Raw genomic sequence first — 107,483 nt, 5'->3', positions numbered from 1 at the left:
GAGCTCGGCTCCCTCAGCCGAGCTCATGCTCAAATGGGGGACCTGACCCCGGAGGTGATGGGGAAAAGGTGCTCTGTTCGCGGCTTTGAATAACCGTTTGTGTTGCATACTATGTAACCAAATCAGGCGGAACGGATCATGGCGACCTCCAGCATTACCTCCAGCGGCAGTACCGGCAGTCCGACGGTGTCGAACGATATCTACAATCGCGTCCAGCAAACGATGGCGTCGCAGAATAGCGCCGCGACCAAGCTGAATACGACGCTGAAGAACGACCAGACCAAGCTGTCCGCACTCGGCCAGCTGCAAAGCGCGCTGGCGAATTTCCAGTCGATCGCGGCCGGCCTGACCGGAAGCGGTTTGAGCACCAGCGCCGCCACTTCGGTCAAGAATGTGCTGACCGCCGCGTCCACCGGCACCGCCAAGGCCGGCACTTATGCGGTCGAGGTCAAGCAACTGGCGCAGGGGCAGTTCCTTACCAGCGATGCATTCGCGGCGTCGGACGCCAAGATCGGCTCGGGCGCCGTCACCACCGTCAAGATCGACTTCGGCACGGCCGGCGGCGACAAGGGCTTTGCCCTGAACGGCAAGGCGGCCAGCAAGTCGGTCACCATCGACAGCAGCAACAATACGCTGGACGGCATCGCCGCCGCGTTCAAGGCGGCCGGCGTCGACGTCAAGGTGGTCAAGGGCGACGACGGCAAGTTCTCGCTGGCGATCGCCGGCCCTAGCGGCGCGGCCAACAGCATGCGCATCAGCGTCAGCGGCGACGCCGCGCTGAAAAACCTGCTCGGCTTCGATCCCGACGGCACCCAAAAACTCAAGCAGACCAGCGCCGGCATGGACGCCATCCTGAGCGTCGACGGCAAGGAAGTCACCAGCGCCAGCAACACGGTCGACAAGGCCATCGCCGGCGCCACGCTGAGCTTGACCGCCGCCGGCAAGACCGACGTCACCATCACCCAGGACGCCAGCCAGATCGGCACCAACCTGAAATCCTTCGTCAGCGCCTACAACGACTTGAACAAGAAGCTGCAAGCGCTGCAAAAAGGCGACCTGAAGTCCGACACCGCGATGGGGCAGGTCAGCAGCCAGCTCAGCCTGCTGCTGAAGACGGGCGGCGGCAGCGTTTCGATGTCGGCGCTCAATGCGGCCGGCGTCAGCCTGGACAGCAACGGCCAACTGCTGGTGGATGACAAGAAGCTGAAGGCCGCGCTGGCCAGCGATTCGGCCGCCGTCGGCAAGCTGTTCACCAACAATGGCAAGGGCATCGCCGACCTGCTGTCGGCCAAGGCCTCGGCGCTGACCTCGGACAGCAGCGTGATCAGCAAGGAAGCCGGCATGCTGGGCCGCGAGATCAGCAGCATCAACGGCCGCCGCACGGTGCTGACCAAGGCGCTGACGGCGCAGGCGACCGCCCTGGCGGCGCTGTACACGGCCCAGGCCCAGACCGGCGCCGGCAGCGCGGTCAATGGCACGGCCGGCAAGTCCGGTACCTTGTTCGATATGCTGGGTTGATATTTCAGACGGATATTTCTAACGAATTCCTTGCGTCGAAACTGGCTATGCCCGATCATCACGGCTTGTGATTGATTCCACTCGGAGGGGCTATGGCAGGGAAGTTCGTTGGTGCGGCGTTGGTGGCGGCTGGCTTGATGGCGGGCGCGGGGCAGGTGGCGGCCCAGGCGCAAGAGGAAAAAGTCCTCAACATCTACAACTGGTCGGACTATATCGCCGACGATACCGTCAAAAACTTTGAAAAAGAAACCGGTATCAAGGTCCGTTATGACCTGTTTGATAACAACGAAATCCTCAATTCCAAGCTGGCCGCCGGCAAGTCGGGCTACGACGTCGTGGTGCCGACCGCGCAATGGGCGCGCCTGCAAATCGACGGCAAGCTGCTGCGCAAGCTCGATAAATCCAAGCTCAGCAACCTGAAAAACATGGATCCGGCGATCCAGGCCAAGCTGGCGGGCATCGATCCGAACAACGAATACCTGGTCGACTGGCTGTGGGGCTATACCACGGTCGGTATCAACGTCAACAAGGTCAAGGCCGCGCTGGGCGGCATGCCGATGCCGGACAACGCCTGGGACTTGATCTTCAACCCGAAATACGCGGCCAAGCTGAAGTCGTGCGGCGTGTCCTTCCTCGATTCGCCGTCCGAAGTGCTGCCGGCCGCGCTGCTGTACCTGGGCAAGCCGGCCTACTCGAAGAACGCCGCCGACTACGCCGAGGCGGGCAAGCTGCTGCAGGCTATTCGTCCGAATGTGACGCTGTTCAGCTCGTCGGGCTATATCAACGACATGGCCAACGGCGCGGTGTGCGTGGCGCTGGGCTGGTCGGGCGACATCAACATCGCCCGCCAGCGCGCGATCGACGCCAAGAACGGCAATGTGATCGAGGTGCTGGTGCCGAAGACCTCGGCCGCGCTGGTGTTCGACACCATGGCCATCCCGGCCGATGCGCCGCACCCGAACAACGCCCACCTGTGGATCAACTACATCATGCGTCCCGAGGTGCATGCCAGCCTGACCAACAAGGTGTTCTACGCCAATCCGAACGCTGCCAGCCTGAAGTTCGTGCGCAAGGATATCGCCGACAACAAGACGGTGTTCCTGTCGGACGCCGACAAGCAGCGCATGGCCGCGCCGGAAGCGGTGCCGGCTGATATCCGCCGCAACATTACCCGCATCTACACCAAGTTCAAGACCGGCCTGTAAACGGGTCATTCCCGCGCAGGCGGGAATCCATAGTCAGCATGGATTCCCGCCTGCGCGGGAATGACGGGTGGCTTCGGTGAAGCCTAAGCTATTCGTGATAGCGGTCGACCAATTTGTGTTTGCTGCCGCGCATTTCCTCTATGAGCTCGTACACTACCAAGGCGATCATCCCTCCGAAGATCCCCATCGTGAGTAAGGTGAACATGGTAACCCTCCCTCAAGTTGTTACGATTAAACTTTAGCAGATGGTTGCCGCTTTACAAGCTCTACCCAGCGTATTTCCCGCTTATTTCACCACCAGGTCGGCCGCCATCACCGCTTTCAGGTAGACGCTCATGGCGTTGCCGGGGTCGCGCTGGGAAAACCACCAGGCGCTGGCCTTGCGGATATCCCACTCCAGGTCGTCGCCCGTCATCAACAGCGAGGCCAGCTGGCCCAGCGTCGGCTGGTGCCCCACCACCAGCACCGAATCCTTGTTGCCCGGCCAGTTGGCGGCCTTGAGGATGTCGGAGGCGTCGGCGCCGGGCGCCAGGTCGGTGTGGATCTTGAACTTGCGCCCCAGCGCTTCGGCCGTCTGCAAGGTGCGCACGGCGGGGCTGCACAGGATGCGGCAGCTGTCGGGCAGCTGGGAATCGAGCCATTGGCCCATGCGGCGCGCCTGCTTCAGACCCTTGACGGTCAGCTCGCGCTCCAGATCGGACATGCCGGGTTCCGCGTCCTCGGCCTCGGCATGCCGCCACAATATGAGATCCATGTTTTTCTCCTGAACGACTTGCGAAAAAAGATCCCGCTCCGTTTATTCCCCCAGATGGGCGCCGGGCATGCCCAGCGTTTCCATCAGGTGCTGCTGGGCGCTGTAGGGCAGCTGTTTGCCGCGCGCCTTGCGGCGCTGGTAGTGGCCGTCCGCTTCCAGCTCCCAGGCGTTCATATTATCCTTTAAATAAGGGTTCAGGCCTTCCGTCAGCACGCGGCGCTTGAGCGCCTTGTCGAGGATGGGGAAGGCCACCTCGATGCGGCGGAACAGGTTGCGGCTCATCCAGTCGGCGCTGGCCAGCATGACGTCGTGCGCCAGGTCGTTGCGGAAGTAGTAGATACGGCTGTGTTCGAGGAAGCGGCCGATGATGGAGCGCACCTTGATGTTTTCCGACAGCCCCGGCACGCCCGGCTTGAGCATGCAGGCGCCGCGCACGATCAGGTCGATCTTGACGCCGTCCTTGGAGGCCGCGTACAGCGCGCGTATCACCGATTCGTCGACCAGCGCGTTGATCTTGACGATGATACGTCCCGGCCGTCCGGCGCGGGCGATGCGCGCTTCGTTGCGGATGGCTTTGATGATCTCGTTGTGCAGCGCGAACGGCGCCAGCCACAGGTGCACCAGCCGGTGCGGCTTGGTCAGGCTGGTCAGGTGGATGAACACTTCGTTGACTTCCTGGCTGATGCCGGGATGGCAGGTCAGCAGGCCGAAGTCGGTGTAGAACTTGGTGGTGGTCGGGTGATAGTTGCCGGTGCCGAGGTGGGCGTAGAAGCGCAGCTTGTGGTCTTCGCGGCGTATCACCAGCGCCACCTTGGCGTGGGTCTTCAGGCCGACCACGCCGTACACCACCTGGGCGCCGGCCTGTTCCAGCTTGTCGGCCCAGTTGATGTTGGCTTCCTCGTCGAAGCGCGCCTTCAGCTCGACGATCACGGTCACTTCCTTGCCCGAGCGCGCCGCCAGGATCAGCGATTCCATCAGGTCCGAGTTCATGCCGGTGCGGTAGATGGTCTGCTTGATCGCCACCACCGCCGGATCCAGCGCGGCGCTGCGGATGAAGTCGATCACCGTCTGGAAGGTTTGGTACGGGTGGTGCAGCAGGATGTCGCCCTCGCGCAGGGCGGCGAAGATGTCCGGGCTGCCCGGCTTTTGCGCGACGCCCGGGTAGAACGGCGGGAAGCGCAGCGACGGGTTGTCGACGTGGTCCATGATCTCGGTCAGGCGCACCAGGTTGACCGGGCCGTTGACCGCGTACAGCCGGCTCTGGTGCAGGCCGAACTGGTCGAGCAGGAATTGCGACAGCTCCGGCGGGCAGTTCTTGGCCACTTCCAGCCGCACCGAGGTGCCGAACTGGCGGCCCTGCAATTCGCCCTTGAGCGCCTGGCGCAGGTTCTTGACCTCGTCCTCGTCGACCCACAGGTCGGAATCGCGGGTGACGCGGAACTGCGAATAGGCGATCACTTCGCGGCCGGCGAACAGGTCGGAGATGTGGGCGTGGATGATGGACGACAGCAGGCAGAACGACACGCCGCCGCTTTTCGACAGATGGTCGGGCAGGCGGATCACGCGCGGCAGCACGCGCGGCGCTTTCACAATCGCGATGGCGGTGCCGCGGCCGAAGGCGTCCTTGCCGGACAGCGAGACGATGAAGTTGAGACTCTTATTAACGACTTGCGGGAAGGGATGGGCCGGATCGAGGCCGATCGGCGTCAGCAGCGGGCGCACTTCGGTGTCGAAGTATTCCTTGACCCAGGCGCGCTGCGCCTCGTTGCGTTCGTTGTGGCGCACCAGGTGCACGCCGTTGGCGGCCAGCTGGGGCAGTACTTCCTGGTTGAGGATTTCATACTGGTGGGTCACCAGCGCGTGGCATTCATTGCTGATGCGCGACAGCGTGGCGACCAGCGCCGGGTGGTTGGACAGCGAACCTTCGACGCTGCCGGCCGCCAGCAGGCTGGCCACGCGCACTTCGAAGAACTCGTCCAGGTTGCTGCTGGCGATGCACAGGTAGCGCAGCCGCTCCAATAAAGGGATGCTCTTGTCTTCTGCCTGCGCCAATACACGCCGGTTGAACATCAGTTGCGACAGTTCCCGGTCCAGAAACGCGGAGTTCTTGTTTACTTCAGCATGCAAGTCAGGCTTCATGTCTTTTTGTTCACTTTGCAGTTAATCTCATTCTATCCTGTATCGATTCTTTAGAGCGGAAGAATGATGCAACAGTGTAAAGAAGAAATATGACAACTCCGTGACATCGTTTGTCATAAATGACTTTCGTGACGCGCCAATTATGACAGGATGGGCGTAATATATAGCGGCACCACAGCGGTACCATGGCCTGTTCTCAGAGGGGGGAGGGGCGCAATCTGCAGGGCAAATAACTATTTTTGACATATTTCGGTCATGTCATAAACCTGTCATATTGCGCCGGTAGACTGCGCAGCATCCTAACCTGTCATAACAAAAGGACTTGATATGCGACTGAAACAACTGTTCTCTTCCCTGGTAGTAGGCGTCACGGCTGTCATGGCCTTCTCGTCCGCTGCACACGCCGCCGATATGACCGGCGCCGGCGCCACCTTCCCTTACCCGATCTACGCCAAGTGGGCCGAGTCGTACAAAGCCGCCACCGGCAACGGCCTGAACTATCAGTCCGTCGGTTCGGGCGCCGGTATCAAGCAGATCAAAGCCAAGACCGTCGATTTCGGCGCGTCGGACATGCCGCTGAAAGCGGAAGACCTGGATGCTGAAGGCCTGATGCAATTCCCGGCCATCATGGGTGGCGTGGTCACCGTGGTCAACCTGGACGGCGTGACCCCTGGCCAGCTGAAACTGACCGGTCCGGTCGTGGCCGATATCTACCTGGGCAAGATCACCAACTGGAACGACGCCGCCATCGCCGCGCTGAACCCTGGCGTGAAGATCCCTGCCGGCGAGATCACCGTGGTGCACCGCGCCGACGGTTCGGGCACCTCCTTCCTGTTCACCGACTACCTGTCGAAAACCAGCCCTACCTTCAAGAGCCAGATCGGTTCCGGCACCGCCGTGAAATGGATCGTCGGCGTGGGCGGCAAGGGTAACGAAGGCGTCGCCGCCAACGTGCAGCGCATCAAGGGTTCGATCGGCTACGTCGAGTGGGCCTTCGCCAAGAAGAACAAGATGTCGCACACCCAGCTGAAAAACAAGGACGGCAACTACCTGCAGCCTGACGACGACTTCTTCAAAGCCGCCGCCGCCAACGCCGAGTGGACCAAGACCCCAGGCTTCGGCGTGGTGCTGACCGACCAGGCCGGCAAGAACTCGTGGCCGATCACCGGCGTGTCCTTCATCCTGATGCACAAAGCACAGGCTGACGCCAACAAAGGCAAGGAAGTCATCAAGTTCTTCGACTGGGCCTTCAAGAACGGTGGCGCCGCCGCTACCGAACTGGACTACGTTCCACTGCCAGCATCGGTTGTCAAGCTGGTCCAGGATGCCTGGAAAGCCAACCTGAAAGACGCTTCGGGCAAGGCTATCTACTAATCCGGACCTCCCTTCGCCGCCGCGCAGCAACAAGCGCGGGCGGCGAGGGGGTTAGCCTGCGCCTCCCGACCGGGAGCCGCAGGCTAGCTACCATCCACGAGACAACCATATGAGCGCTGATATCACTTCCACGCCACTGAACAAATCGGAGCCGGCCATGCAGACCGCCACCGCCGCCGCTGCCGGCGTTACCGCAGCCGAGCAGGCCGCAACCCAGGCCATGCACCGCACCATGCGCAACCAGCGCATCCAGGATTTCATCTTCCACAAGACCACGATGCTGTTCGCGCTGTCCGTGCTGGCGGTGCTGCTGGGTATCATCATCTCGCTGATGGTGGGCGCCTGGCCGGCCTTCAAGGAGTTCGGCCTGGCCTTCATCACCACCGTCGAGTGGGACCCGGTCAACGACAAGTACGGCGCGCTGATCGCCATCGTCGGCACCCTGGCCACCTCCGGCATCGCGCTGCTGATCGCCTTCCCGGTCAGCTTCGGCATCGCGCTGTTCCTGACCGAGATCTGCCCGGCCGGCCTGCGCCGTCCGCTGGGCACGGCGGTCGAGCTGCTGGCCGGCGTGCCGTCCATCATCTACGGCATGTGGGGCCTGTTCGTGTTCGCGCCGCTGTTCGGCGACTACGTGCAGCCTTTCCTGAAAAACACCATCGGCCACCTGCCCATCATCGGCCAGTTCTTCAGCGGCCCGACCATGGGCATCGGCATCCTGACCGCCGCGCTGATCCTGGCGGTGATGATCATCCCGTTCATTTCTTCGGTGATGCGCGACGTGTTCGAGATCGTGCCGGCGGTGCTGAAGGAATCGGCCTACGGCCTCGGCTGCACCCGCTGGGAAGTGGTGCGCAAGATCGTGCTGCCTTACACCAAGACCGGCGTGGTCGGCGGCGTCATGCTGGGCCTGGGCCGCGCGCTGGGCGAGACCATGGCCGTGACCTTCGTCATCGGCAACGCCAACAAGCTGTCGTGGTCGCTGTTCGCGGCGGGTAACTCGATCGCCTCGACCCTGGCCAACGAATTCGCCGAATCGGACACGCCGCTGCACACCTCGTCGCTGTTCGCGCTGGCCCTGATCCTGTTCGTCATCACCTTTATCGTTCTGTCCGCCGCCAAGCTGATGTTGGCCGGCATGTCTCGCAAGGAAGGCCTTAAATAATGAACCAAGCTATCAACCCCGTCTACCGCAAGCGCCTGCTGACGCACCGCATCGGCATCGCGCTGTCGGTGGCGGCGATGTCGATCGGCCTGCTGGTGCTGGCGTGGATCCTGGTCACGCTGGTGGTCAAGGGCTTCGGCGCGCTGAGCGTCCATCTGTTCACCCAGACCACGCCGGCCCCGGGCAGCGAAGGCGGCGGCCTGGCCAACGCCATCGTCGGCTCGCTGATGATCGTCGGCCTGGCCACGGCGATCAGCACGCCGATCGGCATCCTGGCCGGCATCTACCTGGCCGAGTACGGCGAGGAAAACAAGGTGGCGGCGGTGACCCGCTTCGTCACCGACATCATGCTGTCGGCGCCGTCGATCGTGATCGGCATGTTCGTCTGGGCCTTGTACGTGGCCACCGCCAAGCACTATTCCGGCTACGCCGGTTCGGTGGCGCTGGCGCTGATCGCGGTGCCGGTGGTGGTGCGCACCACCGACAACATGCTGCGCCTGGTGCCCAACAGCCTGCTGGAAGCGGCCTTCGCGCTGGGCGCGCCGCGCTGGAAAGTGGCGATGATGGTGCGCCTGCGCGCCGTCAAGGCCGGCGTGATCACCGGCGTGCTGCTGGCCGTGGCCCGCATCTCCGGCGAGACCGCGCCGCTGCTGTTCACCGCGCTGAACAACCAGTTCTTCAGCGCCGACATGAACGCGCCGATGGCCAACCTGCCGGTGGTGATCTACGGCTTCGCCATGAGCCCGTATGACAACTGGCGCGAGCTGGCCTGGGGCGGCGCGCTGCTGGTGACCTTCAGCGTGCTGGCGCTGAATATCATCTCGCGCACCCTGTTCAGCCAAAAAGTCCCGAATTAAACCTGAATATCAAAATCTGATAAAGCGATCCATAATGAATACGCAACTGAGCCAAGAGAATGTGGTAGCCGCGAACGGCAAACGTAAAACCATCGAGATTTCGGGTCTGAATTTTTTCTACGGTAAAACCCAGAGCCTGACCAACGTCAACCTGGATGTGCATGAAAAGCAGGTCACGGCCTTCATCGGCCCTTCGGGCTGCGGCAAGTCGACCCTGCTGCGCACGCTCAACCGCATGTACGACCTGTACCCTGGCCAGCGCGCCGAGGGCTCGATCATGTACCGCGGCCGTAACATCCTGGAAGAGGGCCAGGACGTCAACATGCTGCGCGCCAAGGTCGGCATGGTGTTCCAGAAGCCGACCCCGTTCCCGATGTCGATCTACGACAACATCGCCTTCGGCGTGCGCCTGTATGAAGACCTGTCGAAAGGCGAGATGGACGAGCGCGTCGAATGGGCGCTGAAGAAGGCCGCGCTGTGGGGCGAGGTCAAGGACAAGCTGACCAAGTCCGGCCTGTCGCTGTCGGGCGGCCAACAGCAGCGCCTGTGCATCGCGCGCGGCGTCGCCGTGAAACCGGACGTGCTGCTGCTGGACGAGCCGACCTCGGCGCTGGATCCGATCTCGACCTCGAAGGTGGAAGAGCTGATCAGCGAGCTGAAGCAGGACTACACCATCGCCATCGTCACCCACAATATGCAGCAGGCGGCGCGCTGCTCGGACTACACCGCCTATATGTACCTGGGCGAGCTGGTGGAGTTCGGCGAGACCGACCAGATCTTCATGAATCCTGCGCGCAAAGAGACGCAGGACTACATCACCGGTCGCTTCGGCTGATCGAACTTATAATAGCAAAACGACTACGGAGCTCAGCATGATCGGTGAACACTCATCCAAGCAGTACGACAACGAACTGGAAGCCATCCGCAGCAAGGTGCTGCTGATGGGCGGCATCGTCGAGACCCAGTTCCTCGACGCCATGACCTGCTTCCGCATCGGCAATCCCGAGCGCGCCGACCGCGTGATGCGCGAGGACGACGCCGTCAACCAGCTGGAAGTGTCGCTGGACGACGCCTGCAGCCACCTGATCGTGCGCCGCCAGCCGGCCGCCAACGACCTGCGCACCATCATGGCGACCATCAAGGTGATCACCGACCTGGAGCGCATCGGCGACGAAGCGACCAAGATCGCCCGCACCGCCAAGGCGCTGCACGCGCGCGGCGCGGTGACCGTCAACCACTACGAGATGGTGCGCGGCATCGCCAACAACACCAGCGACATGCTGCACGACGCGTTGGACGCATTCGCCCGCAACGACGGCAAGCAGGCCTTGCAGCTGATCGCCCAGGACGCCGTGATCGACCACGAGTTCCGTTCGATCATGCGCAATCTGATCACCTTCATGATGGAAGATCCGCGTACAATCTCGGCCGCGCTGGACACCCTGTGGGTGGCCAAGGCGATCGAGCGCATCGGCGACCACGCCAAGAACATCGCCGAGTACGTCATCTACGTCGTCGAAGGCAAGGACATCCGCCACACCAAGACCGCACCGATACCGGACGACGTGCCCGAGCAAGCGCAATAAGAGAAATAATAAGAGAAATAACGCGAGAAATAATGGCATCCGATAAAACCACCGTATTGATCGTCGAAGACGAGCCAGCCATTGTCGAGCTGGTGACGTTTTCGCTGCGCGAGGCAGGCTGGAACTGCTGCGCCGTGCAAAGCTGTTCCGAGGCCTGGGACTTCATCCAGACCAAGACCCCGCAACTGATTTTGCTGGACTGGATGCTGCCCGACCAGACCGGCCTGCGCCTGCTGGCGCGCATCCGTTCCGACCGCCAGTTCAATGAAATCCCGGTCATCATGCTGACCGCCAAGAGCATGGAAGAAGACAAGCTGGCGGGCCTGAACAGCGGCGCCGACGACTATGTCACCAAGCCGTTCTCGCCGCGCGAGCTGCTGGCGCGCGCCAAGGCGCTGTTGCGCCGCAAGAGCCCGGAGCATGCGCAAGCGACCATGCGCGCGGCCAATGTGATGCTGGACCCGGTCAGCTGCACGGTGTTGATGGACGAGCAGAAGATCGACATCGGCCATGCCGAGTACAAGCTGCTGAAGTTCCTGCTGGCGCATCCGGAACGGGTGTTCTCGCGCAGCCAGCTGCTCGACAAGGTGTGGGGCGACCATGTGGTGATCGAGGAACGTACCGTCGACGTCCACGTGCTGCGCCTGCGCAAGGCCCTGAAAGAGGCCGAGCATCTGATCAAGACGGTGCGTAGCGTGGGCTACATGCTGTCGGAGAAATAATGAATCCAAAACTGGTGTTCTGGGTGCCGGCCGCGCTGCGCACCGCCATTATCCTGGCGGGCTGCGCGATGCTGGGCTGGATGTTCGGCTGGCTGAATGGCCTGGTATTGGCGCTGGTCGCCATGATGGTGCTGGTGTTCGTGCAGCTGACCTATCTTTACCAGCTGAGCAACTGGATGGACGATCCGCAGAGCGCCAAGTTGCCCGACGGCTGGGGCGCCTGGACCAATATCTTCTCGCGCCTGTACCGCATGCGGCGCGACGACGAGAAGAACCAGGCCGAGCTGACCGAATGGCTGGCGCGCTTCCGCCAGGCCATGCATTTGCTGCCGGATGGCGTGGTCATCATGGACGACGTGCTGTTCCTTGAGTGGTGCAATCCGGCCGCCGAGAAGCACCTGGGCCTGACGCATGAGCGCGACAAGGGCATGCGCGTGACCAACCTGGTGCGCAGTCCGGATTTCATGGACTACATCATCCTCGGCCGCTACGAGCAGCCGCTGACGATCAGCTTCCGCGAGCGCAAGCTGATCGTGCATATCATTCCGTTTGAAAACCGCCGGCAGATCCTGGTGACGCACGATGCGACCGAGAGCGAGCGCATCGAAGAGATGCGGCGCGACTTCATCGCCAACGCCTCGCACGAGCTGCGCACGCCGTTGACGGTGATCGTCGGCTTCCTGGAGATCGCCGCTTCCGAGGGGCTGGATGCGGCCACCCGGTCGGCCCACCTGAAGCTGATGACGGAGCAGGGCCATCGCATGCAGCACCTGATCGAGGACATGCTGACCCTGTCGCGGCTGGAGTCGGTGGATTATCCGATGCGGCCGGAGCAGGTCGACGTGCCCAAGCTGATGGAGCAGGTATTGCGCGATGCGCGGGCGCTGTCGGCCGGCAAGCACGAGATCACCATGGCGGTCAACGGGCCGGACATCATGGGCAGCTACGAAGAGCTGCACAGCGCTTTCGGCAACCTGGCCTCGAACGCGGTGCGCTATACGCCGGCCGGCGGCAAGATCCAGCTGGTGTGGAAAGAGTATGAAGGCGGCGTCAAGTTCATGGTGGAAGATACCGGCATCGGCATCAGCCCTGAACATATCTCGCGCCTGACCGAACGCTTCTACCGGGTCGACAAGAGCCGTTCGCGCGAGACCCAGGGTACCGGGCTGGGGCTGGCGATCGTCAAGCACGTGCTGCTGCGCCATGGCTCGACCTTGCAGATCAAGTCGGAGGCGGGCAAAGGCAGTTCCTTCATCGTCTGCCTGCCGAAGACCGCCATCGTCCAGCAGCAGCCTGAGCTGCTACTGAACTAGTCAGCCGATCATCCAGCCATATGGAAAGCCATAGCGCCAGACGTTGAACAGTTCGGCGCTATCGCTGACGCCGATAATGACCATCATGTGCTGCAGGTAGGACAGGAATTGATCGCGCTCCTCGGATTCGGCGCTATCGAATTTTGCCAATGCGGACTTGAACGTCTTCAGCACAAAAGATCGGCGTGCATGTGATGGAAGATCCGTCATCAACGTGACGAGGACTGCGTCGACTTCCGTCTGCGCCTGCGCCCGTACGCTTTCGTTCGGCGCGCCGGGATACGCGTGCAGCAGGTCCGGCAGGAATTTCTGTTCAGCCTTCAGTTGTGCGAGCTGGGCCCGCATCGTTGGCGTGACGACGATCGCGTGGTCGGACAGGCCGGTCGGCCAGACTACAAAAAGCAAACCTGAGACACCGCTGGCGATGACGGCGCTTACCGCAAGTACGATTGCGAGCAAAATTTTCGTGAAGCTGAAATTCATTGAGTTATGGGTAGGTGAAGAAGATGAAGTGCACGGCGTTGAGCGCGATGTGCACGAGGATGGGCGCTTCGATGCGCTGCGCGATGTGGTAGGCGTAGGCATAGCCCAGGCCTGCGATGGCGGCCAGCGCGGCGTACAGCGGGCCGCCGGCCAGATGGGCGGCGCCGAACAGCAGGGCGGAGCAGAGCAGCGCCACCCATGCGCCATGACGGAAGCCGGACAGCGCCGACGCCAGTCGCGCCTGGATGAAACCACGGAAGAAGGCCTCTTCGGCGACCACCGTGAAGAACAGGTTCACCGCGAGGAATTGCAGCGTGACCTCCGGCAGCTTGAATGCCGGCTGCACGAAGCCGAGGCCGGTGGCAAAGGCCATCACGGCCGCCACGGTGAGCAAGAGCACCGGCAAGGTCTTCTTCAACACAGAGCCAAATTCAGCCAACGACGCCGTGCGATGGCAAATGAATGCCAACAGTATCAGGCCGACCGCGCCCTTGTCGAAATTCGCATACTGGGTAAAGGGCTTGGCGCCGGCCGAGAACACCGCGCCCGCGATCACGACGGGATTGCTGAACCCCGGCAGTTTATGGATCGCCAGCGCAAACGCCAGCACCAGTGTGATCGCGCCAAACAGAATCCGCAGATATTTTTTGGACGCCGCATCGGTCAGCCAGGCCGCGCCGCCGAACAAGGCCAGCGCGATGAAGGCCGACGCGTGCAGCACGCCCGACAGCGCGCCGCACAGCAGCGCCACGGCAAACCAGGATTGCCAGGGCGCGAGCGGGCGGCGGGAAGCGGAGGAGAACCAGACGGTCCCCACGGACAGGGCGAGGGTGATGAAAGTCAGCAGCGTCAGTGTCGGCATTATTGAGGGAAACGGTGAATTAAATTTCCCTCAATAATATCACCCAGCTAAGCAATTCAGAACTTATAGGCAATGCCCGTCATCAGCAACGGCGTGGTCTTGCGCTTGGTCAGCGGGCTGTCGGCGGCATCGGTGGTCAGATGCGTGACGCCAAGCACCGTGTGTACCGACCAGTTCTTGTCGATCACATGGTTCCAGTTGACGCTGGCCGCGACGTTGGCAAAGCCGCCCTTGGCGGTAAAGGCCTTGTAGCCGGAGGCGGCGCTTTGCGCGGCGGTCACGCCGAAATAGGTTTGCATGTGTTTCTTGTCGTCGTACTCGGTCGACAGGCTCAGGCCGACCTGGTCGCTGGCGGTGGTGTACAGCGACGTCGACGCGCCCAGCGTGTAGGTGGAGCCGTGCTCGCGGTGCGCCAGGTTCTGCGTGGTGCCCAGGCTGACGCCGACGGTGCCCAACTGATAGCTGGCGCCCAGCGCGACCTGGGCCGCGCCCTGGATGTCGCCCATGCCCTTGAGCGCGTCGGAGCCGTCGAACATATTGCGCTTGTGGTCGGCGCGCGCGCCACCGTAGCTCAGCGCCGCGCTCAGGCCGACGCCGCTCACGCTGGTCTGGAAGCCGACGCCGCGCATGGTGCTGAGGAAGAAGCCGTTGTCGAAGGTGCGTTCGATGTAGGGCAGCGGCACCACGCGGCTCTTCTTGCTGCCGGCGTATTCCGGCACGTAGGCGATGCCGCCGCCCACGGTCAGGCTGTCGCCGGCGGCGGGCGCGGTCTGCGGACCGGACGACGAAGGCAGGTCGAGGGCGTCGGCGTGGCTGTTGCCGCTGAAGGCGCAAAGGGAGGCGAGGGCAAGGGTAATGGCAAGGCGCATGGAGGATCCTGTGAGGTGATGGTTCGGTGGTCCGCCGGCGCTTGCTAGAGTGGGCCCGGCGTATGACGGAGCGAAGTGTCGCAACATTTCCGGTCCGCCGCTACCGGCTTGTCTGAAGTATCATCTGCTGAATTGATTGGTACCGCGTGGCGGTGCCCGACCTTCGGAGAGCCGACCATGTCCCTGACGTTGTACTACCATCCACTGGCCTCGTTCTGCCATAAAGTGCTGATCGCGCTGTACGAGAACGCCACGCCTTTCGACAAGCGCCTGATCAATCTGGGAGAGGAGGGCGACCGCGCCGAGCTGGAGGCGATCTGGCCCTTGTGCAAGTTCCCGGTGCTGCGCGACCACGAGCGCGGGCGCGATGTGCCTGAGACCTCGGTCATCATCGAATACCTGGACCGCTATTTCCCCGGTCCGCAGGACTTGATCCCGGCCGACTGGGAGGCGGCGCTCGACGTGCGCCTGTGGGACCGCTTCTTCGATAACTATGTGCAGGAACCGGTGCAGACCATCGTCTTCGGCCACCTGAGCGGCATGCAGTGCGACCGGACCAAGGAGCGCACCAAGCTCAAGACGGCCTACAAGATGATCGAGAAGCGCATGGCCACGCGCAGCTGGATGTGCGGCGATGCCTTCAGCATGGCCGATTGCGCGGCGGCGCCCGCGTTGTTCTACGCCGCCACGCTGTTGCCGTTCCCGGAGGAATACCAGCACCTGAACGCCTACTTCGAGCGGCTGGTCGGCCGGCCGTCGGTCAGGCAGGTGCTGGACGAGGCCAAGCCGTATTTCTCGATGTATCCGTTCGCCGACGATATCCCGGAACGCTTCCTGTAAAGCAGCCTAGTTCTTGTTGCCTTGGTCCTCGGCGCTCTGCATCGAGGCCGGTTGCGCCATCGAACCGTTCTGCGCCGCTACGCTGGCGAAGTGGTGGGCCTGGTCGATGATTTCCTTGCCGGCAGCCTTGCCCTGACGCAGCTGCTGCTCGACCTGGGCGACGGCCTTGTGCGTGACCGCCTCGGCCAGCTCGGTCGCCGCGCGCGCCGCCTGTGGCGCATGCTGCTGCACCACCTGGTTGATGCTGGTCTGATACTCGCTGGCGATCTGGCCCAGCTGCTGGTGCCACGCCTGCAGCTTGTGCGTCGCCTGTTCGGTCGACTGCGTGCCGGCCGGCGAGCGTTCCGCCTGCGGGGTCAGCAGGGCGGTGCGCAGCGCTTCGGTGGAATCCTGAAGCCAGTCGCGGCTGAATTGCAGGTTCACCTCGGACAGCTTGCGCACCGATTGCAGGGTGGCGAGGGTCAGGTCGCTGAAATAGTCGATGCGGGCGAGCGCGTGATTTTTTGCTGCTGGCGAAATGGTTTCCACAAACGAATTCATTTACTTCTCCTGGATGGTGTGGGGCCAAAGTGAGAGTGTTTAAGCGGGCGCTCTGGCCGGACGCCTGCAGCACTATCTTCGCAGGTGCAGCATATTTTTGCCACACCAGAGCTTGCCGGCATCATTCGTTTTGGCTGGTCAATAAATTATCCGCTTCGCCACGCCCGTGTCCGTCTCGCCACATAGCGGTGGACCGGCGCGGGACGGCTGCGCTAAGGTGGCGTTGTCCCTATCACGCATGAAAGCCAGTCCATGAAAAGAAGAAGCTTGCTCAAGTCGGTAGCGGCCTTGCCGCTGATGTCGCTCACCTCGCTCACCTCGCTGCCGGCCTGGAGCGCCACCCCCACCGCGCCGCGCCGCCGCGTGCGTCCCGGCGATGCCGCCTGGCCATCGGCCTCGGCCTGGCAGCAATTGAAGGGGCGGGTCGACGGCCGCCTGCTCAAGCTGGATGCGCCGTTCGCCGCCTGCGCCGCCAGCGCCGCTGCACCAGCCTGCACGGCCGCGCTGGACGAGCTGAAAAACACCTACGCCATCGGCGACCAGCCGGCATTGACGCAGACCAGCGGCTGGCTGGACGCCTGGTCCTCGCAGCCGAGCGCCTACGCGGTGGCGGCGCGCGGCACGGCCGACGTGGTGGCGGCGGTCAACTTCGCGCGCGAGCACAATCTGCGGCTGGTGGTCAAAGGCGGCGGCCACAGCTACCAGGGCACGTCCGACGCGCCCGATTCGCTGCTGGTCTGGACGCGCCAGATGAACGATGCCACCTTGCAGCCGGCGTTCGTCGCACAGGGCTGCAAGGACGCGCCGCAGCCGGCCGTCACGCTGGGCGCGGGCGCGATGTGGATCGACGCCTACGACGCCGTCACCACGCGCGGCGGCCGCTACGTGCAGGGCGGCGGCTGCACCACGGTCGGCGTCGCGGGGCTGGTGCAGAGCGGCGGCTTCGGCAGCTTCTCCAAGAACTACGGCACCGCCGCCGCCGGCCTGCTGGAAGCCGAGGTGGTGACCGCCGACGGCCAGGTGCGCATCGCCAACGCCTGCACCAACCCCGAGCTGTTCTGGGCCTTGAAGGGCGGCGGTGGCGGCAGCGTCGGCGTGGTCACGCGGCTGACGCTGCGCACGCGCGAACTGCCGGAGACTTTCGGCGCGGTGTTCTTCACCATCAAAGCCGGCTCCGACGACGCCTATCGCGCGCTGATCGCACAGGTGCTGGCGTTCTACGCCGGCGCGCTGTTCAACGCCAACTGGGGCGAGCAGATCGGCTTCAATACCGGCAACACGGTGGATGTATCGATAGTGTTCCAGGGCCTGAACCAGCAGCAGGCGGAGGCGGTGTGGGCGCCGTTCCTGGCCTGGCTGGGCGAGCGGCCCGAGTACACGCTGGAAAAGCCGTTTCGCGCGGTGGCGCTGCCGGCACGGCAGTTCTGGAACGTGGCCTTCTTCAAGAAATACGCGCCCGGCTTCATGCTGGCCGACGAGCGTCCCGGCGCCCCGGCGCATCACGGCGTGTGGAAGGGCGACGCCGAAGACGCGGGCTGGTTCATCCACGGCTACCAGTCGGCCTGGTTGCCGGCCACGCTGCTGGCCGCCGAACAGCAGGCGCAATTGGCCGATGCGCTGTTCCGCGGCACGCGGCACTGGCGCGTGGGCCTGCACTTCAACAAGGGACTGGCCGGCGCCTCGGCCGCCGACCTGGCCGCCGCGCGCGATACGGCGATGAATCCCGACGTGCTGGGCGCGTTCGCGCTGGCCATCATCGCCGGCGGCGACGGCCCGCAGTATCCCGGCATGCCGGGTGCGAAAGAGGCGGCGCAGAAGAATGCGCAGCGCGGCCGCGACCGGGCTGCTTCAATCGGCCGGGCGATGGCGGAACTGCACAAGGCCGCGCCCAAGGCCGGCTCCTATGTGTCGGAGAGCGACTACTTCCTCAAGGACTGGCAGGCCGCGTTCTGGGGCGCCAACTACGAGCGGCTGGCGCGCGTCAAGCGGCAGTACGATCCGCACGGCCTGTTCTTCGTGCGCCACGGCGTTGGCAGCGAGGCGTGGAGCGACGACGGCTTCACGCGCAAGGGCTAGCGCGGCACCAGCAGCAGCTCCTTCTGGCGTCCGCTGATGTAGCGGATGCCGGCCTGGTCGAAGTAGGCGTCTTCCTCCAGCATGATGCGCACCGGCTCCGCGTAGCCCGGCAGCGTAGTCGCCGCATTGAGCTCGATCGAGTAGGCGGTGCGGTAGCGCAGCGCCTCGTCGCCGCTGCCCGGCACGCCGTCCTGCATGTCCCACATGCCGATGGCGGGACCGGCAGCGTGGCCGTGGTAGCCGATCGGATGGGTGTAGATGGTCGGGTTCAGGTTTTCGGCGCGCCCCTGCGCCAGTGCGGCGGCCAGCATCTGGTTGCCGGTGCGGCCGTGGCGGAATTGTGAGGTCAGGATGTCCTGCAGGCGGTTGGCGCGGGCGAAGGCCTGCACCAGCGCGGCCGGCGCGGCGCTCTCGCCGGGCTTGAGTACATAGGCATGCTGCTGCACATCGGTGTTCAGGCGCAGGTAGGTGATGCCGATGTCCACGTGCAGCAGGTCGCCGGGGATGATGATGTCGGCGTTGGCCAGGCCCTTGCCGGCGCGCTGGATCTCCACCGATGGGTGGAACCAGGTGTCGTAGCCAAGGTCGCGGATCTTCTGGCGGAACCACCACACCACGTCCTCGCTGGTGGTGATGCCGGGCGTGATCACTCGCTCGGAAAAACCTTCGGCGATGATCTTGTGGGTGGCGTCGACCAGCTGCGGGTAGATCTGCATCTCGCGTTCGGTGCGGGTCTCCAGCCAGCGCACCGCCAGCGGCTCGGCCGACACCACTTTGGCGCGGTACTCGGGCGGCAGCGCTTGCAGCAGTTCGGTGTAGTCGGTGTGGGCGATGCCGTCGGCGTGGCCGAAATGGCGCGAGGTGTCGAGCGCGATCCGCTCAGGCTTGCGCTGCTTGACCAGCGCCACCAGCGCATCCCACTGGTTGGGGAATTTCTGCATGTCCCACGCCGCCGCGATGCTCTTGCCGACGTTGTAGCGCGCCACCGCCAGCTTGTCGACGCGGCCGCTGGCCGGGTCGCGGTAGAACAGCAGCACCGTGCGGCGGCGGGCGTTGAGCCACTCGGCCGGCAGCATGGTCTTCAGCACCGGGTCTTCGTTGTATTCGCGCGCGACCACGATCCACATATCGATGCCGGTCTGCGCCATCATGTCCGGCAGCAGCGTATCGAAGCGTTCGGCCAGCAGCTGGTTGATCACCGCCGCCTGTTCGCGCACGGGCAGCACCTGGGCCGGCGCGTGGGTGGCCGCCAGCAGCAGGGATATCGCAAGGAGATATTTTTTCATGCGCTCATTTGACCACAGCGGTCGGCGAAGTCAATCAACTAGCTGCATACTTGTTAAAAAAGCACTCTTACGTTACGCTGGAGTCAGCCCACTCACAAGGAGCAAGCATGGCATCGATTTTCTATCTGCACGGCGGCCCAGGCCTGAGCGTCGCCATTGAAAGTACCCGCTTCCCGCAGGCCGTTGACGTGGAATGGTGGCAGCAGCCGCCCGCCGCGCCGTGCGCGCAGCGCCCCTACCTGGATTTGCTGGAAGCCACGCTGGCCGGGTTCCGCCGCAGCGCGCAGGCGCACGGCGGGCCGCTGACCGTGATGGCCAGTTCCTTCGGCGCGCATCTGGCGACTCATGTCGCCAATCACGCGCCGGAGCTGGTGGCGCGCGTCGTGCTGCTGGCGCCGACCTACAATCCTGAGCAGGCCGCGCTGCGATTGGCGCGGCAGGCCTTGTCCCGCAATGCCGGCCATGCCGACGCGCCCAAGGTCGCGGCGGCGCTGGCTGCCTACGAAGCGTCGCCGGGTCGGGCGCGTTTCTGGGACGTGTTCGGCGTGCTGCAACTGCTGCCGGATGTGCCGTCGCTGTATTTTGGCCCGCATGCCGGCGATGCGCCGCGCCATTTCCTCGAAGTGCTGCAACAGCCGGGCGCCTTTGATGGCCCGACCTCGGTCGCGGTGTCGGACGACTTTGCGGCCAGCTTCCAGCCGCCGGGGCGCAGCGCCTTCGATGGTCCGGTATCGGTGCTGTTCGGCCGCCATGATCCGATGATCGATGCGGAACAGGATGGCGCCATCTGGCGCGCAATCTTCCCGCAAGCGAATGTGCGCGTGGTCGACAGTGGCCACTTCCCGCTGCTCGAATCGTCGCTGGAGGCTTGCCTGGCCTAAGCCAGCGTCATTCCCGCGCAGGCGGGAACCCATACGTCGCTGGATAGGATACTCAGCATGGAGGGAATTCAGGCAATGCCTGGATTCCCGCCTTCGCGGGAACGACGGGTCAGCGCGAGAAGTGGGCATCGATTTCTTCCAGCGTCTTGCCCTTGGTTTCGGGCAGCAGGAAGGTGGCGGTCAGGAAGTACAGCAGCGCGCAGCCGGCGCCGTAGAAGAACAGCGTGGCATAGCCATACTGGCCGACCGTCGGCAGGAACACCGCCGCGATCACGGTGGACACGAACTGGTTGATCAGCAGCGCCACGCTCATGCCGTTGGAGCGGATACGGTTCGGCATCAGCTCCGACAGCGCCAGCCACACGCACACGCCGGGACCGACCGCGAAGCTGGCGACGAACAGGCAGATCGCCAACGCCACCTGCCAGCCGTGCGCGGAAGGCGGCACCGCCGACAGGTGCGCCTGTTCGATGCGCAGCGGCGCGCCGACGGCTTCGGCCGGATCGGCGAACGGATTCAGATGCAGGCGGCGGAAGAAGGCGCCGATCACGCTGTCCGCCTGCACCGTGTCCTCACGGGCGACGCGCAGCAGCGGCAGCGCCGGATCGTCGCTGCGGCGGCTTTGCACATTGGTGAACGGGCCGTAGGAATAGGCGATCGACAGCTGCATCGCCGCGCCATCGGTCGGCGTACCGCCCAGTGATTGCAAGGTTGCCGGATCGAGGCGCAGTTCCAGGCTGTCGGCCTGCGCGCGTGTTTGCAGCATGGCGCTGATGTCGCGCTGCTCGCCTTCCACGCTGCGGAACAGCAGGCCGGCCGTCAACAGCGCCAGCACGATGCCGCCGGTGCCCAGCATCATCAGGAACTTGCGGCCCTTGCGATCCACCAGCACCACCGCCACCACCGTCATCACCGCGTTGAGCACCTTGAGCGCGACGTCGGCCATGTTGGCGGTGGCGCCTGGCAGGCCGGCCTGATTCAGGATCGTGACCACATAGGCCAGGATGGAATTGATGCCGGTCGCCTGCGTCAGCGCCAGCACCAGGCAGGCCAGCAGGAACGGCAGCACGTAGCGGCGGCTCAGCAGGCGGTCGCTTGCCACCGCGCCGCCGGACGATGTCACTGGCGACAAGGCCAGTTCAATATCGTGCAGTTCCGCTTCCGCCTCGGCGGCGGGACGGGTGCGCAGCAGCGCGGCGCGGGCCTGGGCGATGCGGCCCTTGCGCGCCAGCCAGCGCGGCGATTCCGACAGCAGCAGGCCGCCCAGCGTGAACACCAGGCCAGGCGCCAGGCACACCCAGAAGATGCTGCGCCATGCATGGTCCTTGGCCGCGAACACCGCGTCGGCGCGGGCCGCCTCCGCCAGGTGCTGCGCCGCCGCCGTGGCGGTTTCCACCGTCTGCGCCTGGAACAAGCCGATCAGCGCCGCCGCCACCAGGCCGATGGTCAGCAGCAGCTGGAACAGCGCCGCGCCGCGGCCGCGATGGCGCGCATGCAGGCACTCGGCCAGGTACAGCGGCACCACCACGCCGATCAAGCCGCCGCTGATGCCTTGCAGCAGACGGCCCAGCATCAGCGGCAGGTAGCCGTCGGCCAGCGCGATCAGCGGTATGCTGAGCGTGAACAGGGCGCCGGCCAGCACCATCGCCGCGCGCCGTCCGACCAGGTCGGCCAGCGCGCCGGCGAACAGCGACGACAGCACGGACCCCAGCAGCACCGCCGCGACGATAAAGCCCAACTGCTGTGCGCTCAGCTTCCACGCCACCGACGCCGTCGATTCCAGATAGGGCAGGGCGCCGGCGATGATGCCGACGTCTATCCCGTAAAGCAGTCCTCCCATACCGGCGATAAACAGCAAAAATCCCATGGCGCGGGTGGGTGCGGTTGGCAGGGTGGCTTGCATCGAAACTCCGGCTAGTGTGAAGAAAGATCGATGGCTTCGCCTTCAACGAAGACGGCCACCGGCTGCAGATCGGCATTCAAAACTACGAGGTCGGCCCAGGCGCCGGGCGCCAGGCGGCCGCGCTCCGTCTCGCCCAGGTAGTCGGCGGGGTAGAGCGACAATCGGTTGGAGGCGTCGGCCAGTTCCAGCCCGAGGCCGACGAAATTGCGCAGCGCCTGGTCCATGGTCAGCACCGAGCCGGCCAGCGAGCCGGTGGCCAGCCGCACGCAGCCCAGGCACTTGTAGACGCGTTGGCTGCCCAGGCCATACTCGCCGTCCGGCATGCCTGTGGCCGAGGTGGCGTCGGTCACGCCGTACAGGCGCGGGATGGCGCGCAGCGCGGCGCGGATCGCGCCTTCGTGCACGTGCTGCAGGTCGGGGATGATCTCGGCGTATTCGGCGTGCGCCAGCGCGGCGCCGGCGATGCCGGGGTGGCGATGGTTGAGCGCCGTCATGCCGTTGAAGAGGTGGGTGAAGCCGGCCGCGCCGGCGTTCAGCGCGGCCACGCCGTCCTCGTAGCTGCCGTTGCTGTGGCCCAGCTGCACGCGGATGCCCATCTGCTTCAGCATCGGGATCAGGTCCAGGTGGCCGTCCACTTCGGTGGCCAGCGTCAGCGCGCGGATCGGCGCCAGTTCGTGATAGCTGCGCACCAGCTCCAGGCTGGCCACCGCCACCGCGTCGGCAGGCTGCGCGCCGAGGCGGTGGATGCTCAGGAACGGCCCTTCCAGGTGCACGCCCAGCATGCGCGCGGCGCCGGCCGGGCGTTCGGCGATCACGCCGGCCAGGCCCTTGAGCGCGCGGCGGATCGAATTGTCGGTGGCCGTCATGGTGGTGCCCAGCATCGCCGTGGTGCCGTGGCGCGCGTGGCTGCGCGCCACGCTGGCGCCGGCGTCGCCGCCCTGCATGATGTCGACGCCGGCGGCGCCGTGCACGTGCAGGTCGATGAAGCCGGGCAGGATGGTCAGGCCGCTATCGGCCTGCGCGTCCGCCTGGATGGTTTGAATACGCTGGTCAAAGGCGATGCTGCCCGTGATCCAGCCTTGTGGTGTGAGGATTCTGCCGCTTAAAACGTCGTTGCTTAACACTGTTATTCCGCTATCAGGAGTTCGATGCCGGCTTCCAGCAGGCCATCGCGGTATTCCGCGCTGATGCTGGCGTCGGTAATGACGGTATGGACGCGATCCAGCTGCACGATGCGGTGCAGGCTGACGCGCCCGAATTTGGAGGCGTCGGCGAGGACGATGATTTTCTTGGCCCGCTCCACCATCTTGTGGTTCAGGCTCGCTTCCGCCTCGTGGTGGGTGGTGACGCCGAATTGCAGGTCGAAGCCGTCGACGCCGAGGAACAGCTTGTCGAAGCTGTAGGCCTGCAGGCAGGCTTCGGCCTGCGTGCCCTGGATCGACAGCGACTGCTTGCGCAGCAGGCCGCCCGTCAGGATCAGGTCGACGCCGGGGGCGTCCGCCAGTTCCCAGGCGATGTTCAGGCCATTGGTCATCACCGTCACGTTCTGCGCCTCGCGCAGGTGGCGCGCCAGCGAGATGGTGGTGGTGCCCGAATCGATGATGATGTTATCGCCCGGCTGCACCATGCGCGCGGCCCAGGCGCCGATGCGCTCCTTCTGCTCGTGGTTCAGCGCGTCCTTCTGCGGTATGGTCTGCTCGGGCGGCGGGGTGCGGGTCAGCGTGGCGCCGCCGTGGCTGCGCGTGGCCAAGCCCTGCGATTCGAGCGCACTGAGGTCGCTGCGGATGGTGACGGCGGAGACGCCCAGCTGGTCCACCAGCGCGGCCACCTGGACCGAGCCGTGTTGGGTAAGCGCGTGCAAGATGGAGGCGCGGCGTTGACTGGTATTTCGCATTATTGTGCAGTCGAGTTTACAAAAACGTCGAGCTTAACAGATCGCAGCCGCTGTGCCAGCAGGCGCGGTGGCATTGAATACCGTATTTGCCGCCCCGTTGCGGTTGCAGGCGCGCGCATATTGCGCCAGCAGGCGGCCGATTTTGTGCTCCAGCAGCGCTTCGGACTTGGTGGCCAGCCGGCCTTGCACCACTTCCAGATACTGCTCCGGCAGGTGTTGGCTCAGCAGCGACAGCGGGATCGCCAGCGCATCGAGGTTGGTGCACAGCTTGTCGACGGCGGCCACGATCGCCGGCTCGCCCCAGTAGTAGCGGCAACGGTCGCTCAGGCCATAGCGGCGCAGCAGGCGCTGTTCGGCGCTGCTGCCGGGGTAGTGCTTGGCCCAGTGCTTGGGCTGCGCCAGCATGGTCTCGTCCAGCACCTGCATCAGGCGCGAGACCTGGCCGGGCGCCACCAGTTCTTCCTCGATCAGGCACAGTGCCTGCAGAGCCTCGCGCAGCGCGAAGGTGGCGGCCGGGCCGACCTTGAGGATGGCGAAGTGGTCGCGCACCATGTCGTGCAGCGCCGATTCGCGCTGGTAGTCGGTGGAGTGGGCTTCGAACACCAGGCCGGGCTGGCCGGCGACGAAGGCCGACAGCGCGGTGGCCTGGGCGGCGTCGTAGTGCTGGATCTGGCTGTGGTCGAAGTCCACGCCTGGCTGCACCACCATCGCGATCACGCGGCGCCAGGCGTCGTGCAGTTCCATCGCGAAGAAGGCCAGGCGGTGCACGTCCAGCGTGCGCGCGGCGGCTTTGGGCGAGGTGACGGCGCCGGCCTGCGCCAGGTTGGCTTCGCCGCCCGGGATCGGGACTTCGGTGCCAATCACGTACACCGGCGGCGGCAGGCCGGCTTGTTCGGCGGCCTTTTCCGCCACCGCGCACAGGCGCGCGGAGCGGGCGGCGATGGTTTCATCGCTCAGCAGCTGCGGATCGTCGGCGCAGCGCATGCTGCAATCGAGGTGGATCTTGTGGAAGCCGGCGGCGGCGTAGGCGGCGATCAGCGTCTCCGCGTGCTGCATGGCGGTGACCGCGTCCAGTCCCTGCCAGGCGTTGGGGCCGAGGTGGTCGCCGCCCAGCACCAGGCGCTCCAGCGGGAAGCCTTGGCCGCGCGCCAGGTTGTGCACGTAGTCGCGGAAGGCGGACGGCGTCATGCCGGTGTAGCCGCCGAACTGGTCGACCTGGTTCGAGGTCGCCTCCACCAACAGCACGGTGTCGTAGTCGGCCGCCACGCGCATCGCCGCGCGCAGCACGCTCGGATGGCTGCAGCACACGCTGTACAAGCCGGTTGCTTCGCCGCGGCGGTGGGCGGCGACGATTTGCTGGACGGGGGACAGGGCTTCGGTAGTTTTCATATGCGTTTATTTATTGAGCGGTCAGTGAGCGGTCAGTTGCTGACGGGCGAGCAGGGCGGCGCCGCGTGCGCCGCCGGCGTCGCCGAATTTCGGCGGCAGGATGGGCGGCACGCGCACGCCGGGGAACAGGTGGCGTCGCATCGCGGCCGGCAGCTGGTCGTACAGGTGGGCCAGCTGTGACAAGCCGCCGCCCAGCACGATGGCGTGCGGGTCCAGCGTCAGTACCAGCGTGGCCAGCGCGTGGGCCAGCAGATCGGCGTGCAGCGCCATGGTCTGGGCTGCGATGGCCGAGCCGGCGCGCGCCTGCGCGACGATGGACAGCGGAGTTTCGTCGCCGCCGCCGAGGTGCTGGTGCAGTCCGCTCATGCCGGGGCCGGAGACATAGCGCTCCAGGCAGCCGCGCCGGCCGCAAGGGCAGTCGAGGATGGGCAGTGCATGAGGGAGCATTTGCGCCGCCGGCAGCGGCCAGTGGCCCCATTCGCCGGCCACGCCGTTGGCGCCGCGCTGCAGACGGCCGTCGACGCAATAGCCGCCGCCGGCGCCGGTGCCGATGATGGCGCCGAACATGGTCGGCTGACCGTGCGCCGCGCCGCCTTGCGCTTCCGACAGCGCGAAGCATTGGCAGTCGTTGCCGATGGTGACCGGGCGCTCCAGCGCATCCTTGAGCGCATGGGCCACTGCGCGACCGTTCAGTGCCGGCACGTTGGAGCTGAGTTGCCGTCCGGTGGCGCTGTCGATCACGCCCGGCAGGCCGACGCCGACCGGCGCACGCAGGCCCAACGCCTTGTCGGCGCGGCCGACCAGGCCCTGGATCGCCAGCAGGAACTCGGCGAAATCGGTGCCCGGCGTGGCGATGCGCTCACGGTGGACTTCCTTCAGTTCATGGCCTTCCTCGGCGAACGCCACCAGCTCGATCTTGGTGCCGCCGATGTCGATGCCGTGATAGCCGCGTGGTTCAGAATTCGTCATGGCGGTAGATGGTGACGCCTTGCACGACACGGTTGACGGTGCCGCCGGCGAATGGATTATCGGGACGCAGTCGCAGCAGCGCCGACTGGTGCAGCGCGTACTGCTGCGCCATCAGCAGCCACAAAGGGGCCAGCCAGGCGTCCGGCCAGGCCGGCGCGTCGATGCCGATGTCGGCGCCGGCGCCCACGGTCAGGCAGCGGCCGGCGACCTGGTCGCGCTGCAGTTCCAGCAGCAGGTCGTGTTCGTAGCGGCGCGACAGCGGATCGGAGCTGCGGAACAGCACCACCAGCGTCTCCTTGTTCAACGCGGCCTTGGGGCCGTGGCGGAAACCGAGCGCGCTGTTGGCCATCGCCAGCACGCTGCCGGCGGTCAGTTCGAGGATCTTCAGCGCCGCCTCCTTGGCCAGCGCTTCCAGCGGACCGCTGCCCAGGTAGACCACGCGCGAGACGCGCTGCGCGGCCAGTTCGGCCACCGGCGCCGACCACGCGGCCAGCGCTTGCTCGCCCAGTTGCGCCAGCGTGTCCAGGCGCTCCGGCTGGAAATCGGGATCGAGCACGCACAGCGCGGCCAGCAGCATGCAGGTGAAGCTGCTGGTCATGGCAAAGCCGCGGTCGCAGCTGGCGGCCGGCATCATCAGGTTGAGGGTTTGCTCGTCGCCGGCGCCTTGCAGGGCCAGCGCGCCGTCGGCGTTGCAGGTGATGTTGAGGAAGCGCGCGGTCGGCACCATGTCGCGCACCAGCTGCACCGCCGCCGTGCTTTCCGGGCTGTTGCCGCTGCGGGCGAAGGACACCACCAAGGTCGGCGCCGTGCGCTCCAGGTACAGCGCGGGGTGGGTCAGCAGGCTGGTGGTCGACAGCGCGCGCACCTGGCAAGGCCAGGCTGCGTTGATTTCGTCGGCGATGATCTCGCCCACATAGGCGGAGCTGCCGGCGCCGGTCAGGATCACGCGCTGCTGCGGATTGCTCAGGGTGTCGCCCAGGAAGGCGGCGATGCGGCTTTTTTCCTTGGCGAGATGGGTCGCCAGTTCGCGCCAGAGGGCTGGCTGATGGACGATTTCTTCGGCGGTATCGAGGCCGCCGATATCGCGCCAGGCTTGGGGGGCACGTTGGAGTAAGTTGGTCATCGAAAGAATTAGTCTGGTTAAGTCAGGGAAAGAATAAGGTTTTATTTTCGGAATGTCAAATTCGAAAGCGAAAAGAAAGTTAGTTCGCAGCATCGATGCGCACGGTTGTACCACTTTTGCCACGGAAACGAAAGTATGTTATTCGATCAACTATCAATACGAAAGATTTGGTCGGTTCTTTTTAAATATTTTCTTTCTTTTTGTTGACCGGGCTTATTTTTATTCCTAGAGTAATTGCATCGCAACGCATTTTCTTTCGAAATAAGCAGACTATGAAACAGATTTCAGCCATTGCCGCCTTGCTAGCCAGCGCACCTTTATTGGCCTTGGCCGCGCCGATCGGCAATTTACGCACCGTCACCACTGGCGTCGGCCAGCAGTGGGATCTGGTCACCGACACCGGGGCCCATATACAGCTTAGTCTTCCGCGCGCCGATGTGCTGCATATTTGGGCCGGTCCCAAATCCGGCCTGACCGGCGCCGGCGACAAGGCAGCGCCCATCGTCGTCGCCACGCCGACCGCCACGGTGGAGCACAGCGTCAGCGAGCAGGCCGACCATATCCTGATCCGCACTGCGGCACTGAGCCTGCGCATCGACCGCAAGCCGCTGCGTTTCAGCCTGTTCCGCGCCGGCGACGCGCAGCCGCTGTGGCGCGAGATCCAGCCGCTGGAACTGGGCGACAAGCAAAGCGTGCAGACGCTGTCGAGCGACAAGGCCGAGCGCTTCTTCGGTGGCGGCCAGCAGAACGGCCGCTATGAATTCAAGGGCAAGCAGTTGCAGGTGTCGTACTCCGGCGGCTGGGAAGAGGGCGACCGTCCCAGCCCCGCGCCGTTTTTGATGAGCTCACGCGGCTGGGGCATGCTGCGTAACACCTGGTCCGACGGCAGCTACGATCTGCGCCAGAACGACCAGATCTCGCTTGAACATAACGAAGCGCGCTTCGACGCCTACTACTTCGTCGGTAAGGACCTGCGCGACGTGCTGGCCCGCTACACCGAGTGGACCGGCCGCGCGCGCATGCTGCCGCGCTGGGCGCTTGAATACGGCGACGCCGATTGCTACAACGACGGCGACAACGTCAAAAAGCCGGGCACCGTGCCCAAAGGCTGGACCGATGGCCCGACCGGCAAGACGCCGGACGTGATCGAAACGGTGGCGCGCAAGTACCGCGAGCACGACATGCCGGGCGGCTGGATCCTGCCGAACGATGGCTACGGCTGCGGCTATTCGGCGCTGCCGGAGACGGTGCAGGGCCTGGCGAAGTACGGCTTCCGTACCGGTCTGTGGACCGAGAACGGCGTCGAAAAAATGGCGTGGGAAGTCGGCACTGCCGGCACCCGCGTGCAGAAGCTGGACGTGGCGTGGACCGGCAAGGGCTATCAGTTCTCGCTGGACGCCAACAAGTCGGCCTACGACGGCATCCTGAATAACTCCGATGGACGTCCATTCATCTGGACTGTGATGGGCTGGGCCGGAACCCAGCGCTACGCAGTCACCTGGACTGGCGACCAGAGCGCCAGCTGGGACTACATCCGCTGGCACGTGCCGACGCTGATCGGCTCCGGCCTGTCCGGCCAGGCCTACGCCACCGGCGACGTCGACGCGATTTTCGGCGGCAGCCCGGAGACCTACACCCGCGATTTGCAGTGGAAGAGTTTTACCCCGGTGCTGATGGGCATGTCCGGCTGGGCGGCGGCGGAGCGCAAGCATCCGTGGTGGTTCGCCGAGCCTTACGTCAGCATCAACCGCCGCTATCTGAAGCTGAAGATGCGTCTGACGCCTTATATGTACACGCTGATGCGCGAGGCGGAGCAGAGCGGCGCGCCGCTGGTGCGCGGCCTGATGTGGGATAACCCGGAAGATCCGGCGGCCTACACCGAAGCCTACAAGTACCAGTACCTGTTGGGCCGCGACCTGCTGGTGGCGCCGGTGTACCGCAGCCAGGCCGTCAGCCAGGGCTGGCGCCGCGGCATCCACCTGCCGCAGGGCCAGTGGTTCGATTACTGGGACGGCCGCCAGGCCACGGCCGGCAAGGGCGGACGCGATATCGACCTCGCCGTCACGCTGGACAAGCTGCCGGTGTTCGTCCGCGCCGGCGCCATCCTGCCGATGTACCCGGAGATGCTGTACGACGGCGAAAAGCCGAAGGACGTATTGACGCTGGACCTGTACCCGCACGGCGCTTCCGAATTCACGCTGTACGAGGATGACGGCAATACCCGCAAGTACCAGGACGGCGCCTTCAGCCAGCAGCTGATCCGCATGAACGCCGCCGCCGATGGTGTCACTATCGACGTTGAGCCGGTGGTGGGCAGCTATACCGGCCAGCCGGCGCGCCGCGCTTATGCACTGCGTCTGCTGACCCGCCAGCGTCCGGCCGCCGTTAGCGTCGGCAACGTCGGCAACGCCACCAGCTCCGCCAACGTCGCCGGCGCTGCCAACGCCATACTGCCGCCGCTGGCCGACCGCGCCGCCTTCGACGCCGCCGCCGCAGGCTGGTACTTCGACGCCGCCGATCGTCTGGGCACGTTGCACGTCAAGACCGCCAGCCAGGACATCCGCCAGCCGCTGCGCTTCTTCGTGCAGGCCGGTGTGGCGGTTGCCGTCGCCGACGACGCCTTCCCGTCCGCACCGGTGCTGGGCCGCGCCATCCCGGCCGACGCCATGATGGTGATGAACCGTCCGGCCGAGGAAACCGGCCACCCGCTGGAAAACGCCTTCGACAACAACCCTGCCACCTGGTTCCGCACCACGCGTAGCCCGGCGGTGCAGGGCGGTCCGCATGAATGGGTGATCGGTTTCACCGAGCGCCGCCTGATCGACGGCATCGAACTCGCGCCGCGCACCGACCAGCACTGGCAGCACGGCCAGATCCGCGACTACGAGATCTACATGGGCGACAACAACGGCGACTGGGGCCAGCCGATCAAGCGCGGCCAGTTGAAGCTGGAGCAGGGCCTGCAAACGATCAGCTTCCCGCCGGCCGCCGGCCGTCTGCTGCGCTTCCGCGTCATGAGCACGCAGAACCCCGAGGGCGATGGCGCAGCCGCCACCGATCCGATGGTGACCGCCGTCGCCACGCCGGCCGCGCGCGCCTACAACGCCGCCGTGCCGAGCGAGGTGCAGCCGATCACGCTGTCCGAGTTCCACGTGATGGCCTACCAGCCGAAGGAAGGTCCGGAAGTACAGCAGTTCCTGTCCGACCTGACGCTGCCGAAGAACATCAGCCGCGACAAGCCCGCGCATGGAAGCGAGATGCGCATGAACGGCCTGTGGTTCCGCAAGGGCCTGGGCGTGGGCGCGACCAGCCGCGTCGACCTGCAACTGGCCGGCAACTGGAATCTGCTGCGCGCCGACCTGGGCGTGGACGACAGCTGCCGCAGCGCCGGCGGCATGCAGTTCCAGGTCTGGAGCGGCGAGCGGATGTTGTACGACAGTGGCCTGATCACGGCGCCCGCCGTGGTCAAGCCGGAAATCGATGTGCGCGGACTGAGTCAACTCAGCCTGCGCACCCTGGGCGCGCGCGGTAGCAAGCCGGCCCAGGTTTGTGGCAACTGGGCCAATGCGGTCCTGATAGGCACAGAGGGCAGCACCGTCCGGCCGCGCTGACCTCACCCCCTAGCTTCACAAGAAAGAGCCCCTCCACGGACCGGGGAGGGGCGGTTGCAGCCTCAAATAAACCACTAATAATAGGGAGATAAAGATGCATATGAAAAAACTGGTGGCCGCGATGGTAGCGGTGGGTCTGGCTTCCACGGCGCTGGCCGCCGACGAGCTGGATGAGCAAGCACAAAAGAGCGCGAATGAGCAGAAGCTCACGCGGGTCGAAATCACCGGCTCCAGCCTGAAGCGCATCAACGCCGAAACCGCGTCGCCGGTGCAGGTGATCGACGCCAAGCAGATCGAAAACATGGGCGCCCGCACGCTGCTGCAAGTGCTGGACAACCTGCCTGCAGCCCGTCCGGCGCAGCAGGACTTCCGTTCGATGTTCACCGGTTCCGACGGCGCCTCGCAGGCCAACCTGCGCGGCCTGGGCGCGCAGGGCACGCTGGTGCTGCTGAATGGCCGCCGCCTGTCGTTCTACGGCGCGCCGGCCGGCTTCCAGACCATGTTCGTCAACATCGACGCGATTCCCGCCGCCGCCATCGAGCGCATGGAAGTGCTGACCGACGGCGCATCGGCCGTCTACGGTTCGGACGCGGTGGCCGGCGTGATCAACGTGATCACCAAGAAAAACTACCAGGGCCTGGAAGTCCGCGCCACCAACGACTCCACGCCGAGCGTCAAATCCTACGGCGAGCGCCAGGCCAGTGTGATCTACGGCCTGGGCGACCTGAACGCCGATGGCTACAACGTCTATGGCGCGATCAACGTCTATCAGCGCGACCGCATCTCGTCGGCGGACACCTACCTGAAGCGCCCCGACTACTTCTACGTCAACAACCCGACCTTTGTCTCGGGCATGCGCGTCGGCGTCGGCAGCGAACCTGGCGTGGTCAATCCCGGCACCTTCTTCGTCTTCGACAAGTCCAAGAACAATGCCCGCACCCAGCGCGCCGTCAGTGGCTGCACCACCTCCATCACCGAGGCCGCCGGCAGCCGCTGCGTGTGGAACTCGCTGCCCTACCAACTGGACACCGGCCCGAGCTCCGACCGCGCCACCGGCTTCCTCAGCGGCCGCCTGAAGATCAGCGAGAACCTGGAAGGCTACGCCGAAGCGACCTACACCCACATCAAGCTGCGCGCCGAGAACGGCCCGCGCAGCTTCAACAGCGGCAGCACCAGCAACTGGTTCGCGCGCAATACCGGCACCACGCTCAACACCTTCGTCACGCCTTACCTGGGACCGAACAATGCCTACCTGAAAGGCAAGCTGGATACCGACATGGCGGCCAAGATGGGCGGCGCGGCGGGGCTGAACTACCTCATGCTCGACGCCCCGGGCCACTTCGGCCAGACCAATGAGGACAACAACTACCGCGCGGTGGCGGGCCTGCGCGGCAGCATCGGCGGCGGCTGGGATTTCGAGACGGGGCTCAGCGTGGCGGGCAGCCATTCGACGCTGTTCCAGACGATTAACATCAACACGCAGGGTTTCGCCAAGGCCTTCGGCCCGATCACCACCGACGCGGCGACCGGCCGCAGCTACATCGCCGACAATCCGGCCTACAAGTTCGGCGAGATCAGCGACAGCAACGCCGCGCTGCTGCGCGCCGCCTATCCGACCTTCGACATCCAGTCGTGGACCAAGCTGATTACCTGGGACGGCAAGCTGGAAGGCACCATCGCCAAGATCGGCGAACGCGAAGTGCGCGCCGCCTTCGGCGCGAGCCTGATGCGCGAGAGCTTCTACACGCCGGGCAACCAGGATGCGGCCAACGGCTACATCACGCAGCAGGGCGGCTCCTGGTTCGACGGCCAGCGCAACATCGCCGCGCTGTTCAGCGAAGTGGTGATACCCGTGACCGACAAGCTGGAAGTGAACGCCGCCGCGCGCCTCGATAAATATCCGAACTTCCCCGCCAACCTGGCGCCGAAGATCGGCGTGCTGTGGCGCGCGCGTCCCGAGGTGATGGTGCGTGGCACCTACTCGGAAGGCTTCCGCGCCCCTAACCTGGCCGAATCGGGCAGCGGCGGCGTGTTCGCGCAGGTGGGCGGCATCCGCGACACCGTGCGTTGCGACGAAACCAATGCGATTGCCAAGTTGCTGATGAAGTCCGTCTCGCCGGCCGAAGCGGAGCAGGGCAAGAACCTGCTCAATTCGAACTGCTCGACCACGGTCGGCGGCCTGACGCCGCCCAACCCCTCGCTGCGTCCGGAAAAAGCCAAGATCTCGACCGCCGGCCTGGTGCTGCAACCGGTCAAGGATGTCAGCATCTCGGTGGACTACTGGTTCGTCTACCGCCGCAATGAGATCATCCGCCAGGACTTCAATGAGCTGTTCACGCAACTGGTGGACAAATACGGCCCGAGCCTGGCCGGCACCAGCGCCGCCATCCGCAATCCGATCACCGACGCCGATCGCGCCAACATGGCGGCCGTCGCCTCCATGTGCAACAATCCGGCCAACGCGGCGGCTTGCTCCGGCGGCGCGCCGAAGTACTCGGTGGGTAACCTGGGTGGCTTGATCAACTCCTACTCCAACCGTGGCCGTACCTTGGTCGACGGCGTCGATATCGATGCCCGCACCCGCTTCTCGCTGGGCGAGTACGGCAAGTTGAACACCGGCGTAGCGGCCACCATCCGCCGCCGCGAGCTCTATAACTCGGATGACGGCACCGGCTTCTCGGGCAACTACGTCGGCTTCTACGACTCGCCACGCGTGCGCGCCACCTTCAATGCCGACTGGGCCTATCAGAAGTTCGTCACCAGCCTGTTCGTCAACTACACCGGCAAGACCAAGTGGGCCTACGCTCCGTGGGATACCGACAACACGCCGGAGAGCTGCACGGCCGCTTCGGTCGCCTTGCCCCAGAACCTGTGCGGTGGCGCACCGTCGTACTACACGGTCAACCTGGGCCTGAACTGGAAGCCGATGAAGAACCTGGAGCTGGGCATGAACATCAAGAACCTGCTGAATAAACAGCCTACCTACGATCCGAACGGCTGGGAAGGTTACAACCATAGCCAGAACCTGTTCGGCCGCATGTACTCGTTCTCGGCCAACTACAAGTTCTTCTGAGGAGGACACGATGAATCAACGACTTTTTAACCAAAGACGCTTGTTCCTGCTTTCCGCCGCATTGACGTTGAGCGCCTGCGGCGGCGCCAGCACCGGCGGCCAGGCAGACAAGACGGCCGCCCAGGTGGTGATGGGCGGGCTGCAGGCCGGCACCGTGGCCGGCAGCTCGAAGACGGTGGCGCTGGCCGGCAATGCCTTCATCACCAGCGCCCCGGCCGACGCGGAGGAGGAGATCAACGACAACGGCCTGGCCAATTGGAGTAATCCGGGCACCGTCACCAGCGCCTACTTCCGCATGGCGTCCGCAGGTTCGGTCACGCTGGGGCTGGACGCCCGGCTGGCCGGCAGCAACAACAGCACCATACGCGTCACGGTCAACGGCACGCCGTTCCTGGTCAAGCTGTCCGTCAACGGCAGCAGGACCTACAAGGTCGGCACCGTCAACGTGGCGGCGCCGGGCTATGTGAAGGTCGACCTGCAGGGCGTCAGCAAGGACGGTGGCTACTTCGGCGACGTCTCGGCGCTGCGGGTGACCACCACGTCCGCGATCAACTACGCCGACGACGCGGCCAATTACTACTGGTCGCGGCGCGGACCGTCGGTCCACATGGGCTACACCACGCCGGCCAACACCGAGTACTTCTACAACGAGGTGACGGTGCCGGCGGGGCAGGATCCGGAAGGCTCCTACTACATGGCGAATGGCTTCGGCCAGGGCTACTTCGGCATCCAGGTCAAGTCGCCGAGCGAGCGCTGGGTGCTGTTCTCGGTGTGGGACCCGGACGGCGGCGGCAAGACCACGCTGGTGAAGAAGGGCGCGGGCGTGGTGGACAACAGCTTCGGCGGCGAGGGCACCGGCGGCCAGTCCTACCTGAGCTACAACTGGATCAGCGGGAACACCTATCGCTTCATCACCCGCGCGCGGCCGGATGGCGCCGGCGCCACCGACTACTCGGCGTGGTTCTACGCGCCGGAGCTGGGCGTGTGGCGTTTCATCGCCACCTGGAAGCGTCCCGCCACCACCACGTATCTGACCGGAGCCTACTCCTTCCTGGAGAACTTCATCGATACCAAGGGCTATACTGGACGGCGTGTATCGTTCGGCAACCAGTGGGCGCGCAACGTGTCGGGCGCATGGTCCGAGGTGACGAAGGCGCGCTTCACCGGCGACGCCACCGTGACCAGCGTCCAGCGCATGGACTACGCCGGCGGCTTGGATAACGGCCAGTTCTACCTGCGTAACGGTGGCTTCTTCGGCGACTATGTACCGGTGAACCAGAACTTCACCCGCGCCGCCACTGGTCAGCAGCCGGCGGTGGATGTGGCCACGCTGCCGCAGCAATAAGAAGAATTTTAAAAGGAGCACCATGAAATCAGTTTTTAATCGACGCGACTTCCTGAGCGCCGGCGCAGCATTGGCCGGCAGCCTGATGCTGCCGACGGCCTTTGGCGCCACCCGCGAGCGGGTGCGCATCGGCATGATAGGCACCGGCATGCGCGGCCAGGTGTTGTTGCAGGAACTGCTGCGCCGCGACGACGTGGAAGTCGTCGCGCTGTGCGACATCGAACCGATCATGCTGGGCCGAGCGCTCAAGCAGGTGGAAAAATCCGGCAAGGCCAAGCCCAAGACCTTCGGCGAGGACCGCGATCCGCAAGCCTACAAGCGCATGCTGGACGCCGGCACGCTGGATGGCGTGATCATCGCCACGCCGTGGGAGTGGCACGCACAGATGGCCATCGCCGCCATGCAGGCCAAGGTGCCCGTGGGCTGCGAGGTGGTTGCCGGCGTCACGCTGCAAGACCACTGGGATGTGTTGAATACGCAGCTGAAGACCAACACGCCTTATATGCTGCTGGAGAACGTCTGCTTCCGCCGCGACGTGATGGCGGTGCTGCAGATGGTGCGCTCCGGTTTGTTCGGCGAGCTGATACACCTGCAGGGCGGCTACCAGCACGATCTGCGCGCGGTGAAGCTCAATAGCGGCGATCCGGCCAAGCCGTATGGCGGTGGCGTGGAGTTCGGCGCCAAGGGCTGGTCGGAGGCCAAATGGCGCACCGAGCACTCGGTGCAGCGCAACGGCGAGCTGTATCCTAGCCACGGCATCGGCCCGTGCGCGATGTACACCAACATCAACCGCGGCAACCGCTTCACGCGCATCAACAGCTTCGCCACCAAGGCGCGCGGCCTGCACGACTACATCGTCAAGCAGCCGGGCGGCGCCAACAGCCCGAGCGCGAAGACGCAGTTCAAGCTGGGCGACGTGGTCACCACCACGCTGTCGTGCGAGAACGGCGAGACCATCCTGCTGCAACACGATACCTCGCTGCCGCGCCCTTATTCACTGGGCTTCCGCGTGCAGGGCACCGACGGCCTGTGGATGGACGTGAACAATTCCATCCACATCGAAGGCAAGAGCAAACCGCACCAGTGGGAGGACTTCCAGGCCTACCAGGACAAGTACGACCATCCGCTGTGGCGCAAGCATGCCAAGGACGCGGAGGGCGCCGGCCATGGCGGCATGGACTTCTTCGTCATCCAGTCCTTCATCGAAGCGCTGAAGGCGAGGGCGCCGATGCCGATCGATATCTACGACGCGGTGACATGGAGCGCCATCACGCCGTTGTCGGAACAGTCGATCGCGCAGAACTTCCAGACGCTGGACTTCCCGGACTTCACGGCCGGGGCATGGAAGACGCGCAAGCCGATCTTCGCTCTCTGAAGCGGCTGACCATCGTGGGTTACAATCTGCTGCGCCCAAAACCCAGCAGATTGAACCCCTACATGCCATCACGCCGTCTTTCCCTTGTCGCTTTAACCATCTTCGCCGCAGCCGCCGTCGTCGGCTGCAAAACCAATCCGGTGATTGAAACGCCAACGGCGCCACCGCTGGCGGTGCCGGAGCCTCTGCCTCCCAAGAAGATCAAGATCGGCCTGGCGCTGGGCGGCGGCGCGGCGCGCGGCTTCGCGCACATCGGCGTGATCAAGGCGCTGGAGGCGCAGGGCATTTATGCGGACATCGTGGTCGGCACCAGCGCCGGTTCGGTGGTCGGCGCGCTCTACGCGGCCGGCAATACCGGCTTCCAGCTGCAGAAAGTGGCGATGGACATGGACGAAGCGGCGATCTCCGACTGGGCCGTGCCGCTGTTCGGCAAGAGCTCCGGCGTGCTGAAAGGCGAGGCGCTGCAATCCTACGTCAACAAGGCGGTCAACAACCAGCCCATCGAAAAGTTGAAGATACCGTTCGGCGCCGTGGCGTCGGACTTGAAGACCGGCCAGCCTATCCTGTTCCAGCGCGGGAATACCGGCATGGCGGTGCGGGCCTCGTCGTCGGTGCCGGGCGTGTTCCAGCCGGTGGTGATCAACGGCCGCTCGTATGTCGATGGCGGCCTGGTGGCGCCGGTGCCGGTGCGCTTTGCGCGCGACATGGGCGCCGATTTCGTCATCGCCGTCAACATCTCGACCCAGGCCGATGTGCAGGCCACCGTCAGCTCGCTCGACGTCATCATGCAGACCTTCAGCATCATGGGGCAGCGCATCAACCAGTACGAATTGAAGGATGCGGACGTGGTTATCGCTCCTAGCCTGGGCAAAATGGCGGGCAACGATTTCGCCGGCCGCAACCAGGCGATCCTGGCCGGCGAGCAGGCCGCCGCGCAGGTGATGGCGCAGATCAAGCAGAAACTGGAAGCCAAGCGCAGGCCATAGCAGTACAATATCCGGTCCAAGAATAAGGAAGAGCACATGCAAACCAAACCATACCTGTCGCTTGCCGACATCAAGAAGATCGCTGCCGGCGCCGAAGCCGAGGCGGTCGCCCACAACTGGCCGGTCGTAATCGCCATCGTCGACGACGGCGGCCACCTGCTGTGGCTGCAACGCCAGGACGGCGCCGCGCCGCTGTCGTCGCACATCGCCCCTGCCAAGGCACGCGTGTCGGCGCTGGGCCGCCGCGAATCGAAGATCTACGAAGACATGATCAACAACGGCCGCACCGCCTTCCTGAGCGCCCCGGCGCCGATGGCGGACGGCCTGCTGGAAGGTGGCGTCCCCATCATCGTTGACGGCCACGTCATCGGCGCCGTCGGCGTCTCGGGCGTCAAGTCGGCTGAGGATGTGCAAGTTGCCAAGGCTGGCATCGCCGCGCTGAATTAATTTACAACGTTTCGCCGAAGTGCCGCCGGACTCGCGTCCGGCGGCATTTTTTTCGTCGCAGATGCGCCAGCCGGCATTGCCAAGAGAGGTGGATTTGGTTATAATTCAAAGGTTTAGCCAATCTCACCTCTACCGTAGCGACTACCACTCACTCCATCATCAATTGACCTTCCACCCTGGCCTGCGACGGCGGGGGACACACGACGGTCGTCTGACGTGGCGCAGCTACGGTAACTTTATCAGGAGTTGCCCTTGCCGCCATTTTTTTCTGGCCCTGCCGTTCCAGCCATACTGGCCCTTGCTGACGGAACTATTTTCAAAGGTTTTTCGATCGGCGCCGCCGGTCATACAACCGGCGAAGTGGTCTTTAATACGTCCATGACCGGCTATCAGGAAATCCTGACCGATCCTTCCTACAGCCGCCAGATCGTCACCCTGACGTATCCGCATATCGGCAATACCGGCGTCAATCCGGAAGACGTCGAATCCACCAAAGTCCACACGGCCGGTTTAATCATCCGTGACCTGCCGCTGATGGCGTCGAATTTCCGCTCCACCCAATCGCTGTCCGATTACCTGAAGGCCGAGAACATCGTCGGCATCGCCGGTATCGACACCCGCAAGCTGACCCGCATCCTGCGCGAGAAGGGCGCCCAGTCCGGCGCCATCCTGGTCGGCACCCAGGGCAACGAGCCGTCGGCTGCGCAAGCGCTGGACCTGGCCCGATCCTTCCCCGGCATCGCCGGCATGGACCTGGCCAAGGTGGTCACCGTCAAGGCGGCCTACGACTTCACCGAAACCGAATGGACGCTGGGCGAAGGCTACGGCAAGCTGTCGGACCCTAAATTCCACGTGGTGGCCTACGACTTCGGCGTCAAGCGCAACATCCTGCGCATGCTGACCGCGCGCGGCTGCAAAGTCACCGTGGTGCCGGCGCAAACCAGCGCCGCCGACGTGCTGGCGTTGAACCCGGACGGCGTGTTCCTGTCGAACGGCCCAGGCGATCCTGAGCCATGCGACTACGCGATCGCCGCCGCCAAGGTCTTCATGGCCAAGAAGCTGCCGCTGTTCGGCATCTGCCTCGGCCACCAGATCATGGGCCTGGCCTCGGGCGCGAAAACCCTGAAGATGAAATTCGGCCACCACGGCGCCAACCACCCGGTGCAGGACCTGGACAGCAAACAAGTGCTGATCACGTCCCAGAACCACGGCTTCGCAGTGGACCCGGACACCTTGCCGGCCAACTGCCGCGTAACCCACAAATCGCTGTTCGACGGTTCGCTGCAGGGCTTTGCCCGCACCGACACGCCGGCTTTCTGCTTCCAGGGTCACCCTGAGGCATCGCCTGGCCCGACTGACGTCGCTTACCTGTTTGACCGCTTCATCGGCATGATGGAAGCAACGGAGAAAAAATAAGATGCCTAAACGTACAGACATTAAAAGTATTCTGATTATTGGCGCTGGCCCGATCATCATCGGCCAGGCTTGCGAGTTCGATTATTCCGGCGCACAGGCCTGCAAGGCCCTGCGCGAAGAGGGCTACAAAGTCATCCTGGTCAACAGCAACCCTGCGACCATCATGACCGACCCGGAAATGGCCGACGTCACCTACATCGAGCCGATCACCTGGCAGGTCGTGGAACGCATCATCGCCAAGGAAAAGCCGGACGCGATCCTGCCGACCATGGGCGGCCAGACCGCGCTGAACTGCGCGCTGGACCTGCATCGCCACGGCATCCTGGACAAGTACAAGGTTGAGCTGATCGGCGCCACCCCGGAAGCCATCGACAAGGCCGAAGACCGCTCCAAGTTCAAGGACGCGATGACCAAGATCGGCCTGGGTTCGGCCAAGTCGGGCGTCGCCCACACCATGGATGAATCGTGGGCCGTGCAGCGCACGCTGGGCTTCCCGGTCATCATCCGTCCGTCGTTCACGATGGGCGGCACCGGCGGCGGCATCGCCTACAACGAAGAAGAATTCGAGACCATCTGCAAACGCGGCCTGGAAGCTTCGCCGACCTCCGAACTGCTGATCGAAGAATCGCTGATCGGCTGGAAAGAGTACGAGATGGAAGTGGTGCGCGACAAGGCGGACAACTGCATCATCATCTGCTCGATCGAAAACCTGGACCCGATGGGCGTGCACACCGGCGACTCGATCACCGTGGCGCCAGCGCAGACGCTGACCGACAAGGAATACCAGATCATGCGCAACGCCTCGCTGGCGGTGCTGCGTGAAATCGGCGTCGACACCGGCGGCTCCAACGTGCAGTTCTCGATCAACCCGGAAGATGGCCGCATGATCGTCATCGAGATGAATCCGCGCGTGTCGCGTTCGTCGGCACTGGCGTCGAAAGCCACCGGCTTCCCGATCGCGAAAGTGGCGGCCAAGCTGGCCGTGGGCTTCACGCTGGACGAGCTGCGCAACGAGATCACCGGCGGCGCGACCCCGGCCTCGTTCGAACCGTCGATCGACTACGTCGTCACCAAGATCCCGCGCTTCACGTTCGAGAAATTCCCGACCGCCGACCACCACCTGACCACGCAAATGAAATCGGTCGGCGAAGTGATGGCGATCGGCCGCACCTTCCAGGAATCGTTCCAGAAAGCGCTGCGCGGCCTGGAAGTCGGCGTCGACGGCCTGAACGAAAAAACCAAGGACCGCGAGAAGATCGAAGAGGAACTGGGCGAGCCAGGTCCTGAGCGTATCTGGTACGTGGGCGACGCGTTCGCACAAGGCTTCACGCTGGAAGAAGTGCACAACCTGACCAAGATCGACCCGTGGTTCCTGATCCAGATTAAGGAAATCGTGGACCTGGAACTGTGGATGGACACGCAGAAGCTGGACCAGATCGACAAGCCTACGCTGTACAAGCTGAAGCAAAAAGGCTTCTCGGATCGCCGCCTGGCCTTCCTGCTGCAGACCGATGCCAAGACCGTGCGCGCCAAGCGCCATGAGCTGAACATCCGTCCGGTGTACAAGCGCGTCGACACCTGCGCCGCGGAGTTCTCGACCAACACCGCCTACATGTACTCGACCTACGATGAAGAGTGCGAGTCCGCTCCGACCGACAAGAAGAAGATCATGGTGCTGGGCGGTGGCCCTAACCGTATCGGCCAGGGTATCGAATTCGATTACTGCTGCGTGCACGCGGCGCTGGCGATGCGCGAAGACGGCTACGAGACCATCATGGTCAACTGCAATCCTGAGACCGTGTCGACCGACTACGATACCTCGGATCGCCTGTACTTCGAATCGCTGACGCTGGAAGACGTGCTGGAAATCGTGGACCTGGAAAAACCGGTCGGCGTGATCGTCCAATACGGCGGCCAGACTCCGTTGAAACTGGCGCTGGACCTGGAAGCCAATGGCGTGCCTATCGTCGGCACCTCGCCGGACATGATCGACGCCGCCGAAGACCGCGAGCGTTTCCAGCAGATGCTGCACACGCTGGGCCTGCGCCAGCCGCCTAACCGCACCGCCCGCACCGAAGCCGACGCTTTGGCGCTGGCACAGGAAATCGGCTACCCGCTGGTGGTTCGTCCTTCCTACGTGCTGGGTGGCCGCGCGATGGAAATCGTCCACGAACAGCGCGACCTGGAGCGCTACATGCGTGAAGCGGTCAAGGTATCGCACGATTCGCCGGTGCTGCTGGACCGCTTCCTGAACGACGCCATCGAGTGCGACGTCGATTGCATCTCCGACGGCGAAACCACCTTCATTGGCGGCGTGATGGAACACATCGAGCAAGCCGGCGTGCACTCGGGCGACTCCGCCTGCTCGCTGCCGCCTTACTCGCTGGCGCAAGAGACCATCGATGAACTGAAGCGCCAGACCTCGCTGATGGCCAAGGGCCTGAACGTGGTCGGCCTGATGAACGTGCAGTTCGCGATCCAGAAGCAGGAACGCGACGGCGAACTGCGCGACGTGGTCTACGTGCTGGAAGTGAACCCGCGCGCATCGCGCACCGTGCCGTTCGTGTCGAAAGCCACCGGCCTGCAGCTGGCGAAGATCGCCGCGCGCTGCATGGTTGGCCAGACCTTGGCGCAGCAGGGCATCACGAAAGAAGTCGTGCCGCCTTACTTCAGCGTCAAGGAAGCCGTGTTCCCGTTCGTGAAATTCCCGGGCGTCGACACCATCCTCGGACCTGAGATGAAATCGACCGGTGAAGTCATGGGCGTCGGCAAGACCTTCGGCGAAGCCTTCGTCAAGTCGCAGCTGGGCGCCGGCATCAAGCTGCCGAAATCGGGCAAGGTGTTCCTGTCGGTGAAATCGTCGGACAAGCCGCGCGCCGTCAAAGTGGCGCGCGACCTGGTGGACATCGGCTTCACGCTGGTGGCGACCAAGGGCACCGCCGCCGTCATCGCAGCGGCCGGGATTCCGGTCACGCCGGTGAACAAGGTGGTCGAAGGCCGTCCGCACGTGGTTGACATGATCAAGAACCACGAGATCGTCCTGGTGATCAATACGGTGGAAGAGAAACGCAGCGCCATCACCGACTCGCGTGCGATCCGCACCTCGTCGCTGGCGTCGCGCGTGACGACCTACACCACCATCGCCGGCGCGGAAGCGGCGGTCGAAGGCATCCGTCATTTGGACGAGTTGCAAGTGTACGATTTACAAGGGCTGCATAAAACCTTACACTAAGGTTCTTGCGTCACTGATGTGACACCGGACAGTACCTTTTAACCACAGAGCTCGCGCTGCAGGTTGGCGTGGCCTCTGTGGTTTTCCATTGTAACAACAGAGTAAATATAAACATGACTTCAGTTCCACTTACCAAGTACGGCGCAGAACTCCTGAAAGAAGAGTTGCACCAGTTGAAGACCAAAGAACGCCGTATCGTGATCGACGCGATTGCTGAAGCGCGTTCGCATGGCGATCTGTCGGAAAACGCCGAGTACGATGCCGCCAAGGAGCGCCAGGCGTTCGTCGAAGGCCGCATCGCGGAACTGGAAGGTAAGCTGAGCGCAGCGCAAATCATCGACCCGACCACGCTGGACGCCGATGGCCGCGTGGTGTTCGCCTCGACGGTGGACCTGGAAGACCTGGATTCTGGCTCGAAAGTGACCTACCAGATCGTCGGCCTGGACGAAGCGGACCTGAAACTGAGCAAAGTATCGGTGACCTCGCCGATCGCCCGCGCGCTGATCGGCAAGTCGGCCGGCGACGTGGTGGAAGTGCAGGCGCCGTCCGGCCCGCGCGAATACGAAATCCTGGAAGTGCGATACATCTGATGCTGCTCGCGCGTACACGTTTGCTGGTCGCGACGCTGTGGGCGGGCAGTCTGTGGGCAGTCGGCTATCTGGCCGCGCCGACGCTGTTCGCCACGCTGAGCGACCGGGTGCTGGCCGGCACCATTGCCGCCAGCCTGTTCAAGAACGAGGCCTGGCTGTCGATCGCCTGCGCGCTGGTGATGCTGGCGCTGCTGTGGGTCAGCAAGGGTGCGGAGACGGGCGGTATCTTTGCCGGTTCGGCCGCCAACTCGGCCGCCAAGACGCGCCGCATGCTGCTGCTGATCGTCTCGACGATGCTGGCGTGCACGCTGGTGTCGCACTTCGGCCTGCAACCGATGATGGCCGCATTGCGTGCCGCGGCGGGGCCGGGCGGGGTGATGGAAGGCGCCGCGAAGAATGAATTCGGCATGTTGCACGGCATTTCCAGCAGCATCTACCTGGTGCAGAGCTTGCTGGCCGCGTGGCTGGTGGTGAAACAGTAATACAGTTTGCGTCATTCCCGCGCAGGCGGGAATCCATGGAGCGCCTGCATAGGCGAGTCAGCATGGATTCCCGCCTGCGCGGGAACGACAACGGCGCTGGGCTTATTTGCTGCCCAGTGCGCTCTTCTTGGTCGACTTCTGCTGTGGCTTGGCGCGTTTGATATTGCCGCCTTGCGTCACGCGTTCATTCCCCTTGAGCAGTACCTTGGTCACAGACGGACGTTTGGTGCCGCTTGGGCTAGGCTTGACGATGGTGACTTCGCGCAGGCCCTTGCCGGAGGTCGAACGGGCTTTTTCCGTTTCTACCTTCGGACGGTACAGCACCAGCAGCTTGCCGATGTGTTGTACCGGCGACGCATCGAGCTGTTCGCAGATGGTGTCGTACATGGCGGCACGGGCTTCACGGTCGTCGCCGAACACGCGGACCTTGATCAGACCGTGGGAGTCCAGGCCCAGCGCGATTTCCTTGAGGACGTTGGCTGTCAGGCCTGCCTCGCCGATCATGACGATAGGCTTGAGGCCATGCGCTTCGGCGCGCAGAGCGCTGCGCTCAACAGGTGTAAGTTTTTGCATAATATATTTTTAGTGGTTCCCTTAAAGGCAGTATTCTACGCGAATGAAGAAGAAGAAATTAAACAAAAACTGGTTACACGACCATATTAACGACCCTTACGTGAAATTAGCGCAAAAAGAGGGCTACCGCGCCCGCGCCGCTTTCAAGCTCAAGGAGATCGATGAGGACGAGAACCTGATCAAGCCCGGCCAGGTCATCGTCGACCTCGGCTGCACTCCCGGCAGCTGGGGGCAATACGTGCGCCGCAAGCTGTCCGGCAAGGAGGGCGGGGGCATCAACGGCACGCTGATCGGCCTCGATCTGCTGCCGATGGAGCCGATCGCCGACTTCCACTTCATCCAGGGCGATTTCCGCGAGCCCGAGGTGTTGCAGCTGCTGGAAGATCATGTCAAAGGTCAAAAGATTGACGTTGTGTTATCGGATATGGCGCCCAACCTGTCCGGCATCGCCTCGGCCGACGCCGCGCGCATGGAACATCTGATCGATTTGGCAATTGAATTCTCCCAGGCCCATTTAAAACCGAGCGGCTCGCTGCTGGTGAAATGTTTTAAAGACATGGGTTTTAACGATATCGTGCTCAAATTCCGCCGCGAATTCAAAACCGTGGTCCAGAAAAAGCCGAAAGCCAGCCGCGACAAGTCTTCCGAGATTTTCCTGCTGGGGCGCGGCCTGAAAAACCCGACCGACGGCATGAGCTCGGCCCTGCCGCTCGAAACTGACGATTTCCCTCTCGAGCGCCCTTGATATTTGGCGCTTGGGCCGCACATCGACACGGTGAAGATCAGTTTTGACTTGATCGCACTGGTATTTTGGTCAAATAATGTGTTTTTCGGCTGGAATTTTGGCCGCACGCGCAGGCGGGCTTCTGGCACCGCCTGCTTATTGCGAGTAAAATCGGGTTTCTAGCTATCGGTTAAAAGATGCGCCCTGCATCCAAGGAGTTTTCGTGAATAACATGTTTTCCAAATCAGCCATCTGGGTAGTCGTGGTACTGCTGCTGCTGATGCTGTACAAGCAGTTTGACAGCCACGGCGTGACCGCTGGCGCCAAACCCATCGCTTATTCCGATTTGCTGGATGAGGTCAAGGCCAAGCGTATCAAGGATGTGGTGATCGAAGGCGTCAACATCACGGCCACCCGTAGCGACGACACCAAGGTGCGCGCCACCGCCACCGGCCTCGATCGCGGCTTGGTCGGCGACCTGCGCGACAACGGCGTGCACTTCGACGTGCGTCCGCCTGAGGAACAGTCGTTCCTGCAACAAATCTTCGTTTCCTGGTTCCCGATGCTGTTGCTGATCGGCGTGTGGATCTTCTTCATGCGTCAGATGCAGGGCGGCGGCAAGGGCGGCGCATTCTCCTTCGGCAAGTCGAAGGCGCGCATGATGGACGAAACCAATAACACCGTCACCTTCGCCGACGTCGCCGGTTGCGACGAAGCGAAGGAAGAAGTCAACGAAATCGTCGACTTCCTGAAAGACCCGAGCAAATTCCAGAAACTGGGCGGCCGCATTCCACGCGGCGTGCTGATGGTCGGTCCTCCGGGCACGGGTAAAACCCTGCTGGCGCGCGCCATCGCCGGCGAAGCCAAGGTGCCGTTCTTCTCGATCTCCGGTTCGGACTTCGTTGAAATGTTCGTCGGCGTGGGCGCATCCCGCGTGCGCGACATGTTCGAGAACGCCAAGAAGCATTCGCCTTGCATCATCTTCATCGACGAGATCGACGCGGTCGGTCGCCATCGCGGCGCCGGCATGGGCGGCGGTAACGACGAACGCGAACAGACGCTGAACCAGCTGCTGGTGGAAATGGACGGCTTCGAAGCCTCGTCCGGCGTGATCGTGGTGGCCGCCACCAACCGCGCCGACGTGCTGGACAAGGCGCTGCTGCGTCCGGGCCGTTTCGACCGTCAAGTGTCGGTCGGCCTGCCGGACATCCGCGGCCGCGAACAGATCCTGAACGTGCACATGCGCAAAGTGCCTATCGGTACCGACGTCAAGGCCGACATCCTGGCCCGCGGCACCCCTGGCTTCTCGGGCGCCGACCTGGCCAACCTGGTCAACGAGGCGGCGCTGTTCGCCGCGCGCCGCAGCAAGCGCCTGGTCGACATGATCGACTTCGAGGATGCCAAGGACAAGATCTTCATGGGCCCGGAACGCAAGTCGATGGTCATCCGCGAGGAAGAGCGCCGCAACACCGCGTATCACGAGTCCGGCCACGCCGTGGTCGCCAAGCTGTTGCCGAAGGCCGATCCGGTCCACAAAGTGACCATCATGCCGCGCGGCTGGGCCCTGGGCCTGACCTGGCAGCTGCCTGAGCACGATAATATTTCGGGCTACAAGGACAAGATGCTGGAAGAAATTTCCATCCTGTTCGGCGGCCGCATCGCGGAAGAGATCTTCGTCGGCCAGATGTCGACCGGCGCCTCGAACGACTTCTCGCGCGCCACCAAGCTGGCCCGCTCGATGGTGACCCGCTTCGGCATGTCCGACGCGATGGGTGTGATGGTCTACGAAGACAGCCAGAACGACGGCTTCTTCGGCGGCGCATCGAAGACGATTTCCGAAGCGACCCAGCAAATGGTCGATGCCGAGATCCGCAGCATCCTCGACACGCAATACAAGCTGGCGCGCAAGCTGCTGGAAGAGAACCGCGAAAAGGTCGAAGTGATGACCAAGGCGCTGATGGAATGGGAAACGATTGATGCCGACCAGATCAACGACATCATGGCTGGCCTGGAGCCGCGTGCACCGAAAGCCGGCGTGACCATCCGCAAGCATCCGCCTAGCGACGGCGGCTCGGGCGTATCGCCTAGCGTGACCGCTCCAGCCTGATACTTGGCTGAGTAGCAAGACAGAGGGGTGGGGAGCGATCCTCGCCCTTTTTTTATTTTTCCTTCGGTTCTCCATGCGATCTACATTACAGTTCGGCCGTTTCAACTATCCTTGGCGGGGCGACCGCGTCCGCGCCCGCGTGATGGGCATCCTCAACGTCACCCCCGATTCGTTTTCCGACGGCGGCCAGCACCAGTCGCTGGAATTCGCCATCTCCCATGCCGAACAGATGATATTGGACGGCGTCGACATCATCGACGTCGGCGGCGAATCCAGCCGTCCCGGCGCGCCGCCGCTGCCGCTGGAGCAGGAATTGCAGCGCGTGATGCCGGTGCTGTACGCGCTGCGCGACATCGGCCCGGCCATCTCGGTCGATACCTACAAGCCAGAGGTGATGCGCGAGGCCATCATCGCCGGGGTCGACATGATCAACGATATCAACGGCTTCCGCGCGCCCGGCGCCATCGCTGCGGTGCGCGACAGCGACTGCGGCTTGTGTATCATGCACATGCAAAACGACCCCCGGCACATGCAGCTGGCGCCCAGCTACAGCGATGTGGTGGCTGAAGTCATTGGCTTCCTGCGCGAGCGCATCGAGGCGCTGACCGCTGCCGGCATTGATCCGCGTCGACTTTGCATCGATCCAGGTTTTGGATTTGGCAAGACTGTGGAGCATAATTACGCCTTGTTGAAAGCCACCGCACAACTGATCGCCGAACTGGACGTGCCGCTGCTGGCCGGCCTGTCGCGCAAATCGATGGTGGGCGCGGTGACCGGCAAGCCGGTCGAGCAACGCATGGCCGGCAGCGTCGGCGGCGCGTTGGCGGCGGTGGCGCAGGGCGCGCTGATCGTACGCGTGCACGATGTGGCGGAAACGGTGGATGCGCTAAAAGTATGGCAGGCAGGAACTAACCTACAACGATAAAGAGAACACACAATGTCACGTAAATATTTTGGAACTGATGGCATCCGCGGCCTGGTGGGCGTATCGCCGATCACGCCGGACTTCGTCATGCGCCTCGGCTATGCGGCCGGCAAGGTGCTGGCCGGCGCCCGCAGCGGCGCGGTGCGCCCGACCGTGCTGATCGGCAAGGACACCCGCATTTCCGGCTACATGCTGGAAGCGGCGCTGGAGGCGGGCTTCTCAGCCGCCGGCGTCGACGTCATGCTGGCCGGCCCGATGCCGACCCCGGCCATCGCCTATCTGACGCGCGCGCTGCGCCTGTCGGCCGGCGTGGTGATTTCGGCCTCGCACAACCCGTTCCAGGACAATGGCATCAAATTCTTCTCCGACCAGGGCACCAAGCTGCCGGATTCGGTGGAACTGGAGATCGAAGCCGCGCTGGACGTGCCGATGGACTGCGTGGCGTCGGAAAAACTGGGTCGCGCCAAGCGCCTGGACGACGCCCACGGCCGCTACATCGAATTCTGCAAGAGCACCTTCCCGAACGAGCTGGACCTGCGCGGCCTGAAGCTGGTGGTCGACTGCGCCCACGGCGCCGCCTACAACATCGCCCCGCACGTGTTCCACGAGCTGGGCGCTGAAGTGATCGCCATCGGCAACAAGCCGGACGGCTTCAACATCAACCTGGGCCACGGCGCCACCGCGCCGGAAGCCATGGCCGCCGCCGTGCGCGCCCACGGCGCCGACCTCGGCATCGCGCTGGACGGCGACGCCGACCGCCTGATTATGTGCGACGCCAACGGCCGCCTGTACAACGGCGACGAGCTGCTGTACCTGATGGTCATGGATCGCCTGGCGACCGGCCCGGTGGCCGGCGCGGTCGGCACCTTGATGACCAATATGGCGGTCGAGGTGGCGTTGAAAGAGAAGGGCATCGGCTTCGCGCGCGCCAAGGTCGGCGACCGCTACGTGCTGGAAGTGATGAAGGACAAGGGCTGGCTGCTGGGCGGCGAAGGCTCCGGCCACCTGCTGTGCCTGGACAAGCACACCACCGGCGACGGCATCATCTCCGCGCTGCAAGTGCTGTCGGCGCTGAAGCGCGCCGGCAAATCGCTGGAGCAGTGCGCCGGCGAGCTGGTGATCTTCCCGCAGACGCTGGTCAACGTGCGCGTCTCGCCAGGATTCGACTGGACCAAGAACGCGGCCATGGTCGCGGAGAAGGAACTGGTCGAACGCGAGCTGGGCGACAGCGGCCGCGTGCTGATCCGCGCCTCCGGCACGGAACCTTTGATCCGCGTGATGGTCGAAGCTCGTAACGCCAGCGATGCGCAGTCGATGGCGCGCCGCATTGCGGACAAGGTGGAAGCCCAGCTGGCTGCGTAAAATTTCAGCAGTGTAATAATTCGCTGGGCGCTCATTGACGTAGCGGGAGCCAAGCGTTAGAATACTGTCTTCGGAGTGTGGCGCAGCCCGGTAGCGCACCTGGTTTGGGACCAGGGGGTCCAAGGTTCGAATCCTTGTACTCCGACCAAGAACTTTTAAAACGGGTTGTCGAAAGACAGCCCGTTTTTCATTTCCGCGACGTATTCTCGTTGCATGCAAATCTACTGCCCGTAGCTCAGTTGGATAGAGCATCAGCCTTCTAAGCTGAGGGTCACAGGTTCGATTCCTGTCGGGCAGGCCAAAATCATATTTAAAATCAGAAATCGACGATCGGTTCATGCTTGCTTGGCAGTCTTCCGGCTTAGATTCGGTCCGTCTCCCGCCGCACCACGCGTCCGATGATGATGCACTCGCCCTCGCGGCAGCTCTTGCGGCGGTGGCGCTGCTGGTCCTGGTTGTCCGAGGTCAGCCACCAGTCGCCGCGGTCGCGCGTCAGCCGCTTGACCACGGCCTGGCCTTCGTAGTTGACCGCAAACACCACGCCGTCTTCCATCGACGTATCGGCGGTGTTGATGATCACCAGGTCGCCCGCGTACAGATTGGGCTCCATGCTCTCGCCCTTGACCGCGATGGCGATCAGCCGCTCGGGGATGTAGCCGTGGCGGTCGGCCCAGTTCTTGGAAACACTTAATTTGCTACCGTCGTAAATCTCTGGAACAGTTTGAAAGCCCGTCATACCTGCCGATAGCTGAAGTTGCACTTTGCGAATTTCGTAAAAATCTGGATCGCCCGCATCCGCCACCACCACCTGCCGATACTCCCGCTCGACGCCGCCGCCGGTGCGCGCCCTCGGCTCGCGGCCTTCATGCAGCCACTCGAACCGCACATTGCAGCTCGCCGCCAGTTGCGCCAGCGTCTGCGTCTCCGGGCCTTTCTTGCCCACGCCCTTGAGTATGCGGTTGATCGTCGGCTGCGGTACGCCGGAGGCGCGCGCGAGGGCGCTCTGGGTGGTGAACCCAGCCTCTTTCATAGCTTCATCGAGTCTGCTTGCGATATCCATGGCACGAACTATACGTGCATGAATAAAAATACGCAATAATTTATTCATTCAGGTATTGATTGCCTATTCATTCGCGTATATTCTGTGTACATGAATAAAAATATTTCGAATTTCCCACGCTCCAACCACTTGCCCATGCCGCTGACGCCGGGCGACTGCGACCTGCGTGATTTCACCTTCATGCCGCTCGATGTGCTGCGGCTGCGCGACAGCGATATCTCGGCCATCGTCAGCGGCGACGAGTTCCGGGCGGCCGTGCTGCTGTGGTGCGCGTCGTGGCACCAGATCCCCGCCGCCAGCATTCCCGACGACGACGTGGTGCTGGCGCAGCTGGCTGGTTATGGCCGCGTCGTCAGGGAGTGGAGCAAGCTGCGCGCCGGCGCGCTGCACGGCTGGATCAAGTGCGCGGACGGCCGCCTGTACCACCCCATCGTGGCGGAGAAGGCCAACGAAGCCTGGCAGGCCAAGCGTGCCCAGCGCTGGAAGACCGAGTGCGCGCGCATCAAGAAGCACAACCAGCGGCACGGCCAGGACTTGCCGTTCCCCACGCTGGAAGCATTCCTGGCCGATGACGGCGCGCCGTTGTCCCGCCCGTGTCCCCCGGGACCGGCCTTCCAAGAGACAGGGATAGGGACAGAGACAGGGAAAAGTTTACAAGCTCAAGCAGCAGGCGACCCGGCCGCAGCGCCGCCCATGTCCCGCATCGGCGAACTGTGCCGGCGACTGCGCCAGCTCGGCATTGCCGCCGCGCCGGGGCTGTTCGCCAAGCCCGGCTGGGCGCCGGTGCTGCAGCGGCTGGACGACGAATTCATCGTGGCGGTGGTGGCGCAAAAGCTGCGCGCCCATCCCGGCGAACATTTCAGCGCCGCATATTTCCTGCCGGTCCTGAGCGACTTGATGCGCAACCCCGGCAAACCCGCCCATCCATCTTTCGGAGGAACCCATGCAGAACGCCAGCGCGTACTTGACCAACTCACTGGCCGCAACGGCGACGCCGGCGAGCAGCACACCATCGATGGCCAAGCCCGTCTCGTCGGATAGCGTGGAGCGCCTGTTCGGTCAATTCGAGCTGTTGTACGGCAGCCGCCTGGCCGACCTGTGGCGCGGCACCGATGTGCAAGGCGTCAAGGAGACCTGGCGCAGCAACCTGGCCGGCCTGTCGGTGGGCGAGGTCAAGCGCGGCGTTGCCGCCTGCCTGGCCAAGCCCTGGCCGCCGACGCTGCCGGAGTTCCTGCAGCTGTGCCGGCCGCCGACGGATGCCGAGTCCATGTTTGTCGAGGCGCAGTGCCAGGTCAGCCGCCGCGCTTTCGGCGACGACCGCTGGCCGTGCAAGGCGCTGTACTGGGCCGCCGTCGAATTCACCTTTGCCGATCTGCGCGCGCTGGCCTGGCCAAACGCCCGCGCCCGCTGGACCCGCATCCTGACCGCCAAGCTGGCGCACGAGCACGAACTGGCCGACGTACCGCGCCCGGTGCCCGCGCTGCCGGCGCCCGGCCAGGCGCAGACCGATGTGCACACCGCCCGCATGCGGCTGCAGGAACTCAAGGCGCTATTGAAGAACCACCCAACCAATACCAGCAACACTTAAGGAGCACAGACCTATGTTAGTTATCGAAGAAGAAGCACTGTTCAGCAGCGCGCACGCCGCGCTGATTTTCGCATTTAATTTCTCGGGCCAGCAGTACGACAAGTCCATGATGGCGCGCATGGCCTCCGGCCCCAGCAAGGAAGGGAAGGGCCTGGGCGGCCTCGACGGCGCGGCCCAGGCCGGCATGATAAGGGCCGAGCTCGACCGTCTCGACCCGATGCTGATGCACATCCTGATCGCGCGCGTGGCGCCGCCCGCCGTGCCTTGCGATTGCGGCCGCAACTGCTGCGCCGGCTCCAAGCCGAACAAGGTGTGGGTCGACGCCATCCTGTTCCTGACCGAGCGCGCGCTGGGCGAGATGTCCGGCCTGCTGTCGCACTATCTGCTGCGCCGCGGCATCATCGAGCGCTGCTTCGGCGTCAAGCACAACCTGGCCGACCTGGCCGACCAGTGCGGCGTGCATCGCGATACCGCCAGCGCGCACAACGCCAAGCTGGTGCGTTGGCTGAAGGGCGCACCGGCCAAGGGCCGCATGCCGGCCGTCAGCGGCGCCGAGCACAAAGCGTGGATCGCCGTCGGCGAACTGCTGCAACAAACAAAAATGATCGATTTTTAAAAAAGTGCTTGACCGTTCCGCAAAACACGCGGAGAATAGGTCTCACATTGATAAGTTCAAGAAGTACGTCAAAAACCCGCCTAGTGCGGGTTTTTGCATTTCTGCGGCGGTTTTTTCCTCGCGCCGCTTCCTCCCTTTCTTTTCTGGTGAACCCCATGGCCGATCAAACTGATGTCGCCCAGGCGCTGGTGGCGGCGATCAGCGCCGCCGTTTATCCCAACGGTATCGGCGCTGCCTCCATTACCGGCGTCACCGCCGTGATCTACGCCGGCTGGCCCAACGCCGCCACGCTCAACGCCGACCTGAGCGCCGGCAAGGCCCACGTGTCGGTATTCCCGACCGCCACCGAACGCGTCACGCAACCGGCTTGCAGCGACTGGATGGCGCAACCCATTTCAAGCTCGACGCTGAGCCTGACGGTCGGCGCCGGCACGGTGACGGTGGCGGGCACGCCGGCGGCGGGGCAGAACGCCGCCGTGCTGGCGGACGGCCTGCCGGTGGTCTACGCGGTGCGCGCCGGCGATACGCCGACCGCCGTCGCCACCGGCCTGGCCTCGCTGCTCAACGCGCTGCGCCCGGCCAGCAATGTCGGCGCCGTCGTCAGCGTGCCGGGCGCGCGCAAGCTGGTGGCGCGGGTCGGCGTCGGCGGCAGCAATATGCGCGTGCTGCGCCGGCAGGAAAAAGTGTTCCAGATTTCGGTCTGGGCCAACAGCGCCGCCGCGCGCGATCCGCTGGCGGCCGCCATCGACGTGGCGCTGGCCGGCGCATGGCGCGTCGCGCTGGCGGACGGCACCAACGGCACCTTGCGTTACAAGCGCAGCGTGCAAAACGATGCGATGGAAAATGCCACCATTTTCCGTCGCGATATTCTCTATGCCGTGGAGTACGCCATCACGGATAGTGCCAGCGCAACCCAGATCGTCGCCGAACAGCTCGGCGTCGCGATGCAGTTCGCAACAGGTGGCCAGGCCGGCGCGACGACGCTGTATTCGTAACGCCACAAGCCATACGCCATCTGCTTTCTTGCCCGCCCCGTGCGGGCTTTTTTTATTTTTAGGAGGCTTACATGCCGGTATCACAGCAAGGCGCCATCAACACGACGGCGCTGATCGTTCCAGACCTCTATGTACAGATAGTGCCGCCCAGCGTGTCACTGCTGAATGGCGTGCCGACCAATGTGCTCGGCATTGTCGGCACCGCTCAATGGGGCCCGGTCAATTCCGCATCCCTGGTGGGCAGCACCGCCGACTATGCGCGCATCCACGGCTCGCTGCAGAACCGCAAGTACGACATGGGCACCGCCTTGGCGGCGGCAGTGCAGCAGGGCGCCGCCAGCATGCGCTGCGTGCGCGTGACCGACGGCACCGACACGGCCGCCACCGCAGCCATCCAGTCGGCCGGCATCGCCGCCACCGGCTCGGTGGCGTTCACCGCCAATCCGGTGGCCGCCACCACGCTGACGCTGGCCGGCACCGTGGTGACCTTCGTCGCCAGCGGCGCCGTCGGCAACCAGGTCAACATTGGCGCCTCGCTGAGCGCGACGCTGGCGACGCTGCTGGCCTTCCTGCAGGCTTCGCTGGACGTCAACATCGACAAGTTCACCTTTGCGCTCAATGCCAATACGCTGAACCTGACGGCGCTGCTGCCTGGCGTGGCCGGCAATACGCTGACCGTGGCCACCACCGTGGCGGGCGCCACCGCGTCCGGCGCCGTGCTGACCGGCGGCGTGGCCGGCACGCCGGCGCTGACGCTGAGCGGCAAATACACCGGCTCGCTGGGCAACAGCCTGCAGGCCACCATCGCCGCCGGCAGCCAGACCAGCACCGTCAAGGTGACGCTGGCGCTGTCCGGCTTCGCGCCCGAGGTGTTCGACAACATTCCCGGCGCCGGCAATGCGCTGTGGGTCAATCTGGCGGCGGCCATCAACAACGGCAACAGCGTGGCGCGGCCGGCGTCGGTGCTGGTGTCGGCGGCGGCCGGTGCGGCCACCGGCGTGCCGGCCTATGCCAGCTCGAACTTCGCCGGCGGCACCGACGGCGCCAACAACATCACCGGCGCGCTGCTGCTCGGCTCCGACCTGGGTAGCCGCACCGGCATGTACAGCCTGCGCAGTTCCGGCGCGGCGGTGGCCATGCTGACCGATTGCGACGACATCAGCACCTTCGCGGCGCAGGCTGCGTTCGGCCTGTCCGAAGGCATCTACATGGTCGGCGTGACGCCGCAGGGCGACACCCCGGCTGCGGCTGCCGCGGCCAAGGCGGCGGCCAACCTCGATTCGTATGCGTTCAAGCTGCTGCTGGGCGACTGGGTTTACTGGAGCGATCCGGTCAACTCGATCACCCGCGTCATCTCGCCGCAAGCGTTTGTGGCGGGCCTGCTGGCCAACCTGTCGCCGGAGCAGTCCAGCCTGAACAAGGCGCTGTACGGCATCGTCGCCACCCAGCGCAGCCTGCAGAGCCGTCCGTACGCGGCGGCCGAGCTGCAGGTGCTGGGCCAGGCGGGCATCGACGTGATCGCCAATCCGGTGCCGGGCGGCGCCTACTTCGGTACGCGTTTCGGCCACAACACCTCGTCCAATCCGGTGACCAACGGCGACAACTACACCCGCATGACCAACTACATTGCCTACACGCTGAACGCCGGCATGGGCAAGTTCGTCGGCCGCCTGCAGTCCAGCCGTGCCGACGACCCGACCCGCCTGCAGGCCAAGGCCACCGTCGACGGCTTCCTGGCCAATATGCGGCAGCAGGGCCAGGTGGCGGACTTCTCCACCATCTGCGACCTGAGCAACAACCTGGTTCCGCGCATCGCCACCGGCTACATGCAGATGGACGCCAAGGTGCAGTACCTGTCGGTGGTCGAGAAGTTCCTGATCAATATGGAGGGCGGCCAGTCGGTGCAGGTCGCCCGCACCAGTACCGTGGCCGCCAACTAAGGCGGTTTTCATTTTCATCCATGCCGCCTGAGGGCGGCTTTTTTATTTGGAGCGACATATGTCGGCAGCAAACCAAACCCTGGGCAAGGACATCCGCGTCGTCATCACGACGGCAAGCGGCAACCTGAACATTCCCACCACGGCGATCATGAAGTTCGACGCCCAACCCGTCACCACCGAGGAAAAGCGCACCGGCCTGGACGGCGAAGCGCGCCACACGGTCACGCACAACGGCTGGAAGGGCTCGTTCGAAATCGACCGCTTCGACAGCACGCTCGATGATTTCTGGGCGCAGGCCGAAGCCAACTACTACAACGGCATGAACGTGCCGTACGGCTTCATCCAGGAAACCATCCAGGAACCCAACGGCGGCGTCTCGCAGTACCGCTATGAAAAAGTGGTCTACAAGCTGACCGAGCTGGGCGCCCGCGAAGGCGACAAGACCGTCAAGATGAAACTGGAATTCATGGCCTCGCGCCGCTTGAAAGTCCAGTAAGCCCCGTGCTGCAAGGCGCGCGTCCATTCGGCCGCGCGCCATTTATTTATTGAACAGGAACTGCCATGAGCAAACCAACTATTTCTATCGAGACGGTGTCGGACGACATCGTCAAGGCCGCCAACGCGGTCGCCACCATCACCGCCGGCGCGCTGCGCATCGGCCTGAAAAAGCCGAACGTGCTGCGCCAGTACCAGATCGTCGAAGTGGTCGGCGCCTCGGCGCGCAACGAGGTCTACATGGGCATGGTCATGCCGCTGCTGTGGGTGACGCAGATCGACGGCGACGAGCAGCCGCCGCCATCGACCAAGCGCGAACTGGAAGCGCTGATCTCGCGCCTGGGCGAGGACGGCGTCAGCGCCGTCATGCACCACGTGGCGGAGCAGGCCGACGCGGCCGTGTCCGAGGCCGCCGTAAAAAACTAGCACGGAACCCCGCATTCGCCACGGTGGTGTACCTGGTGAAGAACGGGGTTCCGTTCGATGTGGCGCTGAGCCTGCCGGAAGAAGTCGGCACTGCCTGGGCCATTGCCCTGGGCGAGCAAGAGGGCGGCGAATTCGATTTCGCCGCGATGCGCTGGATGCCCAGGAAATAGGGCGCGGTTTACAGGAGTTCCCATGGCAAAACCATACCAAATGATGTTGAAGTTACAGCTGTCCAATGGCGCCAGCAAGGGCTTGCGGGAAATCGCGAAGGCGCTGAAGCTGGTCGAAGATGGCGCGGGCAGGGCGCAGAAAAACCTGTCCGCGCTGGAGGAGATACTGGCCAAGCTGAAGGGCAAGGACGACGAGAAAGACAAGAAGAAAAAGACCGGCGAAGCAATGGCCGGCGTCGCCGACAAGATGTTCGGCGCGTTCAAGTCGCCATACGAGGCGGCGGCGGAAGCCGCGCAGGCGCAGTCCGATTTCGAGACGCTCAACCTGGGCGCGCAGAACAACGCCGCCGTGTATGCCAAGGCGGCCGCGTTGTCGCACAAAACGCTGGGCACCGGCATCGCCGACAACATCTCTCGCATCCGCGATCTGAACGATGCGTTCGGCGACTTGCCGAAATCGCTGGCGCTGTCGGAGGACTTCGCCAAATACTCCTTCGCGGCCAAGGTCGCCAACGGCGGCAAGGACGTCGAGGGGCAGACCGCGAATGCCGCCAAGGCGCTGGCCTTGCGTGGCACGCCTGTCACCGGCGCCGAAGCGGTGATGCGCAGCGAGCTGGATTTGCAGTCGAAGGTGAATTTCGCCACCGGCGGCAAGGTCAACGGCGCGGAATTCGTGGCCGCCGCCAAGGCCGGCAAACAGGCGTATCAGCATTTCGACAAGGAGTATCTGTACGGCCAGTTTTCCGCCTACATGGCGCAGGAGTCCGGCGAGACGGCCGGCGCCAATGCGCAAGGCGCCTACGCGACGCTGGTGGGCGGCGGCATGGATGGCAAGGCCAAGGGCTTCCTGTCCCAGCTGGGCCTGTTGCAAGCGCCCGCCAAGGGCAAGGGCGGCAAGGGCGGCGAGGCCGGCCTGAGCGCGGCCAACGTCGCGTTGATGGAGCACCGTCCCGACAAATTCATCGCCGAGGTGCTGGCGCCGGCGATCCGCAAGAAGTACGGCAAGATCGACGACGTCAAGATGGTGTCGCTGCTGTCGAAAAACTTTGACGAGCACACCGCGAGCTTTGTCGGTGACCAGATCGTCAACCGGCCGCGTTTGCAATCCCAGGCGCAGAAGTTTCAGCTGGCCAGCAACTACGGCAGCGCTTACCAGCAATACCTGAAATCGCCGAAGGGCGCGGAGCTGGCGGCGGCGCAGGCATGGAAGAACTTGCTGACCGTGATCGGCAGCGTGTACCTGCCCAAAGTCACCAGCGCCTTGCTGTTCTTCGCGCGGACCATGGACAAGCTGGGCAACTGGCTGGGGCGCTTCCCGGTACTGACGCAGATTGCGGTCGGCGCCTTCGCCGTGCTGGCCGGCGCGCTGAAGATAGGCGGCACGGTGCTCTCGTTGGGGGGTAATTTTTCCTGGCTGGGTAAGGCTGCCAAGCGTGCCTGGCCGATGCTGCGGATGATAGGCTCGGCCTTGGTGGCGGCGGGCGAAGCGGTGGCTGGTCTGCTGACGCCGGTAGGTTGGGCGATTGTCGCCATCGCCGCGCTGGGTGCAGCGATCGCCGGCGCCTGGTACTGGTTCCACAAGGATGCCCCCAAGCCCAATGCGCCAGCCATTCCTGCCGGCGCAACGGCGACGGGCGCGGTTGCCGCGCCGCGCAGCCTGCCGCCCGTCGCACCGCGCACGGCCATCAACGCGGTGCCGCCGCCGGCGCCGACGCCGGTGTTCAAGGTCGAAAACAAGCTCGACTATCGCGGCATCGCCACCCGCGTCCTCCAGGAGGCGGGCGCGCGGATGGCCGGGCCGCCTACCGGCTCCAACAACTTCGACGGCACGATGAACCTCGCGTCGGTCGCCTACGCAGGATAGACACCATGGCAAACACAGCATTTACCCTGACCCTGGGAAGCGAGACTTTCCAGGATTTTGAAATCCCCGAAAGCATTCCGCTCGGCGGCAGCCAGAAGCTGGTGGTGCACCAGTTGCCGGGCGGCGTGCGCGTGGTGCAGGCGATGGGCGCCGAGGACGATCCGATCCAGTGGTCCGGCCTGTTCCTCGGCGCCAACGCGCTGCAACGCGCCCGCGCCATCGACCTGATGCGGGTGGAAGGCAGCCAGCAGCAGCTCAGCTTTTTCGAATACAAATACCGCGTCGTCGTCAAAAGCTTCAAGTACGTGGTGGAGCAGCGCCACCGCGTGCGCTACACGCTGGAGCTGGACGTGGTCGAGGACAGCACCCGCGCGCGGCCGTCGGCCAAGGCCGCCGACCTGAACGCCGCCATCAGCGCCGACGCCGCCAAGGCCGGCGCCATCGCGGCCAAGGTCGGCGATCCGAAGCTGACCGGCTTGATGAAGACGATGAACGACAGCATCAAGTCGGTGTCCGATTTCGTCCAGGCCGGCAGCAAGACCATCAACGGCGTGCTGGAACCGGTGCGCGGCGTCGCCACCCAGGTCAAGGGCATGATCGCCGAGGCCGGCGCGGTGCTGCAGACGGTGACCACGCTGGGCGGCATCCTGCCCAATAACCCGGTCGCGCAGCAGGCCGCCAAGCTGACCAAGCAGCTGGACGCGGCCGTCAAACTGCCGGACCTGCACCAGTTGCAGGCCGTGGTCGGCCGCATCGAAGCCAACCTGACGCGCGCCTCGGGAGCGGTGACGTCGCTGCAGAAAGTGGTGGTCGGCGGCGACAGCCTGTACCGGCTGGCCGCCAAGGTCTACGGCGACGCCACCAAGTGGATCGCCATCGCCCAGGCCAACAAAGTCACCGATCCCCAGGTGACGGGCGTGCGGACGCTGGCGATACCGGCTACGCCGCCGGACAACGGAGGAGTACCCGGCCCATGATCAATCAAGCACAACCAACAAGCGCCGCCAACCGGCCGCGCGGCATGGTCTACGCCAACGGCGCCGCGCTGGACGGCGTGATTGGTTTCGAGGTGAACAACAACGCCTTCTTCGTGGCCGACACCTTTCGGTTGACGTTGTCTATTGCGGCCCAGCCGGCCGGGCGCGGCATCGATTTCTGGTCGCGCCAGGAACAGCTGGAGCTGGAGTTTCTGCTGGGCTTCCCGGCCGATCCTGGCCAGGTCGCCAAGTCCGATTTGACCAGCTTCCTGATCGGCTATGCCGACACGCTGGACGTCGATCTCGACGCCGGCACCATGGCACTGTCGGGGCGCGACCTGAGCTCCAGGCTGATCGACTTCAAGCGCACCATGGTGTTCAGCAGCGGCACGCTGGTGGCGTCCGATGTGGTCAGCCAGATCGCCAAGGCACAGGGCTTGACGCCGGTGGTGACGCCGACTACGGTGGCGGCCGGCGGCTACTACCAGATCGTCAAGGCGCTGGTGGCGTCCAACGTCAGCTACTGGGACATCGTCACCAGGCTGGCGCAGTACGAAGGCTACCAGGTGTACGTGCGCGGCCGTTCATTGCACTTCGAGCCGCGCACCGCCAAGAGCGCCGATCCCTACGTGCTGCGCTGGCAGGCGGGCGGCGTGGCCGAGTCCAACGCCATGCAGCTGGGCTTCCAGCGCAATCTGTCGCTGGCCAAGGACTTGCGCGTGAAAGTGCTGTCCTTCCACAGCAAGACCAACCAGGCCGTCAGCGAAGTGGCCGAGCGCAAGCGCGTGAGCGATGGCGCGGCCGTGCCGTTCGACGGCGAGCCGCAGGAGTACGTGCGCACCTTTCCCAATCTCGACGCCAGCCAGGCCAAGGCCAAGGCCAAGGCGATCTTGCAGGAGTTGTCGGCGCACGAAATGAGCTTGAAAGCCGACCTGCCGGGCGATGTGCTGCTGATGCCGACCAGCCTGATCCAGGTGAGCGACACCGGCAGCGCCTTCGACCAGGCTTACTACACGGCCGCCGTCACGCGCCGCTACTCGGCCGACGGCGGCTTCAGCATGACGGTCGAAGCCAAGAACCAAATCCCCAACACTGATACCAACGCCAAAACTTAGCCGGAGGAGCACGCATGAACAATCTTATCAACAGCATCCGCCTGGTGTCGCAGACGGCCGGGCAGGGCCTGGCGCGCACGCGCATCGGCACCGTCACCAGCTATGACCCCAACACCTACAGCGCCAAGGTGCTGCTGCAGCCGGAGGGCGTGGAAATCGGCTGGCTGCCGATCACCAGCGCCTGGAGCGGCAACGGCTGGGGCCTGTTCAGCCCGCCCACCTCGGGCGACACGGTGCAGCTGGAATTCCAGGAAGCCAGCATGGACGCCGGCCTGATCGTCGGCCGCTTCTACAGCGACCAGGCGCGGCCGCTGCCGGCGCCCAGCGGCGAGCTGTGGGCCGTGCACAAGAACGGCGCGCAGTTCAAGCTGCTCAACAGCGGCGCCGCCGTGTTCAGCGACGGTCACGGCGCCAGCATCACGCTGAACGGGGACGGCAGCATCACGTCGGCGGCGTCGAGCTGGAACCACAGCGGCGCGTTCAAGCTCAGCGGCGACGCCACCATCAGCGGCAAGCTGGCTGTCAGCGCCGATGCCTCCATCACCGGCAAGCTGGCCGTCAGCGGCGATGGCAGCGTCGATGGCAAGCTCACCGTGGCCGGCGATGTCAGGGGTGCCGGCGTCAGCCTGCGTACCCATACCCATCCCGGCGTGCAGTCCGGCCCGGCGATGACGGGAGCACCGGTTTGAGCGATCTCTCCCACTATATCGGCGGCGACCTGGCGCTGTCCGTCACCGGCGACCTGGCATTGAGCAGCGGCACGCTGGAAGGCCAGCAGCGCATCCTGCGGCGCCTGTTGACCAATGCCGGCGACTATCTGTGGCAGCTGGACTATGGCGCCGGCGTGTCGCAGGAAATCGGCAAGACGCTGGACGCCGGCCGCCTGCGCGCGCTGATCCGCGAGCAGTTGTTCAACGAGGCCATCGTCTCGCACCAGCCTGATCCGGTCGTCCTGATCAGCCCCATCGACAACGGCATCAGCGTGCGCATCCAGTACGTCGATGCCGAGGTCCAGCAGCCGGTCAATCTGGCATTCAACCTCAACAGGTAAAACATGAGCATCTCTACCAAAACTTTCGCCACCCTGGTGGCCGACCAGGTGGCGGCGATCCAGTCCAGGACGTCGGGCCTGATCGACTTCACCATCGGCTCCATGCTGCGCGCGTTGGTGGAAACCAACGCCGCGCTGGCCCAATGGCTGCAAGGCATCGCCATGCAGCTGCTGTCCACCATGCGGGCCGCGACCGCCAGCGACGCCGATCTCGACAGCTGGATCGCCGACTACGGCCTGGCGCGGCTGCCGGCCTTGCCGGCGGTGGGTGCAGTCACCTTCGCCCGCTTCACGCCGACCAGCCAGGCGCTGATCCCGTTCAGCACCCAGGTGCGCACCGCCGACGGCAGCCGCGGCTACACCGTCGCGGCTGACACCGCCCACCCGGCCTGGACGGTGGACGGCTATGTGCTGGCGGCCGGCGTGCCCAGCCTGACGGTGCCGGTGCGCGCCAACGTCGCCGAGGCGGCGGGCAACGCCGGCGCCGGCCAGGTCAGCGTGCTGTCGCAGGCGGTGACGTATGTCGACACCGTCAGCAACGCGCTGTCGTTCTCCGGCGGCGCCGATGCGGAAACCGACGCCGCGCTGCGGACACGCTTCGTGGTCTACATCGCCTCGTTGTCGCGCGCCACCCGGGCCGCGATCGGCTACGCGATCAGCTCGGTGCAACCGGGCACGGTCTACACCATCACCGAGAACCAGCAGTACAACGGCACGGCCGATCCCGGCTACTTCTACGTGGTGGTGGACGATGGTTCCGGTGCGCCGTCGGCGGCCTTTATCAACGCCGTCAGCAGCGCCATCGAAGCGGTGCGGGCGATCACCACGCGCTTCGGCGTGTACACGCCGGTGATCGTGCCGGTCGCGGTATCGCTGGCGGTGACGCTGGCCGCCGGCTACGACACCGTCGCCACGCGCGGGCAGGTGCAGGCCGCGATCCAGAACTACATCAACGCGTTGGCGCTGGGCCAGACGCTGACCTACACCCGGCTGGCGCAGGTGGCGTACGACGCCTCGCCCGGCGTCACCAACGTGACGGCGATGCAGCTCAACGGCGGCAGCGCCGACGTCGCGGTGACGGCGCGGCAGGTGCTGAAGTTCTCGACCGTGACGGTGTCCTGATGGCGGCCGGGGACAACGGCGACATCGTCGCCCGCCTGAAAGCCACGCTGCCGACCTGGTTCAGCGACAGCACGCCGGTGCTGGACGCCTTGCTGTCCGGCTGGGCGGCGGGCTGGTCCTTCGTGTATGCGCTGCTGGCCTACGTCAAGCAGCAAAGCCGCTTGCTGACCGCCAGCGACGGCTGGCTGGACATGATCGCAGGCGACTTCTTCGGCCTCGGCTTGCAGCGCCAACCGTACCAGACCGACCAGAGCTACCGGACGGCGATCCAGGCCAATATTTTCCGCGAGCGCGGCACGCGCGCGGGTGTGGTCAAGCTGTGCCAGGACATCACCGGCCGCACGCCCATCCTGATCGAGTCCGCTCGACCGCAGGACTACGGCGCGTATGGCCAGCCCACCGGCTTCTACGGCCAGGGCCGCTACGGTACCTTGAGCACGACGCCGTACGAGTGCTTCGTCAAGGTGTACCGGCCGCTGCCGGGGACGCCGCAGTACGGCATCGCCGACGCCGACATCTACGCCGCCATCGACGCGGTGCGGCCGCACAACGTGACGGTCTGGGTGCAGCTGCTGTAAGGGCTGCTGCGTAGTTTTTATCCACAAGGCCGCTACCCGCGGCCTTTTTTCTTTCAGGAGCAGTATGGATCGCGCAACTGTTTATAACGGCGAGGAATTGATCGAGACCGACATTTTGAACGGCAACAAGTTCGCCATGATCGGTCTCGCCAAACTCGCCCAGGCCGTGCTGGGCACGGCGCCGGTGTTGCAAGGCCTGGCCTGCACGCCGGGCACGGGCCTGACGGCGGCGATCGCCGCCGGCCAGGTGTATCAAATGGCGGCGGTCGACGCCACGCCGTATTCGTCGCTCGGCGCCGATGCGCGCCAGGTGCTCAAGCAGGGCATCCTGGCCGACCCGATCGCGCTGCCGGTGCCGGCGCCTGGCACGGCCGGCAAGTCGATCAACTACCTGGTGCAGGTGCAGTTCCAGGAGGTTGATACGGGGGCGCTGGTGCTGCCGTTTTATAACGCCAGCAATCCGGCGATTCCCTACAGCGGCCCGGGCGGCTTGGGTACGTCGAGCATGACCATCCGTTGCGGAAAATGCGCGGTGCAGGTCAAGGCCGGCGCGATGGCCAACACCGGTTCGCAGGTCACCCCGGCGGCCGACGCCGGTTGGATCGGCGCCTACAGCGTGCAGGTGGACTACGGCATGGCCACGGTGCCGGCGCCGAACATCGCGCCGGTGGCGGGGGCGCCGTTCCTGACCCTGGCGTTGCCGCAGGCCGCGCCGCTGAACAGCCCGGGCTTCACCGGTACTCCGACGGTACCGACGCCGGCGCCGGGCGACAGCAGCCAGAAGGCGGCCAGCTCGGCGTTCGTGGCGGCGGCTGTCAGCAGCGTCAACACATCGCTGTTATCGGTGATTAGCAATAACAGCAAGGGACAGTTTTCTGACATGTATTTTTACGGCCAACTCTAAGAGGACAACATGGCAAGCTATGTAGCAAAAGCGTCGCCCCCGGCGGCGACCTATACCACGCTGGGCACTGCGCCCAACGAGATGACGGTGAACATCCGCTGCGTCAATCTCGATCCACTGAATGCGATCACGGTACGGCTGGCGATCTCGTCGGCGGTAGTGGCGCCTGCCATGCCGGCTGCGGCCGACTGGATCGAGCCACTCGATCTGGTGATCCCGGCTGGTTCGCTGTTGGAAGAGACGGCAGTGGCATTGGTGGCTGGCGAAACAGTCACCGTTTTCAACAGCGCGCCCACGGCAGTGTGGCGTATGCACGGACGTTAATAAGGAGTAGTAATGGGACGAATTCTTTCAGGTGGCGTCAATAGCTCGGTGACGGGCGGCGGCACATTACAAAATCTCAGCACAGTGACGGTGGCTGGCGAGGCAGTGGTGCAAGGCCAACTCGCTTGTGTCGGCGTGGATGGGTTGGCGTATTACGCGCTGGACCCGGCGGGACCGGGTGGTGCTCTGCGTCCGCTTTCTGGTGCGATTCCCCCAGCAACGCCGTGTGCGGCCGGGGTTTCCTTTGCGCTTGCCGGCTCGGCCAACTCGCATGGCACCGGCTGTACGCTAAGCAATGGCAACGCAGTCATGGTTGGGTCGAATGGCAGTACCCTGCAAGTCGGCATCTACAATCCTTTAGGAGCACAGCAGGGCGGATACATTACGCTGCCTCATGCCCAACCCTCCATCAGCACATATGCAGTGGCACTCAGTGGCGGCGGCTTCGCCTTGGCTTATCAGGACTTGGGGACGCAATATGCGACGGTCGCAGTATTCAGCAGTAGCGGTACGCAAATTCTGGCGCCGTCCATTGTCGAAGCTGGTGTGGCAACTTCCTCGCTAGCGATCGCGCCGCTGTCGGGAGGTGGTTTCGCTGTGGCATATTGTACTTCGGCAGGGGCCGTTCGTTATGCTGTGTATTCGGCGACAGGCACTGTTGTGCAGGCGCCGGCGGCGACCGGATTGGTGGGCGTGCTGACGGCGTCGCCGTGTGCAGTTAGCGTCTGCGGCCTGTCATCCGGCGGTTTTGTGGTTGCCGCCATGGTGTTCAATCAGATCTCAACATACTTTTCACGCTTTAACGCGGCGGGTGTTGCGCAGCAAACGGCGATTAACCTGAATAACGCCGGCGGGACCTCCAATCCCTATGGCAGCGTGTGTACTGTCGGCCTTGCGGGCGGTGGATTTATCATCGTTCACCACTACGGCGCTAGCGTAAGCGCCACTATTACCACGCTGTCTGCTGCGGGCAGCGTGGTCGGTGCGCAATATTCCAGCGGCGCGACCGGGAGCAACTATTTCCCCGGATGTGCTGCGGTAGCTCGGTCGGACGGCAGCGCGGTGGTAGCTACGCCTGGCTCGGTGTTCATTGCTAACAGTAACGGCACGATCGGCGTCCAATTTGCCACCACTATCCCGCACACAACGGTAGTGACCCAGGCCGACAATGGCTGGATAGTCGTTGGTGGATATGGGGCGAATCTGGAAGTACGTGATAGCTCGCTCAACTCCCTCGCGACGCTTCAGTATGCCAATTTGGGCTTGTTCTCCGGACAACTGAATGCCGCGCCCATCTGTCTGTTGCCGGTGGGGCGTAGTCCTGTCCGATCGGCTGCGCCACTGGTGCTGGCCTTAACGCCAGGTAGTGCCGGGGCACGGTTTGCGTCTATTGCCTTGACCGGTGTGACTGGCCAGAAGACCACGCCGATTGGCGTTTTCGGTGCGAGCGCGGCGGCCGGTTCTGCCGTGCCGGTGCAGTATCAAGGAGTGGCGACTTTGGCGGGCGGTTTTGTCCAGCCATTCACAATTGACGCGAACTCAGCGTCGCCACCAGGGCAACGTATGGCCGTCGTTGGCAACCAAGCGATGTTATCTGGCATACAGCCCCCGCAAAACCGCCGCCAGATTAACTAACAGGAGCATTAAATGGCAACAGGAATTATTGGTGCAATAAACTCCGGTGCGCTGACTTACACAGCACCGGTTGATTCGAAACTCACGATTTCCATTGCAGGAAATAATACTTCATCGATATCTATAAATGGAGTAACGGCGGGCTTGTTCTTTTCTCCGACTCTGAATTGGCAAATAAGTCACTTTGTAGGCGCGGGACAGACTGTATCTATTTCTGTCACCGCTTGCTCTTGTGTTGTGTCCGTATTGGAGGGAACCTGACTATGAAACTGATTTTCGTAAAAGATGGCTTGGTCGTTGGTCTTGGCTATGCCGCGGTTCAGGGCGTAACGATCAGCTCTTCCGTTCCCGATGTGCTGGAATACCAAGTGGCAGACGACTCGCCGGTAGACGTCGGCTGGACCTGCAAGCTGGTCGATGGCGCTCCGGTCTTCACCCCATCGAGCGCGCTGCCGCCGCTCACTCCGATGAGCTTGTACATGGCCTTCACCCCCGCCGAGCGCATCGCCATCAAGGCCTCGAAAGACCCGATGGTCGCCGAGTTCTGGGCCATGTACCAGCTGTCGGTGCAGCTCGACAAGCCGACCGACCCCAACCTGGCCTCGGTGCGCGACATCATCGCCTACCTGGCCAAGCCGGCGTCGCCCGGTCCCGGCGGCGGCATCCTTGCGTCGCCGGAGCGGGTGCAGCAGATCCTGGCCGGCATCCCGCAATAAACCTGCACCGTTCAACACCACAGCCACCTTCGGGTGGCTTTTTTTATGCTTGGAGAACATGCGCATGACACACGAAACCATCGAAACCGGCGCCGCCATGCTGGCCAAGACCGCGCCGCCCATCGCCGTCGTCGGCGCCGAATACATCGGCATCTCGCTGCCGGAACTGGTGCACCTGGCCACCTTGACCTATGTCGTCTTGATGATCGTCCACAAATGCTGGCATATGTGGAAGGAATGGAAATCCGGCAAGATTACTCCGGAGTCGGAAGGGGAGTGGCCATGACCCCCGCCGACTTCATCGCCGCCGTCGGCCCGGCCGCCCGCGCGTCGGCCGCCCGTACCCGGGTGCCGGCCAGCTTCGCGCTCGCCGAAGCGGCGTTGGAATCCGGCTGGGGCGCGTCGCAGCTGGCGCTGCAGGCCCACAACCTGTTCGGGGTCAAGGCCGATCCGTCCTGGCGCGGCGAGGTGCTGCTGATGCCCACCCGCGAATTCCTCAAAGGCCAGTGGCAGATGCAGCCGGCCCGCTGGCGCAAGTATCCCGATTGGCAAGGTTGCATCGACGACCACGCCGCCTTCCTGCTGGCCAACCCGCGCTACAGGCCGGCGTTCTCCTGCCGCGGCGGCGAAGCGTTCGCGCGCGCGGTGGCCGCCGCCGGCTATGCCACCGATCCGCAGTACGCCGACAAGCTGATCGCCGTGATGCGCGGCCGCCAACTGTCCATCTTCGACCGTCCGGAGGCGCTATGAAATCCGCCTTCCTCACCCCGCTGATCACCGAGTGCGTCGACGACCTGGCCGCCGGCGGGCGCGGCACCTGGCGCGTGATGGCGCCGTTCCGCTATCAATCGGCGATCCTCGGCCGGGTGATCGAAGTCGAATCCGGCTTCCTGACCGACTACGCCAGCGTGCCGCGCCTGCCGGTGCTGTACCTGCTGTTCGGCGATACCTCGCACAAGGCGGCCGTGATCCACGACTGGCTCTATCACCACCACGAAGTGTGCGACGAAGCCAGCGCCAACCGCGTGTTGCGCGAGGCGTCGGAAGCCGACGGCATTCCGGCCTGGCGCCGCCTGGGGATTTATCTGGGCGTCAAAATTGGCGGCACTCCGTCGTGGAGGGCAGACGGCCCCGCTTAAACCGCGCATATTATTGGTACACTGCGGCATCCGAACATTCCGAAAGAAGAAAATGACATCCGGCCCACTGCCCAACAATGCGACCACCGAAGAAACCTGTTCCTGGTTAAGTGAACAGACCGGCACGCCATGGAACCTGGCGCGCTTGTTGGAAGCGGGGTTGACTCCCCATGTCTGGCTGGATTATTCGGAGGAATATGCCGGCCTGTTCGCCGAGGGGATTACCCGGTATCCGGCGCCGATATTCTTTGTTGAGGATACCCAGCGCTTGATCGCCGGTAGCGACGATGTATTAATTCGGATGACGCGGGATTCGGATCGGATTTCTTTTAAGCTCAAACCGCCGGGCATTACCATGCCTTTGGATGCATTGCGTTTCTTTCAAAGGGATGTTGCCGCTTTATTGGAAGATATATTAAACCCGAAAGAGGAAGTCATTGCTCCACCGCCGAGGGAGATTCTGAAAGGAATCACCAAAGACGAAGTGCTGCGCGTGTTCGGCGGCATGGCCAAGCTGGATCTGGAAAAATCCTTGGCAAGCGGTATCGGCATATTCGGTGACGACGGCGCCAGGGTGAGAAAGAATTCCCGCGCAGGGAAGAATACCCATTTGTGGAATCCGGTCACATTAGCGCTCGGATTGAATGACGTCTATCGCGTGCCGATGTCGCATCTGAAGAAGGCGTTCGCCACCAACCCGGATTTGCGTCCGTGGAAAGCCGCATGGCTGGAGTCCCTGGCCCTGCTGGGAGAGTAAAATTATGCCAACAATTGGCTTGTTCGCGCCGCTTTCTGGCGCGTAGCCCTGGGAGCTTCGAATGGTCATCGATAGTCTGAACTTCACACCATGGTCCGCCTTGCTGGGCGGTGTACTGATCGGCGCGGCGGCGGCGCTGCTGATTCTATTAAATGGCCGCATAGCCGGCATTAGCGGAATTATCGGCGGCCTGTTGCGTCCTGTGCAGGGCGATATTCTATGGCGTATCACTTTTATCGCCGGCCTGATATTGGCGCCTTTGGTGTATGGCGTGTTTTACGCCTGGCCCCGGGTGCAGGTCGATGCGGATTACGGCGTATTGATTATTGCCGGCTTGCTGGTTGGCGTGGGCACGCGGTATGGTTCCGGTTGCACCAGCGGGCATGGGGTTTGTGGAATATCCCGGCTTTCCCCACGTTCGATTGCGGCGACCGCCATCTTTATGGTGGCCGGTTTTGTCAGCGTCTATTTAATACGGCACGTATTATGATTATCTCTTTCCTGTGCGGGTTGTTGTTCGGCCTGGGGCTGATTGTTTCCGGCATGGCCAATCCGGTCAAAGTATTGGGTTTTCTGGATTTGGCCGGTAAATGGGATCCATCGCTGATATTTGTGATGTGCGGTGCGATAACGGTGGGATTCTTTGCTTTTTTCTATATTGCTCGCCGTAAAACGACATTGCTGGGCGCTGAAATAAAACTGCCTGCAGTAACTCAAATCGACCGCCGGCTGGTATTCGGTTCGATATTATTTGGCGCAGGCTGGGGAATCGCTGGTTTTTGTCCCGGCCCCGCCTTGGTGGGGCTGGGCATGGGCTTGCCGAAGGCGATAGTCTTCGTTCTGGCGATGCTGGCCGGAATGGGGATATTCGAGCTGATCGAGCGCAGGCGCGGTGGATAAGTTACCGCTGCAACAAAATTGCGCACCGCATTATTTTTCTTTTGAAACAGCAGCTTAGCGTTGCCCGGTCCGGCTTGTTAACAAGCTTATCCACAGAATTTGTTAACAACCCGGACGCTCAAGGGTTTAGAAGCGGTAACGCGCGGTTAATTGCGCCGAGCGCGGTGCGCCGGGCAGGCTGAGGTTTTTGCTGCTGCCGTGGCCGGCCACGATGTAGGCCTTGTCCAGCAGATTCATCACGTTCAGCGTCAGATCGATGTTGCGGTGGCGATAGTAGGCCATGGCGTCCGCCGTCACGAAGCTAGGCAGGGTGACGGTGTTGCCCGGATTGGCAAAACGGTCGCCGACATAGTTCAAGCCGCCGCCGACGCCAAAGTGGCCCGCCAGCGCCTTGCTGAACCACAGATTGACGCTGTGTTTAGGCGTCAGTGTAGAGCGCTTGCCCTGCACCAGTTGGCCGTCGTCCTTGGCAATCGACGTCAGCATCGACGCGTCCAGGTAGGAATAGCCCGACCAAGCCTGCCAACCATCGCCCAAATCGCCGCTGAACGTCAGTTCCAGGCCGTTGGTGCGCTGGGTGCCCAGTGGAATCAGCTTGTTGGTGACGGGATCGGATGATTTCATATTGGTGCGCGTCAACTGGAACAGCGACACCCCGGCCGAGGCTCGGCCACCGAACAAGTCGTACTTGGCGCCGATTTCCTTGTTCTTGGTGATTTCCGGCGCGATATCGGCGTTATTGACCGCCAGGGCGAAGCCTTCGCCGGATGGTTGGAACGATCTGCTGAACGAAGCGTAGTACGACTGGGCAATGTTGGGCTGGTACACCAGGCCGGCGCGTGGGCTCCAGTTGCGGTCGGTGCGGGCCACGCTGGCGACGCCTACGCGGCGCTCGACCGTTTCCTGTTCAAATTTGTCGTAGCGGATGCCGGCCAGGGCCTTCCATTGTGGCGAGATCGTCACCAGGTCCTGAATGTAGGCGCTAGCGACCTTGAAAATGCCCAGATTGTTCGCCGTAGGCGCGCCGCCGGCCGTAAATGGCACAACAGGGTTGATTGGGTTGAACAATGACACGGTCCCCACGTTGGCCTGCGAGCGCACCAGCTGGTCCTTGTTCTGCTTGCCGAATTCCACGCCGTACAGCACCTGGTGCTGCATGCCGGCCAGTTCCGCATACTGCGTCAGCTCGGTCTGGTTGGTGTAGCCGTCCTCATCGCGCGCCACGTTGCCGCGCGTCAGCGAGGCGGTTTTCGCCGCCTCATTGACGGAGCCGATCAGCGTATTGTTGCGGTCCAGCGTGTAGTTGTAGTGGCGGAAGGCATTGCGGATCGAGAACGCGTGGTTGAAGCGGTGATCCAGCGTAAAGCCGAAGGCGTGCACGCGCGATTCGCTATAGTCGAAATCCTTGGCGTTGGCGGCGCCGTAGTAGGTACTCGGCGGCACATCGACCGTGCGTCCCTGGTAGGAGGGGATGCCGAAGTCGGTCAGGCGTTTGTCATGCAGGTATTCCGCTTGCAGCAGCAACAGGGTGTCCGCGCCGAGCTTGAATTGCAGCGACGGTGCCACGGCCTCGCGCTTGAGGAATTGCTGGTTGCGGTAGCTGTCGGCGTCTTCCACCGCGCCGGTGACGCGGAAAGCGACGCCATGCTCGGACAGATTGCGCGCCAGGTCGAATTCGCCGCGTTTCTGTCCCCAGCTGCCGGCTTGCAGGCTCACTTCGCTGCGCTCCATGCCCGGTTTTTTGGTGATGCGGTTGATCATGCCGCCGGACGAGCCGCGGCCATACAGCACCGAAGCGGGCCCCTTGATCACCTCGACCTGCTCGACATTCGACAGGTCGCGGAAATACAGCGCATCGTCGCGCATCCCATCGACAAACTGGTCGCTTATGGCGCTAAAACCACGTATCGTCACCTGATCGCGCTGGCCGTCGCCGGTCGACATGCCGATGCCGGGCACGGCTTTCAGCGCATCCTGCAGCGATCGCACTCCCTGGTCGCGCAGCAATGCCTGCGGCACGACATTGACGGTTTGCGGAATATCGCGCAGCGGGGCATCGATCTTGGTGGCGCTGGTGGAGGAGGTGGGGCGGTAGCCGGCATCGGCTTCGCCGGTGACGGTGACGACGGCCATCGTCTGCTCCGGCGCCGCGCCGGTTTGTGCCAGCGCGGCGTTGGTGAGGGTGAGGCTGGCCAGCATCAAAGCCAGCGGTTTCTTGTTCAGTGCCATGGGGTCCTTGAAGTAGTGTGCGGCTGGCTACTTCGTCGGACGAGAGTTTGGCTGGCTAGATGAGAATCGTTATCAACTGAATTATGCCCCCAAAGCAAGGATCAGCGCAAGCCGGGCAACACCAGCACCTCGACGCCGGAATACATCGCCGGCGCGTGATACACACGTTGCGTCGCCTTCTGGAAGTCCTCCGGCCTGGCCTTCGGAATATCCACGAACGTCTGCGGATTCAAGTCCACCAGCGGGAACCACGAACTCTGGATCTGCACCATGATGCGGTGGCCGCGCCGGAATGTGTGGTTGACGTCGCTCATGGCGTAGTTGACGGCTTCCACCTTGCCCGGCGTGAACGGCTCCGGCTTTTCGAAACTGTTGCGGAACTTGCCGCGCAGCGGATCGCCGCGTACCAGTTGCTGATAGCCTGCCATCGTCAAGGTCGGTTTCGGCACGTCCGGACCGCGCTCGTCGTCCTCGCTCGCGCCTGGGTAGGCGGGCGGATAGACGTCGATCAGCTTGACCACCCAGTCGGCATCGGTGCCGGTGGTGGAAACGAACAGCTTGGGTTTGACCGGGCCGGCCAGCGTGACGTCCTCATCCAATACTTCCGTGCGGTAGGTCAGCACGTCCGGCCGGGTCGAGGCGAAACGCTGGTCGCCGACCATGTATTCCTTCGGTGCACCCAGCGCGGGATAGGCCGTGAACGGCACCGGCTTGCGTGGATCGGCCACGTATTCGTCGTAGGCCTCGCCGGCTGCCGGCTGCTTCCAGCCCAGCGTGCCGTTCGGTCCGAGGAACAGCGTGCGCGCCTGTGTCTGCTTGGGCGGCCAGGCAGCGTAGTTGCGCCACACATTGCTGCCGGTCTCGAACGCATACACCTCCGACACGTTCTTGTTGGCCGCGCCTTTCAGGTGCTGTTCGAAGAAGGGATACAGGATGTTGCTGCGGAATTGCTCGCCGGTATTGGCATCGAACTTGATGTAGCCGAGGTTTTTGCCGTCGGCGCGGCCCCAGGCGCCGTGCGACCACGGACCCATCACCAGGCCGTTGTAGATGCCGGGATTGTTGCGTTTGATGCTGCTGTAGGTGGTCAGCGGGCCTTGCAGGTCTTCGGCGTCGTACCAGCCGCCCACGGTCAGCACGGCGGCCTTGATGTTCTTCAGGTGCGGCGCGATGTTGCGGGTTTTCCAGAACTCGTCGTAGCTCGTGTGTTCGATGGTCGGCAACAGCAGGGCGCGCTGTTTCGGCGTCATGGTGCCGGTGATGTTGGACAGCGTCAGGTGTGACAGGAAGAATTCGTAGCCGTCGGCGGTGCCGTAGTCGAAATGCTCCCAGGTCTTCGGCAGCGGGGTCGGGTTTTCCGCTTCCACGAAGGCCGAATAGAAATCGAAATTGGCCGCCAGCATGAAGGCGCCGCCGTGATAGGAATCGTCGTTCATGTACAGGTCGGTCACCGGCGCCTGCGGCGACGCCGCCTTGATCGCCGGATGCGAATCGATGATGCTGGCCGAGGTGTAGAAGCCGGGGTAGGAGGTGCCCAGGATGCCGACCTTGCCGTTGTTGTTGGCGACGTTCTTCAGCAGCCACTCGACGGTGTCGTACATGTCCTCGCTCTCATTGCCCTGGCCTTTGGCGCGGTTGGGATTGACGTGGGGCGTCATCTCGATCCACTTACCCTCCGACATGTAGCGGCCGCGCACGTCCTGCTTGACGAAGATGTAGCCGCTGTCCTCGAAGTCCTGCGAGGGGCCGATGTGTTCAGGGTAGTAGTCCACGCCGTAGTGCAGCTCGCCGCCCGACTGCACGCCCGCGCTGTACGGCGTGCGCTGGACCAGGAAGGGATAGCTCTTGCCGGCGGTCTTGGGCACGTAGACGGCGGTGAACAGGCGCACGCCGTCGCGCATGGGGATGCGGAATTCGTACTTGGTGTAGTGTTCGCGCAGGCTGTATTTTGGCGCGGGGGCAGCGTTGGCAGCGCCCGCGTGGCAGGAAAGGCCGCCCAGGATCAGGGCGAGGGCAAGGGCAGTAAGACGTGGTTTCATGAATTCCTTGGTAATAAGAAGTCAAACCCGCCCAGTGTAATGCCAGTGGATAACTTTGGCTGCGACAAATTTGCGCAGCGAAAGTTTTCCCTTTCTAAACAACCACTTGCCTACCTCGCTTGACGCTTGTTAACAGCCTTATCCACAGAATTTGTTAACAACCCGGCGTTCACAGCATAGGCAGCTTCAGCGAGTCGACCACCATGCGTATCAGGCGCAAGCGACCTTGCGTGTAGGGCGGGAAGAACAGCTTGATGAGCATCAGCGGCGATGCGCGCAGCACCGCGCGTTCGTGCGAGAAACTCTTGAAGCCATACTCGCCGTGCGCGCTGCCCATGCCGGAATTGTTGACGCCGCCAAAAGGCAGGTTGCCGTGCGCGAAATGGGCGACGCAGTGATTGACGCAGGCCCCGCCCGAGCTGGTTTGCTTCAGCATCTTGTCGATGTTGGCCTGGCGCGTGCTCCACACGTACAAGGCCAGCGGCTTGGGCGCGGCGTTGATGGCGGCGATCACCTGGTCCAGTTCGCGGTACTCGATGATGGGCAGCAGCGGTCCGAAAATCTCTTCCGACAGGATCGCCGCGCCGGCCGGAATCTGCTCGATCAGCGTCGGCGCGATATAGCATTGCGCCTCGTCGACTTCGCCGCCGGTGTGCACCACGGCGCCGCGTTGCAGCGCGTCCGACAGCAGTCCGGCCAGCCGTTGCGTGTGGCGCTGGTTGACTACGCGCGTCAGGTCGGGGCTGCGTTTTTGCGCCGCCGCGTCGGCGCCGTAGCGCTGTTGCAGCACGTGGCGGCAGGCGGCGACAAACTCGGCCTTGACGCTGGCGTGCACGTACACGTGATCGGGCGCCACGCAGGTCTGGCCGTTGTTGAGGAACTTCCCCCACATCAGCGTTTCCGCCGCCAGTTTCAGGTTGGCGGTTTCATCGACGATGGTGGGCGACTTGCCGCCCAGTTCCAGCGTCACGCTGGCCAGGTGCTGGGCGGCGGCGGCCATCACCAGCTTGCCCACCGACGGCGAACCGGTGAAGAAGATGTGATCGAAGGGCAGCTGGAGCAGGGCGTGCGAAGTCGGCTGGCTGCCCTCGAACAGCGCCACCTCGTCGGCCGGGAACACTTCGGCGATGATGCGCGCCATCAGTGCGGACACGGCCGGCGTCATCTCCGACGGCTTGATGATCGCCGTGTTGCCGGCGGCCAGCGCCGACACCAGCGGGCCGAAGCACAAACTGAGCGGATAGTTCCACGGCGCGATGATCAGCACCCGTCCGCGCGGCTGGTATTGCACCGAGGCGTAGGTGCCCAGCATGGTGGTGGTGGGCCAGTGGCGGCGCGGCTTCATCCAGCGCTTGAGGGCGCCCAGCACCTGGCGGATTTCCTCCATCACCGGCAGGAATTCGGATGCTTCGACCTCGGCCGGGGACTTGCGGTAATCGCGCTGGAACGCTTCGTAGAACGCCTCGCGCTGCGCCATCAGCGCATCGCGCAAGCGCTTGACGCGGGCGATGCGTTCGGCCGCGCTCGATTCGCGCCAGCGCAGCGCGGTGGCCTGCTGGGCGTCGAATGTCGTCCTGATTTGCTGCACGTCCGCTTCATTCATCGCCGCTGTCCCCGTTGTTATATGTTGGAGGATCATTATTGCTGCAATTATTACAGCAAGCAAGCGCTTGATTAGTATGATCTATCGGGCGTGGCGCGCGGCGCAAACGGCCTACAATGCGGCCTATGAAGACGCTGCGCACATTGCTGCTGGGACCGGCGTTGTGGCTGTTGCTGGCCACAACCGCGCAGGCCTCGCCGCCCGCAAAGCAGACTCAGGTGGAAAAGGAAAAGGCTGCGAAAGTCGCGCCAGCCAGCCGTCATCTCGACCGCTCCGGCAAGACCCGCAAGGGCAAGGCCTCCTACTACGGCCGTCGTTTCCACGGCAAGAAAATGGCGAACGGCGAGACCATGAAGCCCGACAGCAACGCTGCCGCCAGCAAGACGCTGCCGGTGGGCACGGTCGCCAAAGTCACCAACCTGGACAACAACAAGAGCGAGGTCGTGGTGGTCAAGGACCGGGGGCCGTATGTGGACGGCCGCATCATCGACGTCACCCCCAAGACCGCCGACAAGCTGGACATGAAGGAAGAGGGAGTGGCGCCGGTGGCCGTCACGCCGCTCAAGCTGCCGCCCAAGACCGAGGCCGCGTCGGCCCCGCCCGATAAATCGCACTAACGTGCCACGAACATCTTCGGCAGCAGCGGATTAATGTCTTTTTTCAGTATCGTCGGTATGTACGGGTCATTGTGAAAAGACAAGGACTGGTAGAATTTTTCGCTGCCGTTGGCGGCCTCCAGCATCAGGCGGCGTATGCCCAGGCTGTTGCAATATTGTTCGATGCGATGCATGAACCAGCGGCCCACGCCCTGCGAGCGGTATTTGCTGCGGACAATGAGCTCGCTGACGGCGCAGAATTCAGGCGGCGCCAGCTCCAGCCGCGCGATGGCGATTTGCTTGCCGTTCGCTTCCACGCTGACCCACACGATCTTGCCGCGCGGGTCGTGGGCCAATTCGGGGTTCGATGGCCAGTTGGCGTCCTGACGGTAGTCGCGCAGCACTTTGGATGAGATCGCTGACTTGAGCGGGACGAATTGTAATTCCAGGGGCATAAGTGCTTCAGGCTAAGGGAATCACCTAGCCTAGGGCGTGCACGATAGAAATACAAGCAAAGATTTGTATAAATTGTTGCTTCAGCCTGGGCGAAAGCGTTCGAGCATGGCCTGGATCTCGCCGCGCCGTTTCAGCGCCTGGATCGCTTTGTCCAGCGTCGGCAAGTTCAGCTTGCCCCGCTGCGGCAGGGCGCAGTAGGTATCGAAGGACGTCACTTTGAACGCCACCGGATTGAGCAGGGCCCGCTCCGGATGCACTTTGCGCTGATAATCGAAATACAGGGAATTGGTCAGCATATAGACAAAGCGCTTGCGCAACAGCTTGGACAGGTTGAGGTCGTCGCTGGAGGCGTCGTCGCGGATGAATTCCTCGCCCAGCGGCTGTTCCAGGTGGGCATAGCGGTAGCCGAGGATGGTGCCGATGCGCTGCCGGCGCAGCTCGCCGACGCGGCGCACCGCCGCCGTATCGATACGGGTGGTGACGATCTCATTGTTGGTGAAAATCGCCTCCGACCACAGCCAGTCTTTGCCGTCCAGCCATTCCGGCCGCAGGTCGCACAGGATGTCGGCCTGCCCGCCGGCCAGCGGCGCCTCCACCCGCTTGCGCGGCACGGTCAGGTAGCGCGGCGTCAGGTGCAGCTCGCGCGCCAGCGCATCGCCGAACTCCTTGAGCAAGCCGCCCACCAGCACGCCATCGCGGAAGTCCGTCATCGGCATCGCGCTGCCCATGGAAACCACGTAGACCAGTTCCCCGGCGCGGGCTGGCGCCGCCAGCAACAGGCAGGTGAAAAATAAAGTAATCAATCTCATATGACTATCATACCGGTTGCCCGGGCAGGGGCCGCAGCCCTGTGCGAAAATGTTCCACCGGCGCGCCAGCGTCATTTGGAGCCACCATGGAAGACCGTTATTTCTATCAACCCGCACTGGGCCACGGCCTGCCGCATGACCCCTTCAACGCCATCGTCGGACCGCGCCCGATCGGCTGGATCTCCTCGCGCGGCGCCGATGGTGGCTTGAACCTGGCGCCCTACAGTTTCTTCAACGCTTTCAACTACAAGCCGCCGCTGATCGGTTTTTCCAGCCAGGGCCGCAAGGATACGCTGCGCAACATCGAACAGACCGGTGAATTCGTGTGGAACCTGGCCACGCGGCCGCTGGCCGAGGCGATGAACGCCAGTTGCGCGCCGGCGCCGCCGGAAGTGGACGAGTTCGCGCTGGCCGGCCTGACGCCGGCGCCTTCGACCATCGTCGGCGTGCCGCGCGTGGCGGAAAGTCCGGTGGCCTTCGAATGCAAATGCACGCAGATCATCCGCCTGCAAGACGCATCCGGCGCGCCGACCGACGGCTGGCTGATCATGGGGGAAGTGGTGGGTGTGCACATCGCGCACAGCTCGCTGCACGACGGCGTGTACGACACGGCGGGCTCGCAGACCATCTTGCGTGGCGGCGGCCCGGCCGATTATTTCGAGATCAAGCGGGATAGCCTGTTCCGCATGCGGCGGCCAGACTATCCCAAGGTGGATCAGTAGCTGTAGAACATGCGCTGGATTTCCTTGCTGTCGCTGGTCTTGGTCAGCGCCAGCATCAGCAGGATGCGGGCCTTTTGCGCGTTCAGCGTATCGGAGACCACGAAGTCCAGCTCATCGTCGTTGGCTTCGCCGTTGCGGGCCACGATGCCCTGGCCGACGCGGGCCGAGCGCACGATCAGCACGCCTTGCTTGCGGGCCGCGGTCAGCGAAGGCAAGACCTTGGCGGCCAGGCTGCCGTCGCCGACGCCGGCGTGGATGATGCCCTTGGCGCCAGCGGCCACCAGTGCATTCAGCGCGACCGGGTTGACGTTGGCATAGCCGTAGACGATGTCCACCTGCGGCAGCGCGTCCAGCTTGCTGATGTCAAACTCGGTGTCGACCGTGTGCTTGCGGGTCGACGCATGGTAGAAGTAAGGCTTGTTGCCCTGGATGTAGCCCAGCATGCCCAGTTCCGGCGTCTTGAAGCTGTCCAGGGTCGAGGTGTTGGTCTTGGTGACGTCGCGGGCGCCGTGGATCTGGTCGTTCAACGCGACCAGCACGCCCTTGCCGACGGCTTCCTGGCTGGCGGCCAGCAGCACCGCGTTGTACAGGTTGATCGGGCCGTCCGCCGACAGCGCGGTGCCCGGACGCATGGCGCCGACCAGCACCACCGGCTTCTTGCTCTTGACGACCAGGTCCAGGAAGTAGGCGGTTTCTTCCAGCGTGTCGGTGCCGTGGGTGATCACGATGCCGTCCACATCAGGCTGGGCCAGCAGCACGTTGACGCGCTTGGCCAGGGTCAGCCAATGCTCGTTGCTCATGTTTTCGCTGGCGATCTGGAACACTTGCTCACCCTTGACCTGGGCCACCTTGGCCAGTTCCGGCACGGCCTGGATCAGACGCTCGACGCCGACCGTGGCGGCGGTGTAGCCGACCGTGGTGGTGGTGGTGGCCCCGCTGCCGGCGATGGTGCCGCCGGTGGCCAGGATGGTGACATGGGCCAGCGGTGCGGCGGCTTTTTCAGCTGCCCCGGCATAAGCACTGAGCAACATTGCGCAGGCTAACATTGCCTTGAGGAGCCGTGCGGGGATGGGGTGCGTCATGCGATCTCCTGATCTGGTTATCAAGCTTGGGATAGTAACAAATAGCCCGGCTGTCAACAATGCGTACCGTTGCCGCGTTATGGGTGGTGTGAGATGATGCTGATATAGATACTTGCTGTAAGATAATTAAAAAAGAGAAAACATTATGATTTTTGCTAACACCACGCGCAGGGTCGCGGTGCTGGCGCTGATGGCCGTGTTGGCCGCCTGCGGCAAGAGCGCGGCGGAAAAGCGGCAGGAAGAAGCCGCGACGCTGACCAGTTTGGGCGAGAAGTATGTGAAGGAAAAGGTGCGCGAGCCATCGTCGGCGATGTTCCGCAACCAGGTCGTCGGCAAGGGCGGCGCCACGTGCGGCGAATTCAATGCCAAGGACGCGTTCGGCGCCTACATCGGCTACCAGCGCTACATCTCGGTGGCGCGCGACCTGACACTGCTGGCGCAGGATGTCTCGCCTGCCGAGTTCGAACAAAACTGGAACCAGCTGTGCCGATAGCCGGATACTGACCAAGGAAACGCATGGGCATGGAGCCAAGAACCGCGGGAGGCAAGGGCGAGCTCCCGATCGCGGTATCGACCGATATCGCCAACCGCCTGCACCAGATCCTGCCGACCTTGAGCGCGGCGGAATGCGAGCTGCTCAGCCGCTACGGCGAGCGGCAAAGCTTCAAGGCCGGCGACATCCTGTTCAAGCAGGGCGACCGCCACATTTCGATGTACGTCATCATCACCGGCGGGCTGGAGATCGAGCGCGCCTCGGCGCTGGGCACGGCCACCCTCAGCACCCACGGTCCCGGCATGTTCACCGGCGAGATGGGCACGCTGGCCGGCCGCGCGGCCGTCGCCAGCGCGCGCGCCACCGCCGACAGTGAAATGATCGTCATCAGCGAGGAATCCCTGCGCACGCTGGTGATCTCGGAAGCGGCGCTGAGCGAAACCATCATGCGCGCCTACATCCTGCGGCGCGTGGCCTACATGCAGGACCAGGCCGGCGGCGTGGTGGTGTTCGGCGCCCGTCATTCGCAGGCGACGCTGGTGCTGCGCCATTTCCTGACCCGCAACGGCCAGCCCACCGCCTACTTCGACACCGAGCTGCACAGCGAAACGGCGGCCTTGATGGAACGCTTCGGCGTCACCGAGGCCGACATCCCGGCCGTGGTCACGCCGTCCGGCGAAGTGCTGCGCCAGCCGACCCTGCGCCAGGTGGCCGACGGCATCGGCCTCAGTTCTGACAACATCGACGGCCGCACCTTCGACCTGGTGGTGGTCGGCGCCGGCCCGGCCGGACTGGCGGCAGCCGTGTACGCGGCGTCGGAAGGCCTGAGCGTGGCGGTGCTCGATTCCAAGGCGCCCGGCGGCCAGGCCGGTTCCAGCTCCAAGATCGAAAACTATTTCGGCTTCCCGACCGGCGTCTCCGGCCAGGCGCTGGCCGGACGCGGGCTGTCGCAGGCGCGCAAGTTCGGCGCCGAAGTGGCGGTGCCGGTGCGGGTCAGCTCAGTCGATTGCGAGGGCCAGGATTTCGAGATCGCCATCGACAGCGGCGAGCGGCTGCGGGCGCGTTCCATCGTCGTCGCCACCGGCGCGCGCTACCGCAAGCCGGACTTGCCGGGACTGGAGCGCTTTGAAGGCCGGGGCGTCTACTACAGCGCCTCGTTCATGGAAGCCACCTTCTGCGCCAACGAGGAGGTGGTGATCGTCGGCGGCGGCAATTCGGCCGGGCAGGCGGCGGTGTTCCTGGCCGCCCACGCGAAGCATGTGCACATCGTGGTGCGTGCCGACGGCCTGGCCGCCAGCATGTCGCGCTACCTGATCCAGCGGATCGAGGCCGCGCCCAACATCACGCTGCACACGCGCAAGCAGATCGTCGAACTGCAAGGTGAAGACAAGCTGGAACACATCTGCTGGCAAACGGCCGGCGGCGAGGTGAAGACCGCGCCGGCGCGCCATCTGTTCCTGTTCCTCGGCGCCGAGCCGAACACCGCCTGGCTGGGCGATTGCGTGGCGCTGGACGACAAGAATTTCGTGCTGACCGGGCCGCAGGTGCCGGCGGCGGCGTGGCCGCTGGAGCGCAGCCCGCACTTCCTGGAAACCAGCCGGCCGCGCATCTTCGCCGTCGGCGACGTGCGCAGCGGATCGGTCAAGCGGGTGGCGGCGGCGGTGGGCGAAGGCTCGGCGGCGGTGCAGTCGCTGCACCAGGTGCTGGCCTCCGACTGATCACACGCTGCGCAGCGGCTTGCTGTAGCGGGTGGCGCGGCGGATCGCCGGGTGCTTGCCCGGCGGGCGCGCCAGCGCCTCCGTCGCGCGGTCGTAGCCGTACTGCCACTGGTCGTTCATGTGCTGGACGAAGGTGTCGTAGGTCGGCGGCATCGCCAGCTCGATGCGGTTGCGGCGCCAGTCCAGCTTTTGCTGCAACTGCTGCTTGGCCAGCACCAGCGACACGTCCGAGGTATCGATGCGCATGTCGGCCAGGTGGGTGTTGGCGTAGCGCAGGCGCGCATTGCCGTCGATGCCCAGCACCGAGCGCCAGGCGGGGATCGCAAACACCTGGTCGAAGGCTTCCTTGAATTCCATGACGACCTCCGCGCCCAGCCGGCGCGCAATCTCCACCGGGAACAGATCCAGCACGCCGCCGATGTATTCCCGGCCGCCATGCTGCTGGCAGCGGAAGTAGATCATGTCGGCGATGGAGATGCGGGCGGCGTCGGTCAGCGGCACGTCGCCGTCGATCAGCAGGTCGTGCGCGACCGCGTGCTGGCCCCAGCGGGCGTCGCTCAGCGGCGACTGCATATTGTGCAGCAGTTCCGCGGCGTGTTCGCCGCAGAACACCGTTTGCGCAAACAGCTTGCGTCCCGCGCGCGGCTGGCCCACTGCCGATTCGTCGAACAGCAGCTTGCCGCCGATGATGGCCACATCCACTTCCGGCGTGCCGGTGGCGGGCGGGAAGGGCAGCTGCGGCGGGATCTCGAACAGGTAGTCGCCGAACAGGTCGGGAATGACGGGCGCCCTGGCGGTCGACAGCTTGCGCTTGGCGGCGCGCATCAAGCTGCCCATCAGGTCCGCGCGCTGGGTCGATTTCAGGCTGCACCAGAACTGGTACATCTCCGGTGACGACAGCCAGGCGCGCTGCGCTTCCGGGTCGGGCAGGTTGTGGATGATGGTGGCGGCGATCGCGCCGCCGCAGCTGGCCAGCAGCACATCGGGAGCGCGTCCGGCCTGCCGCAGCGCGGCGTACATGCCGATGTAGATGCCAAAACGGAAACCGCCCCCGCCCAGCACCATGCAGCGTTTATACGGTTTATACGATTGTTGCCAAGGTTGAATTTGTGCTTGCGTCATAAACCGAACCATACCACAACAGGCTTCACAGGCTGGTGCGGCGTGTCCGGCGCAGGGCGGCGTTGGCCGGTTCGGAGACGTAGCGGGCGACCAGGGCGGCGGCCAGCGCCGTCAGGCACAGGAACAGCAGCAGCCAGGGCAGCCTGGCGGCGTAGCTCAGGTGCGTCTTGTCCACCACCACAGTGCGCATGCCCGCCAGGACGACGATGTGGAACAGGTAGATCTCGTAACTGTGCTGGCCGAACCAACGCAACAACGACCAGCGCGGCGCGCGCTGCGCCGCCGGCGCTTGCGCCGAACTGCCCAACAGGAAAACCCCGCTTGCCAGCGCAACCAGCGTGAATCCGAACACCTCGTGGCCTTCGATGCCGCGCAGGTACAGCGCCGCCAGCGCGATGCCGGCGGCGATGCGCAACACGCGTCCCTGGCGCGCGTTCGGCACTTCGCGCTGCGCCAGTATCGCCGTCAGGCAGCCGATGGCGATGGCGTCGAAGCAGGCCAGGTAGCCGTACATGAAATAGATTTCGTTGTCGGTATGCTGGCTGCGATAAACCGGTCCGGCGACGATGGCCACGCAGCACAGCAGCACGATCAGCCAGTTGCGGCGCAACAGCAGGCATGACAAGGGCAGCAGCAGGTAGAACATCTCCTCGACCGACAGCGACCAGTACACATTGAGGCAGTAGTTGAAGTAGCCGGCGGTCTGCATCAGCTGGTTGTGCCAGAACGTCAGCACCGAACCGGCGGCGATGAAGAAGTAGCTGGCCGTCCGGTCCACATCGCCGTCCGAATTGGAGAAGAACGGCACGTCAAAGCTGCCCAGCACCACGATGATCGCCAACGCCAGCAGCAGGCAAGGCATGATGCGCGCGAAACGGTATAAATAGAATGTACGGATATCGATCTGCGACAGACTGCCCCAGCGCCGCAGCGATGTCGAGGTAATCAGGTAGCCCGATACGGTGAAGAACATCGTCACGCCGAAGTTCCCCTGAAACGCCGCGCGCAGCAGCCAGGTTGGCAGGATGTCGCCCAGCGGGCTGTTTTTCAAGCCGTAGGCCAGCGTAAAGTGCAGCACCAGCACGCACAGGATGGCGACGCCGCGCAGGGTGTCGATATGGTTGTTTCTCATTGGCCGATATCCGTTCAAAGTTGATGTTCCAGCAGGATGCGCAGTGTGGCGCTGGTCGGCGTTTGCGAGATGCGGTAGCGGCGGCCGGCTTCACTGACGTATTCGTGCGATTCGCTGGACTGCTGGCGCAGCAGGTTGCTGGCCGAGATGCGCAACTGCGTCTTCGCATCCATCTTCCACAGCCCATACAGATCCAGCTCGCGTTTCGGGCTGGTGTTCATTTGCACCAGCGCCGATTGCCGCACCGGGCCGCCGGCCTGGTAGTTCAGGTTGCCGCCGAAGGTCCACGCCGCGTCGGGCAGGCGATAGTCGGCGCCCAGGTTGGCCGTGAACGGCACCTGGTTTTCGAGACGGTTGTCCGGCCCCGGAACGCTGTCCACCCGCGACCAGTTGCGCGCGAGGTTGACGCGCAGGTCCAGCTTGGGCGTCAAGGGCAGCTTGGCTTCCAGCTCGATCCCGCGCACGCTGGCGTTGCCGCTGTTGAAAGGCGCTTCGACCCACTCGCCGTCCTGCTGGAACAAGCGGGTCAGGGTCACGTCGCGGATGCGCCGCACATAGGTGCTGGCGCTGAGCAGCGCGCCCGCGCCCAGATAGTGTTCGTAGGCCGCATCCATGCCCCAGGCCAGCTCCGGCCGCAGATTCGGATTGCCCTGTTCATCGGGATTGGTTTCGTTATTGTTGTTGTCGTTGGTATAGCGGCGCGGCACCAGCTTGACCAGCGGCGGCGCCTTGTAGGTGCGGCTGATGGCCAAGCGCAGCACATCCTTGTTCGGCAACTCGTAGCGCGATTGCAGCGAAGGGCTCCACACCTGCGAGCGCAGGTCCAGCGCGTCCGGCGCGTTGGCGGCTTCCGCGCGACTGGCGGTGCTCAGGCGTTCGTGGCGCAAGCCCAGGTACAGGGAATAGCGCGGTGTAACCTGCCATTCGTCCTGCGCGAACAAGGCCAGGCGGTTGACGTTGGCGCGGTAGTCGGCGTTGCTGCCGCCGGTCTGCGCACCGCTGGCGTCGAACAGGGTTTCGTTGCGGTCTTCGCTGCGGGCGGCGTGGCTGGCGTCCCAGCCCAGCGCGATCGCATGGCGCTCGCCGACCGGGTGGCGATAGGTGCCGCTGATCGTGACGCTGGTTTCCGACGGCCCGGAGTCGACGTGATGGCGTCCCGATGGCTTGCCGTCGCTGTCCATGCCGTTGAAGTCGAAGGTGCCGCTGCGGCGGTTGCTGCTCGCGCCCAGTTTGGTCTCCAGCTTGGCGCCGCTCTCCAGCAGGTGCGTCCAATTCAGGTCGCTGCGCAGCATGGCGAAATTGGCGACGAAGTTGGCGACACTGCGCGGGTATTCGCTGTGCGGGCCGATGAGCGCCGTTTCGTTCTCGCCGTGCACGTTGTCGACGCGGCGCAGATTGGCGAAGCCGATCCAGGTCAGCGTGTCGCCGCCGGTCAGCGTCCAGTTCAGGCGCGGCGCGAGGGTGAGGGCGTCGGTGTGGCCGGATTCGGTCTTCTGCATGCGGCGCTGTTCGAGGATGGCGCCGGCGGCGTCGCGGCGTTCTTCCAGGTCGGTGAACGGCGCTTCGCTGCGTTTGTGGGTGAGCGTCGCGGCCAGGCTGTAGGCCAGGCGGCCGTCCTGGTCCGACAGCGTCGCCGACAGCGCGGGCGTATCGACGCCCGCCTGCCGCGCGAGGCTGGCGCTGAGCGCGCGCTGGCCGCGTTTGATGGTTTTCTTCAGGATGATGTTGATCGCCCCGGCGACCGCCTGGTTGCTGAATTCCGCCGTGGCGCTGCGCATGATCTCGATGCGTTCGATCGTCTCGGGTTCGATGGCGTCCAGCGAGAAGCCCGCCGGTACCGGCTCGCCGTTCAGCATGATCTGCGTGTAGCCGTTGCCCAGGCCGCGCATGCTGATCGTGCCGCCCCGTCCTGGCACGCCGGTGATGCTGATGCCGGGCAGGCGTTTCAGCACGTCGGCCAGCGTCTGGTCGCCCTGGCGCACGATGTCCTCGTGGTCGACGACGATGCTGGTGGTGGTTTCGCGCTGGCGCTGGTCGGCGCGCTGGCCGCTGATTTTTACCTGGGGCGGCTCGCTGTCGGCGGCATGCGCGCTGGCGGCGATCAGCAGCAGGCTGGCGGCGATATGGTGTGGCTGCATATTCTTCCTTGTCTTCAAAAACGCGGGCGACAGTCCCCCTTGCCGCAGCGTGGAGGCTGCGGTTTGGCGGACATCGGTGGCGTGGGGTCAGTAGCCTTGCTGCTGTTGGCGCAGGCGCAAGGCGCGTTTGGTGGTGTAGGCGTCCAGGTTGGCCAGCCTGGTGGCCGGGTTGATGAATTCCTCGTCCTGCCGGACTTCGAAGTGCAGGTGCGGGCCGGTGGCGAAGCCGGTTTCGCCGACGGTGCCGATCTGCTGTCCGGCTTCCACCGTGGCGCCGGCTTTGACGTTGATGCTGGTCAGGTGGGCGTACAGCGTGCGCTGGTCGCCGTGCTGGAGGATCACCGTTTTTCCGTAGCGGCCGCCATTCTCGGTCAACACGCCGGCGCTGACGACCACGCCGCCAGCCACCGCATGCACCGGCGTGCCAGCCGGCGCCGCGATGTCGATGCCTTTGTGCGGCGTCACCAGCACGGTGCGGCGCACGCCGAACAGACCGGTGACGCGCATCTTGTCCAGCGGGTAGCGCCAGTGTGCGTCGGCGGGCGTGGGTTTGGCTTCCGTGGCAGCCGGAGCTTCAGGCGCGGTCTCAAGCGATGCCGCCGCCACAGACGGGACTTGCGCCGGGGATGGCGCGGCATACGGCTGCTGGCTGGTATTGAACGCCAGCGCCGGTTGCAGCATGGCGCCGCCGGCCAGCACGGCGATCATCAACGCGGCGACGCTCCAGGCGACCGCGCTGCTCAGCACCGGCAGCGCCGCCTGCTGCATCTGGCGGATACGCGCGGCGGCGGTGGCGCCGTCGATGCCGCCGAAGGCCACGCCGCCGGTCGGCATGGCGGCCGTTTGCGCTTTCCATTGCAGCAGCAGGGCGGCGGCATACTGTTTGCGCTGCTGTTGCGGACGGCCCGCCAGCACGCGCTGGTCGCAGATCAGCTCCAGCGCCCATTCCATTTTCGCGTTCATCCAGCGCAGCGCCGGATTGAACCAGAACACCGTCTGCAGCAAGGCCGCCACGCCCAGGCACAGCGGATCGCGCGCACGCCAGTGGTGCAGCTCGTGGGCGATGACCATCTGCTGCTGCTCCGCGCTGAAGCCGCGCAGGTGGCGCGGCAGCAGCAGCACCGGGCGCCGCACGCCGACCAGCATCGGCGAAATGGCGGCGTCGGTTTCCATTACCGCCAGGCGGTGGCGGGCGATGTCCGCCAGTTGGGCGCTGTCGAACGCGCCGTGCGCCAGCAAATCTTGTGGTGACAGGCGCTGCGAGGCGGCCAGCAAGCCGCGCCAGACGTGCCGCGCACGCAGCCGGCGGGCCAGCATCCACGCCAGGCCGGCGGCGTACACCAAGGTCCACAGCGCGGGCAGGAGCAGGGTGAGGGACGGCGGATCGATATCGCCGCCGGCGGCATCCGCTTCCGCTGCGCCGGCCGCAGCGCCGCCTTGCCGGTCGGCGGCGGACGCGCCATCCTGCGCCATGCCCGCCAGCGCCGGCAACCCGGCGCGGATGGCGGATGACTCGGCAGCGTTCAGCGTCATGGTCGGCGCCAGGCTGTGTTGCGCGTCGTGCGGCAGCAGCGCCAGCAGCGCGGCGCCGGCCGTCACGGCTTGCGCCGCCAGCCAGACCGCGCGACGCGGCAGCAAGGCCGGCCAGCGGCGCAGCGCGACCGCCAGCAGCCCCCACACCAGCGCGCCGGCCAGCAGGCAGCTGACGCTGGCCAGCATCCATTTGAACAGCATCACATAGGCCAGCATCATGGCTTGCCGGCCTCGTCGGACGGCCAGTCCTGCAGCATCTGCTCCAGCTGGGCCAATTCAGCCTGGTCCACCAGCTTGCTGCCGGTGAACATGGTGACCGGCAGCGGCGCCGCCATTTCCATCACGCGGGTGCCGAAATCGCGGGCGAACGCGGCCAGCGTGCCGACTTTTTCCAGCCGCGCGCTGTAGACGTTGACGCCGTGCGCCGTGTGCTGGGTCAGCATCTGCTTGTCGAGCATGCGCTCCAGCGTCTTGCGGGTGGACGAGAACGACCAGCCCAGTTCTTCGGCGACGGCATCGTGCAGCTCGCGCGCGCTCAGCGGCTGCTGTTTCCATAGCGCTTTTAACAAGGTCAGCTCGCTGACGGAAGGGATGGGAATGGACGTGGACATGGCGGGGCCTCTTTGCGACAGATGGGATGATTATGCGACACATGTCACACACAGTCAATCTGTTGTCTAAAAATTTGTAACATTGCTTTGCATTAATTCTCTATATGTTACGATTAAGTTTTTGCTAATTGCTAATTCTGTACGGTCGTGCCGGACAGGTCGCAAGGTAGCGTGGCGTGGGTCTTCGCTTGAAGCCGGCAGCACCGTTATGAAATGCGCTATACAATGCTTGGGGCCGCAGCCTTTCGCCGCTGCCTCACTGTATTGGAAACACATATGTATTACGGAGAGCGCTTCAACAGCATCACTCACACCGTGGGCGCCGCGCTCGCGGCAATCGGCGGCACTTTGCTGATTGTGCTGGCGGCGCGCACCGGCGACGCCTGGAAAGTGGTGAGCTTCAGCATTTATGCCGTCACGCTGCTGGGCTTGTACCTGACGTCGACCCTGTACCACAGCCTGCGCGGCCGCGCCAAAGACGTGCTGCGGCAGATGGATTACTGCGCCATCTACCTGCTCATCGCCGGCAGCTACACGCCGTTCACGCTGGTCAGCCTGCGTGGACCGTGGGGCTGGTCGCTATTCGGCGTGGTCTGGGGCCTGGCACTGATCGGCATTTTGCAGGAAATCTGGTTTGCCAAGGGCGCGCGCGTCCTGTCGCTGCTCATTTACGTGGCGATGGGGTGGGTGGGCGTGATCGGCGCCAGCCCGCTGATCGACGCGCTGGGCTGGAGCGGATTCGCCTGGCTGGCGGCCGGTGGCCTGGTGTACACGGTGGGCATCGCCTTCTTTGTCACCGACCACAAATGGAGCTACGGCCACGGCGTCTGGCACTTGTTTGTGCTGGGCGGCAGCGCTTGCCATTTCGGCGCGGTCTTGCTGTATGTAGCGTGAAGCACCTGTACAACTGTTGGATTTCGAGAGTAGAGCACCAGTGGATATTAATTCCGACGACCTGAAAACGTTTATCACCGTGATCGACAGCGGCACCCTCAGTGCCGCGTCGGTCCACCTCGGCCAGACCACGTCCGGCGTCAGCCGCGCGCTGTCGCGGCTGGAGGACAAGCTGGCGACGTCGCTGCTGACGCGCACCACGCGCCGCATGGAACTGACCGAAGAGGGACATTTGTTCCTCGAACGCGCGCGCGCCATCCTCGGCGCCATGGAGGAAGCCGAGGAATCGATCCGCATCCGCCGCCAGAAGCCGGCCGGACGCCTGTGCGTGGACGCCGCGTCGCCCTTCATGCTGCATTGCGTGGTGCCGCACATGGCCGAGTTCCGCGCCATGTACCCCGAGATCAAGCTGGAGTTGAGCAGCAACGACCAGATCACCGATCTGATCGAGCACCGCACCGACATCGCCATCCGCATCGGCACGCTGACCGATTCGACGCTGCATGCGCGCGCGCTCACTTCGAGCCCGCTGCACGTGCTGGCCAGCCCGGACTACCTGCGCCGCCACGGCACGCCGGAAACGCCGCAAGACCTGGCGCGCCATTCGCTGATCGGCTTCGCCCAGTACGAGCAGGGCAACAACTGGCCGCTGCGCCACGCGGCCGGCAACAGCCTGCCGATCACGCCGTCGATCGCCGCCTCCAGCGGCGAGACGCTGCGCCAGCTGGCGCTGACCGGACAGGGCGTAGTCTGCCTGGCGGACTTCATGACCCGCGCCGACATCGAAGCGGGCCGGCTGGTGCCCATCCTGGTGGACGCCAACACCGGCTACTGCCAGCAGATCCACGCGGTCTACTATCGCAACACCCAGCTGGCCCAGCGCATCAGCTGCTTCCTCGAGTTCCTGCAGCAGAAGCTCTGAGGATTAAGTGTGCGGCTCCGTACAGATAATCCTCCGGTGCGGCGCTACACTGGCCTTGCGTGCTGGGGAAACCGGCAGCAGGTGAGCCGGTAGCCTCAAGTATCGGCACCAACACCAATGCGTCGCCGCCGGGAGGCCATCATGTCGCAGACTACTCGTCCATCGAAGTTTCTGGTGCGCGCCTACCTGGAGCGCCGTTCGCATGAAGTCAAGCCGCCGCCTACGCCGGAAGAGATCCGGCGCCAGCTGGGCTGGGGCATGCTGATGTTCGAAGCCAAGGTCGGCAACGGCCGCTCCTGATCCCTTTTCGCCGTTCACCGTCCCTTTTCCGCCGTTCGCCGAATAGCGGTTTCCCCGCCAGCCGTTCCCCGGTATTGTTACATCCATACCGACTTGGGGAACTGACATGAGTATTCACACCGCCTACCGCTGGCGCCAGCAAATCGTCTGGGGCACCGGCTTGATCATCTTCGGCTGCGTGCTGCTGCTGGACCGCGCCGATATCATCGACCTCGATTTCAACCCGATGAACTTCTGGCGCTGGTGGCCCTGGCTGCTGGTCATTTCCGGCCTGACCAAAATCATTCCACCGACCACGCCGCGCTACCTGCTCAGCGGCCTGTGGGAGATCTTCTTCGCCGGCTGGTGGTACGTCTCGTTCAACCACATCTGGGGCCTGGGCTTCGGCGAAACCTGGCCCGCGCTGGTGGTGGCCACCGGCGTCGGCATGCTGTTGCGTCCTTTGCTGGACAATATCTTCGCCGCGACCAAGGAGCAGAAATGAGCGACAAGCTGAACGAAAAACGCCAAAAAAATCCGGCCTCGCAGATGGTGGTCGGCCTGTTCGTGGTGGCGGTCGGCATGATCTTCCTGCTCGATAACCTCGGCTGGCTGGACCTGGACTTTACGCTGCACCTGTGGCCGAGCGCGCTGATCTTCTTCGGCATCCTGAAGGTGCTGCAAACCCGTTCGTCGTCCGGCGCCATCGTCGGCGGCGCGCTGATACTGGTCGGCAGCATGATGCTGCTGAAGGAAACCGGCTTGATCTCCATCAGCTGGCGCTCGCTGTGGCCGGTGCTGCTGATCGCCGCCGGCCTGTCGGTGGTGTTCCGTTCCCCCAACAACCGCTGGCTGTTCGAGCCGCGCGGCGACATGCTGGACACGGCCAGCGACGACGCCGTCATCAGCATCACGGCCGTCATGGGCGGCTTCAAGCGCCGCATCACGTCGCCGGATTTCCGTGGCGGCGAGATCACCACGGTGATGGGCGGCTGCGACCTGGACCTGCGTCAGAGCTCGATCAACGGCGAGGCGGTGCTGAATGTGTTCTCGATGTTCGGCGGGATCACCATCAAGGTGCCGATCGACTGGACCGTGGTGCTGCAAGGCACTCCGATCATGGGCGGCTTCGAAGAAAAGACCGTGCCTCCGGCTACGCCGGGCAAGCGCCTGATCGTGCGCGGCTACGCCATCATGGGCGGCCTGGAAGTGCGTAACTAGGCATGCAGGAGATTTCCTCCAGCCGGCGCGGCATCACCATCTACCTGCTGGTGTGGCTGTTCCTGGGGATCGCGCTGGGCGGCGTGATCTCGCTGGCGAACGACGCGCCGGTCGCCAACACCATGATGTTCGCGATTCCGCTGAACCTGCTGTACGCGTTCGCGGCGGGCTATTCGTCCTACTATCTGTGCCGCGCCTATCCGCTGGGCGGCAGCCGGCCCGCCGCCACCGCGCTGGTGCTGACGGTGGCGGCGGTGGTGTCGGGCTTCTTGTGGCTGACGGTGGGGCGCGCCTGGAACGGCGCCTGTTTGATGCTGGATGTCTCGTGGGCGGGCATAGCATTCAGCCCGCAGCTGTCGGCGCTGATCGTCGGCCTGGGCATCCTGCTGTACGGCTTCGCTGCGGCGGTGCACTACCTGGTGATCGAATTCGTGCGCGCCAAGAGCGCCGAGCAGCGCGAGCTGGAATCGCTGCTGATGGCGCAGGAGGCCGAGCTGCGCATGCTGCGCACGCAGATCGATCCACACTTCCTGTTCAACAGCCTCAATTCGATCAGCGCGCTGACCTCGCAGGACCCGAAAGCGGCGCGCCGCATGACGCTGGAGCTGGCCAGTTTCTTCCGCCAGAGCCTGGGCATGGAGGCGCATAAAAAAGTCACGCTGGACGAGGAGATGCGCTTGATCCGCCACTTCCTGGCGATCGAGCAGGTGCGCTTCGGCGCGCGCCTGCAGGTGGAGGAGCTGGTCGAGGACGAAGCCGCCGCCTGCCTGGTGCCGCCGATGATCATCCAGCCGCTGGTGGAGAATGCCGTCAAGCACGGCATCTGCAATATGCCCGATGGCGGCACGATACGGGTGACGGCGCGGCGCGCCGGCTCGATGCTGCACATCCGCGTCGACAATCCGGTCGATGCGGACATGGCGTCCATCCGTGGCGACGGCCACGGCATCGGCTTGAGCAATGTGCGCCAGCGCCTGTCCGGCGCCTACAAACACGAAGCCAGCATCCACTGGGGACGTATCGACAACAGCTTTGGCGTGGACATCGCGATGCCCGCGCAAACAGGCGAACAGGGAGAGTAGAGCATGCGGGTGATTGTCGTCGACGATGAAATGCTGGCGCGCGGCGTGGTGCGCGAGTACCTGGCCGAACATCCGGACGTGGAAGTGGTGGCCGAATGCGCCAACGGCTTCGAGGCGGTCAAGGCGATCACCGAGCTGGCGCCGGACCTGGTGTTCCTGGACATCCAGATGCCCAAGCTGGACGGCTTCGAAGTGGCGGAACTGGCGGGCGGTAAAACGCGCTACATCTTCGCCACCGCTTTCGACCAGTATGCGATCAAGGCCTTCGAGTTCCACGCGCTCGACTATCTGCTCAAGCCGTTCAGCCAGCAGCGCTTCGACCAGGCGCTGGCGTATGCGCGCGCCAACCTGGGCAAGCCGGACGGAGATAGCGCGCTGGCGAACATGGTGCGCGAGGCGGCCGGCCGCAACAAGCCGCTGGGCCGCGTGCTGATACGCGACGGCTCCAAGGTCCACGTCATCAACAGCGACAAGATCGAGGTCATCGAGGCGCAGGACGATTACGTGCAGATACGCTCGGAAGGCAAGTCCTACCTGAAGAACCAGCGCATGGCGGAGCTGGAAGAGCAGCTGGATGCGCAGCAGTTCCTGCGCATCCACCGCTCATGGATCGTCAACATCGCCTGCGTCGACCGCATCGAGCAGGCCACCAAGGACAGTTATGTCGCCATCCTCAAGGACGGCGGCAAGGTGCCGGTCAGCCGCAGCGGCTACCAGAAGATCCGCGCCGCGCTTCAGTAGCGTCAGGCCGCCTGCAACGCCAGCCGCGCCGGCTCGAAGCCCAGGTTCTCGAACCACGCGACGTTTTCCTGCAGTGCGGTGAGCACCAACTGGTAGGCGCCGGGAGCGGCGGGGGCGTCGACATCCACATGCCATGCCAGCCGTTCGCCGGGCGCCACGCCGGCGGCGGGCAAGGGCGTGCGCACGCCGTCGTACACGCACGGGACGCCGTCCGGACGCAGCCAGTGGTAGCTCAGCATGACCGGACGCGGACCGTCGCCGTGCCAGGTTTCGGCGCCGTCGTGGCGCAAGTCGACCGCGATGCGATAGCGGTGCTTGCAGCGCATCGCCGGCAGCGGCGTGTGCGCCAGCAGCGCGCCGGGCGCATGCCGGATCGCGGCATCGACCACCGGCGGCGCCGCATTCGTCAGCAATTGCGCGGACAGGTCGGCATAGCCCATGCCCACGCTCGCGGCGGGCAGCTGCACTTCAAAGGCGCACAGGCTGTCGTGCCAGGCCAGGTCGCGCTGGCCATCCTTCAATACTTCGACCACCGCGAATCCCGCCGTGTACCTGCCGGCGGGCAGCGCCGCCGTGACGCTGTAGCTCAGGCGATGCCGGCCGGCGTCCAGGCCGTCCTGCAACGCGCCCAGCATGCCGCTGTGGACCCCGTAGACCAGGCGGCCGTCGCTGTCCTTGATGTGTATGCCCAGCAGCAGTTGCGGTATGCGGCGGGCAGCGGTCAGCTCCAGATCGAAGTGCATGCTGCCGCCCGCCGTGATTTCATCGTGTTCGCGTAGCGTCGCCTGCGCGATGGCGAGGTCGCCGGTTTGCACGCTGTAGGCGGGCGCGCGCTCGAAGTGCTGCCAGCGGCTGGCCGTGGCCGTAGCCGCCGCCGGCCTGCTGGCCGCGATGGCGCGCGCGGCCTGGTATAGCTGAAGGTCGAGCTGATTGAGCTCCAGCAGCCGCGCGCGCAAGGCGGGCGATACCTGCGCCGCGCCGGGCCGGCTCACGGTGGCGTTCACGCGCTCCAGTTGCGGCATGTCGGCCTGCTCCAGCAGTGCGCCGAAGCTCGCCAGGAAGCTCTCCAGCTGGTCGTAGACGCCCACCACCTCGTAGCGCTGCAGCGCCGCCAGGGCATTGCGCAGGCGCGTCGGCGGGTCCTCGGTGCCGTCGCCGTCGATGCGGCAGAAATGCTCGACGTAGGTATTCGATACGTGCGGCAGCAGGCGCTCCGCCAGGTCGGCGCCGTCGCTGTCGAGGAAGCGGCGCACCAGCGGCACCAGTCCCCACAGCTGGTGGTCGCCATGGTTGGTCAGCGCGAAATACAGCGACGACAGGATGCGGTCGATCGGTTCGCGCAACAGCGTCGCATAGCTGTAGCGTGGATCGAGGCCTTCCGCCTTGAGGTAGCTGACGTGCGCGCACAGCACGCTGTACTGGCCGCCGTGGCGGCGTATCAGGCTCTGGTGCTCGTCGTCGATATGCGGCGAGACGCAGCCCGAGCCCATGCCGCGCGCCAGCCAGCGGGCGACGGCGCTGCCGCCGGTCTTGGGAAGATGGTCGAAGATGATGCGGCCGGGGTAAGCTTTTAACTGTGGCATGGGACGCTGATGAGTTGACGTTGATGGAGTAGCTGGCATATCTGCGCCGCGCACTGCCGCACCGTTTGCCGGGCCGTGTCGAGCACCAGTTCCGGCGCGCGCGGCACTTCATACGGCGCCGAGATGCCGGTAAAGTCGGGAATGCGGCCTTGCCGCGCCAGCGCGTACAAGCCTTTGACGTCGCGCGCTTCGCAGACTTCCAGCGGCGCGCTGCAATACACTTCGAAGAAGTTTTCACCGACCAGTTCCCGCACCATGTCGCGGTCCGCCTGTAGCGGCGAGACAAAGGCGGCGATGACGATGGCGCCCGTGTCGCTGAACAGCCGGCACACTTCGGCGGCGCGGCGCAGGTTTTCGTGACGGTCGCTGGCGCTGTAGCCCAGGTCCTTGCACAAGCCTTGCCGCAGCTGGTCGCCATCGAGCAGCACGGTGCGCAGGCCGGCTTCCGCCAGCATGCTGTTCAGTTGGATGGAAACGGTGGTTTTCCCCGCTCCAGACAAGCCGGACAGCCACACCATGCCCGCCCGCTGGGGCGGGGCGGGCCGGAAGGAGTCGCCCATGTTTACCTCACTGATTCGCTATGTTCGACGCAATCTTATGCCAAACGGCATCGCGCACAGTAGGCCAGGGGCAGAAATTTACATTTTCTAACACGCAATACAAACCGACATGCTATGCCACGCATTGCTACACGCTGTCGATCCGGTCGGGAACACGCTGGTCGCTGTCGCGCCGCCGCGCGCGGTCGGACAGCACGCGGAGAATAGTGTGGTCGGGGACGTCAAGGGCGCTGAGAAACGCCCATGCATGGGCGGCGCCCGCCGTGGCATCGATGATGATGGCGTGCTGGATCGCATCGGCAAGGCGCGTATTTTCCCGAGGTCTCATGGCCCAGTCCTGAAAAACTGAAGGCTCACGGAGTCGGAGTGAGTCGCAAAATATCAACGGGCATGCGCGAAGACGGGGCGCAGGCCGTTCATGGGGAAACGCTTATGGGGAAAATATAGCAGACGTACCGGCGACTGTGGATTGCATATCGCTATCAAACTGCTAGCAACGATATTGCTGCCGGGGCGGCGGCGCGTTCGATGCGCCACCAGGCCGGCATCAGCTGTTGTATTTCGGGGCGGCCGAAGCGGTCGTCGATCAGGTACACGGTGCCGCGGTCCGATTGCGTGCGGATCACGCGGCCGGCCGCCTGCACCACCTTCTGCATGCCGGGGAAGGTGTAGGTGTAGTCGTAGCCGGCGCCGAAGATGGCGTCCATGCGCTGGCGGATCTGCTCGTTGACCGGATTGATCTGCGGCAGGCCCAGCGTGGCGACAAAGGCGCCGATCAGGCGCGCGCCCGGCAAATCGACGCCCTCGCCGAAGGAGCCGCCCAGCACGGCGAAGCCTATGCCCTCGCTGTCGAGCGTGAAGCGGGCCAGGAACTGCGCCCGTTCCGCCTCGTCCATGCGGCGCGACTGGCGCCACACCGGCACCTCGGGATAGCGTTCGGCGAACTGGCTGGCGGCCTTGTCCATGTAGTCGAAGCTGCTGAAGAAGGCCAGGTAGTTGCCCGGCTGGCGACGGTACTGCTCGCCCATCAGCTCGGCGATCGGACGCAGCGATTGCTGGCGGTGCTGGTAGCGGGTGGAGATGTGCGCCGCCACCTGCACCGACAGCTGCTCGGCCACGAACGGCGATTCGACGTCGACCCAGGCCGTGGTCTCCGGCATGCCGAGCATGTCGCCGAAGTAGTTCCACGGACTGAGCGTGGCCGAGAACAGCGCCGTGGTGTGGGTGCTCTCGAAGCGCGGCTTCAGGAAAGGCGCCGGCACGATGTTGCGCAGGCAGAGCACGGAGTTGGAATGGCTGGCGCGCGCGCCTTCCGATTTCTCGATATCGAACAGCGCGTGGTGGCCGAAGCTCTCGGCCAGCCGCGTGAACAGCAGCGCGTTGAAATAGAAGGCCTGCAAATCCACATCGACAAAGGACGGATGGTCGGCCATGTAGTCGGAGATGGCGGTGGCCGCCGTCTGCAGCGCGCCCATGAATTTTTCCGGCAGCGCGGCATAGGACTGGTATTCGGCGGACTGGTCTTTTTCCAGCTGGTTCCACTGGCGGTGCACGCGGTCCAGCGGCTTCTTCAGTTCTTCGGGGACCATTTTGCGCAGCAGGCGCAGCGAAGCATGCTCCATGTCGGCCGAATACATCTTGCGGGCGCGCGAGACCATGTTGTGCGCCTCGTCCACCAGCACGTTGACCTTCCAGTCGTTCAGCAGTGTCAGGCTGTGCAGCATGGCGCTGAGGTCGAAGTAGTAGTTGTAGTCGCCGATGACGATGTCGCACCAGCGCGCCATTTCGCTGCTCAGGTAGTAGGGGCAGACTTCGTGCGCCAGCGCGACCGCGCGCAGCGTGTCGCGGTCCAGCGCGAGCAGGGTGGGGCCGGCCTCGGCGGACGCGGGCGGCAGCATGATGTCCAGCGCGGCCTGGCGCGCGGCCGGCAGGCGGTCGTAGAAACCCCTGGCCAGCGGGCAGGAATCGCCGTGGCAGGCCTTGTCCGGGTTGACGCAGGCGGTGGCCTTGGACGCCATCTCCAGCGTGCGCAAGGGCAGCAGCGGCGCGCCGCCGCGGATCACTTCGACCGCGTCCAGCGCCATCTGCCGGCCGGAAGTTTTGGCGGCCAGGAAGAACAGCTTGTCGACGTCGTGTTCGGCGCTGGTCTTCAGCATGGGGAACAGGCTGCCGACGGTCTTGCCGATGCCGGTCGGCGCCTGCGCCAGCAGGCATACGCCGCGCTTGCTGGCCTTGTACATCGCTTCGGCCAGCTGGCGCTGGCCGGGGCGGAAGTCCGCATGCGGAAAGCGCATCGCCTTCAGTTGCAGGTCGCGTTCGGCGCGATGCGCCATTTCCTGCCGCGCCCATTGCAGGAACAGCGTGCATTGCTGTTCGAAGTAGATGCGCAGGCCGGCCGCCGTGTGCTCTTCCTGCAGCACGGTTTCCTTCTGGCTGCCGATGTCGAAGTAGACCAGCGCCAGTTTGATCCGGTCCAGGCCCTGGTCGGCGCACAGCAGGTGGCCGTAGATCTTGACCTGCGCCCAGTGCAGCTGGCGCTGGTTGTCCGGCATCTTCTTCAGGTCGCCGCGATAGGTTTTGATTTCTTCGAGGCGCCGGGCGCGCAGGTCGTAGCCGTCGGCGCGGCCGCGCACATGCAGCGGGCCGAAATCGCCGGACAGCGCGAGCTCGGTCTGGTAATCGTCGTCGCGCCGCGCGGTGACGACGGCGTGGCCGGCGATGCCTTCCTGCGCCGTCGGCGAGGGCGTGAAGCGCAGGTCGAGGTCGCCGGTCTTGGCGGTAAACTCGCACAGCGCGCGCACGGCGATTGTGTAGCTGGGTGCGCTCATGCCGCCCATTGCAGGTAGCAGACCGAGATCGGCATGTCGTGCGTGGCGCAGTAGTCTATCCAGCGCAGCTGGTTGTCCTGCAGGCGGTCGCCCGGGCCTTTGACTTCGATCATGTTGTAGCGGCGCTCGGCCGGCCAGAACTGGATCAGGTCGGGGAAGCCGCTGCGGTTGGCCTTGATGTCGGCCAAGATGCGTTCGAAGGCGCGCTTCAGGTGCAGCGCCGGGATGCAGTCCAGCGCCAGGTCGAGCAGCGCCGGGTCCAGCGTCTCCCAGTACACGAAGGGCGACTGGATGCCGGCCTTGGCGGCGAAGTTGGCGCGTATCGTGGCGCGGTACTGGTCGCTATCGAGCTGGGCCAGCGCGGCGGCGAACTGCTGCGCGCGGCGGCGCTGGAAATCGGCGCTGTGCAGGTCGGCCGGGCCGCGGTGGTAGGGATGGAAGAAGGCCCCCGGTATCGGGCTGAACACGGCATCCCAGCACAGCAGGCCGAACAGCGAATTGATCAGCGCGTTCTCGACGTAGTAGACCGGGGCGTCGTCGCGCGTCAGGTGGTCGCGTACGACGAATTCGACGTAGTTCGGTTCCGGCGGCGGCGGCAGGCTGAGGTCGATGCGCAGCGGTTGCGCGGGCGCGTGCGGCGCCGGCTTGGCATGGCCCAGCTTGCGCGCCAGGCGCGGCTGCATGCGCAGCAGCTGCTGGCGTTCGGCCTCGCTTTCCGGCGCTTGCAGCGCGGCTTGCAGCAGCTCGAAGGCGGCGCGCGGCTGTTCGTCTTTTTCCAGCACGCGCACGGCGCGCGCGCGGGCGCCGGGGTAGTTGCAGCCGGCGTAGAGCGCGTGCGCGGCCGGCCAGTCGGCCAGCTTTTCGAGGTGCTGGGCGATCTGGAAGGTCAGCTTGTCGCGGCGGCTGCGCAGCCATTCGTTGTCGGCCGGGCAGGGCGGCAGGTCGCGGATCACGTCGGCCGGCGCTTCGCCTTCGATGAAGCGCTCGTGGCAGCGGTGCAGCGCGAGAAAATCGTCGATGTCGCGGCGGCTGCGGAAGCCGCGCGCGGCCGGCGAGAAGTCGACCTTTTCGTACTGGTAGATGCCGAGGTCGGACAGCACGAACTCGGTCCAGTCCTGGTGGTAGTTGCCGAAGAAGATAAGCCGCAGGCGGTCGCACAGTTCCTGCGTCAGGTTGCGGTAGCAGTGGTCGCCCGAGCCCTGGTACCAGCCGGAGTAGCGGTGCTCGCCCTCGTACTGCGCGCGCAGCGCTTCCAGCTGGTCGGCCTTGCGCAGCTGGCGCAGTTGCGGGGGCAGCTGGAAGATCTGGCCGATCTCGGGTTTTTGCAGCAGATCGAACAACTGGTCCAGGTCCAGCGCGGGGTCTTCCTCGATCAGGCCCAGCGCCGCCAGCGGACGGGCGGCTTCATGCGTGCTGCCGATCTCCGCATAGGCCAGTTTGCTGGCGCGGAACACCGTGCCCTTGCGCATCACCATGCGCACGAACAGCGCGCGCGAGGCTTGCGGCAGGGTGGCGAAGGCCCCAAGGAAGCCGCGTTCCTCGGCGGTCAGCAAGTCGTCGTAGCGGTCGCTTATCCACGTCAGTACCTGCTGGAAGTTGTCCAGGTAGTACAAGGGATTTTCTAAGACTTTGATCATTGCCGGAGTGAGCTGTTGCGATAGCTGTGTTTATGTACAGTGTATCGCATTTGGCGGCGCACGCCCAGCAAAATAAAAAGTCGAGTCTGGACTAGACCTTTATTTGACCAACTTCGTACCAGTTTGCCTGAATTCAGGAATGTTGATGGCTGAAGAACTGAATACTGATTCCTGTTTTTCGCGGGAAATGGGTTTGCCACTCAGGATGACGCGGATCTTGCCGCCCGTTGGTCGAACCTCCAACTCGAGTGGGGTATTCGCGGCGGCTAGCTTGGAACGGCGCAACGCCGCTTCGAACTTATATTCCATGCTCTTGCTGATTGGCGTTTTCTTTGCGGTTGTCATGACTGATGCTCCTACAAAACATCGTATAGGTAGTTTAGCAGAATCCTCCAACTGCGACTTCCGGCGGTCAGGTCGAAATCCATCTGTCTTCCCGTGCCATGCATCGACCACCAATCAGGTGCCACAGTGATGACATCTTGCACAGTGAGGGCATGAGCCAATTCAAGCATCGGGAAGCGGTTTAGCTCTGCTGGCGCGACGGGCGCATCGAAGCCAAATTTTGGCCAAACATCATAGCCGACAAAGGCGTCGGGGTTATCGGGCTGCAGTGGGCCGTGTCCCGCTGCAAAGAGGCTGATGCGTTGAAAACCGAGTCTGTAGGCGGTAATGGCCATCAGGCCAAAGGAGACCGTTGCCAATCTCTCAGGGGCGTTTTGTACAAGCATGAGGCGATGGACGTACAGCGCATCAAGCCACATGACGGGTCCTGTCTCGTCACGGAACGCGATTACGCTATTTGTTTCATCTTCAGCGATGAATGGGTTGGTGGAGCGTACGTCCAACCCTGCGGGAGCGTCAGCGTCCTCGTCCACCTTCAACGCCCAGACTACCGATCCGTCGGGAATCATGAACAGTCGCCCGACCGCTGCCTCGTCAAGGTCGAGCACATCTCCGGCCTGACGTTCCAATGTCAGACCTTGCAGGCGGTTGTTGTAGCGGTCATAGAGCTCGCCCTGAAAGTAATCGCGAGCGACCTCATGTGCAAGCAGGATAGCTTCCACACGCGCCAGGTTCTGATCGTCGAACTGTTGGTCGGGATTCATGATTCCAGCAAAATAAAAAGCCAGGCGCGCGGGCCTGGCTGGTGCGGGGAGTTGAACCTGCTTATTTTTTCGCGGCCTTGGCCGGTTTGACAGTGTTTTGATCGACCAGGGCGCTGGCCTTGGCGATCTGCGTTTCGACCGCCTCGACCGCCTGCTTGGTGGCTTTAGTCACCTGCTCGTAGCCGCTGAAGGCGTTGTCGATCGCGGTCTTGACGATCTGCACCGCGTTCTCGGATCCGGGACGCACGTTCTTGGTGACGTCGTAGATCAGCGCGCTGAGCGTGCTCTTGGCTTCGGTCATGTGGGCGTCGGCCGCCTTGGTGAATTCTTCGCGGATTTCGGCGATGATGCTGCCCAGTTGCTGGTTGTAGGCGGCGGCGCCGGCCACGCCCGGTTGCATCTTGGCCGCGGCCAGCGACATGGCGGCCTTGGGATCGGCGGTCTGGCTGATTTCCTTGCCGGCGGCGAGGCCGTCTTCCAGCTGGGTTTTGGCGGTGGCCATGTTCAGGGCGACGACTTGTTCGACGCCTTGCACGGCTTTGCTGGTCAGGCTGTTGAAGGTTTCGAGCTGAAATTCAAACAGTGCTTTGGTGGCGTTGGCAAATTGTTCGGGATTTGTAAACATACAGTCTCCTCAAGATGATGAAATGTAGCCAGTAATGCCCCGGGGTTCCCCCTGTTATTGCGACCCCATTATTTAGCAAGAACCAACTTTTCGCAACGGCTATCTTTATAGGGGCCGGAGTCCTTTTCCCAGCCCGGCCCCAGTGGCGTCTGCGAGCAGCTGAGGTAGTTGTCGATCTTGCTGCGCCACTTGTACCAAGGCGCCGGACCGGCGTTGAGGCTGGTGCTGCACAGGGCCAGCATGACGGCGGCCAGCGCGTATCGTTTGATGTGGATCATGTTTTATACCAGTTGTCGCGAGCAGACGCGGTTGCGGCCGCCGTTTTTGGCAGCGTACAGCAATTCGTCGGCGGAGGCGATCATGTTGAGGTGGGCTTCGTGCGTGGAGGTCGCGAAGTCCACGCTGGCCACGCCGAAGCTGGCGGTGATGTGGATCTGCTGCCCCTCGTACGCGACCGGCGTGTCGGCCAGCGCGTGGCGCAGGCGCTCGGCCAGCAGGGCGCCGCCGGCCAGGTCGGTCTCCGGCAAGATCAGCAGGAATTCCTCGCCGCCGTAGCGCACCACGCTGTCGACGCTGTCGCGCGTCATCGATTGCAGCAGGGCGCCGAAGCGTTGCAGCACGGCGTCGCCGCCGTTGTGGCCGTAGGTGTCGTTGACCGCCTTGAAGTGGTCCAGGTCGCTCATGATGACCGTCAGGCTCAGCCGGTAGCGCTGGGCGCGCGAGATTTCCGTTTCCAGCAGCTGCTCGTGCAGGTGGCGCCGGTTGTAGCAGCCGGTCAGCGGATCGCGCACCGACAGGTTCTTCAGCACCGTCTGCGCGCTGTATTCGTCGCGCAGCAGCAACTGGTAGCGGCGCGCCGCCACGTAGCCGAACACATTGGTCAGCACCAGCAGCGCCGCCATCGTGGCCAGCTCGACCCGGCGCAGGTCGCCCAGCTGCTGGGCCAGCACGATGAAACCCAGCGTGGCCGGCGCCGCGATCGCGGCCGCGTACAGCAGCCGGTTCGGAATGTAGATGTAGATCACGATGACGACGATGGACATCGAAATCGCATGCAGCGAAAACTCGGATGGGCGCAGCGCGGCAATCAGCAGGAAGCCGGCCGCGCCCGCCATTTCGACGACGCTGGCCACGCCGCGCGTGACGGGGATGGAATCGGGGCGGCGCCGCAGCAGCACCAGGCTGCCCAGCGCGGTGGCCGCCACCAGCAGGCGCGCGCCGGCCAGCACCGCCGTGCGCAGGCTGTAGCCCAGCCAGATGACGTCGGTGGCGGCAAAGCACAAGTAGAACAGGGAACAAAAGACAAAGGTGACGCGCAGTTGCGCCTGCGTCATGGCCAGGTGATGGCGCAGGAATGCTCGTTCGGCCGTGGCGTCGCTGAATTCGCAACGCAGGGTCGCCATTTCCATCTTCGCAGGCTGGGCAGGATGTGGGTGCACAGGACTGGTCTCTCCGCTAGGTGCCGGCTGTTTGCCGGTCTGATACAACCTATTATACGGCTGCAATAATTGCGCGGAGGAAAATTGTTGAGTCCGGCTCAAAGCGGGGCCGTTCTTGGTAGGCGCATGGTGAAGGTGGTGCCCGCGCCCAGCTGGCTGACGACGTCGATATGCCCGCCCAGCACGCCGGTGACGATGTTGTGCGTAATATACAAACCGAGGCCGGAGCCGCCGGCGCCGAGCCGGGTGGTGAAGAAGGGGTCGTAGATGCGCGGCAGGTTGGCGCTCGGGATGCCGTCGCCGTCGTCGGCGACCGAAATGGCGATCTCGCCGTTGCCGGTGTCCTGCGCCCGGATCGTGATGGTGCCCTGGCTGCGGCCGTCGAAGCCGTGGGTGATACAGTTGTCGATCAGGTTTTCCAACGCCTGGGCCAGCGGGCCGGGATAGCTGTCGAGCTCCAGCCAGTGTTCGACTTCCTCGACCAGCGCCAGTCCATGTTGCGCGACCCTGGCTTGGGTGGCTTGCAGCAGTTGCGCCACCAGGTCGCCCAGCACGAAGCGGCTGCGCTGCGAACTGGCGCTGTCGACCGCGATGCGGCGGAAACCGGCCACCAGCGCGGCGGCGCGGTTCAGGTTGCGCAGCACCACGGCGTCGGCATCGGCGGCCTGTTGCAGATAGATTTCCAGCACCGAGCGCCGCAGCCCGCCCTCCAGGTCGCGCTGGAGTTCGGCCGTGCGTTCGCTCATGCTGCCGGCCATGGTCAGGCAGTTGCCGATCGGCGTGTTCAGCTCGTGGGCCACGCCGGCCACCAGCGCGCCCAGCGCCGCCAGCTTGTCGCGCCGCACCAGTTCTTCCTGCGTCAGGCTGAGGTTGTCCAGTGCCGTGGTGAGTTCTTCATTGGCGTGTTCGGCTTCCTCTTTGGCGCGCACCAGCTCGGCGGTGCGCGCCTGGACCAGCTCTTCCAGGTGTTCGCGGTGACGCAGCAGCTCGGCCTCGCGCCGGGTGCTGGCGATGGCGATGCCGGCCAGGTGGCTGGCGGCCTTGATCAGGCGGCGGTCGTCCTCGGTCGGGCTGCGCGGCTCGCGGTAGTACATGGCGAAGCTGCCCAGCACCGTGCCGGGGTCGAGCAGGATGGGCATGGCCCAGCAGGCGCGCAGGCCGTACTGGACGGCGATTTCCTTGTACGGCGCCCACAGCGGATCGTTGTAGGTGTCGCTGACCACCACGGTTTCCTTGCGGTGCACTGCCGTGCCGCAGGAGCCCGCCACCGGGCCGGACGCCAGGCCGTGGATGGCCGCCAGGTAGTCGGCCGGCATGTTGGGGCCGGCGGCGCTCAGCAGGGTGACGCCGTCCGGCGCCACCAGCATCACCGTGCACAGCACCGGCGGCGCCTGCGATTCGATCAGCAAGGTCAGGCGCTCCAGCGTGTCGGCCAGCGGCGCGCCGCGCGCGATCATTTCCAGTACCTGGTTCTTGCCGTCGCGGAGTTGCTCGGCCAGCTTGCGGCTGCTGATGTCGACGATGCGCACGTGCATCAGGCGGTATTCGGGCGTGTTCAGCGGCACCATGCGCAGTTCGCACGGGATCTCGCGGCCGGAACTGTGCAGCACCGTCAGCTCGAATATCTGGACCCCGCCCGCCATCACCTGCTCGACGTAGCCGGCGAAGGCCTCGGCCGAGCTGCGGCCGTCGGGTTGTTGCGCCGGGCACAGCGACGGCAGGGTGGATTGCACCAGCTCGGTCTCGGTGCTGCCGAACAGGATGCGGGTCTGGCGGTTGACGTCCAGCACGCGATTGCTGCCGCGCTGCATCAGCAGGATGGCGTCCGGCGAGCCGGACAGCATGTGGTGGTAATTGACTTCCAGCGTCGCCATGGTCGGCATGTCGGCCGCCGGCGGGGCTGGCGCGATCGCCTTCAGCTCCAGCAGCACGCGTTCAGCGATGTCTTCGGTGGGCAGCGACAGTGGCAGGTAGGCGCTGACGCCGGCTTCGCGGGCGCGCTCGCGCTCGTCGGGACTGGGGCTGCCGGACAGCAGGAACACCGGCAGCTGGTCGCCGCAGGCGGCGCGCATGCGCAGGCACAGTTCCAGCCGCGCGCTGCCGGCCAGCGCCACGTCGAGCAGCGCCAGTGCGACCTTGCCGCCTGCGGCCAGCGCCAGCGCCTCGTCGCCGCGCCGCACCAGCTCGACCCCCAAACCGTGGCGGGCCAGCATGATCCTGAGCAGGGCGAGGTCGTAGTTCGTGTTGGTGGCTATCAACACGATGTTGGGCTGGTGGGGGAGTGACGGCTGCATCATGGGTAAGGGTATCCGCTCCGCAGTACGTGATAACAGCCAGTGTCACAGGATGGGCGGGCCGGGTCAAGCCTTTCTGCGGGCTCAGGCCGCCGCCAGCGCCGCCTCTTCCTGGGCCTGCCGGATCAGCGGGAAATTGTCTTCGATCCAGTCGACCAGCACTTCCAGCCGCTCGGCGGCCTGGCGTCCCAGCGGCGTCAGGCTGTATTCCACGTGCGGCGGCACCACCTGATGCGCCACCCGCAGCACCAGGCCGTCGGTGGCCAGCGCGTCCAGCGTCTGCGCCAGCATCTTCTCGCTGACGCCGCCGATCTCCCGGCGCAGCTGGCTGAAGCGGTGGGTGCCGTCCAGCAGCACCACCAGCACCAGCACGCCCCAGCGGCTGGTGATGTGGCCCAGCACGGCGCGCGACGGGCATTCGGCCGCCAGCACGTGCGCGCGCGGGTCGCCCAGGTTGCCGGCCAGCGCCTTGCGCAGGGAACGGCTGGATTTGACTTGGCTCATATTGTTCTTCCTTTTTCGAAGGGGGGGGGGTACTTACTAAATTGTACGTACTTACAATTAGTAAGTATAGGTCTTATTATAGACCTAACCGCGCGGAAACCTCCCCGTGGCAGCCTATTCGAAGGAAAACAACATGATTATCGTTACTGGTGCAACCGGCCAACTGGGCCGTCTGGTGATCGCCCGCCTGCTGAAAACCGTTCCCGCCGCGCAGATCGTCGCCGCCGTGCGCGATGTCGCCAAGGCATCCGACCTGGCCGCGCAAGGCGTGCAGGTGCGGCGCGCCGACTACACCGATCCGGCCTCGCTGGACGCCGCCTTCCAGGGCGCGATCAAGGTGTTGCTGATCTCGTCGAACGAACTGGGCCAGCGCGGTGCGCAACACCGCAACGTCATCGACGCCGCCGTGCGCGCCAAGGCCGGCCTGCTGGCCTACACCAGCGTGCTGCATGCGGACACGTCGCCGCTGGTGCTGGCGGCCGAGCACCGCGAGACCGAGGCGGCGGTGCGCGCTTCCGGCTTGCCTTACAGCTTGCTGCGCAACGGCTGGTACGTGGAAAACTACACGGGCGGCCTGGGCGGGGCGCTGGCGCACGGCGCGCTGGCCGGCGGCGCAGGGGAGGGGCGGATCGCAGCGGCTGCCCGCGCCGATTATGCCGACGCGGCGGCGGCCGTGCTGACCAGCACGCAGGTGGTCGAGCAAGTGTATGAGCTGGCGGGGGATCATGGCTTCACGCTGGGCGAGCTGGCGGACGAAGTGTCGCGCCAGTCGGGCAAGCACATCCCTTTCCACAATCTGCCGCAGCAGGAGTATCGCGAAATGCTGGTGGGTGTAGGCCTGCCGGCGGCGCTGGCTGAGTTAATCTCCGATTCGGATGCGCAGGCGGCGAAGGGTGCGCTGGATGACCGCAGCGGCACGCTGGGCAAGCTGATCGGCCACCCGACCATCACCCTGGCGGATGCGGTCAAAGCGGCGCTGTAATGAAAAAAGCCTCCCATCTGGGCAGAGCGCGATCTTGAGCGCGTTCTGCCTGATGGGAGGCTTTTTTGCGGAATTTTTGGTGCCCACGGAGGGACTCGAACCCCCACACCTTGCGGCACATGGACCTGAACC

The 107,483-nt window shown here is 64.3% G+C and carries 102 protein-coding genes and 2 tRNA genes; 65 read left to right on the top strand and 39 right to left on the bottom strand.

The window, feature by feature from the left end; genetic code table 11:
* Window positions 1-138 precede the first annotated feature (138 nt).
* Both fliD and V6M89_RS22980 read left to right on the top strand, forming a co-directional pair.
* Window positions 139-1,518: a flagellar filament capping protein FliD gene (gene fliD, locus V6M89_RS22985; protein WP_332855362.1), complete on the top strand. Its 1,380-nt coding sequence runs from the start codon at window positions 139-141 to the stop codon at window positions 1,516-1,518.
* A gap of 92 nt (window positions 1,519-1,610) precedes the next feature.
* A complete protein-coding gene (locus V6M89_RS22980) occupies window positions 1,611-2,723 on the top strand; it encodes a polyamine ABC transporter substrate-binding protein (RefSeq protein WP_332855361.1) in 1,113 nt (370 codons plus the stop codon).
* 286 nt (window positions 2,724-3,009) lie between these two features.
* Here V6M89_RS22980 and sixA read toward each other — a convergent pair whose 3' ends face one another.
* Together sixA and ppk1 are read right to left on the bottom strand one after the other, a co-directional pair.
* The gene (sixA, locus tag V6M89_RS22975) at window positions 3,010-3,477 is read right to left on the bottom strand and encodes a phosphohistidine phosphatase SixA (RefSeq protein WP_332855360.1); all 468 of its coding nucleotides are present in this window, start codon (window positions 3,475-3,477) and stop codon (window positions 3,010-3,012) included.
* 42 nt (window positions 3,478-3,519) lie between these two features.
* Window positions 3,520-5,616: a polyphosphate kinase 1 gene (ppk1, locus tag V6M89_RS22970; RefSeq protein WP_332855359.1), complete on the bottom strand. Its 2,097-nt coding sequence runs from the start codon at window positions 5,614-5,616 to the stop codon at window positions 3,520-3,522.
* Between the two features lie 327 nt (window positions 5,617-5,943).
* Here ppk1 and pstS point away from each other — a divergent pair, with 327 nt between their 5' ends.
* The 7 genes from pstS to phoR all read left to right on the top strand — a co-directional run bounded on the left by pstS (window position 5,944) and on the right by phoR (window position 12,633).
* A complete protein-coding gene (gene pstS, locus V6M89_RS22965) occupies window positions 5,944-6,990 on the top strand; it encodes a phosphate ABC transporter substrate-binding protein PstS (RefSeq protein ID WP_332855358.1) in 1,047 nt (348 codons plus the stop codon).
* Window positions 6,991-7,147: 157 nt separating this feature from the next.
* The gene (gene pstC, locus V6M89_RS22960) at window positions 7,148-8,155 is read left to right on the top strand and encodes a phosphate ABC transporter permease subunit PstC (RefSeq protein WP_332855364.1); all 1,008 of its coding nucleotides are present in this window, start codon (window positions 7,148-7,150) and stop codon (window positions 8,153-8,155) included.
* Window positions 8,155-9,012, top strand: a complete 858-nt coding sequence (gene pstA, locus V6M89_RS22955) for a phosphate ABC transporter permease PstA (protein WP_332855357.1) — start codon at window positions 8,155-8,157, stop codon at window positions 9,010-9,012. The genes pstC and pstA overlap by 1 nt, the downstream gene beginning before the upstream one ends.
* 34 nt (window positions 9,013-9,046) lie before the next feature.
* Window positions 9,047-9,847 carry a phosphate ABC transporter ATP-binding protein PstB gene (pstB, locus tag V6M89_RS22950; protein WP_332855356.1) on the top strand — a complete coding sequence of 267 codons (801 nt, stop codon included), beginning with the start codon at window positions 9,047-9,049 and terminating at the stop codon, window positions 9,845-9,847.
* A gap of 37 nt (window positions 9,848-9,884) precedes the next feature.
* On the top strand, window positions 9,885-10,598 hold the full coding sequence (phoU, locus tag V6M89_RS22945) for a phosphate signaling complex protein PhoU (RefSeq protein ID WP_020706066.1): 714 nt from the start codon (window positions 9,885-9,887) through the stop codon (window positions 10,596-10,598).
* 32 nt (window positions 10,599-10,630) lie between these two features.
* On the top strand, window positions 10,631-11,320 hold the full coding sequence (locus V6M89_RS22940) for a response regulator (protein ID WP_020706067.1): 690 nt from the start codon (window positions 10,631-10,633) through the stop codon (window positions 11,318-11,320).
* Window positions 11,320-12,633 carry a phosphate regulon sensor histidine kinase PhoR gene (gene phoR, locus V6M89_RS22935; RefSeq protein WP_332855355.1) on the top strand — a complete coding sequence of 438 codons (1,314 nt, stop codon included), beginning with the start codon at window positions 11,320-11,322 and terminating at the stop codon, window positions 12,631-12,633. The genes V6M89_RS22940 and phoR overlap by 1 nt, the downstream gene beginning before the upstream one ends.
* On the opposite strand, the gene V6M89_RS22930 is transcribed toward phoR, so the two are convergent.
* From V6M89_RS22930 to V6M89_RS22920, 3 genes are read right to left on the bottom strand one after another with little or no spacing between them, the layout of a single operon-like run.
* Window positions 12,634-13,116 carry a DUF4844 domain-containing protein gene (locus tag V6M89_RS22930; protein WP_332855354.1) on the bottom strand — a complete coding sequence of 161 codons (483 nt, stop codon included), beginning with the start codon at window positions 13,114-13,116 and terminating at the stop codon, window positions 12,634-12,636.
* A 4-nt stretch (window positions 13,117-13,120) separates the two neighbouring features.
* Window positions 13,121-13,978, bottom strand: coding sequence for a CPBP family intramembrane glutamic endopeptidase (locus tag V6M89_RS22925; RefSeq protein WP_332855353.1), 858 nt, complete (start codon window positions 13,976-13,978; stop codon window positions 13,121-13,123).
* A 56-nt stretch (window positions 13,979-14,034) separates the two neighbouring features.
* Window positions 14,035-14,847: a MipA/OmpV family protein gene (locus V6M89_RS22920; RefSeq protein WP_332855352.1), complete on the bottom strand. Its 813-nt coding sequence runs from the start codon at window positions 14,845-14,847 to the stop codon at window positions 14,035-14,037.
* 177 nt (window positions 14,848-15,024) lie between these two features.
* On the opposite strand from V6M89_RS22920, the gene V6M89_RS22915 reads away from it, so the two are divergent.
* On the top strand, window positions 15,025-15,687 hold the full coding sequence (locus tag V6M89_RS22915; protein WP_332855351.1) for a glutathione S-transferase family protein: 663 nt from the start codon (window positions 15,025-15,027) through the stop codon (window positions 15,685-15,687).
* A 6-nt stretch (window positions 15,688-15,693) separates the two neighbouring features.
* Here the strand turns inward: V6M89_RS22915 and V6M89_RS22910 are convergent, their stop codons facing one another.
* Window positions 15,694-16,227 (bottom strand): hypothetical protein, encoded by a 534-nt coding sequence (locus V6M89_RS22910; protein WP_332855350.1) that lies wholly within the window; start codon window positions 16,225-16,227, stop codon window positions 15,694-15,696.
* A 252-nt stretch (window positions 16,228-16,479) separates the two neighbouring features.
* Here V6M89_RS22910 and V6M89_RS22905 point away from each other — a divergent pair, with 252 nt between their 5' ends.
* Window positions 16,480-18,303 (top strand): FAD-binding protein, encoded by a 1,824-nt coding sequence (locus V6M89_RS22905; RefSeq protein WP_332855349.1) that lies wholly within the window; start codon window positions 16,480-16,482, stop codon window positions 18,301-18,303.
* On the opposite strand, the gene V6M89_RS22900 is transcribed toward V6M89_RS22905, so the two are convergent.
* On the bottom strand, window positions 18,300-19,589 hold the full coding sequence (locus tag V6M89_RS22900) for a M24 family metallopeptidase (RefSeq protein WP_332855348.1): 1,290 nt from the start codon (window positions 19,587-19,589) through the stop codon (window positions 18,300-18,302). The genes V6M89_RS22905 and V6M89_RS22900 overlap by 4 nt on opposite strands.
* 107 nt (window positions 19,590-19,696) lie before the next feature.
* Between V6M89_RS22900 and V6M89_RS22895 the strand changes: the two genes are divergently transcribed.
* Window positions 19,697-20,470, top strand: coding sequence for an alpha/beta fold hydrolase (locus tag V6M89_RS22895; protein WP_332855347.1), 774 nt, complete (start codon window positions 19,697-19,699; stop codon window positions 20,468-20,470).
* A gap of 109 nt (window positions 20,471-20,579) precedes the next feature.
* Here V6M89_RS22895 and V6M89_RS22890 read toward each other — a convergent pair whose 3' ends face one another.
* From V6M89_RS22890 to V6M89_RS22865, 6 genes are read right to left on the bottom strand one after another with little or no spacing between them, the layout of a single operon-like run.
* Window positions 20,580-22,373 (bottom strand): MFS transporter, encoded by a 1,794-nt coding sequence (locus V6M89_RS22890; protein ID WP_332855346.1) that lies wholly within the window; start codon window positions 22,371-22,373, stop codon window positions 20,580-20,582.
* 11 nt (window positions 22,374-22,384) lie between these two features.
* Window positions 22,385-23,497 carry an N-acetylglucosamine-6-phosphate deacetylase gene (gene nagA / locus V6M89_RS22885; protein WP_332855345.1) on the bottom strand — a complete coding sequence of 371 codons (1,113 nt, stop codon included), beginning with the start codon at window positions 23,495-23,497 and terminating at the stop codon, window positions 22,385-22,387.
* 2 nt (window positions 23,498-23,499) lie between these two features.
* Entirely contained in the window at window positions 23,500-24,267 is a 768-nt protein-coding gene (locus V6M89_RS22880) for a DeoR family transcriptional regulator (protein WP_332855344.1), read from the bottom strand.
* Between the two features lie 33 nt (window positions 24,268-24,300).
* Window positions 24,301-25,656 carry a D-tagatose-bisphosphate aldolase, class II, non-catalytic subunit gene (locus tag V6M89_RS22875; protein WP_332855343.1) on the bottom strand — a complete coding sequence of 452 codons (1,356 nt, stop codon included), beginning with the start codon at window positions 25,654-25,656 and terminating at the stop codon, window positions 24,301-24,303.
* Window positions 25,657-25,677: 21 nt separating this feature from the next.
* Complete coding sequence (locus tag V6M89_RS22870; protein ID WP_332855342.1) at window positions 25,678-26,625, bottom strand: ROK family protein; 948 nt, start codon at window positions 26,623-26,625, stop codon at window positions 25,678-25,680.
* Window positions 26,612-27,748 carry a tagatose-6-phosphate ketose isomerase gene (locus V6M89_RS22865; protein WP_332855341.1) on the bottom strand — a complete coding sequence of 379 codons (1,137 nt, stop codon included), beginning with the start codon at window positions 27,746-27,748 and terminating at the stop codon, window positions 26,612-26,614. Before V6M89_RS22865 ends, V6M89_RS22870 begins: the two co-directional genes overlap by 14 nt.
* 272 nt (window positions 27,749-28,020) lie before the next feature.
* On the opposite strand from V6M89_RS22865, the gene V6M89_RS22860 reads away from it, so the two are divergent.
* The 10 genes from V6M89_RS22860 to V6M89_RS22815 all read left to right on the top strand — a co-directional run bounded on the left by V6M89_RS22860 (window position 28,021) and on the right by V6M89_RS22815 (window position 44,305).
* Window positions 28,021-31,359: a TIM-barrel domain-containing protein gene (locus V6M89_RS22860; RefSeq protein WP_332855340.1), complete on the top strand. Its 3,339-nt coding sequence runs from the start codon at window positions 28,021-28,023 to the stop codon at window positions 31,357-31,359.
* A gap of 94 nt (window positions 31,360-31,453) precedes the next feature.
* The gene (locus V6M89_RS22855) at window positions 31,454-34,432 is read left to right on the top strand and encodes a TonB-dependent receptor plug domain-containing protein (RefSeq protein WP_332855339.1); all 2,979 of its coding nucleotides are present in this window, start codon (window positions 31,454-31,456) and stop codon (window positions 34,430-34,432) included.
* 40 nt (window positions 34,433-34,472) lie between these two features.
* On the top strand, window positions 34,473-35,777 hold the full coding sequence (locus tag V6M89_RS22850; protein WP_332855338.1) for a DUF3472 domain-containing protein: 1,305 nt from the start codon (window positions 34,473-34,475) through the stop codon (window positions 35,775-35,777).
* A gap of 22 nt (window positions 35,778-35,799) precedes the next feature.
* The gene (locus V6M89_RS22845) at window positions 35,800-37,152 is read left to right on the top strand and encodes a Gfo/Idh/MocA family protein (protein WP_332855337.1); all 1,353 of its coding nucleotides are present in this window, start codon (window positions 35,800-35,802) and stop codon (window positions 37,150-37,152) included.
* 62 nt (window positions 37,153-37,214) lie between these two features.
* Window positions 37,215-38,138: a patatin-like phospholipase family protein gene (locus V6M89_RS22840; protein WP_332855336.1), complete on the top strand. Its 924-nt coding sequence runs from the start codon at window positions 37,215-37,217 to the stop codon at window positions 38,136-38,138.
* 36 nt (window positions 38,139-38,174) lie between these two features.
* Window positions 38,175-38,585 (top strand): GlcG/HbpS family heme-binding protein, encoded by a 411-nt coding sequence (locus V6M89_RS22835; protein ID WP_116989789.1) that lies wholly within the window; start codon window positions 38,175-38,177, stop codon window positions 38,583-38,585.
* Between the two features lie 252 nt (window positions 38,586-38,837).
* Window positions 38,838-40,001 carry a glutamine-hydrolyzing carbamoyl-phosphate synthase small subunit gene (gene carA, locus V6M89_RS22830; RefSeq protein WP_332855335.1) on the top strand — a complete coding sequence of 388 codons (1,164 nt, stop codon included), beginning with the start codon at window positions 38,838-38,840 and terminating at the stop codon, window positions 39,999-40,001.
* 1 nt (window position 40,002) lies between these two features.
* On the top strand, window positions 40,003-43,233 hold the full coding sequence (gene carB, locus V6M89_RS22825; protein ID WP_332855334.1) for a carbamoyl-phosphate synthase large subunit: 3,231 nt from the start codon (window positions 40,003-40,005) through the stop codon (window positions 43,231-43,233).
* A gap of 113 nt (window positions 43,234-43,346) precedes the next feature.
* Window positions 43,347-43,823, top strand: a complete 477-nt coding sequence (gene greA, locus V6M89_RS22820) for a transcription elongation factor GreA (RefSeq protein WP_026335301.1) — start codon at window positions 43,347-43,349, stop codon at window positions 43,821-43,823.
* On the top strand, window positions 43,823-44,305 hold the full coding sequence (locus V6M89_RS22815) for a DUF4149 domain-containing protein (protein ID WP_332855333.1): 483 nt from the start codon (window positions 43,823-43,825) through the stop codon (window positions 44,303-44,305). The genes greA and V6M89_RS22815 overlap by 1 nt, the downstream gene beginning before the upstream one ends.
* A gap of 11 nt (window positions 44,306-44,316) precedes the next feature.
* Here V6M89_RS22815 and V6M89_RS30440 read toward each other — a convergent pair whose 3' ends face one another.
* Complete coding sequence (locus V6M89_RS30440) at window positions 44,317-44,469, bottom strand: 50S ribosomal protein L32 (protein WP_442881994.1); 153 nt, start codon at window positions 44,467-44,469, stop codon at window positions 44,317-44,319.
* The gene (locus tag V6M89_RS22810; protein WP_116989794.1) at window positions 44,408-44,878 is read right to left on the bottom strand and encodes a YhbY family RNA-binding protein; all 471 of its coding nucleotides are present in this window, start codon (window positions 44,876-44,878) and stop codon (window positions 44,408-44,410) included. The genes V6M89_RS30440 and V6M89_RS22810 overlap by 62 nt, the downstream gene beginning before the upstream one ends.
* A gap of 43 nt (window positions 44,879-44,921) precedes the next feature.
* Between V6M89_RS22810 and V6M89_RS22805 the strand changes: the two genes are divergently transcribed.
* From V6M89_RS22805 to V6M89_RS22780, 6 genes are all read left to right on the top strand, one after another.
* Window positions 44,922-45,623: an RlmE family RNA methyltransferase gene (locus V6M89_RS22805; RefSeq protein ID WP_332855332.1), complete on the top strand. Its 702-nt coding sequence runs from the start codon at window positions 44,922-44,924 to the stop codon at window positions 45,621-45,623.
* 202 nt (window positions 45,624-45,825) lie between these two features.
* Entirely contained in the window at window positions 45,826-47,709 is a 1,884-nt protein-coding gene (ftsH, locus tag V6M89_RS22800) for an ATP-dependent zinc metalloprotease FtsH (protein ID WP_217943709.1), read from the top strand.
* 73 nt (window positions 47,710-47,782) lie between these two features.
* On the top strand, window positions 47,783-48,634 hold the full coding sequence (gene folP / locus V6M89_RS22795) for a dihydropteroate synthase (protein WP_332855331.1): 852 nt from the start codon (window positions 47,783-47,785) through the stop codon (window positions 48,632-48,634).
* A 12-nt stretch (window positions 48,635-48,646) separates the two neighbouring features.
* Complete coding sequence (gene glmM, locus V6M89_RS22790; protein WP_332855330.1) at window positions 48,647-49,996, top strand: phosphoglucosamine mutase; 1,350 nt, start codon at window positions 48,647-48,649, stop codon at window positions 49,994-49,996.
* 71 nt (window positions 49,997-50,067) lie between these two features.
* Window positions 50,068-50,144: transfer RNA gene (locus tag V6M89_RS22785), tRNA-Pro, on the top strand.
* 76 nt (window positions 50,145-50,220) lie between these two features.
* Window positions 50,221-50,297, top strand: a tRNA-Arg gene (locus V6M89_RS22780).
* Window positions 50,298-50,357: 60 nt separating this feature from the next.
* Here V6M89_RS22780 and V6M89_RS22775 read toward each other — a convergent pair.
* Window positions 50,358-51,056: an XRE family transcriptional regulator gene (locus tag V6M89_RS22775; protein ID WP_332855363.1), complete on the bottom strand. Its 699-nt coding sequence runs from the start codon at window positions 51,054-51,056 to the stop codon at window positions 50,358-50,360.
* A 90-nt stretch (window positions 51,057-51,146) separates the two neighbouring features.
* On the opposite strand from V6M89_RS22775, the gene V6M89_RS22770 reads away from it, so the two are divergent.
* The 25 genes from V6M89_RS22770 (at window position 51,147) to V6M89_RS22650 (ending at window position 70,368) form a co-directional block, all read left to right on the top strand.
* Complete coding sequence (locus tag V6M89_RS22770; RefSeq protein ID WP_332855329.1) at window positions 51,147-52,097, top strand: DUF1376 domain-containing protein; 951 nt, start codon at window positions 51,147-51,149, stop codon at window positions 52,095-52,097.
* A complete protein-coding gene (locus tag V6M89_RS22765) occupies window positions 52,072-52,644 on the top strand; it encodes a hypothetical protein (protein WP_332855328.1) in 573 nt (190 codons plus the stop codon). The genes V6M89_RS22770 and V6M89_RS22765 overlap by 26 nt, the downstream gene beginning before the upstream one ends.
* Before the next feature lie 13 nt (window positions 52,645-52,657).
* On the top strand, window positions 52,658-53,260 hold the full coding sequence (locus V6M89_RS22760) for a DNA-binding protein (RefSeq protein ID WP_332855327.1): 603 nt from the start codon (window positions 52,658-52,660) through the stop codon (window positions 53,258-53,260).
* Window positions 53,261-53,415: 155 nt separating this feature from the next.
* Window positions 53,416-54,255 (top strand): hypothetical protein, encoded by an 840-nt coding sequence (locus V6M89_RS22755; RefSeq protein ID WP_332855326.1) that lies wholly within the window; start codon window positions 53,416-53,418, stop codon window positions 54,253-54,255.
* Window positions 54,256-54,326: 71 nt separating this feature from the next.
* A complete protein-coding gene (locus V6M89_RS22750; protein WP_332855325.1) occupies window positions 54,327-56,195 on the top strand; it encodes a phage tail protein in 1,869 nt (622 codons plus the stop codon).
* Between the two features lie 58 nt (window positions 56,196-56,253).
* Window positions 56,254-56,691 carry a hypothetical protein gene (locus V6M89_RS22745; RefSeq protein WP_152807293.1) on the top strand — a complete coding sequence of 146 codons (438 nt, stop codon included), beginning with the start codon at window positions 56,254-56,256 and terminating at the stop codon, window positions 56,689-56,691.
* Window positions 56,692-56,756: 65 nt separating this feature from the next.
* The gene (locus V6M89_RS22740; protein ID WP_332855324.1) at window positions 56,757-57,116 is read left to right on the top strand and encodes a hypothetical protein; all 360 of its coding nucleotides are present in this window, start codon (window positions 56,757-56,759) and stop codon (window positions 57,114-57,116) included.
* 35 nt (window positions 57,117-57,151) lie between these two features.
* Complete coding sequence (locus V6M89_RS22735; RefSeq protein WP_268878369.1) at window positions 57,152-57,286, top strand: hypothetical protein; 135 nt, start codon at window positions 57,152-57,154, stop codon at window positions 57,284-57,286.
* Window positions 57,287-57,308: 22 nt separating this feature from the next.
* Window positions 57,309-59,150, top strand: coding sequence for a hypothetical protein (locus V6M89_RS22730; protein WP_332855323.1), 1,842 nt, complete (start codon window positions 57,309-57,311; stop codon window positions 59,148-59,150).
* Window positions 59,151-59,155: 5 nt separating this feature from the next.
* Window positions 59,156-60,127, top strand: coding sequence for a LysM peptidoglycan-binding domain-containing protein (locus V6M89_RS22725; RefSeq protein ID WP_332855322.1), 972 nt, complete (start codon window positions 59,156-59,158; stop codon window positions 60,125-60,127).
* Window positions 60,124-61,242, top strand: a complete 1,119-nt coding sequence (locus tag V6M89_RS22720) for a hypothetical protein (protein WP_332855321.1) — start codon at window positions 60,124-60,126, stop codon at window positions 61,240-61,242. The genes V6M89_RS22725 and V6M89_RS22720 overlap by 4 nt, the downstream gene beginning before the upstream one ends.
* Window positions 61,243-61,256: 14 nt before the next feature.
* Window positions 61,257-61,931, top strand: a complete 675-nt coding sequence (locus V6M89_RS22715; RefSeq protein ID WP_332855320.1) for a phage baseplate assembly protein V — start codon at window positions 61,257-61,259, stop codon at window positions 61,929-61,931.
* Entirely contained in the window at window positions 61,928-62,293 is a 366-nt protein-coding gene (locus V6M89_RS22710; protein ID WP_332855319.1) for a phage tail protein, read from the top strand. The genes V6M89_RS22715 and V6M89_RS22710 overlap by 4 nt, the downstream gene beginning before the upstream one ends.
* Before the next feature lie 3 nt (window positions 62,294-62,296).
* The gene (locus tag V6M89_RS22705) at window positions 62,297-63,415 is read left to right on the top strand and encodes a baseplate J/gp47 family protein (protein ID WP_332855318.1); all 1,119 of its coding nucleotides are present in this window, start codon (window positions 62,297-62,299) and stop codon (window positions 63,413-63,415) included.
* Window positions 63,415-63,993 carry a hypothetical protein gene (locus V6M89_RS22700; RefSeq protein WP_332855317.1) on the top strand — a complete coding sequence of 193 codons (579 nt, stop codon included), beginning with the start codon at window positions 63,415-63,417 and terminating at the stop codon, window positions 63,991-63,993. The genes V6M89_RS22705 and V6M89_RS22700 overlap by 1 nt, the downstream gene beginning before the upstream one ends.
* Window positions 63,994-64,057: 64 nt before the next feature.
* On the top strand, window positions 64,058-64,897 hold the full coding sequence (locus tag V6M89_RS22695; RefSeq protein ID WP_332855316.1) for a hypothetical protein: 840 nt from the start codon (window positions 64,058-64,060) through the stop codon (window positions 64,895-64,897).
* A 9-nt stretch (window positions 64,898-64,906) separates the two neighbouring features.
* A complete protein-coding gene (locus tag V6M89_RS22690; protein ID WP_332855315.1) occupies window positions 64,907-65,221 on the top strand; it encodes a hypothetical protein in 315 nt (104 codons plus the stop codon).
* A gap of 12 nt (window positions 65,222-65,233) precedes the next feature.
* A complete protein-coding gene (locus V6M89_RS22685; protein WP_332855314.1) occupies window positions 65,234-66,856 on the top strand; it encodes a hypothetical protein in 1,623 nt (540 codons plus the stop codon).
* Window positions 66,857-67,224: 368 nt separating this feature from the next.
* Complete coding sequence (locus tag V6M89_RS22680) at window positions 67,225-67,572, top strand: hypothetical protein (RefSeq protein WP_332855313.1); 348 nt, start codon at window positions 67,225-67,227, stop codon at window positions 67,570-67,572.
* A gap of 64 nt (window positions 67,573-67,636) precedes the next feature.
* Window positions 67,637-67,858, top strand: coding sequence for a hypothetical protein (locus V6M89_RS22675; RefSeq protein WP_332855312.1), 222 nt, complete (start codon window positions 67,637-67,639; stop codon window positions 67,856-67,858).
* On the top strand, window positions 67,855-68,322 hold the full coding sequence (locus tag V6M89_RS22670) for a glycoside hydrolase family 73 protein (protein WP_332855311.1): 468 nt from the start codon (window positions 67,855-67,857) through the stop codon (window positions 68,320-68,322). The genes V6M89_RS22675 and V6M89_RS22670 overlap by 4 nt, the downstream gene beginning before the upstream one ends.
* Window positions 68,319-68,711, top strand: a complete 393-nt coding sequence (locus V6M89_RS22665) for a DUF1353 domain-containing protein (protein ID WP_332855310.1) — start codon at window positions 68,319-68,321, stop codon at window positions 68,709-68,711. The genes V6M89_RS22670 and V6M89_RS22665 overlap by 4 nt, the downstream gene beginning before the upstream one ends.
* Window positions 68,712-68,763: 52 nt before the next feature.
* Window positions 68,764-69,468 (top strand): hypothetical protein, encoded by a 705-nt coding sequence (locus tag V6M89_RS22660; RefSeq protein ID WP_332855309.1) that lies wholly within the window; start codon window positions 68,764-68,766, stop codon window positions 69,466-69,468.
* Between the two features lie 61 nt (window positions 69,469-69,529).
* Window positions 69,530-69,958, top strand: coding sequence for a YeeE/YedE family protein (locus tag V6M89_RS22655; RefSeq protein WP_332855308.1), 429 nt, complete (start codon window positions 69,530-69,532; stop codon window positions 69,956-69,958).
* Window positions 69,955-70,368 (top strand): DUF6691 family protein, encoded by a 414-nt coding sequence (locus V6M89_RS22650; RefSeq protein ID WP_332855307.1) that lies wholly within the window; start codon window positions 69,955-69,957, stop codon window positions 70,366-70,368. Before V6M89_RS22655 ends, V6M89_RS22650 begins: the two co-directional genes overlap by 4 nt.
* 126 nt (window positions 70,369-70,494) lie before the next feature.
* On the opposite strand, the gene V6M89_RS22645 is transcribed toward V6M89_RS22650, so the two are convergent.
* The 3 genes from V6M89_RS22645 to V6M89_RS22635 all read right to left on the bottom strand — a co-directional run bounded on the left by V6M89_RS22645 (window position 70,495) and on the right by V6M89_RS22635 (window position 76,239).
* The gene (locus V6M89_RS22645; protein ID WP_332855306.1) at window positions 70,495-72,597 is read right to left on the bottom strand and encodes a TonB-dependent receptor; all 2,103 of its coding nucleotides are present in this window, start codon (window positions 72,595-72,597) and stop codon (window positions 70,495-70,497) included.
* 101 nt (window positions 72,598-72,698) lie between these two features.
* The gene (locus V6M89_RS22640) at window positions 72,699-74,636 is read right to left on the bottom strand and encodes a CocE/NonD family hydrolase (RefSeq protein ID WP_332855305.1); all 1,938 of its coding nucleotides are present in this window, start codon (window positions 74,634-74,636) and stop codon (window positions 72,699-72,701) included.
* 169 nt (window positions 74,637-74,805) lie between these two features.
* On the bottom strand, window positions 74,806-76,239 hold the full coding sequence (locus V6M89_RS22635; RefSeq protein WP_332855304.1) for an aldehyde dehydrogenase family protein: 1,434 nt from the start codon (window positions 76,237-76,239) through the stop codon (window positions 74,806-74,808).
* Between the two features lie 125 nt (window positions 76,240-76,364).
* Between V6M89_RS22635 and V6M89_RS22630 the strand changes: the two genes are divergently transcribed.
* Complete coding sequence (locus V6M89_RS22630; protein ID WP_332855303.1) at window positions 76,365-76,856, top strand: septal ring lytic transglycosylase RlpA family protein; 492 nt, start codon at window positions 76,365-76,367, stop codon at window positions 76,854-76,856.
* On the opposite strand, the gene V6M89_RS22625 is transcribed toward V6M89_RS22630, so the two are convergent.
* On the bottom strand, window positions 76,853-77,290 hold the full coding sequence (locus tag V6M89_RS22625) for a GNAT family N-acetyltransferase (protein WP_332855302.1): 438 nt from the start codon (window positions 77,288-77,290) through the stop codon (window positions 76,853-76,855). The two genes, V6M89_RS22630 and V6M89_RS22625, sit on opposite strands and share 4 nt — an antisense overlap.
* Before the next feature lie 81 nt (window positions 77,291-77,371).
* Window positions 77,372-78,100 carry a substrate-binding periplasmic protein gene (locus V6M89_RS22620; RefSeq protein WP_332855301.1) on the bottom strand — a complete coding sequence of 243 codons (729 nt, stop codon included), beginning with the start codon at window positions 78,098-78,100 and terminating at the stop codon, window positions 77,372-77,374.
* A gap of 86 nt (window positions 78,101-78,186) precedes the next feature.
* Here V6M89_RS22620 and V6M89_RS22615 point away from each other — a divergent pair, with 86 nt between their 5' ends.
* The gene (locus tag V6M89_RS22615; RefSeq protein ID WP_332855300.1) at window positions 78,187-78,822 is read left to right on the top strand and encodes a flavin reductase family protein; all 636 of its coding nucleotides are present in this window, start codon (window positions 78,187-78,189) and stop codon (window positions 78,820-78,822) included.
* Here the strand turns inward: V6M89_RS22615 and V6M89_RS22610 are convergent.
* Window positions 78,816-79,853 (bottom strand): type II asparaginase, encoded by a 1,038-nt coding sequence (locus V6M89_RS22610; protein ID WP_332855299.1) that lies wholly within the window; start codon window positions 79,851-79,853, stop codon window positions 78,816-78,818. The genes V6M89_RS22615 and V6M89_RS22610 overlap by 7 nt on opposite strands.
* Window positions 79,854-80,049: 196 nt before the next feature.
* Here V6M89_RS22610 and V6M89_RS22605 point away from each other — a divergent pair, with 196 nt between their 5' ends.
* Together V6M89_RS22605 and V6M89_RS22600 are read left to right on the top strand one after the other, a co-directional pair.
* Window positions 80,050-80,397, top strand: coding sequence for a hypothetical protein (locus V6M89_RS22605; RefSeq protein WP_332855298.1), 348 nt, complete (start codon window positions 80,050-80,052; stop codon window positions 80,395-80,397).
* A gap of 29 nt (window positions 80,398-80,426) precedes the next feature.
* Entirely contained in the window at window positions 80,427-82,115 is a 1,689-nt protein-coding gene (locus tag V6M89_RS22600) for an FAD-dependent oxidoreductase (RefSeq protein ID WP_332855297.1), read from the top strand.
* Here the strand turns inward: V6M89_RS22600 and V6M89_RS22595 are convergent, their stop codons facing one another.
* The 5 genes from V6M89_RS22595 to V6M89_RS22575 form a co-directional block, all read right to left on the bottom strand.
* Window positions 82,116-83,237, bottom strand: coding sequence for a patatin-like phospholipase family protein (locus V6M89_RS22595; protein ID WP_332855296.1), 1,122 nt, complete (start codon window positions 83,235-83,237; stop codon window positions 82,116-82,118).
* A 25-nt stretch (window positions 83,238-83,262) separates the two neighbouring features.
* Complete coding sequence (locus tag V6M89_RS22590) at window positions 83,263-84,369, bottom strand: acyltransferase family protein (RefSeq protein WP_332855295.1); 1,107 nt, start codon at window positions 84,367-84,369, stop codon at window positions 83,263-83,265.
* 14 nt (window positions 84,370-84,383) lie between these two features.
* Window positions 84,384-86,507, bottom strand: coding sequence for a TonB-dependent receptor plug domain-containing protein (locus V6M89_RS22585; RefSeq protein WP_332855294.1), 2,124 nt, complete (start codon window positions 86,505-86,507; stop codon window positions 84,384-84,386).
* 87 nt (window positions 86,508-86,594) lie between these two features.
* The gene (locus V6M89_RS22580; RefSeq protein ID WP_332855293.1) at window positions 86,595-88,259 is read right to left on the bottom strand and encodes a M23/M56 family metallopeptidase; all 1,665 of its coding nucleotides are present in this window, start codon (window positions 88,257-88,259) and stop codon (window positions 86,595-86,597) included.
* On the bottom strand, window positions 88,256-88,651 hold the full coding sequence (locus tag V6M89_RS22575; protein ID WP_332855292.1) for a BlaI/MecI/CopY family transcriptional regulator: 396 nt from the start codon (window positions 88,649-88,651) through the stop codon (window positions 88,256-88,258). The genes V6M89_RS22580 and V6M89_RS22575 overlap by 4 nt, the downstream gene beginning before the upstream one ends.
* Before the next feature lie 276 nt (window positions 88,652-88,927).
* Between V6M89_RS22575 and trhA the strand changes: the two genes are divergently transcribed.
* The 7 genes from trhA to V6M89_RS22540 all read left to right on the top strand — a co-directional run bounded on the left by trhA (window position 88,928) and on the right by V6M89_RS22540 (window position 93,790).
* Window positions 88,928-89,545: a PAQR family membrane homeostasis protein TrhA gene (gene trhA / locus V6M89_RS22570; protein ID WP_332855291.1), complete on the top strand. Its 618-nt coding sequence runs from the start codon at window positions 88,928-88,930 to the stop codon at window positions 89,543-89,545.
* A 40-nt stretch (window positions 89,546-89,585) separates the two neighbouring features.
* Entirely contained in the window at window positions 89,586-90,467 is an 882-nt protein-coding gene (locus V6M89_RS22565; RefSeq protein ID WP_116989818.1) for a LysR family transcriptional regulator, read from the top strand.
* Between the two features lie 141 nt (window positions 90,468-90,608).
* Window positions 90,609-90,767 carry a hypothetical protein gene (locus tag V6M89_RS22560; RefSeq protein WP_332855290.1) on the top strand — a complete coding sequence of 53 codons (159 nt, stop codon included), beginning with the start codon at window positions 90,609-90,611 and terminating at the stop codon, window positions 90,765-90,767.
* A 106-nt stretch (window positions 90,768-90,873) separates the two neighbouring features.
* Entirely contained in the window at window positions 90,874-91,251 is a 378-nt protein-coding gene (locus V6M89_RS22555) for a LiaF transmembrane domain-containing protein (protein ID WP_332855289.1), read from the top strand.
* Window positions 91,248-91,967: a LiaI-LiaF-like domain-containing protein gene (locus V6M89_RS22550; protein ID WP_332855288.1), complete on the top strand. Its 720-nt coding sequence runs from the start codon at window positions 91,248-91,250 to the stop codon at window positions 91,965-91,967. The genes V6M89_RS22555 and V6M89_RS22550 overlap by 4 nt, the downstream gene beginning before the upstream one ends.
* Window positions 91,968-91,969: 2 nt before the next feature.
* Entirely contained in the window at window positions 91,970-93,049 is a 1,080-nt protein-coding gene (locus V6M89_RS22545) for a sensor histidine kinase (protein WP_332855287.1), read from the top strand.
* A gap of 3 nt (window positions 93,050-93,052) precedes the next feature.
* The gene (locus tag V6M89_RS22540) at window positions 93,053-93,790 is read left to right on the top strand and encodes a LytR/AlgR family response regulator transcription factor (protein WP_332855286.1); all 738 of its coding nucleotides are present in this window, start codon (window positions 93,053-93,055) and stop codon (window positions 93,788-93,790) included.
* A gap of 2 nt (window positions 93,791-93,792) precedes the next feature.
* On the opposite strand, the gene V6M89_RS22535 is transcribed toward V6M89_RS22540, so the two are convergent.
* The 12 genes from V6M89_RS22535 to V6M89_RS22480 all read right to left on the bottom strand — a co-directional run bounded on the left by V6M89_RS22535 (window position 93,793) and on the right by V6M89_RS22480 (window position 106,369).
* Window positions 93,793-95,373 carry a Wzt carbohydrate-binding domain-containing protein gene (locus V6M89_RS22535; protein WP_332855285.1) on the bottom strand — a complete coding sequence of 527 codons (1,581 nt, stop codon included), beginning with the start codon at window positions 95,371-95,373 and terminating at the stop codon, window positions 93,793-93,795.
* Entirely contained in the window at window positions 95,361-95,933 is a 573-nt protein-coding gene (gene cysC, locus V6M89_RS22530) for an adenylyl-sulfate kinase (RefSeq protein ID WP_332855284.1), read from the bottom strand. Before cysC ends, V6M89_RS22535 begins: the two co-directional genes overlap by 13 nt.
* A gap of 127 nt (window positions 95,934-96,060) precedes the next feature.
* Window positions 96,061-96,261 carry a hypothetical protein gene (locus tag V6M89_RS22525; RefSeq protein ID WP_332855283.1) on the bottom strand — a complete coding sequence of 67 codons (201 nt, stop codon included), beginning with the start codon at window positions 96,259-96,261 and terminating at the stop codon, window positions 96,061-96,063.
* A gap of 154 nt (window positions 96,262-96,415) precedes the next feature.
* Window positions 96,416-98,770 carry an ATP-dependent DNA helicase gene (locus V6M89_RS22520; protein ID WP_332855282.1) on the bottom strand — a complete coding sequence of 785 codons (2,355 nt, stop codon included), beginning with the start codon at window positions 98,768-98,770 and terminating at the stop codon, window positions 96,416-96,418.
* Complete coding sequence (locus V6M89_RS22515) at window positions 98,758-100,398, bottom strand: VRR-NUC domain-containing protein (protein WP_332855281.1); 1,641 nt, start codon at window positions 100,396-100,398, stop codon at window positions 98,758-98,760. The genes V6M89_RS22520 and V6M89_RS22515 overlap by 13 nt, the downstream gene beginning before the upstream one ends.
* Before the next feature lie 99 nt (window positions 100,399-100,497).
* On the bottom strand, window positions 100,498-100,743 hold the full coding sequence (locus tag V6M89_RS22510) for a hypothetical protein (protein ID WP_332855280.1): 246 nt from the start codon (window positions 100,741-100,743) through the stop codon (window positions 100,498-100,500).
* A gap of 11 nt (window positions 100,744-100,754) precedes the next feature.
* Window positions 100,755-101,507 carry a hypothetical protein gene (locus V6M89_RS22505; protein WP_332855279.1) on the bottom strand — a complete coding sequence of 251 codons (753 nt, stop codon included), beginning with the start codon at window positions 101,505-101,507 and terminating at the stop codon, window positions 100,755-100,757.
* A gap of 61 nt (window positions 101,508-101,568) precedes the next feature.
* Entirely contained in the window at window positions 101,569-102,132 is a 564-nt protein-coding gene (locus V6M89_RS22500) for a phasin family protein (protein ID WP_332855278.1), read from the bottom strand.
* A 68-nt stretch (window positions 102,133-102,200) separates the two neighbouring features.
* Window positions 102,201-102,410 (bottom strand): hypothetical protein, encoded by a 210-nt coding sequence (locus V6M89_RS22495; protein ID WP_332855277.1) that lies wholly within the window; start codon window positions 102,408-102,410, stop codon window positions 102,201-102,203.
* A gap of 3 nt (window positions 102,411-102,413) precedes the next feature.
* Window positions 102,414-103,535, bottom strand: a complete 1,122-nt coding sequence (locus tag V6M89_RS22490) for a GGDEF domain-containing protein (protein ID WP_332855276.1) — start codon at window positions 103,533-103,535, stop codon at window positions 102,414-102,416.
* Window positions 103,536-103,669: 134 nt separating this feature from the next.
* Window positions 103,670-105,868: an ATP-binding protein gene (locus V6M89_RS22485; RefSeq protein ID WP_332855275.1), complete on the bottom strand. Its 2,199-nt coding sequence runs from the start codon at window positions 105,866-105,868 to the stop codon at window positions 103,670-103,672.
* Between the two features lie 81 nt (window positions 105,869-105,949).
* Window positions 105,950-106,369: a winged helix-turn-helix transcriptional regulator gene (locus tag V6M89_RS22480; RefSeq protein ID WP_332855274.1), complete on the bottom strand. Its 420-nt coding sequence runs from the start codon at window positions 106,367-106,369 to the stop codon at window positions 105,950-105,952.
* A 133-nt stretch (window positions 106,370-106,502) separates the two neighbouring features.
* On the opposite strand from V6M89_RS22480, the gene V6M89_RS22475 reads away from it, so the two are divergent.
* Window positions 106,503-107,351, top strand: a complete 849-nt coding sequence (locus V6M89_RS22475; protein WP_332855273.1) for an NmrA family NAD(P)-binding protein — start codon at window positions 106,503-106,505, stop codon at window positions 107,349-107,351.
* Window positions 107,352-107,483: the final 132 nt, after the last annotated feature.

This window comes from Duganella sp. S19_KUP01_CR8 (assembly GCF_036688705.1).
GTDB lineage: Bacteria > Pseudomonadota > Gammaproteobacteria > Burkholderiales > Burkholderiaceae_D > Rugamonas.
The sequence above is the reverse complement of the archived record's forward strand: the minus strand, read 5'-3'. Positions and strand labels throughout refer to the sequence as shown.

Bases quoted from the DNA above. Each gene is read 5' to 3' on its own strand.
- fliD (WP_332855362.1), top strand. From the start codon at position 139: ATGGCGACCTCCAGCATTACCTCCAGCGGCAGTACCGGCAGTCCGACG.
- V6M89_RS22980 (WP_332855361.1), top strand. From the start codon at position 1,611: ATGGCAGGGAAGTTCGTTGGTGCGGCGTTGGTGGCGGCTGGCTTGATG.
- sixA (WP_332855360.1), bottom strand. From the start codon at position 3,477: ATGGATCTCATATTGTGGCGGCATGCCGAGGCCGAGGACGCGGAACCC.
- ppk1 (WP_332855359.1), bottom strand. From the start codon at position 5,616: ATGAAGCCTGACTTGCATGCTGAAGTAAACAAGAACTCCGCGTTTCTG.
- pstS (WP_332855358.1), top strand. From the start codon at position 5,944: ATGCGACTGAAACAACTGTTCTCTTCCCTGGTAGTAGGCGTCACGGCT.
- pstC (WP_332855364.1), top strand. From the start codon at position 7,148: ATGCAGACCGCCACCGCCGCCGCTGCCGGCGTTACCGCAGCCGAGCAG.
- pstA (WP_332855357.1), top strand. From the start codon at position 8,155: ATGAACCAAGCTATCAACCCCGTCTACCGCAAGCGCCTGCTGACGCAC.
- pstB (WP_332855356.1), top strand. From the start codon at position 9,047: ATGAATACGCAACTGAGCCAAGAGAATGTGGTAGCCGCGAACGGCAAA.
- phoU (WP_020706066.1), top strand. From the start codon at position 9,885: ATGATCGGTGAACACTCATCCAAGCAGTACGACAACGAACTGGAAGCC.
- V6M89_RS22940 (WP_020706067.1), top strand. From the start codon at position 10,631: ATGGCATCCGATAAAACCACCGTATTGATCGTCGAAGACGAGCCAGCC.
- phoR (WP_332855355.1), top strand. From the start codon at position 11,320: ATGAATCCAAAACTGGTGTTCTGGGTGCCGGCCGCGCTGCGCACCGCC.
- V6M89_RS22930 (WP_332855354.1), bottom strand. From the start codon at position 13,116: ATGAATTTCAGCTTCACGAAAATTTTGCTCGCAATCGTACTTGCGGTA.
- V6M89_RS22925 (WP_332855353.1), bottom strand. From the start codon at position 13,978: ATGCCGACACTGACGCTGCTGACTTTCATCACCCTCGCCCTGTCCGTG.
- V6M89_RS22920 (WP_332855352.1), bottom strand. From the start codon at position 14,847: ATGCGCCTTGCCATTACCCTTGCCCTCGCCTCCCTTTGCGCCTTCAGC.
- V6M89_RS22915 (WP_332855351.1), top strand. From the start codon at position 15,025: ATGTCCCTGACGTTGTACTACCATCCACTGGCCTCGTTCTGCCATAAA.
- V6M89_RS22910 (WP_332855350.1), bottom strand. From the start codon at position 16,227: ATGAATTCGTTTGTGGAAACCATTTCGCCAGCAGCAAAAAATCACGCG.
- V6M89_RS22905 (WP_332855349.1), top strand. From the start codon at position 16,480: ATGAAAAGAAGAAGCTTGCTCAAGTCGGTAGCGGCCTTGCCGCTGATG.
- V6M89_RS22900 (WP_332855348.1), bottom strand. From the start codon at position 19,589: ATGAAAAAATATCTCCTTGCGATATCCCTGCTGCTGGCGGCCACCCAC.
- V6M89_RS22895 (WP_332855347.1), top strand. From the start codon at position 19,697: ATGGCATCGATTTTCTATCTGCACGGCGGCCCAGGCCTGAGCGTCGCC.
- V6M89_RS22890 (WP_332855346.1), bottom strand. From the start codon at position 22,373: ATGCAAGCCACCCTGCCAACCGCACCCACCCGCGCCATGGGATTTTTG.
- V6M89_RS22880 (WP_332855344.1), bottom strand. From the start codon at position 24,267: ATGCGAAATACCAGTCAACGCCGCGCCTCCATCTTGCACGCGCTTACC.
- V6M89_RS22875 (WP_332855343.1), bottom strand. From the start codon at position 25,656: ATGAAAACTACCGAAGCCCTGTCCCCCGTCCAGCAAATCGTCGCCGCC.
- V6M89_RS22870 (WP_332855342.1), bottom strand. From the start codon at position 26,625: ATGACGAATTCTGAACCACGCGGCTATCACGGCATCGACATCGGCGGC.
- V6M89_RS22865 (WP_332855341.1), bottom strand. From the start codon at position 27,748: ATGACCAACTTACTCCAACGTGCCCCCCAAGCCTGGCGCGATATCGGC.
- V6M89_RS22860 (WP_332855340.1), top strand. From the start codon at position 28,021: ATGAAACAGATTTCAGCCATTGCCGCCTTGCTAGCCAGCGCACCTTTA.
- V6M89_RS22855 (WP_332855339.1), top strand. From the start codon at position 31,454: ATGCATATGAAAAAACTGGTGGCCGCGATGGTAGCGGTGGGTCTGGCT.
- V6M89_RS22845 (WP_332855337.1), top strand. From the start codon at position 35,800: ATGAAATCAGTTTTTAATCGACGCGACTTCCTGAGCGCCGGCGCAGCA.
- V6M89_RS22840 (WP_332855336.1), top strand. From the start codon at position 37,215: ATGCCATCACGCCGTCTTTCCCTTGTCGCTTTAACCATCTTCGCCGCA.
- V6M89_RS22835 (WP_116989789.1), top strand. From the start codon at position 38,175: ATGCAAACCAAACCATACCTGTCGCTTGCCGACATCAAGAAGATCGCT.
- carB (WP_332855334.1), top strand. From the start codon at position 40,003: ATGCCTAAACGTACAGACATTAAAAGTATTCTGATTATTGGCGCTGGC.
- greA (WP_026335301.1), top strand. From the start codon at position 43,347: ATGACTTCAGTTCCACTTACCAAGTACGGCGCAGAACTCCTGAAAGAA.
- V6M89_RS22815 (WP_332855333.1), top strand. From the start codon at position 43,823: ATGCTGCTCGCGCGTACACGTTTGCTGGTCGCGACGCTGTGGGCGGGC.
- V6M89_RS22810 (WP_116989794.1), bottom strand. From the start codon at position 44,878: ATGCAAAAACTTACACCTGTTGAGCGCAGCGCTCTGCGCGCCGAAGCG.
- V6M89_RS22805 (WP_332855332.1), top strand. From the start codon at position 44,922: ATGAAGAAGAAGAAATTAAACAAAAACTGGTTACACGACCATATTAAC.
- folP (WP_332855331.1), top strand. From the start codon at position 47,783: ATGCGATCTACATTACAGTTCGGCCGTTTCAACTATCCTTGGCGGGGC.
- glmM (WP_332855330.1), top strand. From the start codon at position 48,647: ATGTCACGTAAATATTTTGGAACTGATGGCATCCGCGGCCTGGTGGGC.
- V6M89_RS22775 (WP_332855363.1), bottom strand. From the start codon at position 51,056: ATGGATATCGCAAGCAGACTCGATGAAGCTATGAAAGAGGCTGGGTTC.
- V6M89_RS22770 (WP_332855329.1), top strand. From the start codon at position 51,147: ATGAATAAAAATATTTCGAATTTCCCACGCTCCAACCACTTGCCCATG.
- V6M89_RS22765 (WP_332855328.1), top strand. From the start codon at position 52,072: ATGGCCAAGCCCGTCTCGTCGGATAGCGTGGAGCGCCTGTTCGGTCAA.
- V6M89_RS22760 (WP_332855327.1), top strand. From the start codon at position 52,658: ATGTTAGTTATCGAAGAAGAAGCACTGTTCAGCAGCGCGCACGCCGCG.
- V6M89_RS22755 (WP_332855326.1), top strand. From the start codon at position 53,416: ATGGCCGATCAAACTGATGTCGCCCAGGCGCTGGTGGCGGCGATCAGC.
- V6M89_RS22750 (WP_332855325.1), top strand. From the start codon at position 54,327: ATGCCGGTATCACAGCAAGGCGCCATCAACACGACGGCGCTGATCGTT.
- V6M89_RS22745 (WP_152807293.1), top strand. From the start codon at position 56,254: ATGTCGGCAGCAAACCAAACCCTGGGCAAGGACATCCGCGTCGTCATC.
- V6M89_RS22740 (WP_332855324.1), top strand. From the start codon at position 56,757: ATGAGCAAACCAACTATTTCTATCGAGACGGTGTCGGACGACATCGTC.
- V6M89_RS22730 (WP_332855323.1), top strand. From the start codon at position 57,309: ATGGCAAAACCATACCAAATGATGTTGAAGTTACAGCTGTCCAATGGC.
- V6M89_RS22725 (WP_332855322.1), top strand. From the start codon at position 59,156: ATGGCAAACACAGCATTTACCCTGACCCTGGGAAGCGAGACTTTCCAG.
- V6M89_RS22720 (WP_332855321.1), top strand. From the start codon at position 60,124: ATGATCAATCAAGCACAACCAACAAGCGCCGCCAACCGGCCGCGCGGC.
- V6M89_RS22715 (WP_332855320.1), top strand. From the start codon at position 61,257: ATGAACAATCTTATCAACAGCATCCGCCTGGTGTCGCAGACGGCCGGG.
- V6M89_RS22705 (WP_332855318.1), top strand. From the start codon at position 62,297: ATGAGCATCTCTACCAAAACTTTCGCCACCCTGGTGGCCGACCAGGTG.
- V6M89_RS22700 (WP_332855317.1), top strand. From the start codon at position 63,415: ATGGCGGCCGGGGACAACGGCGACATCGTCGCCCGCCTGAAAGCCACG.
- V6M89_RS22695 (WP_332855316.1), top strand. From the start codon at position 64,058: ATGGATCGCGCAACTGTTTATAACGGCGAGGAATTGATCGAGACCGAC.
- V6M89_RS22690 (WP_332855315.1), top strand. From the start codon at position 64,907: ATGGCAAGCTATGTAGCAAAAGCGTCGCCCCCGGCGGCGACCTATACC.
- V6M89_RS22685 (WP_332855314.1), top strand. From the start codon at position 65,234: ATGGGACGAATTCTTTCAGGTGGCGTCAATAGCTCGGTGACGGGCGGC.
- V6M89_RS22675 (WP_332855312.1), top strand. From the start codon at position 67,637: ATGACACACGAAACCATCGAAACCGGCGCCGCCATGCTGGCCAAGACC.
- V6M89_RS22670 (WP_332855311.1), top strand. From the start codon at position 67,855: ATGACCCCCGCCGACTTCATCGCCGCCGTCGGCCCGGCCGCCCGCGCG.
- V6M89_RS22665 (WP_332855310.1), top strand. From the start codon at position 68,319: ATGAAATCCGCCTTCCTCACCCCGCTGATCACCGAGTGCGTCGACGAC.
- V6M89_RS22660 (WP_332855309.1), top strand. From the start codon at position 68,764: ATGACATCCGGCCCACTGCCCAACAATGCGACCACCGAAGAAACCTGT.
- V6M89_RS22655 (WP_332855308.1), top strand. From the start codon at position 69,530: ATGGTCATCGATAGTCTGAACTTCACACCATGGTCCGCCTTGCTGGGC.
- V6M89_RS22650 (WP_332855307.1), top strand. From the start codon at position 69,955: ATGATTATCTCTTTCCTGTGCGGGTTGTTGTTCGGCCTGGGGCTGATT.
- V6M89_RS22645 (WP_332855306.1), bottom strand. From the start codon at position 72,597: ATGGCACTGAACAAGAAACCGCTGGCTTTGATGCTGGCCAGCCTCACC.
- V6M89_RS22640 (WP_332855305.1), bottom strand. From the start codon at position 74,636: ATGAAACCACGTCTTACTGCCCTTGCCCTCGCCCTGATCCTGGGCGGC.
- V6M89_RS22635 (WP_332855304.1), bottom strand. From the start codon at position 76,239: ATGAATGAAGCGGACGTGCAGCAAATCAGGACGACATTCGACGCCCAG.
- V6M89_RS22630 (WP_332855303.1), top strand. From the start codon at position 76,365: ATGAAGACGCTGCGCACATTGCTGCTGGGACCGGCGTTGTGGCTGTTG.
- V6M89_RS22625 (WP_332855302.1), bottom strand. From the start codon at position 77,290: ATGCCCCTGGAATTACAATTCGTCCCGCTCAAGTCAGCGATCTCATCC.
- V6M89_RS22620 (WP_332855301.1), bottom strand. From the start codon at position 78,100: ATGAGATTGATTACTTTATTTTTCACCTGCCTGTTGCTGGCGGCGCCA.
- V6M89_RS22615 (WP_332855300.1), top strand. From the start codon at position 78,187: ATGGAAGACCGTTATTTCTATCAACCCGCACTGGGCCACGGCCTGCCG.
- V6M89_RS22610 (WP_332855299.1), bottom strand. From the start codon at position 79,853: ATGTTGCTCAGTGCTTATGCCGGGGCAGCTGAAAAAGCCGCCGCACCG.
- V6M89_RS22605 (WP_332855298.1), top strand. From the start codon at position 80,050: ATGATTTTTGCTAACACCACGCGCAGGGTCGCGGTGCTGGCGCTGATG.
- V6M89_RS22600 (WP_332855297.1), top strand. From the start codon at position 80,427: ATGGAGCCAAGAACCGCGGGAGGCAAGGGCGAGCTCCCGATCGCGGTA.
- V6M89_RS22595 (WP_332855296.1), bottom strand. From the start codon at position 83,237: ATGACGCAAGCACAAATTCAACCTTGGCAACAATCGTATAAACCGTAT.
- V6M89_RS22590 (WP_332855295.1), bottom strand. From the start codon at position 84,369: ATGAGAAACAACCATATCGACACCCTGCGCGGCGTCGCCATCCTGTGC.
- V6M89_RS22585 (WP_332855294.1), bottom strand. From the start codon at position 86,507: ATGCAGCCACACCATATCGCCGCCAGCCTGCTGCTGATCGCCGCCAGC.
- V6M89_RS22580 (WP_332855293.1), bottom strand. From the start codon at position 88,259: ATGATGCTGGCCTATGTGATGCTGTTCAAATGGATGCTGGCCAGCGTC.
- V6M89_RS22575 (WP_332855292.1), bottom strand. From the start codon at position 88,651: ATGTCCACGTCCATTCCCATCCCTTCCGTCAGCGAGCTGACCTTGTTA.
- trhA (WP_332855291.1), top strand. From the start codon at position 88,928: ATGTATTACGGAGAGCGCTTCAACAGCATCACTCACACCGTGGGCGCC.
- V6M89_RS22560 (WP_332855290.1), top strand. From the start codon at position 90,609: ATGTCGCAGACTACTCGTCCATCGAAGTTTCTGGTGCGCGCCTACCTG.
- V6M89_RS22555 (WP_332855289.1), top strand. From the start codon at position 90,874: ATGAGTATTCACACCGCCTACCGCTGGCGCCAGCAAATCGTCTGGGGC.
- V6M89_RS22550 (WP_332855288.1), top strand. From the start codon at position 91,248: ATGAGCGACAAGCTGAACGAAAAACGCCAAAAAAATCCGGCCTCGCAG.
- V6M89_RS22545 (WP_332855287.1), top strand. From the start codon at position 91,970: ATGCAGGAGATTTCCTCCAGCCGGCGCGGCATCACCATCTACCTGCTG.
- V6M89_RS22540 (WP_332855286.1), top strand. From the start codon at position 93,053: ATGCGGGTGATTGTCGTCGACGATGAAATGCTGGCGCGCGGCGTGGTG.
- V6M89_RS22535 (WP_332855285.1), bottom strand. From the start codon at position 95,373: ATGCCACAGTTAAAAGCTTACCCCGGCCGCATCATCTTCGACCATCTT.
- cysC (WP_332855284.1), bottom strand. From the start codon at position 95,933: ATGGGCGACTCCTTCCGGCCCGCCCCGCCCCAGCGGGCGGGCATGGTG.
- V6M89_RS22525 (WP_332855283.1), bottom strand. From the start codon at position 96,261: ATGAGACCTCGGGAAAATACGCGCCTTGCCGATGCGATCCAGCACGCC.
- V6M89_RS22520 (WP_332855282.1), bottom strand. From the start codon at position 98,770: ATGGGCGGCATGAGCGCACCCAGCTACACAATCGCCGTGCGCGCGCTG.
- V6M89_RS22515 (WP_332855281.1), bottom strand. From the start codon at position 100,398: ATGATCAAAGTCTTAGAAAATCCCTTGTACTACCTGGACAACTTCCAG.
- V6M89_RS22510 (WP_332855280.1), bottom strand. From the start codon at position 100,743: ATGACAACCGCAAAGAAAACGCCAATCAGCAAGAGCATGGAATATAAG.
- V6M89_RS22505 (WP_332855279.1), bottom strand. From the start codon at position 101,507: ATGAATCCCGACCAACAGTTCGACGATCAGAACCTGGCGCGTGTGGAA.
- V6M89_RS22500 (WP_332855278.1), bottom strand. From the start codon at position 102,132: ATGTTTACAAATCCCGAACAATTTGCCAACGCCACCAAAGCACTGTTT.
- V6M89_RS22495 (WP_332855277.1), bottom strand. From the start codon at position 102,410: ATGATCCACATCAAACGATACGCGCTGGCCGCCGTCATGCTGGCCCTG.
- V6M89_RS22490 (WP_332855276.1), bottom strand. From the start codon at position 103,535: ATGGCGACCCTGCGTTGCGAATTCAGCGACGCCACGGCCGAACGAGCA.
- V6M89_RS22485 (WP_332855275.1), bottom strand. From the start codon at position 105,868: ATGATGCAGCCGTCACTCCCCCACCAGCCCAACATCGTGTTGATAGCC.
- V6M89_RS22480 (WP_332855274.1), bottom strand. From the start codon at position 106,369: ATGAGCCAAGTCAAATCCAGCCGTTCCCTGCGCAAGGCGCTGGCCGGC.
- V6M89_RS22475 (WP_332855273.1), top strand. From the start codon at position 106,503: ATGATTATCGTTACTGGTGCAACCGGCCAACTGGGCCGTCTGGTGATC.